General features: G+C 54.0%; 90 protein-coding genes and 1 tRNA gene. 56 read left to right on the top strand and 35 right to left on the bottom strand.

Features of this window, described 5'->3' with window-relative positions; translation table 11 throughout:
• On the bottom strand, positions 1 to 980 hold a 980-nt coding region (locus tag M0P74_10375), incomplete at its 3' end, for a TAXI family TRAP transporter solute-binding subunit (GenBank protein MCK9363985.1).
• A gap of 121 nt (positions 981 to 1,101) precedes the next feature.
• Entirely contained in the window at positions 1,102 to 2,310 is a 1,209-nt protein-coding gene (locus M0P74_10370; GenBank protein ID MCK9363984.1) for a CoA transferase, read from the bottom strand.
• Positions 2,311 to 2,865: 555 nt separating this feature from the next.
• On the opposite strand from M0P74_10370, the gene M0P74_10365 reads away from it, so the two are divergent.
• On the top strand, positions 2,866 to 4,260 hold the full coding sequence (locus M0P74_10365) for a sigma 54-interacting transcriptional regulator (GenBank protein ID MCK9363983.1): 1,395 nt from the start codon (positions 2,866 to 2,868) through the stop codon (positions 4,258 to 4,260).
• A 107-nt stretch (positions 4,261 to 4,367) separates the two neighbouring features.
• On the opposite strand, the gene M0P74_10360 is transcribed toward M0P74_10365, so the two are convergent.
• Positions 4,368 to 5,483, bottom strand: a complete 1,116-nt coding sequence (locus M0P74_10360) for a M20/M25/M40 family metallo-hydrolase (protein ID MCK9363982.1) — start codon at positions 5,481 to 5,483, stop codon at positions 4,368 to 4,370.
• A 370-nt stretch (positions 5,484 to 5,853) separates the two neighbouring features.
• On the opposite strand from M0P74_10360, the gene M0P74_10355 reads away from it, so the two are divergent.
• Both M0P74_10355 and M0P74_10350 read left to right on the top strand, forming a co-directional pair.
• Complete coding sequence (locus M0P74_10355; GenBank protein ID MCK9363981.1) at positions 5,854 to 6,054, top strand: hypothetical protein; 201 nt, start codon at positions 5,854 to 5,856, stop codon at positions 6,052 to 6,054.
• Between the two features lie 161 nt (positions 6,055 to 6,215).
• Positions 6,216 to 7,157 (top strand): tetratricopeptide repeat protein, encoded by a 942-nt coding sequence (locus tag M0P74_10350; protein ID MCK9363980.1) that lies wholly within the window; start codon positions 6,216 to 6,218, stop codon positions 7,155 to 7,157.
• Positions 7,158 to 7,166: 9 nt separating this feature from the next.
• Here M0P74_10350 and M0P74_10345 read toward each other — a convergent pair whose 3' ends face one another.
• Genes M0P74_10345 through M0P74_10335 form a run of 3 tightly spaced genes read right to left on the bottom strand, consistent with a single transcriptional unit; the run spans position 7,167 to position 9,942 of the window.
• Positions 7,167 to 7,628 (bottom strand): hypothetical protein, encoded by a 462-nt coding sequence (locus tag M0P74_10345; protein MCK9363979.1) that lies wholly within the window; start codon positions 7,626 to 7,628, stop codon positions 7,167 to 7,169.
• 19 nt (positions 7,629 to 7,647) lie between these two features.
• Complete coding sequence (locus M0P74_10340) at positions 7,648 to 8,823, bottom strand: PilT/PilU family type 4a pilus ATPase (protein ID MCK9363978.1); 1,176 nt, start codon at positions 8,821 to 8,823, stop codon at positions 7,648 to 7,650.
• A 36-nt stretch (positions 8,824 to 8,859) separates the two neighbouring features.
• Positions 8,860 to 9,942 carry a type IV pilus twitching motility protein PilT gene (locus M0P74_10335; protein MCK9363977.1) on the bottom strand — a complete coding sequence of 361 codons (1,083 nt, stop codon included), beginning with the start codon at positions 9,940 to 9,942 and terminating at the stop codon, positions 8,860 to 8,862.
• 268 nt (positions 9,943 to 10,210) lie between these two features.
• On the opposite strand from M0P74_10335, the gene M0P74_10330 reads away from it, so the two are divergent.
• The 3 genes from M0P74_10330 (at position 10,211) to M0P74_10320 (ending at position 11,039) form a co-directional block, all read left to right on the top strand.
• Positions 10,211 to 10,286: transfer RNA gene (locus M0P74_10330), tRNA-Ala, on the top strand.
• 154 nt (positions 10,287 to 10,440) lie between these two features.
• Positions 10,441 to 10,695, top strand: coding sequence for a type II toxin-antitoxin system HicA family toxin (locus tag M0P74_10325; GenBank protein ID MCK9363976.1), 255 nt, complete (start codon positions 10,441 to 10,443; stop codon positions 10,693 to 10,695).
• Positions 10,692 to 11,039 (top strand): type II toxin-antitoxin system HicB family antitoxin, encoded by a 348-nt coding sequence (locus M0P74_10320; GenBank protein ID MCK9363975.1) that lies wholly within the window; start codon positions 10,692 to 10,694, stop codon positions 11,037 to 11,039. Before M0P74_10325 ends, M0P74_10320 begins: the two co-directional genes overlap by 4 nt.
• Before the next feature lie 18 nt (positions 11,040 to 11,057).
• On the opposite strand, the gene M0P74_10315 is transcribed toward M0P74_10320, so the two are convergent.
• From M0P74_10315 to M0P74_10300, 4 genes are all read right to left on the bottom strand, one after another.
• Positions 11,058 to 12,116 (bottom strand): deoxyhypusine synthase, encoded by a 1,059-nt coding sequence (locus M0P74_10315; GenBank protein ID MCK9363974.1) that lies wholly within the window; start codon positions 12,114 to 12,116, stop codon positions 11,058 to 11,060.
• A gap of 293 nt (positions 12,117 to 12,409) precedes the next feature.
• Positions 12,410 to 12,895, bottom strand: coding sequence for a 3-isopropylmalate dehydratase small subunit (locus tag M0P74_10310; protein MCK9363973.1), 486 nt, complete (start codon positions 12,893 to 12,895; stop codon positions 12,410 to 12,412).
• Between the two features lie 49 nt (positions 12,896 to 12,944).
• Positions 12,945 to 14,225, bottom strand: a complete 1,281-nt coding sequence (gene leuC / locus M0P74_10305) for a 3-isopropylmalate dehydratase large subunit (GenBank protein ID MCK9363972.1) — start codon at positions 14,223 to 14,225, stop codon at positions 12,945 to 12,947.
• Between the two features lie 43 nt (positions 14,226 to 14,268).
• Positions 14,269 to 15,801, bottom strand: coding sequence for a 2-isopropylmalate synthase (locus M0P74_10300; protein MCK9363971.1), 1,533 nt, complete (start codon positions 15,799 to 15,801; stop codon positions 14,269 to 14,271).
• A 425-nt stretch (positions 15,802 to 16,226) separates the two neighbouring features.
• On the opposite strand from M0P74_10300, the gene xseA reads away from it, so the two are divergent.
• From xseA to metG, 13 genes are all read left to right on the top strand, one after another.
• Positions 16,227 to 17,576 (top strand): exodeoxyribonuclease VII large subunit, encoded by a 1,350-nt coding sequence (gene xseA / locus M0P74_10295; GenBank protein ID MCK9363970.1) that lies wholly within the window; start codon positions 16,227 to 16,229, stop codon positions 17,574 to 17,576.
• A 224-nt stretch (positions 17,577 to 17,800) separates the two neighbouring features.
• Positions 17,801 to 18,034, top strand: coding sequence for an exodeoxyribonuclease VII small subunit (locus M0P74_10290; GenBank protein ID MCK9363969.1), 234 nt, complete (start codon positions 17,801 to 17,803; stop codon positions 18,032 to 18,034).
• Positions 18,024 to 18,926 (top strand): polyprenyl synthetase family protein, encoded by a 903-nt coding sequence (locus tag M0P74_10285; protein MCK9363968.1) that lies wholly within the window; start codon positions 18,024 to 18,026, stop codon positions 18,924 to 18,926. Before M0P74_10290 ends, M0P74_10285 begins: the two co-directional genes overlap by 11 nt.
• A 3-nt stretch (positions 18,927 to 18,929) precedes the next feature.
• Positions 18,930 to 20,831 (top strand): 1-deoxy-D-xylulose-5-phosphate synthase, encoded by a 1,902-nt coding sequence (gene dxs, locus M0P74_10280; GenBank protein ID MCK9363967.1) that lies wholly within the window; start codon positions 18,930 to 18,932, stop codon positions 20,829 to 20,831.
• Between the two features lie 321 nt (positions 20,832 to 21,152).
• Entirely contained in the window at positions 21,153 to 21,935 is a 783-nt protein-coding gene (locus M0P74_10275) for a TlyA family RNA methyltransferase (GenBank protein MCK9363966.1), read from the top strand.
• A 76-nt stretch (positions 21,936 to 22,011) separates the two neighbouring features.
• Positions 22,012 to 23,757: a 4-hydroxy-3-methylbut-2-enyl diphosphate reductase gene (ispH, locus tag M0P74_10270; protein MCK9363965.1), complete on the top strand. Its 1,746-nt coding sequence runs from the start codon at positions 22,012 to 22,014 to the stop codon at positions 23,755 to 23,757.
• A 13-nt stretch (positions 23,758 to 23,770) separates the two neighbouring features.
• On the top strand, positions 23,771 to 24,355 hold the full coding sequence (locus M0P74_10265) for a hypothetical protein (protein ID MCK9363964.1): 585 nt from the start codon (positions 23,771 to 23,773) through the stop codon (positions 24,353 to 24,355).
• Between the two features lie 39 nt (positions 24,356 to 24,394).
• Positions 24,395 to 24,616, top strand: coding sequence for a NifU family protein (locus M0P74_10260; GenBank protein ID MCK9363963.1), 222 nt, complete (start codon positions 24,395 to 24,397; stop codon positions 24,614 to 24,616).
• Between the two features lie 70 nt (positions 24,617 to 24,686).
• Positions 24,687 to 24,860, top strand: a complete 174-nt coding sequence (locus tag M0P74_10255) for a 4Fe-4S binding protein (GenBank protein ID MCK9363962.1) — start codon at positions 24,687 to 24,689, stop codon at positions 24,858 to 24,860.
• 130 nt (positions 24,861 to 24,990) lie between these two features.
• On the top strand, positions 24,991 to 25,638 hold the full coding sequence (gene tmk / locus M0P74_10250) for a dTMP kinase (GenBank protein MCK9363961.1): 648 nt from the start codon (positions 24,991 to 24,993) through the stop codon (positions 25,636 to 25,638).
• 46 nt (positions 25,639 to 25,684) lie between these two features.
• A complete protein-coding gene (holB, locus tag M0P74_10245; GenBank protein ID MCK9363960.1) occupies positions 25,685 to 26,650 on the top strand; it encodes a DNA polymerase III subunit delta' in 966 nt (321 codons plus the stop codon).
• A gap of 71 nt (positions 26,651 to 26,721) precedes the next feature.
• A complete protein-coding gene (locus M0P74_10240) occupies positions 26,722 to 27,522 on the top strand; it encodes a stage 0 sporulation protein (GenBank protein ID MCK9363959.1) in 801 nt (266 codons plus the stop codon).
• A 23-nt stretch (positions 27,523 to 27,545) separates the two neighbouring features.
• Positions 27,546 to 29,465 (top strand): methionine--tRNA ligase, encoded by a 1,920-nt coding sequence (gene metG / locus M0P74_10235; protein MCK9363958.1) that lies wholly within the window; start codon positions 27,546 to 27,548, stop codon positions 29,463 to 29,465.
• 16 nt (positions 29,466 to 29,481) lie between these two features.
• On the opposite strand, the gene M0P74_10230 is transcribed toward metG, so the two are convergent.
• From M0P74_10230 to clpS, 4 genes are all read right to left on the bottom strand, one after another.
• Positions 29,482 to 30,423 (bottom strand): fructose-1,6-bisphosphatase, encoded by a 942-nt coding sequence (locus M0P74_10230; protein ID MCK9363957.1) that lies wholly within the window; start codon positions 30,421 to 30,423, stop codon positions 29,482 to 29,484.
• A gap of 183 nt (positions 30,424 to 30,606) precedes the next feature.
• Positions 30,607 to 31,296 carry a leucyl/phenylalanyl-tRNA--protein transferase gene (gene aat, locus M0P74_10225; GenBank protein MCK9363956.1) on the bottom strand — a complete coding sequence of 230 codons (690 nt, stop codon included), beginning with the start codon at positions 31,294 to 31,296 and terminating at the stop codon, positions 30,607 to 30,609.
• Entirely contained in the window at positions 31,271 to 33,559 is a 2,289-nt protein-coding gene (gene clpA, locus M0P74_10220; GenBank protein ID MCK9363955.1) for an ATP-dependent Clp protease ATP-binding subunit ClpA, read from the bottom strand. Before clpA ends, aat begins: the two co-directional genes overlap by 26 nt.
• Before the next feature lie 119 nt (positions 33,560 to 33,678).
• Complete coding sequence (gene clpS / locus M0P74_10215; GenBank protein MCK9363954.1) at positions 33,679 to 33,990, bottom strand: ATP-dependent Clp protease adapter ClpS; 312 nt, start codon at positions 33,988 to 33,990, stop codon at positions 33,679 to 33,681.
• Positions 33,991 to 34,120: 130 nt separating this feature from the next.
• Here clpS and M0P74_10210 point away from each other — a divergent pair, with 130 nt between their 5' ends.
• From M0P74_10210 to M0P74_10160, 11 genes are all read left to right on the top strand, one after another.
• Positions 34,121 to 34,396, top strand: a complete 276-nt coding sequence (locus M0P74_10210) for a type II toxin-antitoxin system RelB/DinJ family antitoxin (protein MCK9363953.1) — start codon at positions 34,121 to 34,123, stop codon at positions 34,394 to 34,396.
• 71 nt (positions 34,397 to 34,467) lie between these two features.
• Entirely contained in the window at positions 34,468 to 34,668 is a 201-nt protein-coding gene (locus M0P74_10205; GenBank protein MCK9363952.1) for a type II toxin-antitoxin system YafQ family toxin, read from the top strand.
• A 144-nt stretch (positions 34,669 to 34,812) separates the two neighbouring features.
• Positions 34,813 to 36,051: an ATP-binding protein gene (locus tag M0P74_10200; GenBank protein MCK9363951.1), complete on the top strand. Its 1,239-nt coding sequence runs from the start codon at positions 34,813 to 34,815 to the stop codon at positions 36,049 to 36,051.
• Positions 36,052 to 36,053: 2 nt separating this feature from the next.
• A complete protein-coding gene (locus tag M0P74_10195; GenBank protein MCK9363950.1) occupies positions 36,054 to 36,350 on the top strand; it encodes a BrnA antitoxin family protein in 297 nt (98 codons plus the stop codon).
• An 88-nt stretch (positions 36,351 to 36,438) separates the two neighbouring features.
• The gene (locus tag M0P74_10190) at positions 36,439 to 37,134 is read left to right on the top strand and encodes a SurA N-terminal domain-containing protein (GenBank protein MCK9363949.1); all 696 of its coding nucleotides are present in this window, start codon (positions 36,439 to 36,441) and stop codon (positions 37,132 to 37,134) included.
• 145 nt (positions 37,135 to 37,279) lie between these two features.
• The gene (locus M0P74_10185) at positions 37,280 to 37,819 is read left to right on the top strand and encodes a hypothetical protein (protein ID MCK9363948.1); all 540 of its coding nucleotides are present in this window, start codon (positions 37,280 to 37,282) and stop codon (positions 37,817 to 37,819) included.
• A gap of 412 nt (positions 37,820 to 38,231) precedes the next feature.
• Positions 38,232 to 40,775 (top strand): hypothetical protein, encoded by a 2,544-nt coding sequence (locus M0P74_10180; protein ID MCK9363947.1) that lies wholly within the window; start codon positions 38,232 to 38,234, stop codon positions 40,773 to 40,775.
• 369 nt (positions 40,776 to 41,144) lie between these two features.
• On the top strand, positions 41,145 to 42,446 hold the full coding sequence (locus tag M0P74_10175) for a hypothetical protein (protein MCK9363946.1): 1,302 nt from the start codon (positions 41,145 to 41,147) through the stop codon (positions 42,444 to 42,446).
• Positions 42,443 to 42,880, top strand: a complete 438-nt coding sequence (locus M0P74_10170; protein MCK9363945.1) for a hypothetical protein — start codon at positions 42,443 to 42,445, stop codon at positions 42,878 to 42,880. The genes M0P74_10175 and M0P74_10170 overlap by 4 nt, the downstream gene beginning before the upstream one ends.
• Positions 42,868 to 43,605, top strand: coding sequence for a hypothetical protein (locus tag M0P74_10165; protein ID MCK9363944.1), 738 nt, complete (start codon positions 42,868 to 42,870; stop codon positions 43,603 to 43,605). Before M0P74_10170 ends, M0P74_10165 begins: the two co-directional genes overlap by 13 nt.
• A 72-nt stretch (positions 43,606 to 43,677) precedes the next feature.
• Positions 43,678 to 44,079 (top strand): hypothetical protein, encoded by a 402-nt coding sequence (locus M0P74_10160; protein ID MCK9363943.1) that lies wholly within the window; start codon positions 43,678 to 43,680, stop codon positions 44,077 to 44,079.
• A gap of 97 nt (positions 44,080 to 44,176) precedes the next feature.
• On the opposite strand, the gene M0P74_10155 is transcribed toward M0P74_10160, so the two are convergent.
• Entirely contained in the window at positions 44,177 to 44,578 is a 402-nt protein-coding gene (locus M0P74_10155) for an Hsp20/alpha crystallin family protein (protein MCK9363942.1), read from the bottom strand.
• Between the two features lie 11 nt (positions 44,579 to 44,589).
• On the bottom strand, positions 44,590 to 45,033 hold the full coding sequence (locus tag M0P74_10150) for an Hsp20/alpha crystallin family protein (GenBank protein MCK9363941.1): 444 nt from the start codon (positions 45,031 to 45,033) through the stop codon (positions 44,590 to 44,592).
• A 462-nt stretch (positions 45,034 to 45,495) separates the two neighbouring features.
• On the opposite strand from M0P74_10150, the gene mce reads away from it, so the two are divergent.
• From mce to M0P74_10110, 8 genes are all read left to right on the top strand, one after another.
• A complete protein-coding gene (gene mce, locus M0P74_10145; GenBank protein ID MCK9363940.1) occupies positions 45,496 to 45,900 on the top strand; it encodes a methylmalonyl-CoA epimerase in 405 nt (134 codons plus the stop codon).
• A gap of 25 nt (positions 45,901 to 45,925) precedes the next feature.
• On the top strand, positions 45,926 to 47,479 hold the full coding sequence (locus M0P74_10140) for a methylmalonyl-CoA carboxyltransferase (GenBank protein MCK9363939.1): 1,554 nt from the start codon (positions 45,926 to 45,928) through the stop codon (positions 47,477 to 47,479).
• 187 nt (positions 47,480 to 47,666) lie between these two features.
• On the top strand, positions 47,667 to 49,871 hold the full coding sequence (locus tag M0P74_10135) for a PAS domain S-box protein (GenBank protein ID MCK9363938.1): 2,205 nt from the start codon (positions 47,667 to 47,669) through the stop codon (positions 49,869 to 49,871).
• Positions 49,868 to 50,518 (top strand): response regulator transcription factor, encoded by a 651-nt coding sequence (locus M0P74_10130; protein MCK9363937.1) that lies wholly within the window; start codon positions 49,868 to 49,870, stop codon positions 50,516 to 50,518. Before M0P74_10135 ends, M0P74_10130 begins: the two co-directional genes overlap by 4 nt.
• Positions 50,519 to 50,859: 341 nt before the next feature.
• Entirely contained in the window at positions 50,860 to 51,864 is a 1,005-nt protein-coding gene (gene dctP, locus M0P74_10125) for a TRAP transporter substrate-binding protein DctP (protein MCK9363936.1), read from the top strand.
• Positions 51,865 to 52,189: 325 nt separating this feature from the next.
• The gene (locus tag M0P74_10120) at positions 52,190 to 52,690 is read left to right on the top strand and encodes a TRAP transporter small permease (GenBank protein ID MCK9363935.1); all 501 of its coding nucleotides are present in this window, start codon (positions 52,190 to 52,192) and stop codon (positions 52,688 to 52,690) included.
• A gap of 76 nt (positions 52,691 to 52,766) precedes the next feature.
• Positions 52,767 to 54,089 carry a TRAP transporter large permease gene (locus tag M0P74_10115; protein MCK9363934.1) on the top strand — a complete coding sequence of 441 codons (1,323 nt, stop codon included), beginning with the start codon at positions 52,767 to 52,769 and terminating at the stop codon, positions 54,087 to 54,089.
• 292 nt (positions 54,090 to 54,381) lie between these two features.
• Positions 54,382 to 55,893 (top strand): malonyl-CoA synthase, encoded by a 1,512-nt coding sequence (locus M0P74_10110; protein ID MCK9363933.1) that lies wholly within the window; start codon positions 54,382 to 54,384, stop codon positions 55,891 to 55,893.
• A gap of 59 nt (positions 55,894 to 55,952) precedes the next feature.
• On the opposite strand, the gene M0P74_10105 is transcribed toward M0P74_10110, so the two are convergent.
• Together M0P74_10105 and aroQ are read right to left on the bottom strand one after the other, a co-directional pair.
• Positions 55,953 to 56,954: an alcohol dehydrogenase catalytic domain-containing protein gene (locus M0P74_10105; protein MCK9363932.1), complete on the bottom strand. Its 1,002-nt coding sequence runs from the start codon at positions 56,952 to 56,954 to the stop codon at positions 55,953 to 55,955.
• Positions 56,951 to 57,424 carry a type II 3-dehydroquinate dehydratase gene (aroQ, locus tag M0P74_10100; GenBank protein ID MCK9363931.1) on the bottom strand — a complete coding sequence of 158 codons (474 nt, stop codon included), beginning with the start codon at positions 57,422 to 57,424 and terminating at the stop codon, positions 56,951 to 56,953. The genes M0P74_10105 and aroQ overlap by 4 nt, the downstream gene beginning before the upstream one ends.
• Before the next feature lie 441 nt (positions 57,425 to 57,865).
• Here aroQ and murI point away from each other — a divergent pair, with 441 nt between their 5' ends.
• From murI to M0P74_10085, 3 genes are all read left to right on the top strand, one after another.
• Positions 57,866 to 58,687, top strand: a complete 822-nt coding sequence (murI, locus tag M0P74_10095) for a glutamate racemase (GenBank protein MCK9363930.1) — start codon at positions 57,866 to 57,868, stop codon at positions 58,685 to 58,687.
• A gap of 38 nt (positions 58,688 to 58,725) precedes the next feature.
• The gene (locus tag M0P74_10090) at positions 58,726 to 59,553 is read left to right on the top strand and encodes an MBL fold metallo-hydrolase (GenBank protein MCK9363929.1); all 828 of its coding nucleotides are present in this window, start codon (positions 58,726 to 58,728) and stop codon (positions 59,551 to 59,553) included.
• A 61-nt stretch (positions 59,554 to 59,614) separates the two neighbouring features.
• On the top strand, positions 59,615 to 60,589 hold the full coding sequence (locus tag M0P74_10085) for an alpha/beta hydrolase family protein (protein ID MCK9363928.1): 975 nt from the start codon (positions 59,615 to 59,617) through the stop codon (positions 60,587 to 60,589).
• Positions 60,590 to 60,742: 153 nt separating this feature from the next.
• Here M0P74_10085 and M0P74_10080 read toward each other — a convergent pair whose 3' ends face one another.
• The 3 genes from M0P74_10080 to rfbC form a co-directional block, all read right to left on the bottom strand.
• Positions 60,743 to 61,540 (bottom strand): arsenite methyltransferase, encoded by a 798-nt coding sequence (locus tag M0P74_10080; GenBank protein MCK9363927.1) that lies wholly within the window; start codon positions 61,538 to 61,540, stop codon positions 60,743 to 60,745.
• 89 nt (positions 61,541 to 61,629) lie between these two features.
• Entirely contained in the window at positions 61,630 to 62,175 is a 546-nt protein-coding gene (gene sigZ, locus M0P74_10075) for an RNA polymerase sigma factor SigZ (GenBank protein ID MCK9363926.1), read from the bottom strand.
• Positions 62,176 to 62,185: 10 nt separating this feature from the next.
• Positions 62,186 to 62,740, bottom strand: coding sequence for a dTDP-4-dehydrorhamnose 3,5-epimerase (gene rfbC / locus M0P74_10070; GenBank protein ID MCK9363925.1), 555 nt, complete (start codon positions 62,738 to 62,740; stop codon positions 62,186 to 62,188).
• A gap of 144 nt (positions 62,741 to 62,884) precedes the next feature.
• Between rfbC and M0P74_10065 the strand changes: the two genes are divergently transcribed.
• Positions 62,885 to 63,340, top strand: a complete 456-nt coding sequence (locus M0P74_10065; protein MCK9363924.1) for a PaaI family thioesterase — start codon at positions 62,885 to 62,887, stop codon at positions 63,338 to 63,340.
• Positions 63,341 to 63,614: 274 nt separating this feature from the next.
• Here M0P74_10065 and M0P74_10060 read toward each other — a convergent pair whose 3' ends face one another.
• Positions 63,615 to 63,965 carry a hypothetical protein gene (locus tag M0P74_10060; protein ID MCK9363923.1) on the bottom strand — a complete coding sequence of 117 codons (351 nt, stop codon included), beginning with the start codon at positions 63,963 to 63,965 and terminating at the stop codon, positions 63,615 to 63,617.
• 345 nt (positions 63,966 to 64,310) lie between these two features.
• Between M0P74_10060 and M0P74_10055 the strand changes: the two genes are divergently transcribed.
• Positions 64,311 to 64,691, top strand: coding sequence for a response regulator (locus M0P74_10055; protein ID MCK9363922.1), 381 nt, complete (start codon positions 64,311 to 64,313; stop codon positions 64,689 to 64,691).
• A 35-nt stretch (positions 64,692 to 64,726) separates the two neighbouring features.
• Entirely contained in the window at positions 64,727 to 65,167 is a 441-nt protein-coding gene (locus M0P74_10050; protein ID MCK9363921.1) for an MOSC domain-containing protein, read from the top strand.
• Between the two features lie 311 nt (positions 65,168 to 65,478).
• Here M0P74_10050 and M0P74_10045 read toward each other — a convergent pair whose 3' ends face one another.
• From M0P74_10045 to M0P74_10015, 7 genes are all read right to left on the bottom strand, one after another.
• Positions 65,479 to 66,918: a sigma-54 dependent transcriptional regulator gene (locus tag M0P74_10045; GenBank protein ID MCK9363920.1), complete on the bottom strand. Its 1,440-nt coding sequence runs from the start codon at positions 66,916 to 66,918 to the stop codon at positions 65,479 to 65,481.
• Positions 66,915 to 68,369: an ATP-binding protein gene (locus M0P74_10040; protein MCK9363919.1), complete on the bottom strand. Its 1,455-nt coding sequence runs from the start codon at positions 68,367 to 68,369 to the stop codon at positions 66,915 to 66,917. Before M0P74_10040 ends, M0P74_10045 begins: the two co-directional genes overlap by 4 nt.
• Positions 68,370 to 68,485: 116 nt before the next feature.
• Positions 68,486 to 69,364: a glucose-1-phosphate thymidylyltransferase RfbA gene (gene rfbA, locus M0P74_10035; protein MCK9363918.1), complete on the bottom strand. Its 879-nt coding sequence runs from the start codon at positions 69,362 to 69,364 to the stop codon at positions 68,486 to 68,488.
• Positions 69,365 to 69,434: 70 nt separating this feature from the next.
• Positions 69,435 to 70,169 (bottom strand): orotidine-5'-phosphate decarboxylase, encoded by a 735-nt coding sequence (pyrF, locus tag M0P74_10030; protein MCK9363917.1) that lies wholly within the window; start codon positions 70,167 to 70,169, stop codon positions 69,435 to 69,437.
• Between the two features lie 137 nt (positions 70,170 to 70,306).
• Positions 70,307 to 71,263 carry a hypothetical protein gene (locus tag M0P74_10025; protein ID MCK9363916.1) on the bottom strand — a complete coding sequence of 319 codons (957 nt, stop codon included), beginning with the start codon at positions 71,261 to 71,263 and terminating at the stop codon, positions 70,307 to 70,309.
• A gap of 40 nt (positions 71,264 to 71,303) precedes the next feature.
• The gene (locus tag M0P74_10020; GenBank protein ID MCK9363915.1) at positions 71,304 to 71,645 is read right to left on the bottom strand and encodes a cupin domain-containing protein; all 342 of its coding nucleotides are present in this window, start codon (positions 71,643 to 71,645) and stop codon (positions 71,304 to 71,306) included.
• A 118-nt stretch (positions 71,646 to 71,763) separates the two neighbouring features.
• Positions 71,764 to 71,952, bottom strand: a complete 189-nt coding sequence (locus M0P74_10015; protein ID MCK9363914.1) for a hypothetical protein — start codon at positions 71,950 to 71,952, stop codon at positions 71,764 to 71,766.
• A gap of 301 nt (positions 71,953 to 72,253) precedes the next feature.
• Between M0P74_10015 and M0P74_10010 the strand changes: the two genes are divergently transcribed.
• The gene (locus tag M0P74_10010; protein MCK9363913.1) at positions 72,254 to 73,885 is read left to right on the top strand and encodes a peptide chain release factor 3; all 1,632 of its coding nucleotides are present in this window, start codon (positions 72,254 to 72,256) and stop codon (positions 73,883 to 73,885) included.
• Between the two features lie 136 nt (positions 73,886 to 74,021).
• Here the strand turns inward: M0P74_10010 and M0P74_10005 are convergent, their stop codons facing one another.
• Positions 74,022 to 75,980, bottom strand: a complete 1,959-nt coding sequence (locus tag M0P74_10005) for a diguanylate cyclase (protein MCK9363912.1) — start codon at positions 75,978 to 75,980, stop codon at positions 74,022 to 74,024.
• A 280-nt stretch (positions 75,981 to 76,260) separates the two neighbouring features.
• Positions 76,261 to 76,479 (bottom strand): hypothetical protein, encoded by a 219-nt coding sequence (locus M0P74_10000; protein ID MCK9363911.1) that lies wholly within the window; start codon positions 76,477 to 76,479, stop codon positions 76,261 to 76,263.
• A 222-nt stretch (positions 76,480 to 76,701) separates the two neighbouring features.
• Between M0P74_10000 and M0P74_09995 the strand changes: the two genes are divergently transcribed.
• From M0P74_09995 to M0P74_09965, 7 genes are all read left to right on the top strand, one after another.
• Positions 76,702 to 77,040: a hypothetical protein gene (locus tag M0P74_09995; protein MCK9363910.1), complete on the top strand. Its 339-nt coding sequence runs from the start codon at positions 76,702 to 76,704 to the stop codon at positions 77,038 to 77,040.
• Positions 77,041 to 77,186: 146 nt separating this feature from the next.
• On the top strand, positions 77,187 to 77,921 hold the full coding sequence (locus tag M0P74_09990; protein MCK9363909.1) for a J domain-containing protein: 735 nt from the start codon (positions 77,187 to 77,189) through the stop codon (positions 77,919 to 77,921).
• A 46-nt stretch (positions 77,922 to 77,967) separates the two neighbouring features.
• Entirely contained in the window at positions 77,968 to 78,726 is a 759-nt protein-coding gene (locus tag M0P74_09985) for an acyl-CoA dehydratase activase (GenBank protein MCK9363908.1), read from the top strand.
• 32 nt (positions 78,727 to 78,758) lie between these two features.
• The gene (locus M0P74_09980; protein MCK9363907.1) at positions 78,759 to 79,745 is read left to right on the top strand and encodes an MBL fold metallo-hydrolase; all 987 of its coding nucleotides are present in this window, start codon (positions 78,759 to 78,761) and stop codon (positions 79,743 to 79,745) included.
• Positions 79,746 to 79,876: 131 nt separating this feature from the next.
• Positions 79,877 to 80,440 carry a GAF domain-containing protein gene (locus M0P74_09975; protein MCK9363906.1) on the top strand — a complete coding sequence of 188 codons (564 nt, stop codon included), beginning with the start codon at positions 79,877 to 79,879 and terminating at the stop codon, positions 80,438 to 80,440.
• 19 nt (positions 80,441 to 80,459) lie between these two features.
• Positions 80,460 to 81,473 carry a type I glyceraldehyde-3-phosphate dehydrogenase gene (gene gap / locus M0P74_09970; protein ID MCK9363905.1) on the top strand — a complete coding sequence of 338 codons (1,014 nt, stop codon included), beginning with the start codon at positions 80,460 to 80,462 and terminating at the stop codon, positions 81,471 to 81,473.
• Positions 81,466 to 82,797: a sigma-54 dependent transcriptional regulator gene (locus M0P74_09965; protein MCK9363904.1), complete on the top strand. Its 1,332-nt coding sequence runs from the start codon at positions 81,466 to 81,468 to the stop codon at positions 82,795 to 82,797. The genes gap and M0P74_09965 overlap by 8 nt, the downstream gene beginning before the upstream one ends.
• On the opposite strand, the gene M0P74_09960 is transcribed toward M0P74_09965, so the two are convergent.
• The 4 genes from M0P74_09960 to M0P74_09945 all read right to left on the bottom strand — a co-directional run bounded on the left by M0P74_09960 (position 82,776) and on the right by M0P74_09945 (position 86,454).
• A complete protein-coding gene (locus tag M0P74_09960) occupies positions 82,776 to 84,275 on the bottom strand; it encodes an ATP-binding protein (protein ID MCK9363903.1) in 1,500 nt (499 codons plus the stop codon). The two genes, M0P74_09965 and M0P74_09960, sit on opposite strands and share 22 nt — an antisense overlap.
• A gap of 283 nt (positions 84,276 to 84,558) precedes the next feature.
• Positions 84,559 to 84,822: a hypothetical protein gene (locus tag M0P74_09955; protein ID MCK9363902.1), complete on the bottom strand. Its 264-nt coding sequence runs from the start codon at positions 84,820 to 84,822 to the stop codon at positions 84,559 to 84,561.
• A gap of 97 nt (positions 84,823 to 84,919) precedes the next feature.
• Positions 84,920 to 85,312, bottom strand: coding sequence for a hypothetical protein (locus tag M0P74_09950; GenBank protein MCK9363901.1), 393 nt, complete (start codon positions 85,310 to 85,312; stop codon positions 84,920 to 84,922).
• 209 nt (positions 85,313 to 85,521) lie between these two features.
• The gene (locus M0P74_09945) at positions 85,522 to 86,454 is read right to left on the bottom strand and encodes a diacylglycerol kinase family lipid kinase (protein MCK9363900.1); all 933 of its coding nucleotides are present in this window, start codon (positions 86,452 to 86,454) and stop codon (positions 85,522 to 85,524) included.
• Between the two features lie 231 nt (positions 86,455 to 86,685).
• Between M0P74_09945 and M0P74_09940 the strand changes: the two genes are divergently transcribed.
• The 4 genes from M0P74_09940 to M0P74_09925 all read left to right on the top strand — a co-directional run.
• Positions 86,686 to 87,237, top strand: coding sequence for a DUF116 domain-containing protein (locus M0P74_09940; GenBank protein MCK9363899.1), 552 nt, complete (start codon positions 86,686 to 86,688; stop codon positions 87,235 to 87,237).
• Positions 87,234 to 88,658 (top strand): NAD(P)/FAD-dependent oxidoreductase, encoded by a 1,425-nt coding sequence (locus M0P74_09935; protein ID MCK9363898.1) that lies wholly within the window; start codon positions 87,234 to 87,236, stop codon positions 88,656 to 88,658. The genes M0P74_09940 and M0P74_09935 overlap by 4 nt, the downstream gene beginning before the upstream one ends.
• A 203-nt stretch (positions 88,659 to 88,861) precedes the next feature.
• The gene (locus M0P74_09930; protein MCK9363897.1) at positions 88,862 to 89,251 is read left to right on the top strand and encodes a cupin domain-containing protein; all 390 of its coding nucleotides are present in this window, start codon (positions 88,862 to 88,864) and stop codon (positions 89,249 to 89,251) included.
• Between the two features lie 297 nt (positions 89,252 to 89,548).
• The coding region (locus M0P74_09925) for a CoA-binding protein (protein ID MCK9363896.1) at positions 89,549 to 90,891 on the top strand (1,343 nt) is incomplete at its 3' end.

The raw sequence follows: 90,891 nt of genomic DNA, 5'->3' as shown, positions 1-90,891 counted from the left end.
TTCGGCATTAATCTTCCAGGAATGGCCACGCCTTTTTCCTTATAGTACTTGACTGCTCCCGGATGCAGGGGAGCCACCGCATATTTCATGGTATTTTCCGGGGTGGCCCAATCGGCCTTTTTATAAACTTTCTGCAATACGGGAATATTTTCATAGACCGCTTTGGTGATTTGATAAGCCAGTTCATCAGACAACTCGGCAGTGGCCAGCATGGAATTCCAGATGCCGGGGGTTTTCACATCAACCTTGATCGCCGGATATGTTCCTGCCTTGATGGTTAAGGGGGCATAATACTCATATTTTGCCTGTATCTTCGCCAATTCCTCATCGCTGAAATTTACCAGGGCAACCTTATGCGTTGCCGACAAATCCATAATGAAGGGAGCAGGGGCGGCAATTGCCCCAAACTGCACATCAAGCGAGTCATTTCTTATCGCCTGCGCGCCCTCGTTCCAGTTCAGATTCTGCAGCTTAAAGTCCTTCAAGCTGATCCCCAGGGCTTCAAAAACAGCAGCCGTCATTACACTTGTACCGGTCCCCGGATTTCCGATGGAGACCCTTTTGCCGATCAGCGATTTCGGAGTTGTCAGGTTATCCTTTTCCAGGGCAACGCCTTGGAGCTCTGCAGGATACATTGTAAAAAGCGTCCTGATTTTGTCCTGCGGCTTTTTAAAACGGTTGATTCCTTTCACGGATTGAAAGACCACGTCGTTCATTGCCGGGCCAACCTGAATGTCGTTTATCTGCATCCTTGTTATATGTTCTACCGACGAGCCCGGACATACTTCAACTGTCGGCTGGACATCGGGAACTTTCGTGCTGATAATTGTGGCCAGCGCACCGGAATAAAGATAGTAAACGCCTCCTACGCCGTTTCCTCCGATGGATATCCTGTTTTTTGCCGCTTGCCCGACCGCCGGAACGCTGATCAGGGTAAGCGCCAAGATGGCAATCACTGCAAAACTACGATTCACTTTCATTGAACAAATCCTCCTCTCACATTTTTTAATTAAATGCAGGGCAGGATGCCCTGCAATGGTTTTAACAATGCCGGTCAGAAACAAAAATAAGGATAGATTCCGGCTCATCACTGCCCTCATATTAAAAAACATTTTTCTGCCGCAGACGCTGAATGGTTTCTTCCGGGTACGACAATACCTCTCGCAAGATTTCATCGGTATGCTGACCCAGCAGAGGAGCAGGCGTATGGACAGCGGCAGGCGTAACGGAAAGCTTGATCGGTGAGCCAACCATTTTCATCGGTCCGGCCTTCGGATGGTCAACATTGATGATCATCTCCCTGGCCTTTGCAATATGTTCGTCTTCCACGATATCCTTCACCCCGTAAATGGGGGCGCAGGGAATCTTGCGTTTCAGCAGAAAATCTACAATATCCTTTACGTTTTGCTGAAGTGTCCACTCTTCGACAATCTGTTTTACGCGCGCGTCATTCTTGACACGATCGACATTCGCCTGATAGTCCCCTACTTCAAGCAAGTCTTCCCTACCAATGGCCCGGCAAAATTCTCTCCAAAGCTTGTCGTTGCCTATGCCGATGACGACCCAGCCATTTTTAGCGGAAAATGAACCATAGGGAGATATGAACTCGTAGCGGTTGCCAACCCTCTGCGGCTCTCGCTGTTCAACAAGATATATCTGGATGACTGCCGCCATGGACGCTACCACTGAATCCACAAGCGAGACGTCAACGTGCTGTCCGCGGTTGATATTGTTGCGGGCCAGAAGGGCGCTCAGTATGCCGATGCCGGAACAGAGCCCGGCAAGAACGTCGGCAATGGCCACCCCTGTCCTTGTCGGCGGACCGTCGGGCCATCCGGTGACGCTCATAATCCCTCCCATGGCCTGACCGATAATGTCGTATCCGGGCAGATCCCGATACGGCCCGTATTGACCAAATCCGGAGATGGAGGAATAGACGATTGAGGGGTTTTCTTTGGATAATTCCTCATAACTCAAGCCCATTTTTTCCATTGTTCCCGGCCGGAAATTTTCTATGACGACATCGGAGCATTTTACAAGGTCCAGAAACACGCCTTTTCCTTCGGGTGTCTTGAGATCAATCGTCATGCTGCGTTTGTTTCTGTTGAGATTCATGAAATAGGCGCTTTCCGTGCCGATAAAGGGAGGATAGGAGCGGCTGTCATCGCCCAAACCGGGGACTTCGATTTTTATGATCTCGGCGCCGAGGTCTCCCAGCATCATTGTGCAGAATGGACCTGCGAGAACGCGGGTAAGGTCAAGCACACGGAGGTTCATTAAGGCGCCATTTTTGCTATCACTGCTTTTCATCAGCACAGACCCCTACTTTCTTGAAAGGCCTCAAAAGTTCATGTTTTATAAAATGTCCGGCAAACTGAGAATCGCTGTTTGAAAAGCAGCAGAATATTGAAGACCTTAAGCAGTATGCGTGCCAGGAGAACAACTATTATGCAAAAAGATTTCTATTTCTGCGTGAGCAAGACGGGTAGCGCAACAGCGCTTTTTGTGCCGGATAAAAAATCCATAACGATTTTTCGGAAAACAAAGGGATTGACAAGAAAGCAAAGAGATTCTATAAATTTTCTAAAATTTTGGAAATAAAATCAACCCGGAGGCAATTGCAAAACCATTTGTCATTCCCGAAAGCGAAGCTTAATGTTCATAATATCTCTATCGGGAAAGCGAAGCTTAATGTTCATAATATGGTTTTTCAAGCAGTTATAACCAGATTATGAACATTAAACTTCGTTTTATGAACATTAAGCTCCGCTTTCCCGCTCAGAATCGTTGCGGGAATGACAAGAATGGGGAGTTTTGCAATTACCTCCCCGGATAAGTAGAAACCGCTTCCCGGAGATTCGCAGCATGGACGAAAGCGTTGTCACCATGACACCCGATAAGTTAATGGAATCCAACCTCTTCGAAATCAGCAAGGATCCCCTGTTCAATCTTATCTTCAATTCCGTTAAGGATGCAATCCTGATCAGCGACCGGAATGGCATCGTGCTTTTTATTAACAATGAATATACTCGCCTTACCGGGGTAGAACAAAAGGATATCTTAGGCAAATATGTCGGCGATGTTCGAAAAGGAGCAAGGCTGCCCGATGCCCTGAGAACAGGCCGGCCATTGCGGGGAATCAGGCGAACGGTGGACAATCTGGAATATATCGCGGATGTTCATCCCATCATTATCAATTCCGTGATCATAGGCGGGATATCAGTGATGCACGACATAACGGAAATTGTCAGCCTGAGTAACAAGATCAAGAGCTACTCCTCAAAAATTAAAGAATTTCACAAGGCATCTTACTCTCTTGAAGACATCATCGGTGTAAGCATCCCGATTAACAAAATTAAAAAACAGATACAGCATATCAGTTTCAGCGACGCCTCCGTCATAATTACCGGTGAAAGTGGCACGGGAAAAGAATTATTCGCCCACGCCATACACAATGCCAGCACACGAAAGGAAGAGGCCTTCGTTGCCGTCAATTGCGCCGCTTTTTCGGCCCAGTTGCTTTTAAGCGAACTGTTCGGATATGAACAGGGCGCCTTCACGGGAGCCCAGAAAGGCGGCAAGCTCGGGCTTTTCGAGATCGCCAATAACGGCACGCTCTTCCTCGACGAAATAGGCGATATGGAACTGGACATGCAGTCAAAAATCCTGCGTGTGCTGGAAAACCATGAGTTTATAAAAGTGGGGGGAACAAAACCGATAAAGGTCGATGTGAGAATCATCTCGGCAACCAACAAGGATATAAATCAGCTTATTGCCGACATGAAGTTCCGCAGCGACCTCTTTTACCGGCTTAACGTGGCGCATTTTGACATACCGCCGCTGCGCAGTCGCCCCGGGGATATCCCCCTCCTCATCTTTCACTGCCTGAAAAAGCTAAGCCGGATTTCTCATCGGACACTAACCATTGCGCCCACGGCAATAGAGATTTTGACAAAATACAATTTCCCTGGCAATGTACGGGAATTGTTCAACATTTTAGAATTTGCCGCCAGCAGTAGCGATGATGGTCAGATAGAGGCAAACCACCTTCCTATAGTCAATGATCAACCCGGGAAATCATCGGATTTATCCGACCTCGTGAGAATCTCTGAACGAGAACTCATCGGCAAGGCTCTGAGCCGTCACGAAAATTCGGTCAAGGGGAAACGTCTGGTTGCACTGGAACTTGGCGTCTCACTGGCAACGTTGTACAATAAAATCAGGCAATACGGCATTGCTCTCCCGCATAAAAACCAGTGACGGCAATGACGATCCGCGGACAACACTACCGCCTTGATCGTAACGGCAATCCGACAGGTCCTCGCTGTTAGCGTTTAAATAGGGTTTAAATAGGGACAGAGCCCCTATTAATTTCCAGCAAAAAATAGGGGCTCTGTCCCTATTTTTTTGATAAAGCGGACACCGGCGCGGAGCTGGGAGATGGCAATGGATTCCTCCGGCGAGTGCATTTTCTGGGCGCCGAAGCCGAGGCCTATGCAGGGCAGGCCCCGACCGTTGAAGACATTGGCGTCCATCCCGCCGCCCGATTTTTTGAATGTGGGCTCGATACCCGCGGCCTTCGCCGCGCGCAGGGCGTTTATAACTACCGGGTGCGTCTCCGGGATGCTGAAGGTCTCAAAATTCAACTCGCGCCTTATTTTCACCCCTGCGTCGGCCGCGGCAGCTTCCTCGGTGAAGGCGGCGATCGTCTTTTGCACCTCCTCCTCAAGTTTATCGGCGTTGAAGCTCCGAATTTCGATGGCAACTTCGGCGTTTTCCGGGACGATGTTCCTTGCCTTCCCGCCGCTGATGAGACCGACGTTAATGGTGGTGTCATCGTCGATGCGACCGCTCTTCAGGCGGGCAATCGCCGCCGCGGCAACGGCAATCGCGTTGATCCCCTGCTCGGGACGCGCCGCGTGGGCGGCCTTCCCCGCAAGCGTGAAATCGAGATCGACCTTGGAAGGAGACCGGGTAACGATGTTACCTACCGGGCCGTCGCCATCGATGATGTAGCCGAAATCAGACTTCAATTCCGTCTGGAAAAATTTGGCGCCGAAGAGCCCGATCTCCTCCTGAACGGTAAAGAGCAGCTCGAGCGGCCCATGCGCCTCGCCCTCTTCCAGAATATCCGAAACGGCCGCCAGAATCATCGCGATTCCCGCCTTGTCGTCCGCACCGAGCACCGTCTCGCCGTTCGAGTAGATCACCCCGTCGCGAATAACGGGGATCATCCCTTCCGTTGGCCCTACCGTGTCCATGTGCGCGCACAGCAGAATCGCCGGCCCGGCGGCATTGCCCGGGATGCGGACAAGGATATTTCCCGTGTCGCTTCCCGAAAGGCGGGCCGAGTCGTCCAGCACCGGGGAAAGCCCCATCTCCCAGAGCCGTCCTGTCAGATAGGCGGCAACCTTTCCTTCCCGGCGCGACGGGCTGTTAAGGGAGGCAAGCCTGATAAATTCCTCAACAACATCAATTTTCATAACCCTGTCCTCTTGTTTTTCGTATAGCATGTCGGCCGCCTTAATCAACAATTGAATGGTTCTTGATATACTTCCAAACAGCGCGGCTGTCAACGACGATACCGGAGACAAAGCGCTGTTCGCTTAACTTTGCTGCCGCAAGCCTCAAAAATAATAGGGGCTCTGTCCCTAATTAATTAATTTGACAAAATGAAAATAGTTGTTAGAATACAGCAAAATTTAACGGACCGGCAAAATGTCGGGAAAAGGAGACGAAATGTTTTCAGTAACGGAAAAAGCAAGCGAGATGATTGCTGAGTTCTTCAAGGGAAGGCAGGAACCTCCTTCCATTAGAGTTCTCATGCAGGGGGGTGGGTGATCGGGGCCCTCTTTGGGCCTGGCTCTGGATGAGTCAACACCGAACGACGATGTATTCGAAAATAATGGGGTAAGCTACGTTGTCGAAAAGAAACTGCTGCAAGAAGTGCAGCCGATTGTGGTCGAATTCATCGAATCCGCTAACGGCGGCGGTTTTCAGGTAAAATCAAGCATGAGCGTAGGGGGCAGTTGCGGCTCCTGTTCAAGCTGCTAAATTAGTGCAGTCACGATGTTAGCAAGAAAAGGCTCCGGGGGTAAAATACCGGGGCCTTTTCTTAAATAGGGGCGAACCCATCCCCACCCTTTCCCTCCCCTTGAAGGTGAGGGAAGTTGGATGCAATATTTTCAGTAAGTTGAGTTATATTTTCAGATGAAATGAGCGATAACTACATTTCTCCCCTGCGCCTCCGGGCTGACGAATTGAACGCGGCCGGTCTTCCGGACGAAGCGGCGGTTCTGTACAAAAAATTGGCGGAAGAAAATCCGGATGAAGACTCCCATCTCCTTTGCCTGGCCTGGGCTCTTAATGACAGCGGGCAGCGGGCAGCGGCGGTTGAGTGCTTCGAAGAGCTCTTCCGCCGGGAGCTGGCGCGCGGGCTCGTCGCCGATTTTGCCTTCGATGAGCTGGTGCGCATTCACCGGGAGGAAGAAAACTGGGAGGCGCTGCTTGCGGTCTGCCGGCGCGCCGCCGCAGTAAAACCGGATGACGCTGGTTTTCTCCAGACAATGGCGGAGGCCAGTCTGCGGGCCGGGCTTACTACCGAAGCAGTTGATATTTATAGAAAACTGGTGAAACTCGACCCGGACGCTCCGGAAGCATGGGGGGCGCTTGGAGGCGCGTTAATCGCTACGGGAAATATAGAAGATGGAGAATCCGCCTACCAGCGGGCAGCCCAAAGCGACCCCGAGGCGGCTGTCGTCTATCTTGATCGTCTTGCCGGCGCGCTGCTGCAGGCGGAAGCCCTGGAAAAAGCAATCGCTGTCTGGAATGACTGCGCTGTGCAGCAGCCGGACAATCCTGTTTACTCCATGGCTATCGGCGAGTGCTTCGTTTGCCTGGGACAACTGGACGCGGCTTTCGCGGCGTTTGGCCGCGCCGCCTCCGTGAAGCCGGCCGCCGCCGGGGAATGCTGGCGGCGTTTGGGGGATTTGCTGCAAAAAAGCGGAAATCTTATCGGGGCGGCTGAGTCATACGCCCGGGCGACTGCCGCGGAACCGCAAAACGCCTTCTACCTGCTGCGCCTGGCCTCCTGCTACGCCGCCCAGGACAAAAATGATCTCGCCGCCGCAATCCTCAATAGGGTAAAGACGCTTTAAAAGGTGTTTTCAGCCCTTGCCGACCTTCTTCAGCGTCTCATTGAAAATCTGATAAAACTCGGCGTTATCCGCTGCGCCATGCTTGACGATATCGCCTATCTCATCGATATTCCCGGCATTTACGACAATATTTACGCTGTGGCTGAAGGCGGCCATGTTGTCGTTTGTCCGTAAATCCCGGCCTACCAAAGCCACAAAGAAGCGCCTTCTCGTCGTCATGTTCTGGTTTCCCAGATATTTAAGAACCTCGTTGGCCTCCGGGCCTGCCGCATCGAAAAGTTCATCCACGACCACGACGTTGAAGAGCTGCAGCCGCATTTTTCCGATTGCGTCCGCAGCCGTTTCCGCAAAGGTTGGATTATAGCCCCTCAGTTTCAAGCTGTTGCCGATCCGGCCGCGCAAATCCTGATCCGCTTCGCAAACCAGAGCGGATATTTCTCCCGCGGTTCCACTGCCCTTCTGTTCTTCCATAATCAGCTCCTCGTCTGCCTCAGAATTTTCTCTCCGGTCTCCCGTACCCCTTGTCAACCTGGAGCTTGCCGATATCCGTCGTTTCCTGTCCCCGCGCACTTTTCACCGAATCGATGCCGCGGCCGACGATCCCTTTGTTGGAGGCGTACGCCTTCGCCGTTTCTTCGGTGATTTCTCCCTTGCTGAACAGCTCGACGATGTAGTCATCAAAGGTAATCATCCCAAAGGCCTTCCCCGCCTGGATGATCTCATAAAAGGTCTTCCCGTCCGACTCGCCGTTCAGGATCGTATCCCTGACCCGCATATTGGCGCCCATGATTTCAAAGGCGGCAACGCGCCCTCCCCCCACTTTGGGGAGCAGCCGCTGGCAGGCGATCCAGCGGACCGTGTCGGAAAGCCGTATCCGCATCTGGATTTCCTCCTCGGCGGGGAACATCCCGAGAATGCGGTTGATGGTCTGGCCGGCGTCCACCGTATGGAGGGTGCTGACGACCAGATGCCCCGTCTCCGCCGCGGACAGGGCGATCTCGACCGTCTCCCGGTCCCGCATCTCGCCGACCAGAATCACCTTCGGGGCCTGGCGCAGGGCGGCGCGCAGGCCGCTGGCAAACGTGTCGAAATCGCTTCCCATCTCCCGCTGGTTGAAGGTGGCCTTCTTGTGGGGATGGGAAAATTCCACCGGATCTTCGAGGGTGATGATGTGCACCGCTTTTCGTTCGTTGATGTCGTTGAGAACCGCCGCCAGCGAGGTTGATTTTCCACTCCCCGTGGCGCCGGTGACGAGGATGATCCCGTTTTTCTCCTCGGCCATCTTGTGGAACGCCTCCGGCAGGTTCATATCCCCAAAGGAGGGAATCTTGGTTTCCAGTTTCCTCAGCACGATCGAGTAGTTCCCCCGCTGGGAGAAAATATTGACGCGGAAGCGCGCCTTGCCGGGGAGCTCATACGAGGAATCGCACGAGCCCTGCGCAAGGAGAATCTCCGTCAGCCGCCGATCACGGTTGATCAGGTTGAGCGCAAATATCTCCGCCTGAAAGGGTGTCAATTCGGGAAACGACGGCAACATCTCAACCCCGGTGAGCTGCCCGGAAGCTTCCACCTGAAAGGGTTTGCCGACTGTGATGTTCAAATCGGATACATTATCATGCGAGTCGAGCATCTTTCCCAGAATAAAATCGATCTCCTGCTTTCTCATCTCCTGCCTCCTTCCAACGTGTCTTTCCGTATCCGCTCAGGCCTCGGTAAAATCGGTCGGCGGGGTCTTCAAAAACTGCCGGAACCGCGTCTTGTCGTTTGCCTTCAGGTAAGCCTCGTCGCCGCTGATCCAGCCCTTCGTCAAAAGCTCCATGATCGCGTCGTCGAGGAGCTGCATCCCGTATTTCTTACCGGTCTGCATCATCGAGGGAATCTGGAAGGTCTTGGATTCGCGGATCAGGTTCCGCACCGCGGAATTGGCGATCAGAATTTCCAGCGCCGCGCAGCGCCCCTTCTTGTCTATCCTTTTGAAGAGAACCTGGGCGACAATCGCCCGGAGCCCGTCGGAGAGCGTCGAGCGGATCTGCATCTGTTCACTCGCCGGGAACACCTCGATGACCCGGTCAACCGTTTTGGCGGCGCTTGTCGTGTGCAGCGTTCCGAAAACGAGATGGCCGGTGGAGGCCGCCTCGACGGCCAGCGAGATCGTCTCCAGATCGCGGAGCTCGCCGACAAGAATGATGTCCGGATCTTCGCGGAGCGCGCCCCGGAGCGCCGCCGTGAAGGACTTCGTATGCCGCCCCACTTCCCGGTGGTTCACGATGCAGGACTGGCTCTGGTGGACAAATTCCACCGGGTCCTCAATCGTGATGATGTGATCCTTCCGGGTGATATTGGCCTCATTGATGATTGCCGCAAGCGTTGTTGACTTGCCGCTGCCGGTCGGCCCCGTAACCAGCACCAGCCCCCGCGGAAGCGACGCCAGTTTGGAGATAACCGGGGGCAGACCTAATTGCTGGGCGGAAACAATTGTACTGGGAATCTCCCGGAAAACGGCCGCGCAGCCGAACTGCTGCTGAAAAAAATTGGCGCGGTAACGGGCAAGACCCGGAATCTCGTAGGCAAAGTCAACATCGCCGGTCTCCTCGAACTGCTTGACCTTATGTTCGGGGGCAATCTCGTAGAGCATCGCCTTGAGGCCGTCGTTGGTCAGGACATCGTATTTTACCCGTTCAATATCCCCGCGAATCCGGATGGCCGGCTGCTGCCCGGTCACCAAGTGCAGGTCGGATGCCCCCTCGTCGTGCATCAACTGGAAAAACGCATCGATTTTTGCCATGGATAATCTCCTTAAGGTTATAAGTAAAGGATCGAATGTTTACGGATAATTGGCGCCACTTTCTGCAATGGCGCCCTGCCTGAAAACAGCGCCGCCCAATATTACATTCTCGAAGTTTGGAAAGCAATGTGCGGCGACTATAAAAAAAGACGACGCTCGTGTCAAGAAAAAGGAAACGGCAACTATTTCTTGACAGCCCGGACGTGAATCGTATATGTAACGCGCCAGTTTTCCGGAAGGGTTTTTCGTCCGGTTTTGTCAATCTCTCGGGGATGTAGCTCAGCTGGGAGAGCGCGGCGTTCGCAACGCCGAGGCCAGGGGTTCGAGCCCCCTCATCTCCACCAATCCATAGTTTTACAACGTTTTTCACAGTCCAAAGAAGAAGAGAAACCAGTTAGAAATAGCTGGTTTTTTCTTGCCAGAAAACTGCAACCAAATTTAGTTTTTTCGATTGCCTTTCTTGTGGGCCTTTGGTATCCTGCAAGACGAGGCATATTGATGAGCAAACATGACAAGCTGGTAAAGCGATTTCTCACCCATCCGCTTGACTTCTCGTGGGATGAACTGACGGCTCTGCTGACAGGCTTTGGATACAGGTCGGCAAAAGCAGGGAAAACCGGAGGATCGCGCGTACGTTTCGACCATCAGACAGCCGATCCGATCATTTTGCACCGGTCCCACCCCACCCCGATATTGAAGCGATACCAGATTGAGCAGGTTGAAGAAATTTTAAAGAGGGGAAATATCAAATGAAAGACACGATGGAATACAAGGGCTATTTCGGTTCTGTCCATTACAACGATGACGATAAGGCTTTCTACGGGAAACTGGAGTTCATCCGCGCCTTGATCAGCTATGAGGGAACCGACGTTGTTTCGCTGCGGACAGCCTTCGAGGAAGCCGTCGAAGATTATCTCGAATTTTGCAGGGAAACCGACAAGCAGCCAGAAAAACCCTTCAAAGGTTCCTTCAATATCCGCCTCGATCCTTTCCTGCACCAGCAGCTTGTCTCTCATGCCATGGACGAAGGAAAAACATTGAACGCCTTTATTAAAGATGCCCTGGAGAAGGCCGTTTCAGATACGCACGCTCTTTAGCCTTCCCCGGGCAAAATCTCAATCGAACAGCTTGGCGAAACGCCACGGCTGGCGCTTCTTCCAATTTCCCTTGTGATATGCATAGCTTGCCAGAAGGGGCAGCACCGAGGTTGCCTCCGCATAGACCATCTGTTCGTTTGTGATGTCCACCTTTCCCCAGGAATTCGCCTCTTTGAGCGTGGAACTGGAGCAGGCCCCGTCCCGGACGTCGGCAACGGTGATCTGAATCGCATACTTGTGCATCGGCGCGTCCTTCCCCAGTATCTCGGCGCAGACCACCGTGTCCTGGGCGAAGTTCTTCGGGGAGCCGCCGCCGATCATCAAAAGCCCCGTCGTTTTCGCCTTGATCTTGATCTGGGTAAGCTCCAGAAAATCCCTTACCGAATCAATCGAAAGATGCTTTTTCGGGTGTTTCACCTGATGCATAACCAGGCCAAAACCGGCGCTGCTGTCCGAAAAGGCGGGGCAGAAGATCGGCACATCATGCTCGAAGGCCGTCTGCACGAGCGAATCCTTTTTGACGGAGTTTTCCACGAGGTAGCGCCCCATCTCCCGGATGAATTCCCGCGACGAGTAGGGCCGCGGTTCAAGGCCGTCGGCGATTTTCTGAATCGTCTGGTCGCAGACCTGAAGCTCCTCTTCGTCGATATAGGTGTCGTAAATCCGGTCAATGTAGAGGCTGCGCAAAACGCGGTCGTCCACAAACGGGGTGCCCTGGTAATGGCGGAAGCCCAGCGCCTCGAAAAAATCCATGTCGACGACGGTCGCCCCGGTCGCGACGATCGCATCCACCATGTTGTTTCTTACCAGATCGACGTAAATCTGCATGCAGCCGGCAGCGCTGGTGCTGCCGGCAATCGTCAGGAATATCCCGCACTTTTTCTCGGCGAGCATGCGGTCGTAGGTGTCAGCCGCCACCGCCAGGTCCCGGGCCGTAAAGGACATCCCCTTCATCGCCTCCACGATCGGGGTCGCGTCGAAGGAGGAAATGTCGATATGCTGCACCGGATTCTTCAGCAGCTCTTTCTTGGCATGAACATTAAACTTCGGGTTTTTAACATTATCCTTCTTCTTCATAACAAGCGTCTCCTGTCTTATTTTGATAAACATCGTCTATTTTTTCGCCTGAAAATACATGCATAAATTGTTGATTTGTGATGGGTTACCTTTCAAACAACCGCCTCGGACGCGACTTAAGCGAGAGCTTTGAAAATCTATACCCTTTTGTCATTCCCGCGCAGGCGGGAAAGCGAAGCTTAATGTTCATAATCTATAAGTTCCCGAAAAGACCAGATTCCCGTTTTCACGGGAATGACAATTAACAACATTTCGGGAGAAATTCAAAGCTCTCTAAGCGCGTCCCTCCATTTTTATAACCCTTTGCGGGCGATGTGATTCATCAGGCCGCCGTCGGCAATGAGTTCCTGCATGAAGGGCGGCACCTGCTGGATCGGCAGGAGCGCCGCGCCTGTCCGGATAAACCCGGCGTCGGCGTCAACCTCGATTTCCTCCCCTTCCTGCACCTTTTCCCAAAGTTCCCGGGACTCGAAGATCGGCAGCCCCATGTTGAAGGAGTTGCGGTAGAAGATGCGGGCGAAACTCCTGGCCACCACGCAGGCGACCCCGGCGGCCTTGATGGCAATGGGGGCATGCTCCCGTGAGGAGCCGCAGCCGAAATTCTCGCCGCCGACAATGATGTCGCCGGGCTTTACCAGCTTTGCGAACTCGGGCGATGCGTCTTCCATGCAGTGGGCGGCCAGCCCCTGGGGATCCCAGATGTTCAGATAGCGCGCCGGGATGATCGCGTCGGTGTCGATGTTATCGCCGAATTTCCATATTTTTCCCTTGAATTTCATATAGTCACGTCCTTTCGGATGGGGATTTTCTCCCCGGTGTAGTTGACTGCTATTTCAACTGGTCGGGTCCGGCGAGCTTGCCCAGTACCGCCGTCGCCGCGGCCACAGCCGGCCCGGCAAGGTAAACCTCGCTGCCCTTGTGCCCCATCCGCCCCACAAAGTTGCGGTTCGTCGTCGAGACGCACCGCTCCCCCTTGGCCAGGATCCCCATGTAGCCGCCCAGGCAGGGGCCGCAGGTGGGCGGGCTGATCACGCCGCCGGCGTCGAGAAAGATGTCGAAGAGCCCCTCCTGCAGCGCCTGGCGGTAAACGGCGGGCGTGGCGGGGATGACGATCAGCCGGTAGCCGGGGGCAATGCGCCGCCCCTTGAGAACCCCGGCCGCAATGCGCAGGTCCTCGATCCGGCCGTTGGTGCAGGAGCCGATGACCGACTGGTCAATCTTCACGTCGCCCACAGCGCTGATCCCCCGGGCGTTGGAGGGCAGGTGGGGAAAGGAGACCTGGGGCTCGATCTTCGCGACGTCGATGTCGATGACCGAGTGGTAAACCGCGTCGGGATCGGAGGTGTAGAAGGTGTAGGGACGGAGCGCCCGCCCCTCCACATAGGCCTCGGTTACCGCATCGGGGATAAAGATCCCGGCCTTGCCCCCCGCCTCGATGGCCATGTTCGACATGGTGAACCGGTCGGCCATCGTCAGTTGTGCGATCGTTTCTCCGGTAAACTCCATGGCCCGGTAGATGGCCCCATCCACGCCGATCAGGCCGATGGTGTAGAGGATCAGGTCCTTGCCGCCCACCCAGGGGTTAAGCCTGCCGTGGTAAACGAACTTCATCGTCTCGGGAACCTTGAACCAGAGCTCGCCGGTCATCATCGCGGCGGCGAGGTCCGTGCTGCCCACGCCGGTGGAAAAGGCCCCCAGCGCCCCATAAGTGCAGGTGTGGCTGTCGGCGCCGACGGTCAGGTCGCCGGGAACGACGATCCCCTTCTCGGGCAGCAGGGCGTGCTCGACGCCCGCCTCGCCCACCTCGTAGTAATGGACCAGCTCCTGCTCATGGGCAAAGTCGCGCATCATCTTGCACTGCTCCGCCGAGTCAATATCCTTGTTAGGACTGAAGTGGTCGGGGATCAGAACGACCCGCGTGCGGTCAAAGACCTTTTTCCCCCCTGCCTTGCGGAAGGCGTCGATGGCGATCGGGGCCGTAATGTCGTTGCCGTGGGCGATATCCACCTTCGCGTTGATCAGCATCCCGGGGCTAACAGCGTCAAGCCCCGCATGCCGGCTGAGTATCTTTTCCGAAATCGTCATTCCCATAGCGTTTCTCTCCTTCAATTATTTGGTCCTTCTGGGTGTTTTAATACTAAATATTTCCCTTTTATACAACCGGAACCTTGCGGAGATCCTTGCTCAACCAGACAAGACGGTTCAGCGCGTTGATATAGGCCTTGGCCGAGGCAACCAGCACGTCGGGATGAGCCCCCCGGCCCACGGCGGAACGGCCGTCGAATTTGAGCTGAACCGTGGCCTCGCCCTGGGCGTCCGCCCCCCCGGTTATGGCGTTCACCGCGTATTTCAAAAGCGGGTAGTCGGTTTGCGTGATCTTGCGGATCGCCGTAAAAATCGCATCCACCGGCCCGACGCCAAATCCGGCGTCCTGAACCATCTTCCCGTCCACTTCCATCTGCATCGTCGCCGTGGCCACCGTCTGGGAGCCGCTGACCACGTTCAGGTAAACAAAGCGGTATTTTTCCTCCTGCCGGGAGGTCTCTTCGTAAACGATCGCCTCGAGGTCCTCGTCAAAGATCGCCTTTTTCACGTCGGCCAGCTCCTTGAAGCGGACAAAGACCCGGTTGAGCTCCGCCCCGGCCAGATCGTAACCAATCTCCTTGAGGCGCTTGGCGATGGCGTGGCGGCCCGAGTGCTTCCCCAGCACCATGCTGCTTTCCGAAATGCCAACAGACTGGGGGGTCATGATCTCGTAGGTGATTTTCTCCTTGATCATCCCATCCTGGTGGATTCCCGATTCATGGGCAAAGGCGTTGGCCCCGACGATTGCCTTGTTCGGCTGGACGGGAACGCCGGTGATCTGCGTCAACAGCAGCGAGGCCTGGTGGATGTATTCGCTTTTGATCCCCGTGTAAAGGCCGAAGAGATCCTTGCGGGTTTTGAGCGCCATGACAACCTCCTCCAGGGCGCAGTTGCCCGCCCGCTCGCCGATCCCGTTGATCGTGCACTCCACCTGGCGCGCGCCGTTTTGCACGGCGGCCAGCGTGTTGGCCGCAGCCAGCCCCAGATCGTTATGGCAGTGAACGGAGATTACCGCCTGACCGATGTTCGGCACCCGCTTAAAGAGCAGGGCGATGAGCGCCCCGAACTCATCGGGGATGGCGTAACCGACCGTGTCGGGGATGTTCACCGTTGTCGCCCCCGCGGCGATGACTGCCTCGACCATCTGACAGAGATAGTCCCGGTCGCTGCGGGTGGCGTCCATCGGCGAGAATTCCACGTTGGCCGTCAGGGTGTGGGCATGGGCGACGGCGGCGATCGCCTCCTCGAGCACCTGGCTGCGGGACTTCTTGAGCTGGTACTGAAGATGGATGTCGGAGGAGGAAATAAATGTATGGATGCGGGGGTTGGCCGCCTCGGCAACGGATTGCCAGGCGCGGTCGATGTCGTCCTTGTTGGCCCGGGCCAAGGCCGCGATCTGACAGCCCCTGATCTCCCGGGCAATCTGCTGCACCGAGGCAAAGTCGCCCTCCGAGGCAACGGGGAAGCCGGCCTCGATGATATCCGTCCCCATCCGCTCCAACTGACGGGCGATCCGGAGCTTCTCCTCCGGATTCATGCTGGCCCCCGGCGACTGCTCGCCGTCCCTCAGGGTTGTATCGAAAATTAATACCTTCTCCATTTTTTCCTCCATGACTGTCTCCTTTCAGACAAAATAAAAAAGGCCATGGGCTTTGCCGCCCATGGCCTTCAGGTTTCTCGCTTACTAATTGTTTTACGGATTACCTAAAAACGACGGACGGCTGGCCCTGTATGAAAGGCAAAGGAGAGCGAGGCCCAAAATGCCGGGCAGAATGTTCGTCTCGATAATGTTTGCTCTTTGCGCTGTCGTTTTCATCTTGCTGATATCCTGATCGCCTCTTATTATCCGCCTGTACCGCTTTCCAGAAAACGTCTCCGGCGGGAAGCGGTCTATTAGAGGATTCCGTTCGGCCTGTCAACACTTTTTTTCGCTGGGCACGAATTTCTTGACTTAATCATTGTTAATCTTTAACCCTGCTGAAATTCGGCCTTGTCACGGACGGCATTATCTGATAGCTTCAGCCCGTGAATACGGGATATTTATCAGAAATTATTAGCGTTTCGGCGTTAAACGACCGGATCAAGAGCCTCCTGGAAGAGGAGCTGTCCTTTGTGCGGGTCGAAGGCGAGGTGTCCAATCTGCGGCGGCCACCCTCCGGACACGTCTATTTCACGCTCAAGGACGCGAAAAGCCAGATCCGGGCGGTGATCTTCAAAAATCCCTACGGCGCCCGAAAAAGCGGCTTGTCGGAATTTGCCGTCGAAGAGGGGATGAGCATTGTCTGTCTGGCGCGGGTTACGGTCTATCCGCCTCGGGGTGAGTACCAGCTCATCGTCGAAACCGTGGAACCGCGCGGACTGGGTGCGCTCCAGAAGGCCTTTGAACAGCTTAAGGCCCGCCTTGCCGTCGAGGGGCTTTTCGAGGCCGGACGGAAAAAACCGCTGCCGTTTCTGCCGGGAAAGATCGGGGTAATCACCTCCCCTTCCGGCGCCGTTATCCGGGATATCCTGACGGTCACCCGCCGGCGCTTTTCCTCTATCGATATTTTGATCGCCCCGGTGCGCGTTCAGGGAAGCGAGGCGCCGGCGGAAATAATAAAGGCTTTTGGCTATTTGCATACATTCGGGGATGTTGACGTGATCATTCTCGCCCGGGGCGGCGGGTCGCTGGAGGATCTTGCCCCGTTCAACGACGAAAGGGTGGCCCGGACGATTGCCGCCTCCCGGATCCCGGTTATCTCGGCGATAGGACATGAAACGGATTTCACGATTGCCGACTTCGCGGCCGACCTGCGCGCGGCGACTCCTTCAGCGGCGGCGGAACTGGCCGTCCCCCGGCGCGACGAGCTGCTCGACAGCGTCGAGAGGCTCCGCGGCAGTCTGGCGCAGCGCTTCCGCCAGCAGATGGCCAAGCGCCAGGCGTCCGCAGCCTCCCTTCAGCAAAGGCTCCGGGATCCGCGAAGACGGCTTGCCGATGCGCTGTTGGCCCTCGATGATTACAGCGAACGGATCAAACTTGCCGCCCTTCGCCAGCGGGAAATGCAGCGCAAGGAGCTGGCCGGATTGGCCCTCCGCCTGAATTTTCAGAATCCATGCTCAATTATCGAAGGAAATCGAGCTGTTTTGAACGACAGGGGCCGCGCCCTGCAGGCAGCCTGGGAAAAGTTGTTTTCCTTGCGAAAAAATCACGCGGCAGGGACCTCCGCCGTACTTGCGTCGCTGAACCCGCTGGCCGTGCTGAAGCGGGGGTACAGCATCGCCCGCCGCCTGCCGGACGGCCGCATCATCCGTCGGACAGCAGACGCCGCAATCGGGCAGGAAATTGAAATCCTCATTGCGGAGGGTAAACTGAGCGCGAAAATTACCAGCCTGTAAAAAAACTGGAAAGACCATGAATATTAAGGATTTGAGGTAACTATTCATCACTTAAAAAAGATTGTCATCCCCGAGTGTCTCTATCCGTCCCCGAAGGTTCTTATCGGGGATAACGGCATTCGGGGACGGATACGGTTTTAAAACCGACACCATATTCCCGATTACAACCTCGGGAATGACAGATTTTATTATCATGCTGAATATTAAGGATTTGAGGAGATTTTATGTCCAAAGAAAAATTTGAGGTAATGCTGGCGAAACTCGAAGAGATTGTCCGCCGGATGGAAACGGGGGAGATGACGCTGGAGGAATCCCTCGCCGCCTTTGAAGAGGGGATCAAGCTTTCCCGCAACTGCGCAAAAACACTGGATGAAGCGCAGCGGAAGGTGGAAATTCTGCTGCAGGAGGGGGAAAAACTCACAACCGCGCCCTTTGTCGGAGCTGAAAGTGAACCCTGAATTTTACCTGCCCGATTACCTCGAAAGGCAAAGAAAACTTATAGATAATGCCCTCTGCGTTTATTTTTCCGAGGAAGCGGCGGAGTACAAAACGATCTGCGCCGCCGCCCGCTACAGCCTGCTTGCCGGCGGCAAGAGAATCCGACCTGTGCTCTGCTTAGCCGCCGCGGAGGCCAGCGGCGCAAGGGGAGAAGAGGTTCTGCCGGCTGCCTGCGCGCTGGAGATGATCCACACCTATTCGCTAATCCACGATGATCTGCCGGAAATGGACAACGACGACTACCGCCGGGGGAAATTAACCTCGCACAAGGTCTTCGGCGAGGATATGGCGGTGCTCGCCGGCGACGCCCTTCTGACGGAGGCGTTTCATCTCTTGACAGATCGGGAGAAAATGCCGAAAACACCCCCGGAGCGGCTTTTGACTGTTGCCTGCGAGATCGCCGAGGCGGCCGGCTATCGGGGAATGGTGGGGGGGCAGGCGCTCGATGTCCGCGCGGAAGGGAAAAAGGGCGATCTGGAGAGCCTCTGCACAATCCACCGGCACAAAACCGGCGCGATGCTGCGCGTCTCACTGAGGGCAGGGGCCATTCTTGCCGGAGCCGACAAAAGCGCCCTCGCTGCCCTTTCCGCCTACGGGGAGAGGATCGGGCTCGCCTTTCAAATCGCCGACGATATCCTGAATGTTGAGGGAGATTCGCAGCTTATGGGTAAAAAAACGGGGAGCGACGCGGAGCTCGGGAAGGTCACCTTTCCGCAGCTTCTGGGAATAGACGTCTCGCGCACCCGGGCTGCCGAACTTGTGAGGGAAGCGATTTCACTAATTGATGACTTTGGCGACAGGGCGACGCCGCTGCGGGCCATAGCCAAGTACATACTGGACAGGAAATCATAAAAAATGACGGAAAAAGAACGATACGCCATTCTCTCAGAGATAAACAGTCCCGCGGATATCAGAAAACTCTCTCTTCCCGAACTTATCATTTTGGCGCAGGAGATCCGGGAAAAGATGCTGGACACCGTCTCCCGGCGAGGCGGGCACCTCGCCCCCTCCCTCGGAGTGGTTGAGCTGACGCTCGCCCTTCACTACGTTTTCAACACCCCCCGCGATCTGCTCGTCTGGGACGTCGGTCATCAAACCTACGCCCACAAGATCATCACCGGGCGCAGAGAGCGTTTCGAGACGCTCCGGCAGTTAAATGGGCTGAGCGGCTTCCCGAAGCGGGCGGAGAGCCCCTACGACACCTTCGATGTCGGGCACAGCGGTACATCCATCTCGGCAGCGGCGGGCATGGCGGAGGCGCGCTGCCTGAAGAAAGAGGATTTCCTGGTCATCGCCGTCATCGGCGACGGGGCAATGTCCACCGGGATGTCCTTTGAAGGGCTGAACTGGGCGGGCGACCGGCACAAGAATTTGATCATCATCCTCAACGACAACGAGATGTCCATCTCGCCCAATGTCGGCGCCCTGTCTTCGTATCTCAACCGGGTCATGACCGGACAGACGGTTAACAAACTCCGCACGGAGATGAAAACCTTTTTAAAATCGATCCCCGGAATCGGCGAACAGATGCTGAAGTTCTCCCGCCAGGTTGAGGAATCGCTGAAAACCTTTTTCGTTCCCGGGGCAATTTTCGAGGAGCTGGGGTTCACCTACATCGGCCCCCTGGAGGGAAACCGCCTCGATCATCTGATCCGGAACCTGCAAAACGTGAAGGAGCTGGAAGGTCCTGTGCTGGTTCACGTCGTAACGAAGAAGGGAAAGGGTTACAAGTTCGCAGAAGATAATCCCTCCCGGTTTCACGGTATTGCGCCTTTCGACCTCCAGACCGGCAAGAACCTCGCGGAAAGCGGCCCCCCGACCCCTGCCTCCTATACCAAGGTGTTCGGCAAAACCCTGGTGAAACTCGCGCAGGACAACCCGCGTCTCGTGGCAATTACGGCGGCGATGCCTGAAGGAACAGGCCTCGACGCCTTTGGCAAGCAGTTTCCGGAACGTTTTTACGATGTGGGCATAGCCGAACAGCATGGCGCGACCTTTGCCGCCGGCCTCGCCACGCAGGGACTCGTTCCGGTAGTGGCGATCTACTCCACCTTTATGCAGCGGGCTTATGATCAGGTAATCCACGATATCTGCCTGCAAAAACTGCATGTAGTAATCGCGATGGACCGCGGCGGCTTTGTCGGCGAGGACGGGCCGACGCATCACGGAATGTTCGATTTTTCCTTTCTCCGGGCCGTTCCCAACCTGATCGTGATGGCGCCCAAGGATGAAAATGAGCTGCAGCACATGCTGAAAACGGCAGTGGAGTGCGACCTGCCCGTCTCGCTCCGCTACCCCCGGGGCGCAGGGGTGGGAGCAATACTCGACGAGGCGCCGCAAACCCTGCCGATCGGCAAAGGCGAGATCGTCTTTGACCAAAAGGGGGCAGAACTGGCCATAATCGCAATCGGCGCCTGCGTTCATCCGGCCGTGACGGCCGCCCGCATTCTTCAGGCGGAGGGAATCCCGACTCTGGTGATAAACGCCCGGTTCGTTAAGCCGCTCGATGAGGAACTGCTGATAGAAACGGCTAAAAAGATTAAAAAATTCATAACAGTAGAGGAAAACGCCCTGATGGGCGGCTTCGGAAGCGCCGTTTTGGAACTGCTGGCGGATAACGGCGCAAGCGGGGTAACGGTCACCCGCCTCGGCGTACCGGATGAATTTGCGCCGCATGGCCCCGTGCGGGAGCTGCGACGCATGTTCGGGCTCGATGCGGAAGGCATTGCCGCCGCAGCGCGCAAGATGATGGCATAAGCGCCATGCCCGAGCGTCTGAAGCTAAAAATGAAACTCTCCTGACGGCCTGCCATCGCAAAGGGGAATGAAAATTGAGGGGCGAACCCATCCCCACCCTTTCCCTCCCCTTGAAGGGGAGGGAAGTTGAATGCAATATTTTCAACAAGTAGAGGTAATTGCAAAACCATTTGTCATTCCCGAATGCCTCTATCGGGAAGGCGAAGCTTAATGTTCATAATATGGTTTTTCAAGCCGTTAGAACCAGATTCCCGCTCAGAATCGTTGCGGGAATGACAGAATGGGGAGTTTTGCAATTACCTCAGTAGAGTTATATTTTCAGATGAAAAAAAGTCCTAAAATTCGCCTCGACAGCCTGCTTCTCCAAAGGGAACTTGCCTGCGACCTCAAGCATGCCCAGGCGCTGATCCTCTCCGGAGCAGTCCTGGCCAATGACCAGGTAGCCGATAAGGCAGGCGGCCTGTTTCCGGCTGACGTAAATATCCGCCTCCGGGGCGACGCCAACCTTTATGTGAGCCGGGGCGGGATAAAACTGAACGGCGCCCTCCAGGCTTTCGGATTTTCCGTCCAGGGTCTCGTCGCCCTTGACGTCGGCGCCTCCACCGGCGGCTTTACCGACTGCCTGCTCCAGGCGGGGGCAAAAAAGGTTTATGCGGTGGATGTCGGCTACGGGCAGCTCGCCTGGAAGCTTAGGAGCGACCCCCGCGTCGTCAATATCGAACGGACAAACATCCGCAATTATGATAGTTCGGCAATTGGGGACGACATAAGTCTGGCCGTGATCGATGCCTCCTTCATCTCGCTGCGGACTGTCATCCCGTCGGTACTCGGGATGATAAAAAACGGGGCGTTCTTGATCTGTCTCGTCAAGCCGCAGTTCGAGGTCGCCCGGGGAGAGGTCGGGGAAAAGGGCGTCGTTCGGGACCCGCTCCTTCACGAACGCACCCTGGCGGAGCTGGAAGCCTTTTGCCGCGGAATCGGGCTCGAAGTTTTGGGACGTTGCGACTCCCCGATAACAGGCCCGGCGGGAAACAGGGAATTTTTTCTCTATTTAAAAAAGGGTTTCCAGTTGACGGTTGACGGTTTCCGGTTGAAAAAACCGTGAAACGTCAACCGGAAACCGGTAACCGTGAACTGTTAACCGTGAACTGTTAACCGCTTTTCACAAAGGACATTAAACAATGGGCATCAAACTGGCAAAAACTGCCGGGTTCTGCATGGGGGTCAAGCGGGCGGTCGAGATGGTCCTCGAGATGGCAAGCCAGCAGGGACACGCAACCATCTACACGTATGGCCCGCTGATTCACAACCCCCAGACCATTGAGCTGCTGCGGGAAAGGGGGATTATCCCGCTCAGGCGACCCGAAGAGCTGGAAACTGTTCCGGAGGGGGCGTCAGTCGTTATCCGCGCCCACGGCATCCCGCCCCGGGAGAGGGAAAAACTGGAAGATAAAGGGTTCAAGATCATTGACGCCACCTGTCCGAAGGTAACCCGGGTGCAGATGATCATCCGCAAACACGCTTCCAAGGGCTTTACGGTTCTGATCGCCGGCGACCGGGAACATCCGGAGGTAAACGGCCTGCTTGGTTTTGCCGGCGATGCAGGGGTGATAATCGGGTCTCCCGATGACGTTGATGCGCTGCCGGCCTTTGACAAGGTATGCGTGGTAGCCCAGACAACGCAGAGTCTCAATGTCTATAATGAGATGGTGGAAAAAGTGACGGCGCGTTTTCCCGATGCGGTCATTTTCAACACGATCTGCGACTCAACCGAAAAACGTCAGACCGAGATCGAATCGCTCGCCGCGGAGTCCGACGCCGTTTTCGTCGTCGGAGGAAAAAACAGCGCCAATACAAGACGTCTGGCGGAGCTCGCAATCCTCAAGAACAAGCCTGCTTTCCATATAGAAACCGCCGATGAATTGCATGGCATCGATCTGGAGCCGTACCGGCAGATCGGCGTATCAGCCGGCGCCTCAACCCCCAACTGGATAATCGACCGCGTCGTTGACCATCTGAACAGCCGGATGGGAAAGCGGGAGGAAATGCTCCATCGTCTCTTCAAGATTTGGGTCTTTGCGGTGCGTGCGGATATCTACTCGGCGATTGGCGCGGGGTTCCTGTCGCTTACCGCAATGCTCCTCCAGGGGCTGCCGATTGCCCCCCTCCCCATTTTTACCGCCTCTTTTTACGTTTACTCCATGCACGTGCTGAACCGCTTCATCAATAGAAAGACGAGCAGCATCAGCTCCTTCCGCGAGGAGTCATACCTTATTCATGAACAACGCTATCTGACGCTCGCGGCCTGTGCAATCATCGTCGCGCTTTTTCTCGCCTTCACCGCCGGAAAAAAGTCTTTCCTTGTCCTTTTTACAATCTCCCTGCTCGGCATCCTTTACAATATGAGATTCCTGCCGTTTGGCTTCCGCTTTAAAAGCCTCCGGGACATTCCTGGCTCGAAGAACATCTCCACCGCCTTCGCCTGGGCGATAGCCGCCGCCCTGCTCCCCCGGCTTGAGGATGGCTCCCTGCTGCACGCCGGCCTCTGGGTCTCGTTTATCTTCACGGCAGGCATCGTTTTTATCCGCTCGGCGATGTCGGACATCCTCGACATCCAGCGTGACCGTCTGATCGGCCAGGAGACGCTGCCCGTTTTGCTCGGCGAGAAGAAAACGCTCGTCATTCTCAAGACAATCTGCCTTTTTCTCTTTGTTCTGCTGCCCCTTTCCGCCGTTGCCGGCTGGTCGGCAACGCTCGGTTTTTTCCAGTTGATCGCCATTTTTTATATGTGGATTTGTTTCAAACTATATGATAGAAGGTCGGCGTTTTCCGGGGTCGTGTTGGAGGGATTTCTGGAAAGCGGTTATGTTGTCGCCGGGATAAGCTCTTTGCTCTGGCTTCTGGCAACAGGCGCTCTGACCCGGTGAACTGGAGAATAATGTGAGAAGGATTAAAATCTTTACAATCATTTTTTTATTCCTCGGCTTGTCGGGCTGCGGGGGGCTCCGTTATTCCGAAATTTCTCCGGATGCCAAGGATTTCCATCCCCGGAAAATCGTCGTTCTGCCCGCTGATGTAGCCGCCTTTCCCGAGGCAGCGGGAAGCGTTGATCGTCTTTTTACCGAGGCATTGACCGAACGGCACTGGTTCGAAGGGGTCCTTGGGGGAGAGGGCTTCGCGGAGCGGCTTCGAAAAGATGAGGAACTCCGGGGGGCAGTGTCGGGATACCTGGAAAAACTGACAAAGGTAAAATTCTCCGACCCTGAACTCAGCAGCAGGATTGGGAATTTGACCGGAACCGAGGCTTTTTTGGTTAACCGCGTTGACTCCTGGAATTATACCATCGTGGACGACAAAAAAGCGGCAAAAGTGGGGCTCAGCATAACGATGGTCGAGGCAAAAACCGGTAAAATTCTATGGAGTGCGGCGCATAGCCGGGTAAGCGAGTATCTGATCGTCAAGCCCGAGCTGGAGAATATGGCCAGAGGGCTCATCCGGGAAATGACGGACCGGATGCCTCATTAAGCTGGGGCAAATTAAAAGATTTCAATTAGGAGAAAGACCATGCAGGACAAAGTTAAAAAGGCCATTGACAAGATACGGCCGTCTCTTCAGGCTGACGGCGGAGATATTGAGTTCGTGGATGTGGACGAAAAGGGGGTTGTCAAGGTGCGTCTGACCGGCGCCTGCCATGGCTGCCCAATGGCACAGATGACGTTGAAAAACGGCGTGGAGCAGTTCCTTAAGAAGGAGATCCCCGAAGTCACAGCCGTGGTTTCAGCTTAGGAAAGCGAAACGGGTTTCCCGGTTCGTCTGATTGCAGTCAAATTAAAACTATTGAAGGAGGATTAGAAAAATGGCGCATTTTATTACCGATGAGTGCATTTCCTGTGGATCATGTCAGAGTGTATGTCCGGTAGAGGCAATCAGCGAGGGCGACGATAGGTATGTAATCGACGCCAAGCTCTGCACGGACTGTGGAACATGCGCAGAACAGTGCCCTGTGGAAGCGATCAAACCGGCAGAGTAGTTCCGGCAAGTCAGTTTTTACAGGTTTGAACAAAAAATAGGGGAAAGCGCCGCTGCCAATGCCTGTCGCGGCCTTTCCCCGCCTCTTTTTTTAACATAGATAAATATCATCGTGATTTCAGGCGGCTGGAGTGAATAGATTTATCACATTCGACGGCATAGAGGGATGCGGCAAGACCACGCAGTTACGACTCGCCGAGGCGTGGCTGCGCAGTCGGGGCCTGCCTGTCCTCGCCACTGCCGAACCGGGCGGTACGCCCCTTGGTGTGAAGATCCGCGAGCTGTTGCTGAACCGCCGCTCCTGGAATATCGGCGCCGAGGCGGAACTGCTGCTGTTTGCGGCAGCCCGCGCCCAGCATGTGGCAGAAACGATTATTCCGGCGTTGAACGACGGAAAATGGGTTCTGTGCGATCGCTATACGGATGCGACCGTGGCCTATCAGGGATTCGGACGGGGGATAAATACCGAATTAATCCGATGGTTAAACGAGTTTTCGTCGCGCAGTCTGGAACCGGAGCTTACCCTGCTGTTCGATTTGCCGGTCGAAGCCGGCCTGCGGCGGGCCCGGACGCGGGCGGCGGGGAGCGCCCCCGACAGCGCGGAGGATCGTTTCGAACAGGAAGAGACGAACTTCCACCAACGGGTAAGGGATGGTTATCTGCAGCTTGCCGAAGCGGCGCCTGAGCGCTTCCGGCTTGTCAATGCGTCCGGAACTCCGGAGGAAATCCAGCGGGAGGTTCGCCGTCTGCTGACGGCATTGCTCGGCACAAATCAGTAGGGGCAAGGCATGCCGCGCCCCTCCATATGTCAACAGGGTAAGATATTTGAGATTCCAGCAGATATACGGACATAAAAAACCACTCGCGATCCTGAAGAGCGCCATGGCGGCAAACAGGGTCGCCCACGCCTATCTTTTTTACGGGAAAGAAGGGGTCGGAAAGAAAACGGTTGCCTCGGTGTTCGCGCGGGCCCTCAACTGCCCCGCCGCGGATCCCCCCTGCGACGTCTGTCCCTCCTGCCTGAAGGCCGAGCATAAAAATCATCCCAATATTATTGAGATTGTCGCTGAAGGCCAGTTCATAAAAATTGCTGCGGTAAGAGAAATAATGGCCACGATGGCCTTTCGTCCGGAAGATGGCAAACGGGTTTTTATCCTGCAGGACGCCGATAAAATGAACGCCCCGGCGGCAAACGCCCTGCTCAAGACATTGGAAGAGCCTTCGGCGGATAACGTCCTGATCCTGACTTCCGCCCGACCGCACGCCCTGCCGGTTACGATCCTCTCCCGCTGTCAAGCCTTGCGCTTTGCCCCGCTGCAGAAGACAGAGGTGGCCAGCTTCCTTCGTGAACAACAGGGATTCGGCGAGGCCGAGGCGGATGCAATTGCCGCGGCCTCGCTCGGGAGCATCGGCGACGCCATCGAGATGAAGAAGGAAGATTACATGACCGTCCGCAACGGAATATTGAAGCGACTGGCCGAGGATGACCCGGCAGACCTGATAAAAAGGCTCGCCTTCGCCCGACGTTTGGGAACAGAGCGGGAAGAGATAACCCAACGGCTCCAGATAATGCAAAACGCCTATCGGGACTCGCTGATCCTGAAAGAAACAGGCGAAAGCGAAATGCTCCTGTTCAAGGACTGGGAGGCGGCTATTTCAGCCCTGGCCGCTCGCCTGTCGGGACGGGAGATTCTCAAAAATATGGCGGTTGTGGGACGCGCCATGGACGCCATCTCCAGAAATTCCAACAAAACCTTGACTTTGGAGGCCATGCTGGTTAGGCTCGCATAGCAGATAAGCACTCATGGCGGCTTGCCGTCACAAAGAAGGATGAAAATGATTAAGAGTTCAGGTGAATCTCATTGAAAACCATCATCGGCGTTAAGTTCAAAAAAGAGGGAAAGATATACAGCTTCGATTCGGGAGAGCTGCAGTTGCAGCGGGACGACCTCGTTCTGGTTGACACGGACAACGGCCCGGCGATTGGCATGGTGGCTGACGCCGTAAAGACCCTTTCCGCTTCCCGGTGCTTGAATAATCTGAAAAAGGTGCTGCGTTCGGCAACCGATGAAGATTTGCAAATAAGAGCGGAAAACAGCAAGTTGGAAAAAGAGGCCATGAGGTACTGCGCCGGCAGAATCTCCGAGAAGAGGCTCCCCATGAAGCTCGTGGAGGTGGAATGCCTCTTCGACAAAAGCAAAATGGTCTTCTCGTTCGCCTCGGAAAGCCGGGTCGATTTTCGGGATCTGGTCAAGGATCTGCTGCAGAAATTCCGGACCCGCATTGAGCTGAAACAGATCGGCGCCCGGCAGGAGACAAAGATCGTAAAAGGTCTGGGGATCTGCGGCCGGGAGGTGTGTTGCGGGAGCTTCCTGCACAACATGGACCGTGTTTCGGTCAAGATGGCAAAAGAGCAGAACATGTCCCTCAACCCCGAAAAAATCTCCGGCCTCTGCGGACGGCTGATGTGCTGCCTGGCATTCGAATACGACGCTTACGTCGGTCTGAAAAAAGAGATGCCGAAACCCGGAAAGATGGTCCAGACGGCCGATGGCCAGGGCAAGGTAATCCGCCAGAATATCCTGCGGTCAGAGGTCGTCGTTATGCTGGAAGACCGAAAAGAAATGACTTACAAGGCCCATGATGTCAAGATTATTGTATGAAAGATGAATTCAGGAAGGAATTTATGAAAAGCGCCTTTTACATCACCACGCCGATCTACTATGTAAACGCCTCGCCCCACATCGGGCACGCCTACACCACCGTTGTCGCCGATGTCATGGCCCGCTACCACCGCCTCCGGGGCGTCCGCACCTTCTTTACAACCGGCACCGACGAACATGGCGACAAGATTGCGGAGGCGGCAAAAGAGGCGGGGATTACCCCCAAGGAATACGCCGACCGGATCAGCGCCCAGTTCAGCTCCCTCTGGCCGCTTATGGATATAACAAACGACTATTTCATAAGAACGACCGACCCAAACCACATCCGGACAGTCCAGGCGATTCTGCAGAAGGTGCATGCGGCGGGCGACATCTATTTCGGCGAGTACGAGGGGCTGTATTGCGTCGGCTGCGAGCGCTTCTACCGGGAAACGGAACTGGTGAACGGAAAATGCCCGGACCACCAGACAGCCCCCGAAGTGCGCAAGGAAAGCAACTATTTCTTCCGGATGGGCAATTATCAGGAATGGCTGATCCGCCACATTGAGACGCACCCCGACTTTATCCGCCCGGAGCGCTACAAGAACGAAGTGCTTGCCTTTCTGCGCGACCCGTTGGAGGACCTTTGCATCTCCCGGCCGAAAAGCCGCCTCACCTGGGGGATCACGCTCCCCTTTGATGAAAACTACGTAACCTACGTCTGGTACGACGCGCTGATCAACTACGTAACGTCGCTGGGCTACCCGGCCGGCGAAAAGTTTCGCGAATTCTGGCCGGTGGCGGAGCATCTGATCGCGAAAGACATTCTCAAACCCCACGGAATTTACTGGCCGACCATGCTGAAGGCCGCCGGGATCGAGCCTTACAGTCATCTGAACGTGCACGGCTACTGGAACGTGGACAGCGGCAAGATGTCCAAAAGCGTGGGGAACGTCGTCAAGCCCCTAGATTTGAAGGACAAGTACGGTCTCGATCAATTCCGCTATTTTCTGCTTCGCGACATGGTCTTCGGGCTGGACTCAAGCTTCAGCGAGGAGGCCTTAGTCGGGCGGATCAACTCCGATCTGGCCAACGACCTGGGAAACCTCGTCAGCCGGACTCTGACGATGGCGGTAAAATACACGAATGGAGAAGTCCCGCCTGCCACGGAAGAAGCGGCCCAGGACGTTCTTTTGCGGGAAACGGCCCTGCACACAATCGAAAATATGGATATCTGCTTCTCCGAACTTAGCTTCCATAAGGCGCTGATCGCCATCTGGGAATTCATCGGCGTCGCCAACAAATACATCGTCGAGCAGGAGCCCTGGGTGATGGCCAAGGAGCCGGCGCTGCAAAAACGGCTGGAGACCATCATCTACAACCTGCTGGAATCGCTGAGAATAGTCGCTGTCCTTGTTTCCCCGTTCATGCCCGGTTCGGCAACCCGGATCATGGAACAGCTTGGCATTGCCGAGCCTGCCACCGAAAATTTTGCAACAATCCGGAGCTGGGGCGGCCTTAAAGCCGGTAACCTGCTTAAACCGGGAGGCGCCCTCTTTCCCCGGGTGGAAATCAAGACCGCAGCGGCAAAACAGGAAGTCGCCCCTGTCAAAACCAAAGCCGCGCCGCCGGCCATCAAACCGGAAATCACCTATGAGGAGTTCGAAAAAATTGATCTGCGGACGGCCAAGGTGCTCAAGGCGGAGGCCGTCCCGAAATCCAACAAGCTCATCCGGCTGATTGTGGAAATCGACGGCGAGAGGCAGATCGTCGCGGGCATGGGCAAGGATTACCAGCCGGAAGAACTCGTCGGCAAAACCATCATCGTCGTCGCCAATCTGAAACCGGCGAAACTGATGGGGGTGGAATCGCACGGGATGCTTCTGGCAACGGACGCGGCGGAAGGCGGACTCACCCTGGTGGGCTTCGACAAAAATCCGGCAGTCGGTGCAAAAATCCGTTAGTTTTTTTGCCCTGAAATTATGCGGTCAGGAATTCCTTCGCCTTGGCAACCTCGAAGCGGCTGCCGATGTAAACAGGACAGCGCTGATCGAGATCATCAATCCTCAGCGAGAGGATATCCTCATGGCCATTGGTGGCGCTCCCTCCGGCCTGTTCAACAATGAAGGCCAGCGGCTGAAGTTCAAAGAGCATCCGCAGTTTGCCACGGGGGTTTTTTTTCAGGGCCGGGTAGGTGAACACCCCTCCCTTTTTTATCAGTATCTGATTGATGTCGGGGACAAATCCACCACTGTAGCGCAGTTTGTACCCTTCGGCCTCCAGATATTCCAGATATTTGACATGACCCTCTTCACAATCCCGCCTGATCCCGCCGGGGCTGTAGATGGAACCCTTTTCCTTCATCCTGATATTTGCCTGGGAAAGTACGTATTCGCCTTCCCGGTTGAGGACAAACTCATGGGTTCCGTTGCCGGCTGAATATACCATCGTAATCAGCGGACCGTAGGTTATGTACAGCGCCGCCACCATCGTATCCTTGCCGCAGGCAAACATCGATTCCTTGTGGATGCCGATGATGGTGCCAATTGCGAGGTTGGTATCGACCAAGGAAGAGCCGTCCAGCGGATCGGCCGTGACGAAATACTGCTCCGTTCCCTTGCCGCCTATCGGAATGACGCTGTTCTGCTCCTCGGAGGCGTACTCCCTGACAAAGCCTGAGTACTGAAGCTGAATCTTGAGAATTTCATCCGCGCTCCTGTCGAGAGAAAGCTGCTCCTCCCCGTAGAGGTTCTGGAACCCGGCCAGTTTTCTGTTGGACTCATGGATTTTGGCTGAGATGTACTTTCCGGTAACGGCAATCTGCCAGATAAGCCGGCGCAACTCTGTTTCCACGCCTTCCAACCACATGTGACGCCGTAAATCAACCATAAACCTGGTGTAATCGCATATTCCCTCGCCCATTTAGTCCCTCCCCGCCTAAGAAGTGCAACAGCCCCGGACATCGCTCCCGCGTCAGGTCCGCTGACGCGTCTCTTTGTTGTTCCGTGGCTCATATAAAACCATCTGAATTAATAAGTCAAGTTCCGGGGAAAAAACGCCCGCGACGTTGCCCTCTTCTGCGGAGGATGCCGTGCTTTATGAACATCAAGCTTCGCTTTCTCCCCAGTTTTTTTGCAAAGTCTCATGCCGCAGAGAAGCTTGCAGCATACGGCAGAATTCTGCCCGGGAAACAAGGCGGCCCCCCAGACTTCCCAGGTGTCTGGTTTCCATCTGACAATCGATGAGGTCAAACCCCCGCTCGCGCAGAAAAGAAACAAGCGCGATCAAGGCAGCCTTTGAGGCGTTCGGGATTGCCGAAAACATCGATTCGCCGAAAAACACGCGGCCCAGCGATACGCCGTAGAGGCCTCCGACCAGTTTTTCGCTGTCCCAGGCCTCGACGGAGTGGGCAAAACCGAGTTTGTGGAGATTGTTATAGGAATCAATGATTTCCGTGGTGATCCAGGTTCCGTCCTGCCCGGGACGCGGCAGGCTGCCACAGGCGAAGATCACCTCCTTGAACGCCTGGTCAAAGGTTATCGTAACGACGCCCTTTTTCAGAAACTGCCTCATGCTCCGGGAAACGTGCAGTTCTTCCGGGAAAAGGACAAAACGGGGATCCGGCGACCACCAGAGGAGCGGCTCGCCTTCGCTGTACCAGGGGAAAATGCCCGCATGATAAGCGGCAAGAAGCCGCTGGGGCGACAAATCGCCGCCTACGGCCAGTAGCCCCTCCGGGTCAGCGAGTTCCACCGGAGGGAAGAGAGGCTCATCGGTCAGGAGATATACCGGCATGGGTTACCCTGATTACGACATCATCTTTTTCAATCGTCGCAACGGCTTCGCCGCCCTCGCGCAGGCTGCCGAAAAGCACCTCTTCTACAAAGAACCCCTTGATCTTCTCCTGGACCAGCCGCGCTATCTCCCTCGCCCCGAACTCCGCGGAATAACCCCGACGGGCAAGCCAGGCATAGCATTCGTCGCTAACCGTGAACAGCACCTTTTTGGCGACAAGCTGCCCGGAGAATTCGGCGATGGCCTTTTTGACAATTCGCAGGACAATCTCATCATTCAGGGCGTTGAAGTTGACGACGGCATCCAGGCGGTTGCGGAATTCCGGCGAAAAGGTGCGCTCGAGGGCCTTATAAACGGCATTGCGCTGGATCGGCTGCCCCTCGAAGCCGATCGTCTGCCGGCCGATCTCCCGCGCGCCGGCGTTCGAGGTCATCAAGAGAACGACATTCCTGAAATCGGCCTTTTTCCCGTTGTTGTCGGTCAGGGTTGCGTAGTCCATGATCGAAAGCAGCGAGTTGAAGACGTCCTCATGCGCCTTCTCGATCTCGTCGAGAAGCAGAACGGCGTGCGGGTTCTTGCGAATGGATTCGGTAAGGAGCCCGCCCTCTTCATAGCCGACATATCCGGGAGGGGCCCCGACGAATTTCGCGACGGCGTGCTTTTCCTGATACTCGCCCATGTCGAAACGCAAGAGCGGCAAACCGAGGATTGAGGCAAGCTGGCGGGCCAGTTCGGTCTTCCCGACCCCGGTCGGTCCCACAAAGAGCAGCGAAGCAACCGGCTTATCAGGCTCGCGGAAACCCGCCCGCGCCCGCTTGATTGACTCCACAACCCGGGTCACCGCCTCATCCTGCCCAAAAACCCGGGCCTTCAACTCACCTTCGAGATCGCGAAGTTTTTCCACCTCCGTGGAGGAAACCGTCCGCTCGGGTATTCGGGCGATGCGGGCGACAACCTTTTCAATCTCCTCGACGCCGATTGCCGCGGCTTCAGCCGCCTTTTCGGCCTCCTGAAAGTTCATCGAGATCAGGGCGCCCGCCTCGTCGATCACATCGATCGCCTTGTCCGGCAGACGGCGATCGCTGATATACCGGCCGGAAAGCTCGGCGGCCATCCGGAGGGCATCCTCCGTGTAAGAGACCTGGTGGTATGTCTCATACCGCTGCCGGATTCCCTCCAGTATCCGCACCGTCTCCTCGACCGAGGGTTCCGGGACCTCAACCTTCTGGAAGCGCCGCGACAGGGCGCCGTCTTTTTCGAAATATTTCCGGTATTCGTCGTAGGTGGTCGAACCGATGCAGCGCAGTTTTCCCGAAACGAGGGCCGGCTTCAGGATGTTGGAGGCGTCGAGCGAACCGCTGGAAACCGCCCCGGCGCCGATAATATTATGGATTTCATCGATAAAGAGGACAGCGTTTTCCTTTTTCTGCAGCTCGGCGAGGATGCGTTTCAGGCGCTCTTCGAAATCACCGCGAAAACGGGTGCCCGCCAGAACCGATCCCATATCAAGCGAATATATTTCCACATTTTTAAGTTTCTGGGGAACCATCCCGCTTGCGACAAGCTGGGCCAGCCCCTCGGTGATCGCCGTTTTTCCGACTCCCGGTTCGCCGACGTGCACCGGATTGTTCTTGAAGCGCCGGCAGAGAACCTGGATTGTCCGCTGCAGGACCTCTTCCCTGCCGACCAGCGGATCCATCTCGCCGGCCCGGGCCTTTGCCACCAGTTCCGTCGTGAAAGAGCGAAGGAACTTGTTCTGCTTTTCCCTGTCCTCCTGGGCATTTTCCCCTGGCTGAGATCCAGCGCCCCCTCGTCGCGTTTCCTCCGCCCCCGCAGGCGAGGCAATGCCGTGGGAGATATATTCAAGGATGGATAGACGGCTTATCCCCTCCCGCTGCAGAAAGTAGGAGGCGTGGGATTCCCTTTCCTCAAGGATGGAAACCAGCACGTCGCCCAGATCCAGCATCTCTTTCTGCGCGGATGTGGTATGCCAGGCGGCCCGCTCCAGGACGTTCTGAAACCCGACGGACTGGGCCGCCCGGTTCATCGCCCCTGTCACGGAACCGGTCTCTTCGAGGTGCTTTTCGATCAGCTTGCGCAGGCGGGATGGATCCCCGCCGCAGCCGGCGATGATCTCTTTGCCCTCGTCAAAAAAAAGAGAGGCGTAAAGAAGGTGCTCCGGCGTTATGAAATCATGCCTTCGGACATTCGCCTCGGCGTAGGCGGCCATGATTATCCGGTTGAGGCTTTCACTTATTTTCATCTAAGAATACTCCTTGCACCAAAAAATGCATGCATAATTTGTTGATTTATGATGGTTTCCCCTTCAGACAACCGCCCCGGACGCGGCAAAGCGCGTCCCGCCAATTTCTATAAAAACGCTCAGACCTCATCAAGGGAACACTTCAGCGGAAACTCCCGCTTTCTGGCCAACTTATGAACCATTGCCACCCGCGTTCTGGATATATCGTAGGTATAAACACCGCAGACGCCCGTCCCTTTCTTATGCACGTCGAGCATGATCCGGGTCGCCTCGGCCGCCGGCTTGTGGAAAACGGCAATGAGAATCTCCACCACAAAATCCATCGTCGTATAATCGTCGTTGTGGAGGAGCACCCGGTACATTTTGGGTTCCTGCACCTCCTGCCCGGTTTCCACATCTTCCTCGGGCCGACCAAAAGTCTCTTCCGGCATCCTCTTCCCCTCAGCGTTTAAATCGTTGGTAGTATATTCAGTGTCGGCGGTTGTGTCAATTGAAGTTGAAGAAATATTTGACGGTGTACCCCGTATGTGCTACATTTCTGCCACAGGGGGAAATAAAATCATGAATAAAACAGCGGCTAAAATAAAAAGCGCTATGGTTCGCGCCCGTATTGAACCGGAATTAAAGACAAGCGCGGAGAAATATTTTGATCTTTTAGGCCTGTCAACTACGCAAGCAATCACGCTGTTCTTCAAGCAAGTAGAACTTCATCACGGTTTGCCTTTTGAAATAAATATTCCCAATGCCGAAACCATGTCAGCCATGAAAGAAATTGAAGCTGGCGGCGGAAAACAATTCGAAAATACAGAAGAACTATTCACGCATCTCGGTATTTGATGATGAAGCTAATCCATGCCAGTACCGCTTTTGAGAAAGACATTGAAAGACAACTTAGAAGAGGCAAGGACATGGAAAAGCTTAAATCCGTAATACGTTCTCTTGGGCACGGAGAAAAATTGGATTCAATATATCAGGACCATAAATTGGCAGGAAATTATTATGGTTGTAGAGATTGCCATATTGAATCAGATTGGCTGCTAATTTACAAATATGATGAAAACACTTTATTCCTGATACGAACCGGGACACATTCAGACTTATTTAAGTGACGTGTTGCGAGGATATATGCCAGGATTTCTCATACGAACGCCGCAGCAATCTGAACGGCATCCACGGTTTTAAGATCGGGATATTTTTCCGCAACCATGAAAATATATCTTGATTTTATTTCGCATGTATGAAATTTTATCACCATGGAACGTTTGGTGGCGAGATACCTGTTCGATCCCGAAATGACGGCGGACAAGATGATCTTCCTGACCGGCCCCCGGCAGGTAGGCAAGACGACCTTTGCCCGAAACTGGCTCAGCTCCGCCGGATGCAGTGATATGTATTTCAACTGGGATGATCCTGCCATCATTGCGGAATACCGCAGAAATCCGCTCTTTTTCAAAAACATCGTCGAGGAACGATACAAAAGCGAACCCGTTCCGATTGTGTTCGACGAAATCCACAAGCAGAAAAACTGGCGGGATATTCTCAAAGGATTTTACGATTCCAACAGGGAGAAGATCCAGCTTCTGGTCACCGGAAGTTCGCGTCTGGGAATGTATCGAAAGTCGGGAGATTCGCTGGTGGGCCGATACTTTTCGTACCGGATGTTCCCTTTGGGGCTGGCCGAGGCGACGGTAGATTTTTCCTTCGTTCTGGCCGACGATCTGCTCCTTGAAAATGGCGACGGTCTGCTGCGGGAGGTCAGAAAGGTCGATACAGACAAACCCCGGGAGGCCTTGGATGAATTGATCCGTTTGGGCGGTTTTCCGGAACCTTTCCTGAAGGCGTCGCCGAAGTTTCACCGCCGCTGGCAGACCGATTACAAGACTCTTCTGACCAAGGAGGATGTCCGCGACCTGACTCGCATCGCCGATATCCGGGGACTCGAACATCTGGTCGAGCTCCTCCCCTCAAAGATCGGGGCGCCCCTGAGTGTCAATTCCCTGCGGGAGGATTTGAATTGCCACCACAGCACGGTTCTCAATTGGCTCGAGATTCTAAAGGAGGTGTATCTGGTATTCACGATCAGGCCCTGGCACAGGCAGATCCAGCGCTCGCTGAAGAAGGAACCCAAACTATACTTCTACGACTGGTCAATGCTGCAGGAGGCGGGACCCCGTTTTGAGAACTTCATAGCGGTCAGTCTCATGAGAATGGCTGCACGCTTCACGGAAACGGGCCTCGGAATTTTCGAGGTCATGTACATCCGCGACACGGCGAAACGGGAAGTCGATTTCGTGCTGGTTAAGGACAACAAGCCACTGGCCCTTTTCGAGGCAAAAGAAGGCGGGCGGGAGATCACCCCGGCTATCCGGCATTTTGGTCGGCTGCTGAACCTCCCCTGCTATCAGATCGTCCGCGATCTGGACAGAGCAGAAGCATTCCCTGACAACTGTTTTCTGATTCCCGCCGCAGAGTTTTTGATGCTGACTGGATAATTATGAAGATGAAACCGCTGACCGATAAATCTGGGGAAGTTCGGGAATTGACCAAGGAAGATATGAAGCTTTTTCGACCTGCTGCTGAGGTGTTGCCGCAGGATCTTTTGGCGGTATTTCCGAAACGAAAGCCGGGGCAGCGGGGGGCTCAAAAGAGACCGACGAAAGAACCCGTCACCGTTCGTTACAGCCGTGATGTCTTGGAGTATTTTCGCACTACCGGCCCCGGCTGGCAAGCGCGCATTGATGCCGCGCTGAAAGAGTGGGTTGCCCAGCGCCGCCAAAGCAGCGAAAGGTAGCTTTGGTTTTTCTTTCCTTTACTTTGTCGGTCGCTTATGGCATAGGCCGCCCGAGGTTTTGATCAAAATGCCGGGAGGTTAAAAAGAAATGGCAAATTGGGAATGTCCCCACTGCGGGAATGCCTTGGCAAACGGGGTGGCGGTCTGCGGAGCATGCGGTAAGGAAGTGAAAGGCGGAGGAGTGAAAAAAGTGGAAATGGCACTCCCTCCTCAGGATCAGAAAGGGCCGGGCAGGAAAAAGCTCTATGCGATTCTGGCCGTTTTGCTGGTGGTTTTGGGGAGTGTGGCGCTCTTGCTCTTTGCCGGCGTCCTGCAAAACCCGCTCAACTCAACAGCCGCCATCGTCAACGGGGAAAAGATCACCGTCGCGGAGGTGGATAAGAAATTAGACCTCTATAAAAAGGCGACCGGGAAAAGCGGTCAGGCTGATTCCGACCCAGCGGGCAAAGTGGCCGCGGGGGATTTGAGAAAACAGATACTGAACAAAATAATCCGGGATAAAATACTGGTGACCGAGGCAGCCAAGGAAAAGATTACCGTGTCCCCGCAGGAAATCGCGGCCAAAATCAGCGCGGTCAAGAAAAGCCTCAAACTCTCTGATAAGGATTTTGATGCATTTCTTAAAAGTCGCGACGTGACGCCGGCCGCGTTCGAAAATCGGATTGAAAAGGACATTCTGTTTGCCAAACTCGTTGCCAAGGGTACGCAGGAAAAGGGAATGACCCGGGCAGCCTGGGTCGACGAGCTCAACAAAAGGGCAAAGGTCGAGATCGTTGCGAAATAATAACGTTTAAGGCAATTGCAAAACCATTTGTCATTCCCGAAAGCGAAGCTTAATGTTCATAATGTCTCTATCGGGAATGACAAGAATGGGGAGTTTTGCAATTTCCTCGTTTGTTCTGGTTTAATATCCGCAGAAAAGTAAACTTATGTTTAACCAGTTAATCGCAATAATGAAAAAATATTTTACTCTGGTTTGTTTTGGATTGCTGGCGGCCATTTTTGCAATAGCCCCCTGCTGGGGAGCGGAGAAAGCCGCGGTTCCGGGCACGACTACCATGGACTTCAGTAATGAACCGCTACGCAGCGTACTGGGGAAAATCGCCAAAAAAACCAGATGGAAGATCAATGCCCCCGACAAATGGCTGGACAAACCGGTCACGCAAGCCCTGCACAAGGCTACGATGGACGAGGGGTTAAGGTCCATCTTAAATAGCATCGGCATTGAAAATAAGTTGCTGATGTATGATGAAAAAATGAAGGTGGTTATCATTTTTGACACAGCCCCCCCCTCCCAGAAATCAGCCGCCCGCCTTCCGGCTCAAGCATCATCCGCGGGGCAACCACCCACTGTTCCCATAACCGGGGCATCAACTCCCAAACTGCAAAGCTCGAAAAATGAATCATTGCCCATACCTTTGCGAGGGTTAAGGAGATTTGGGAACCAGCGCCGTCCCGATGATGAATAATATAGCAATTGCTTGCTTCCGGCGTTAATTAGCCGTTTATTCTATCTTTTCACCCTGAGTTTTGTACTTTTTAGAACACCTTGACGGATTTACAGCGCCTAATATACCATTTTACCAGTCAGAACTTGATTTCCAGGCTTTAATGGCGTTGGGAAGGAAGAATGCCGTCCTGACCGCCAGCAGAAGAATAAACAGTGGTGATATCACCGAGTGTATCTGGTGATTTTACCACCTGTCGCGCAGCGGGAATTGCAATAAATCAGCAAATATATAATTTTACGAATTAATTTGTTATTGCAGAGGTGGCATGTTCATTGCTTCACAGGATACAGCTCTAATTGGCGAAGAGCAAAGATGAAGAGCAATAAATCAGCTTCTTCTTAAACAATTTAAATCGAAAAGGAGGATTTTTATGAAAAAGAGCGTTCCGTTGTTTGTTTTATTTATCGTTTTAAGCATCTTTGCCCTGTCAGGCTGCAGCGGCAGCGATGGCAGTGCGGGCCCCGCTGGTCCTACTGGTCCTGCTGGTCCGGCTGGTCCTGCGGCTCCAGTTGACGCCGCGTCGTTAACCGCATCCGCCAGCCAATATGCAACCGCGCAAGCTGCCGGCTTCACCGGAACTCAAGCGCAGTTACTGTCGTTATCTTACGCAAGTGCAGCGGCCCTGAGCTATAGCGGGACTGAGGCCGAATGGTCGGCACTGCAGACTTCCGCCAATGCCGCAGTGTCTCTTGCAGCGTCGGTCAGCCCTGAATCATGCGCTGTTTGCCATAAAACCGCCGGCTCTGACCATCAGGCGTACTATGATCAACTAAACAAGATTGATGCGGCAGGCATCCAGGTGTCAAACATAACCTACGCCTACGCCGCGGGGACAACCACGGTAAGCTTCAAGATGACCAAAGTTGGCGCCGACTTTAATTGCAAGGATGCCGATAACTTAAATATTTACTGGTCAGGGTATGACGGTGCGACTTTCCCCAAAGATACAACTGCAGGATTATCTGAGGGACGAACAAGCATGAAAGGTACGCTGGCCTATGATGGCGCCGGCACGTGCACGAGCACCTACAGCACCATCGACCTTGGTAATTTAGCCGCGGGTAACGGCACGATCGCCGTGTACGGCTACGATGAGAAAGTTGCAAGTGTCCCCGGCGGACGCGTCACCCAAGCCAAATACCCATTCGCATCGGTAAAGAAATTTGGCACTGTTAATTACACATCTGCCGCAAATGTCGCCGGATGTGAAAAGTGCCATACCATACCCTACGGCAAGCACGGTACCATCCTGGGCGCTACGAAAGTGGCAGGTGGTGCAGCCACGGAGTTCTATACCTGTAAGCCCTGCCACAAGGACGATGGCGAGGGCGGGCATTTTGAATGGCCCCTGGCTGTGAACGATCCTACCTTGGCTGCGTCATACGACGCAGGCGACGGAACAGCCCTGACCGCAGCACAGGAGACGGAGTACGGCTATAAAACGACGCTGATGAATGACGTGCACATGTCTCATGCCATGGAATTCCTCTATCCCCAGTCCATGTCAAACTGCGTCGTTTGCCACGAAGGCAAAATCGCCACCATTACGGCGGATGCCCAGTTTAAAATTGAAACATGCAAGAGCTGCCACCCGTTCAGCGGCACAAGCAGTCTTTCCTTGCCGACCCTGGCAGGTCACGCGATGCCCGCAAACGGAGTATGCAATAACTGCCATAACAGCGTCGGCGGCATTGCGCCGGCATTCAGCGCCATTCACTCCGGCTATGACAAGGTTCTCTATGCCGCGGCCGACAAGAAGTATAAAGATATCTTCGCTATATCAATCGACAGCGCAACCCTCAGCGGCACCGATCTTACCGTCAAATTCAAAGCGACCAAGACGGATCCGACGAGCGCCACGACGCTGGCAGTCACAGACATTAAGCCGACTCTGTCCATCGGCCTTTATGGTTACAACACCAAGGATTTCATTGTTGATGCGCACGGCTCAGCCACGATAAATGGCGTCAGCGTCAGGAATCTTGAATACGCAGTCGGCGCAACGCATCCGCGCTTCACGACTGTCTCCGCAGCCGGCGGCGCCTGGGAAGTCAAGGCAAGTCTGGCTGACTGGGCCGCGAAGATAACCGACGGCACGATAAAACGGGTAGAAATTGTGGTCTTGCCAAAACTGACAAAGGTTTTGGGACAGGTAGACAGCACTACAAACCTGGAAGCAAATTCTTTGGCTACAAAAGATTATGTCGTCCCGGTAGCTGCCCCATCCAAGACCTTTGACCTTACTACCAAGGCTTTTGTCAATTACTTCAGCCCCATCACCAAGGTTTCGGGCGCGACAACAGCGGCAGCAGGTTGTGACAACTGCCATGGCGCCCTGGGAAGAACCTTCCATTCACCCTCCTATGGCGGCGGCGGCACAACTGTTTGCCGGGTATGCCATACCACGCGCCCTGGCGGTTCGCATTTGGAAATGCAGTCGAGATCCATCGATTCCTATGTACACGCGATCCATTCCAACCAGCCCTTCGATATTCAGAATATCGACTTTGCGGATCCGTTCACACTGATGGAATATAAACTCGAAACCGGGGACTTGGGAGCCGGCTCGTTTTTCTCTTATCCCACGTTCACTACGAGAAACTGTAAATCCTGCCACGTTGCCGGTACGTTTGAAGTGCCGGATCAATCCAAATCATTGGGCGGCACGCTTTCGGCCTCAAGAGACACACTTAAAAGCCGAACCAGAAGCATCACCGGCGTACCGAGCTATGTAACCGGTCCTGCGGCCCGGGCCTGCGGTTCATGCCACAGAACCAATATGATCAACAGAGATGACCTCGGCGGTCTGGTATCTTTAAGCCAGCACACCAAGGACAATGGTTATCGTGCGGTCGCAACCGACAGCACGGTATTTGACACGGTAATTACCAAAATCATGGAAGCCTTCAAATAGCAGGGTCAGGGAGGTGGGCTTCGGCCCACCTCTATTCCCAATGAAGGCGATAAACAAATGCAATACAATAAAAAAGGTGGGCTGCGACCCGCCTTTTTTATGTTTTGGCGATGAAAAAACTTGCTTTATTTATTTTCATTATCTATAGTTCGCTACCGCGACGCAAAGAACTGCGGAGGGGCATAGTCAAAAGCTGGCAACAACGGAATATCGCTTGATGATTAAGGCATTTAGCAAACTCGCGATCGTTGTCTGCGTTTTTACGGCAGAAGATAAGTGCGCAAGCGCATTTAGACCGTATAGCGGGATTGAGAAATAAACAGACTGCCGGCATCCCGGTCGGCTAATTCTAATCAAGGAGGCTATGTCTTGATGATCCCTGATGAAAAGAAAAGATGTGCAATTATTTTTGCTTTGTGCATCAGCGTTTCATTATTGCTCCCCCTCTTTCTGCCGAATGTCGGGCAAGCCGTTTCTGTAAACGGGGAATCCCAGACAATTTTGCGCATGGAACGGGCCGCGGACGACCGCAAGCTCTTGCCTATCTACGAGTATTTGCGCCTCGGGATTGAAAACGAATTGAAAGAAGGTGCCCTGTCCGGCGATTTCGGAGGCTGGGGACGTCTTGACACACGTGATAGAAGACCCGGAGGCCGCTCAGAGGGAGCGTTTCAGTATGGTAATGTAAGTTACCAGGGCAACAATAATAACCTGCAGTTTACCGCCGGCCGGCAGTTTGTCGTGGAAGGCGTGGCTGCCGAAAGGCTCGACGGCCTTTATCTGCACAGTGATTTTACCGGCGGATTCGGCGCCGCCGCCTATGTGGGGGCGCCTGTTGTCACCGAACCTAATTTCAAGGGCGGCGATGTGACTTACGGCGGTCGTTTTTCCCACAGCGTTCCCAAGTACTATTCGCTCGGATTAAGCATCCTGCAAACGAATTACGACGGCAACCGGATCAGGGAGGAAGCCGGCCTTGACCTTTGGCTTCATCCGCTTCCGAAACTTGACTTGGCCGGCCGCTCTTCCTACAATTCTGTTACCTCCGGCTGGATGGAGCATGCCTATGCCCTTACCTTCAATCCCTTGGGGAATCTGAGAATTAGCGCCGACCTGGCAAGTACAAATTACCGGGACTATTTCCAGCAGATGACCACAAGCGTCTTCAGCCTGACAACAGGCATCATTGACCCCAATGAGAAAATGTTTTCCCTGGGAGGCGGCATTGAGGTGAGCCCCATAGAGGGTTTGGCGCTGGTTGTGGACTACAGAAACTACGATTATAAAATTGCCGGGGAGGCAAAATACTTCGGCGGCAAAGCAACCTTTACAGCTTCCGAGTCATTTATGGTCGGCTTTTCCCTCCATCGTATGGACGGGGAAACGGCCAAGCTGACCTATGATGAGTATCGCCTGTTTGCCTCAAAAAAATTGGGGAAAGTGTCTCTAATGGCCGACTTTTTCGATGTGCAGTACGACAGCGCTGTCAGCGGCATTAAAAACACCTATTCCGCCTCGGTTGGGGTGGGGTATGAAATTTCCGAGCAATTGCAATTGGCCGTCGATGTCGACTATTCAAAAAGTATTGATTTCGATCATAATTTAATGGGGCTGATAAAGCTCACCTATTCTTTCGACAAGACGTTCGGTGCAGAAGGGGGGGCCAAGTGAAGAAAAAACTGTTTGCCTTTATAGGAATAATTATAATGGGATTGGTTGTTTATGCCTGTGCCAACGGCGCCAGTCTCGCCAGGAAGCACCCGCAGGAAGTCAAGGGGCTTGTCAACTGCGGCGAGTGCCACGAGAATCAGTTCGTCGCCTTGAACCACAAGGCTGATGATTTCTACCGCAAGCATAAGTACTACGCCGTGGGACAGAGAGCTGTCTGTGCCTCGTGCCATCGCGAATCCTTCTGCACGGATTGCCATGCCTACAAAGAGGAGCTCAAGCCCAGCGATAAATACAAGGCTTCCCCGGAACGTAACCTGCCTCATCGCGGCGATTACCTGAGCCGCCACCGCATTGAAGGAAGGATCAACCCGGCTTCCTGCGCAAAATGCCACGGAAGACAAAACAATGAGAGGTGCAAGACATGTCACAGATAACAAAAACCTCTTTGACCTTTGCCTTGCTGCTGTTTATTTCCGTCTTCGCGCTGGCCGGATGCGGCAGCTCCAGTTCCCAGTCCAATTTTGATTCTGCTACGGGGCATCCGACCGGCTGGCTGCCCACCGGCCATACGACGGCGGCCAAGGCGAACATGGAAACATGCGCCGAGTGCCATGGCGCGGATTACCAGGGCGGGATTGCCCAGGCATCCTGCACCACCTGCCACATCGGCAACCGGGCTTCTTACCATCCCACCCTATGGGGAACCTATGCCTATGCCCTCCACGGCAGCTATGTCAAGGCAAACGGCACGGCCGGCTGCGCAACCGCCAGTTGCCATGGAGCAAATCTGGACGGGGTTTTCCAAAGCGGCCCCTCCTGCACGTCCTGCCATATCGGCGGCCAGAATGCCTACCATCCCCCAGAGTGGATGACCTTGCCCGGCGCCTCGCACGGGAACTATGTCAAGGCAAACGGCACGGCCGGCTGCGCAACCGCCAGTTGCCACGGCGCAAATCTGGACGGGGTTTTTCAAAGCGGACCTTCCTGCACCGCCTGTCATATCGGCGGGCCGACATCCAAACATCCGATCGAATGGTCTGACAATCTCAGACTGCATGAAGGATATGTTGAAGCCAACGGGATTTCATCATGCAGTACCTCTGCGTGTCATGGCTCACAGATTATAGCCGGCAGTTCCGGTTGCAGTGCCTGCCACTGATTGATTTTATGAGGTTTTAATCGCCAGTTCCCATAATAGACTGTTTATAAATTACATCATATCCCAGGAGAAATGATGAAAAAACAATTACTGATAGCAGTGGCACTGTTGGGGCTTGCCGCTGCGGGATGCAAGGACAAACCTAAAGAAACGCCGCCCCCGGCTGCTGTTCCGCAGGCGACAACCCCGGCGCCGACGCAAAATAGCGCTACCGCTACGCCTCCGTCCCAACCGGCGGCTGCCGGCCATAAAGGCAAGGTTGTAGCCACCCTGGACGGGGGCACTTACACCTTTATGCAGGTGGAGGAAAATGGCAGAAAAATCTGGGTGGGCGCCAAGCAGGCAAGGATCAATGTCGGCGACGAGATAGAGTATCCCGAGTCGCCGTTCGTGGATAAATTCAAGAGCAAGGCCCTGAAGCGTACCTTTGACAAGGTCTATTTTGTCGAAAAATTCAAGGTGAATGGCAAGTGATATCCCCTCAGTTGGCTGAACTGGCTGTGAATGTCAGCATCTGAGACATCCGCAATAAAGCCGGAGGGCTGCCCCTCCGGCTTTATCAAACGCCCGGCTATTCGGCCCGGACGGTTATCTTCTTTACCGCCGCTTCCGGCGCCTTGTGCAGAACGAGCCTGAGAACCCCGTTTTTCACCAGCGCCTCCACCTTTTCCCGGTCAATATCGTCGGAGATCGTAAAGGAACGATCGTAATCGCCGGTATCGTACTCGGCGTAGGCGATGCTCCTGCCCTCGAATTCAGGCGGTTTGACAACCCCTGAGATATTCAGGACATTCTTGTCGATCGTCACATCCACCGAACCTTCATCCACCCCGGGCATATCCGCATACAGGATAACGGACTCTTTCGTATCGATGATATCAACCTTCGGGACATAAACCCGCCGGTTCTGGGTGCGCTCCACCCCGGCCGCCTCCCGAACCGGTTTCTTCTCATATTCAACAATATTCTTCATAATTTCACCCCCTATTGGTTCTTGACCGAAATTTTTCTCGGCTTTTCCGCCTCGGAACGGGGCAGGGTTATCCCAATTATTCCCTTTTCATACTTCGCCTCAACCTTGTCCGCATCGACATGAAACGGGAGCTGCAAACTGCGGCTGAAGCTGCCGACTCCTCGTTCCTGACGGTGGTAGCTCTCCCCCTCCTTAAGCGGCGTCGCCTCGCGCGAGCCGCTGATGGTCAGCGTATCTCCTACCACCGAGACCTCAACAGCGCTCGGATCGATGCCGGGCAACTCCGCCGTCACAACCGCATCCGCCTCACCAATCCAGGCGTTTACCGCCGGGAATTCCCGGGAAACCGGCTGCGCAAAGTCAGAAAAAATCCGATCCATCTCCTGCCGCAGACGCCGCACGTCCCGGGAGGGATCCGCAAAACCGCCAAATCTCCATAAGCCTGTTTCAAACATATCGTCACCTCCATAAGAGTTTATTAAGCGCTTCCCCGCCCGGCAATGAACCCCGGACAGGCAACCATAACCAGGAGCTAACATCATGTTATTATTTGTGTTAGCTCTTTCGGGCGTAATATAAGCATCACTAAAAACTTGTCAAGGGGTCCGGGTTTCAGAAAAACAAACCAAAAATCTGCCTTTTGAGCCAATTGCAAAACCATTTGTCATTCCCGAATGTCTCTATCGGGAATATGGTTTTTCAAGCAGTTAGAACCAGATTCCCGCTCAGAATCGTTGCGGGAATGACAAGAATGGGGAGTTTTGCAATTACCTCTTTTGTTATAAAATAATATTCGTGTTTTCATCATCTTAAACAAAGATAAGGCCGACTATCCCCACTTGACATAAAATTCGCCTTCTGGTATCCCTCGCCGACCATCAAAAAATTGCATTTCCGGACAAAAACAGGGGGGAATTATGAAAGCCGTCAAGATAGACCACATTGGCATTGCGGTAAAAAGCATCGATGCGTCCTTGAAATTCTATTCAGAGCTGTTAGGGCTCCAACTGGAAGGCGAAGAAACGGTTGCCGAACAAAAGGTGAAGACCGCGTTTCTCCCCCTTGGCGATGTAGAGATCGAACTTCTGGAGTCCACCGCCCCGGACGGACCCATTGCCAAATTCATTGAAGCCAAGGGAGAGGGGATCCAGCATATCGCCTTCGCGGTGGACAATCTTGAAGAAGCGCTGCGAGAGCTGGAGGCGAAAAATTTCCGGCTGATCGACCATAAACCGAGGATGGGGGCCGGAGGAAAAAAGATCGCGTTTCTTCACCCCAAAGACAGCGGGGGCGTTCTGGTGGAACTCTGCGAGAAGGTTTAAGCATAATAACGTGAGGAGAATAATAATGAGCGAAAAGCCGTTGAAACTTCAAGAGTTGGAGGCAAGAAAGGCCAAGGCCGAGGCCATGGGCGGAGAAAATGGTATCCAAAAACAGCACGAGGCGGGGAAGCTGACCGCCCGCGAACGACTCGACCTGCTTTTTGATCCCGGAACATTCCAGGAGCTGGATCTGTTTGTCCGCCATCGCGGCGGCAGTTTCGGCATGGCCAATGTTGAAATACCAGCCGAAGGGGTGATCACCGGCTTCGGCAAGGTCGAAGGCCGCACGGTCTTTGCCTATTCGCAGGATTTCACCTCCCGGGCCGGCAGCTTGGGCGAGATGCATGCAAAAAAGATCTGCAAGGTCATGGACGCCGCGCTGAAGACCGGGGCGCCCTTGGTCGGCATCAACGACTCGGGCGGGGCGCGCATTCAGGAGGGGGTGGATGCCCTTTCCGGATACGGAAACATCTTTTTTCGGAATTCCAGCGCCTCCGGGGTAATTCCGCAGATCTCGGCGATCATGGGGCCGACCGCCGGCGGCGCGGTCTATTCGCCGGCAATGACCGACTGGATATTCATGACCAAAAAGACATCCTATATGTTTATCACCGGCCCCGAGGTGATAAAAGAGGTAACCGGAGAGAAGATCGACTTTGAGAGCCTAGGCGGCGCGATGACCCACAACGCGAAAAGCGGGGTCGCCCACTTTGCCTGTGAAAGTGACGCGGAGGCGCTCCGGGAAATCCGGAAATTGCTGGGGTACCTGCCCTCCAACAATACGCAAACCCCGCCCTTTATCGCCACCGAAGACCCGGCGGACCGGATGGAAGAAATTCTTGATACCATCGTCCCGGAAAATCCCCGCCGGATGTACGACATGAAACAGGTAATCCGCGCGATCGTCGATAACGGCGAAATTATTGAGCCGCACCAGTACTACGCCCGCAATATCATCATCGCCTTCGCCCGGATGGGCGGCCGGGCAATCGGCATCATCGCCAATCAGCCGAAATACCTTGCCGGCTGCCTCGACGTGGACGCCTCCGACAAGGCGACCCGGTTCATCCGGTTTTGCGACGCCTTCAATATCCCGCTTTTGACGATCGCCGACGTCCCCGGCTACCTGCCGGGCAGCGACCAGGAATGGAAAGGGATCATCCGTCACGGTGCGAAACTTTTGTGGTGCTACTCCGAGGCCACCGTGCCGAAGATCACCCTGATCACCCGGAAGGATTACGGCGGCTCGTATCTGGCGATGTGCAGCAAGGACCTCGGGGCCGATTTCGTCGTTGCTTGGCCTACGGCGGAGATCGCCGTGATGGGCGCGGAAGGGGCGGCGAACATCATTTTCCGCAAGGAGATCAATTCCGCCGAAGATCCAGTGGCGAAGAAGGCGGAAAAGATACAGGAGTACCGTGATCTTTTTTCCAACCCCTATATCGCCGCCGAACGTGGCTATGTCGATGCGATCATCGCCCCCTGCGAAACCCGGCCGACGCTGATCCGGGCGTTTGACATGCTGAGTTCCAAAAAGGAATTGCGACCATACAAAAAGCACGGGAACATTCCTGTTTAACAAAGAATAATCGTGACTATTCAGCGCTTTAAAAAGACTGTCATTCCCGAAATTAGTAATCGGGAATCCAGCTTTCATATCTTGAAAAACCATGGTTCCCCGACAGAAGCATTCGGGGATGACATCACTTGATGGGTACTCTGAATAGTTACAAATATCCTTCTTCGCAATTTCCACGGAGGCAGGGATGATCTCAGGCTTACGGCGTAAAGCATTCGGCAAAATTTCTCGTCAGGCGGGGCTCAAAACCCGCCTGATCATCATGGTGCTGGCAATCGCCGTCCTGATCCTCGTCACCTCGGCCATTTTTATCAGCACCCGCGCCCTGTCCATCATGGAGCAAAACGCCCAGACGCAATTGCTCAATGCCAATCGCCAGTTGGGCCTCTCGGTATCTTTATGGCTGGATACCCAGATAAAAACCTTCCAATACTTCATCTCCCAGAATGAGATGAGCGGAATGAACCCGGCCCGGCAAAAGCTGCTGCTGAAAAAAATGGCCGCCGCCTACCCTTATATGTATCTTTTGAGCACAACCGACCTGCGCGGCATGAATGTCGCCCGCAGCGATGATAAGAGGCCGATCGATTATCGCGACCGCTCCTGGTTTCAGCAGGCCAGAAAAGGGGGGCCGGTGACCTTTGAAAGCGTAATCAGCCGAACCATCAACCGGCCCGGTCTGGTAGTGTCGATGCCAATCAAAAACGGTGCGGGAAGCATAGTCGGGGTCGGCATGTTTGCAATGGATCTGGACAATCTCAGCCGGCAGGTGCAGGTCCCCCGCCTCGGAAAAACGGGCTCGGCCTATCTGGTCGATAACCGGAATCGGGTGATCGCCCATCCCGATCCGGCCTTCTTCGACAGTTTCCGGGACCTGAGTTCGTCCCCGCCGATCACGGCGCTCAGACGCGGGGAAAAAGGGTTGATCACCTTCCGAGCAGAGGATGACAAAGAATGGTTCGCCCAGATCGATCTGCTTAACAATGGCTGGGGAGTAGTTGTGCAGCAGCAGAAAGCGGAAGTGCTCTCCAACATAATTTTCTTCCGGAACATGACGTTGACAATCATCTGCGGGGCGCTTCTCATCCTCGTCATCGCCTCCTGGTGGGCAATACGGCGGGCGCTTCTCCCTATTGACGTCCTCACCGAGGCCGTTACGGATCTGACGTTCGGCAATTTCAGCGACAACGATCTTGAGTCAGTCCGCTCGAGGCTTGCGGCGATCAGGAACCGGGGCGACGAAATCGGCACGCTGGCAGACAGTTTTTCCCGCATGGCCAAACAGTTGCGCGAAACATTGTCCAGCCTTCAGCACGAATTACTGGAGCATAAGCGAGCGGACAGGGAGCTGGAAAAGGAACGCAACATCCTCTCCACGATCCTGGAAAACGACCCCAGCGGCATCGTTCTGATCGACCGGCAGGGCGCCTTCCAGTATTTGAATCCGGCGGTCACCAGCATCATCGGTTATACCGCCGAGGATTTCGCCGTCGTCCGGGAGTGGCAGAAACAGGCATTTCCGGACAATGATTACCTGAAAAAAGTAAGGGCTTTCTGGAGAGAAAAAAAGAACTCCCCGGGACGAAGAGGCGATGCGGAATTCACCGTCGCCTGCAAGGACGGACAAGAGAGGGAAATCGAATTTCGAACGATCTTCATCAAGGAAGGCGAGATAACGGTTCTCAATGACGTCACGGAACGAAAGCGGGCGGTAGAGAAGATACGGCAAAAAAATGCACAGCTCCGCGAGCTAACTTGGGAGATGGCAGAACTTGAGGAAAATAACCGGAAAATCATCTCCCGCGAGCTGCATGACCGGATAGGGCAGAACCTGGCGATTCTGGGGCTGAACATCAATATGCTCAAAACCCTGCTTCCGGAAAAATATTCGGAACAGCTTCATTCGCGAATAACCGACTCGCTGGCAATCGTCAAACAGACCACGGACAGCATCCGCAATTTGATGGAGGAGCTGCGCTCGCCCGTCCTCGACGATTATGGACTGGAGGCCGCGATCCGCTTGTACGGCGAGCAGTGCGCCTCCCGGGCCGGCATCCGCGTCGCAGTCCAGATCAATGATGCGGTCCCCCGTCTTTCCCAGCATATTGAAAATGCGATGTTCCGCATTGTTCAGGAGGCATTGACCAACGTAATCAAACATGCGCAGGCAACGGAAGCGGTCATAACCATCACCGTCGGGGAAAATCATTTGCACATTACCGTAGCCGATAACGGCGTCGGGTACAAACAGCGGGATCGCGAAAAACGCAGCGAACACTGGGGATGGGGGCTCAGCACGATGGTTGAGCGGGCAATCGCGGTGGGCGGAGCGGGAGACATAACTTCGGTTCAGGGCAAAGGGACCCGTGTATCGGTAGAGGTGCCGTTATGATCATCACGGTTTTTTTGGCGGACGATCACGCCATGTTCCGGGAAGGACTTCGCTTATTGCTGGATACCAACCCGGAAATCAGCGTCGTTGGCGAAGCGGGCGACGGACGGGAAACGGTTCGTCAAGTCTCATCCCTGTGTCCGAACATAGTGCTTATGGACATCGCCATGCCGATTCTCAACGGCATCGAGGCGACGGCCCAGATCAAAGAGGCGTGTCCCGCAACCAACATTATCATGTTGTCGATGTATTCCACCGCGGAACATATTTTCCGAGCCTTCAAGGCCGGGGCGAAGGGTTATCTCCTGAAAGAATCGGCAGGCGCCGATGTGATCCAGGCGATTATCTCCGTTAATTCGGGAAAATACTACCTTTGCCCGTCTCTGTCCGACACGATCATTACCGATTACCTCCGGTCGCGGGAAATTGCCGAAGCGAAGAGCCCCTTAGACAGATTGAGCCCCCGCGAACGGGCGATTCTCCAACTGCTGGTGGAAGGAAGCCCGAACAACAAGATTGCGGAAATTCTTTTTTTGTCCCCGAAAACCGTCGAAACATACCGCAGCCATCTGATGAAGAAACTCGGGATAAAAGACCTGCCAGGACTCGTCAAATTCGCCATCCAGCATGGGCTGACCTCCATCTAAGGGGTGCGGCATGCCGTGCCCCTTACAAAATCGGTCTGCCCATCGCCATTTTTCAAGGATATAGCACAAAAATATCAAGCTTTCCTGATAGACGGATGGCCGTTGAAGTTTTATAAAGGAACTGAAGACCGTCACACTTTCATATAAAAGCATATTAATATCAGTGATTCTAAGCGATAACAGCTTGGCATTTTATGGGCGTTGAAGTTCGTTTTATTAATTTATTGCGCGCCCGCCATGGATAATAATGTTGCCGAATTTTCAACTCCGGGAAGGAACACCGGAAAAAGCGGAAAATGTTTCCATACTTTCAAGATTTCTAACAATAAAGGAGGAGCGATATGAACCATTTCGGAAAACGTGTTTTCAGCGCCTTGTTGGTTGGGTTGTTCTGGTGCGCAATCTTTACTGTAAGTGCAGTTGAGGCCCGAGAACTGAAAATTTCCCATCAATTCACCGAAGCAGACGCCCGCAACGCCCTGGCCATCGAGTTTGCCAAGGGGGTGGAAAAAGCGACCAACGGAGAGCTTACCTTCAAGATTTTCCCCTCCTCCGCGCTTTTCAAGGCGACGGCCCAGTACGATGCCATGGCCAAAGGCGCACTTGATTTTTCGATTTATCCCTTGGCCTACGCCTCGGGAAAAATTCCCGAGCTGGAAATCACCCTCATGCCGTGCATCATTAAGGATGTGGATGAAGGCATGTCCTGGAAAGACAGGGAGATCGGGAAAAGGGTCGCCAAAATATCCGAAGACAAGGGTATGAAGATTATTACCTGGCTGTGGTATGGCGGGGGAATCGGTAGCCGCGGCAAGGAGGTGATCCTGCCCCAGGATGCCAAGGGATTGAAATTCCGGGCCGCCGGCAAGTTTTTTGAGCATCTGTTGAATACGCAAAAAGCCTCCATAACCAGTATGGCTTCTTCCGAGATTTACACGGCCCTGCAGACAAGGGTATTGGACGCTTGCCTTACCTCGGCGGAATCGTTTATCTCTTACCGGCTTTATGAACAGTTGGATTATTTCAACACCCCGGAAAACTACGCTATCTGGTACATGGCAGAACCTCTGGTAATAAGCACCAAAACCTGGGCATCCCTGACCCCATCTCAACAGAAGGCCGTCCTTAAAGTAGGCGTGGAAATGGAAAAGAAGGCCCGGGATGACGCTGTAGCCGCCAATAAAGAGGTCGGCAAGGTGTTCACTGCCAATAAAGTCAAGGTCCATGCGATGACCAAGGATGAATGGCAGGCCTGGAAAAAAGTTGCCGAGGATACGGCTTGGAAGCAGTTTGCCGAAAAGGTTCCGCGGGGGAAAGAGCTCCTGGATTTGGCAACCAAACCATAGGGGCCTGCCGCAGACAGTTTATTATCAGTTTTTGTATTGAGTTGATTAATCATTTTCATCTGAAAATGCCAACTCAACTTATTGGATTCATTGTGTCCAACTTCCCTCCCCTTCAAGGGGAGGGTAAGGGTGGGGATGGGGGTCGCCCAGCTATTTTCATCCCCCTTTGTGACGGCAGGCCGTCATGAGAGTTTCATAAAATGCTTGTTTGAGCAACCTTTCCGGACGCGACGGAGCGCGTCCCTCCATTTCCATCCCTTAAGGGAGGGGAATGGGGCTGCCCGGGAAGGGCCGCAATTTTCAGGAACAAGGAAAGAGGTGCAATATGTCCCCAGTCAAAAATAAGGCTCTCAGGATAATTGACGGCCTCGCGGAGATATCAGGATATCTGAGCGGCTTTGCCATCCTGGCCGCGACCCTCATTATTGTCGAGCAGGTAGTAGTTCGCTATGTCTGGAATGCGGCAACCATCTGGCAGGTGGAGATTGCCGTTTACCTGCTGATCGCCGCCACCTTTCTGGGTGCGCCATATGGGCTCAAGCACCATGCCCACATAAATATAGACATGGTCGTATATAAGCTCCCTTTCCAACTTCGCCGCAGACTGGACATAGCGACCTCGTTTATTGCGATGCTGTTTTGCATTGTACTGTCATGGCGAGGCTGCGTCATGTGGTGGGAAGCTTGGGAAGGAAATTGGCTTTCCTCTTCCCTTCTATCGACCCCTCTCATTTATCCCTACGCGATTATTCCTGTGGGAATGATTCTGACCTCTCTTCAGTATGTGATAAAAATCATGGAACTTGTAAAAAAGCGGCACACGTAAGAGCGGCGCAGGAGCAAAATTATAATTTTGTTTACATAAAAGAACGGCAGCGGCCGTTATACCGGGAGAGTTAATCATGAATCCACTCTGGACAGGGGGCATCGTTACGCTGATTGCCCTGGTATTTCTTTTCAGTGGAATGCCTATTGCTTTTGCGCTGGGAGTCACATCACTGATCGCCATTTTCCTTTTCATGGATGTCTATCAAATATCGATGATGGCCGAAACCATCTATGAGGGGGTAAACGACTTCAGTCTTCTTTCCATCCCGCTCTTTCTTTTCATGGGGATGATTGTCGCCATCTCCCGCGCCGGCGGAGATCTTTACGAGTGCTTTCATCGCTGGCTGTACAAAATTCCCGGAGGTTTGGGAATCGGCAACATCGCCGGATGCGCCGTTTTTGCGGCGCTTACCGGATCGAGCCCGGCGACAGCGGCAGCGATCGGCACTATGGGAATTCCCGAGATGCGCAAACGCGGCTACCCGGACGGGCTTGCCACGGGAATCATTACCGCCGGAGGGACACTGGGAATACTTATTCCGCCAAGCGTCACCATGATCATCTATGGAATAGTAACGGAAACATCCATCGGAAAACTGTTCATGGCGGGAATTATTCCCGGCCTCCTGGTTGCTTTATTGTTTGCAGCCTGGGTGCCTATTGGATACACGCTGAGCAGAAGAAATAACCCGGATGCCTTTCCCTCGCAAAAAAAGGAATTTTTCACCTTGGCGCAGAAATTTTCCTCTACGTTAAAAGTGCTGCCCTTTATCGTAGTGGTTTTACTGGTGCTGGGCTCCCTTTACACCGGCTGGGCCACTCCCAGCGAGGCGGCCGCCGTGGGAGCTTTTTTGATACTGATCATCGCCATTATCTTCTACAAAATGTACCGTCCGAAGGAAATCCTGGAAATACTGCTGAAAACGACCAACGAAAGTACAATGATCATGATGATCATCGCCACCTCTTTTCTGTTCGGCGCCGTCCTCACAAACCTTTTCATCGCCCAGACATTGACCCACATGATTATGGACATGCAGGTCAGCCGATGGGTTACCATGTTCATGATCAATATCCTGCTGCTTGTGATGGGATGTTTTCTTCCGCCGGTTGCCATTATCCTCATCGTTTCCCCGATCATTCACCCCATTGTGAAGGTTCTGGGCTTCGATCCCGTCTGGTTTGGAGTGCTGATGACATTAAACCTCGAGGCGGGCCTGATTACGCCGCCGGTAGGCCTGAATCTCTATGTTGTCAAAGGGATTGTGCCGGACATCCCGCTCAGCACCATTTTATGGGGGTCAGTGCCCTTTATTCTGCTGCTTTTTCTGGGAATGCTGCTTCTTTGCTTTTTCCCGCAGCTCGCCACCTGGCTTCCCGGCATGATGATCAATTAGCATCATGTAGGCGAGCCCCCATGATTTATTTCTGCGGGCAAAAGTGACATTTCCTGATTGACGAGACCCTGGTTTTTTGTCATACGAAAGAAACATTAGAGGCAATTGCAAAACCATTTGTCATTCCCGAAAGCGAAGCTTGATGTTCATAATGTCTCTATCGGGAATATGGTTTTTCAAGCAGTTAGAACCAGATTCCCGCTCAGAATCGTTGCGGGAATGACAAGAATGGGGAGTTTTGCAATTACCTCATTAGTCTGATGATTATTTTTCAACCGGGAGAATATGATTTATGAATGAAAATATGTACGAAATTCTGCAGGCCCACTTTCCCGAGAACCCCGCCGCCCCGTGTCTGATTCTGCCTGACGGCTCGGAAATCAGCTACGGAAGGCTCCGCGAGGAATCGGCCCGCTGCGCCAATCTGCTTCTTTCACTGGGGGTAAAACCGGGCGACCGCGTGGCCGTGCAGGTCCGAAAATCGCCCCAGGCACTGTTCCTATATCTGGGCTGTCTGCGGGCAGGCGCCGTTTACCTGCCGATGAACGATGCCTATCAGCGGCATGAAGTCGAGTACTTTCTGACGGATGCGACCCCGCGCGTCTTCGTCTGCCGGCCGCAGGTCCGGACCTTGGCAAATGAACTTGCCGAAAAGACCGGGGTAAGCCATGTCGTTGAACTCGACGACGACGGCAAGGGAGATTTGGCACAGCGGGCAGCGGCACAGCCGGATCAGTTTTCCACGATTCCCCGCGACGGCGACGACCTTGCCGCCATCCTCTACACCTCCGGGACAACCGGACGCTCGAAAGGGGCGATGCTCTCCCATCGCAATCTCGCCATCAACGCCCAGGTGCTGCACAAATACTGGGGTTTTAAGCCAGGCGACGCGCTCTTGCACATGCTCCCCATCTTCCACGTCCACGGGCTCTTCGTTGCGATCCACTCCTCGCTTTTGAACGGCAGCCCCATTTTTTTCGAACCAAAATTTGACGTCAAGCGCGCCCTGACGCTGCTGCCGAAGGCCACGGTATTCATGGGAGTGCCGACCTATTACACGCGCCTGCTGGCCGATCCCGGCTTTACCAAAAAGCTATGTTCCGGGATGCGTCTTTTCATCTCCGGCTCGGCGCCGCTTTTGCTGGAAACATTCCAGGAATTTCAGAAAAGAATCGGCCATACGATTCTCGAGCGCTACGGCATGACCGAGGGCAACATGTTTACCTCCAATCCCTACAACGGAGAGCGACGGGGCGGTACGGTCGGCTTTCCCTTGCCGGAGGTGTCAATCAGGATCGTTGATGAAGAAAATCGGCCTGTGGCAACGGACGAGGTCGGCAGCATCCAGGTGAAGGGTAAAAGCATCTTTCTCGGCTACTGGAAGATGCCGGAAAAGACCAAAGAGGAATTCACCGTGGACGGCTTCTTCAAAACCGGCGATATGGGAAAAATTGACAAAGACGGCTACATCTCCATCAGCGGTCGCGCCAAGGACCTCGTCATCAGCGGCGGTCTCAACATTTATCCGAAAGAGATCGAGGAGATGATCGATATGCTCCCCGGGGTGACGGAATCGGCGGTAATCGGCGTGCCCCATGCCGATTTCGGGGAGGCCGTAGTCGCCGTAGTCATCCGCCAGAACAACGAAACGGGACTCGCGCTTACCGAAGCGGGAATTATTGCGTCACTCAAGGGCGAGCTGGCCGGGTTCAAGGTTCCCAAGCGCGTCTATTTCCTCGACGCCCTGCCGCGCAACGCCATGGGCAAGATCCAGAAAAAAGCCCTCCGGGAAATGTATAGTTAGGGGGTCAGGTTAGGGGGTCAGGCCTTTAAATTAAGCGTTTTCGCTGAAATGTCCGAATTTCATTTCTGACTGCCGGCATCAATCAGCACCAGGTCCTTGATGCGCGCCGGGGAGCGGAAATCGGCAAGCGCCTTGGGAAGTTTTTCCAGTGGATATATGTTGGTGATAATTGCCTCCGAGAGGATTGACCCGTCTTGCAGCATCTCGATTGCGGCGGCGAATTCGTCTATATAGGTCATCGCCCCCGCTATCAGCAGCTCTTTTCGGGCAATGAGCGCCGTTGAGACCGGCGAATCTTTTTCCGGCAGGCCCGTCAGCAGAATCCGGGCGCCGGGGGCGGCAAGCCCGATTACATTGTTGAGGGCGTCGGGGGAGCCGCTCGTTTCATAAATAACGGTGAATTTTTCCCCCTCCTCCTCCAAAAGCGGCAGCGAACTGATCGTCTTTTCGGCGCCCAGCCTCCGGGCCGCGGCGAGACGTCCCTCGGAATGATTGAACGCCGTTACTTTAGCCCCTTTCAGAACAGCCAACTGAACGTACAGAAGACCGATCGCGCCTGTCCCGTAAACGAGCACCCGCTCTGCGGCAGAGGGCGTTATTTTTGCGATTCCATGCAGTACCACTGATAGCGGTTCGGTCAAGGCCGCCATTTTCCAGGAGAGACCTTCCGGCAGTTTCCAGACGTATTTGCTCGGGGCGGTTGCGTATTGGGCAAAAACGCCGTCCACATCCAGACCCAGCCTTATCCGGTTCGGGCAGATGTTTCCCCGCCCCTGCCGGCATGTCTCGCATTTTCCGCAGGCAAAATTGGGCTGAATCGCCACCATGTCGCCTACGCTGATTCCCTCTGCGCCCGGGCCGAGGGCGACAATCCGGCCTACCCCTTCATGCCCCGCCACGACGGGGAAATTCCCCTTTAAGTCCCCCTTGTATTTCGCATAGTCTGTCCCGCAGATCCCCGCCCCGACAATGCGCACCAGAACTTCGCCCACGCGGGGGATGGGAATGGGGACGTCAAGGATTTCAATTCTGCCTGGTTCAAGGAGGACGGCGGCTTTCATGGTTGTTTTATCCTGCCTGTTTCGGGAGGGGTTTCCTCAACCAGCGCGAATGCCGCTCGGAGGCCGAGCAGATAGCTCTGAACGCCGAAGCCGGCAATCTGCCCTTTTGCCAGCGGCGCTATCACGGAAAAATGGCGGAACTCTTCCCGCGCGTGGATATTGGACATATGCACCTCCACAATCGGGATTTGCAGGATGGCCAGCGCATCCCTCAGCGCATAGCTGTAATGGGTCCAGGCGCCGGCGTTGATCAGAACCGCGTCAAACTTTTCCTGATGGATATGATGGATTTTTTCGCAGAACTCCGCCTCCGAATTTGTCTGGAATGTCTCAACGCGACACCCCAGCTCCGCGCCGAGTTTCTCCAGCCGCCGGTTGATGTCGGCAAGGGTGGAATCCCCATAGTGGGTTTGTTCCCTCATCCCGTACATATTGAGGTTAACCCCGTGCAAGACAATAATTTTCTTCATGTTTCACCTCTATTTTGCATGAAAATCCCCCCATCCCCCCTTTGCCAAAGGGGGGCAAGGAGGGATTTTCATGCTTCGTTGTGCCCCACGGGCATGGGGGTTTATATTTAAAATACACTTCGTTTTGTGAACATTAAGCTTCGTTTTCCTTCTCCGTTGTGCCTGCGCCGGGCCTGATGGTTTATATCGTATATTGATGAGGAAATCCATACCCTTTTGGATTATGCAGGCTGATGAAAATTATTCATTGCTGGTGTAACCTTTGAATCGGCAGACATGGTCCAGGCAGGTACTTTTTTTAAAGGTCTCGTTGTGCCTCCGTTCCGATTGTGATAAAGCCGCTCCGTAAAGTACAGAACGTATTGGAGAAACGAAGGTGCGAAGAGAGGGTGAAGACACTTTGGCGGGGGAATACTTTAATGATTTGCGGGGAATTGTTTTATGAAATCTGCTGCGGCCCTTAACAATGCCGGCAATCCGCTCGGGGTGTTCGACTCCGGCGTCGGGGGACTGACGGTTGTCCGCGCCTTGCTGGAGCGCCTCCCCTTTGAGAAAATCATCTATTTCGGGGACACCGCCCGTGTCCCCTACGGCGTCAAATCGGCGGAGACCATTATCGGTTACGCCCGGCAGATTACCGGATTTCTGCTTGCCAGGAACGTAAAACTGCTGATCGTCGCCTGCAACACCATGTCCGCGGTCGCTTATGAGGCAATCAGCGAACTCTCTGCCGTTCCCGTCCTCGACGTCATCCAGGCCGGCGCGGGGATGGCCTGTGCGACCACGAAAACAAAACGGGTTGGGGTAATCGGCACCCCGGCAACGATCGGCAGCGATGCCTACACCCGGGCAATGCACAGACGCGATTCTGAAATTAGCGTATTTTCAAAGGCATGTCCGCTCTTTGTGCCCCTCGTCGAAGAGGGTTGGCTCGACCATCCGGCAACCAAGCTCATCGCCCGGGAATACCTCGCCCCGGTTCTCGCCCAGCAGATAGACACCCTTGTCCTCGGCTGCACCCATTATCCATTACTGAAGCCGCTGCTCCAGGAAACGGCGGGGCCCGAAATCATGCTTGTTGATTCGGCGATCGCGGTCGCGGAAATGGCCGCCCGTCTTCTCCAGGAAAAGGGGCTTGAAACACTTAATCGGGAAAATCCTGAACATCGTTTTTTCGTAACCGACGCCCCGTACCGTTTTCAGCAGACGGGCGAAAGCTTCCTGAAACGGCCGCTCACGCCGCTGGAAATAGTCAGATGGTAGTTCCAAAATTGGGAAGAAAAAATTAGCAGAAAGGCGCTATGAAGTTTGTAAAGAAGCATGAATTCGGCAAGGTGCGGGGCTGGGAGTTCGGATGGTCGCCCATGGGCCATCCCCTGATGACGGTAATCAGCTACCGGATCGGACCGGTCCTGATAGACACCGCCTTGTCCCACATGCGGCCCGCGGTGCTGGAGATGGTTAAGCGGGAAGGAATCAAAACCGTTCTTCTGACCCACTGTCACGAGGATCACAGCGGCAACGCCCGGCCCATCAAAGACACCTTCGGCATCCCCATTTACGGGACGCAACTTACGGCAGAGAAACTCTCCCGGCCCTCCCGGATTTTGCCTTACCAGCACTTGGTGTGGGGCGCCGCCCCTCCCGTCGAGCTCAAAATATTGCCGGATGTCTGGGAGGACTTTGGTCTGCGTTTGTTACCCATCCCCACGCCCGGTCATTCCCGGGACCATATCGCCTATCTGGCGCCCGATGAGGGCTGGCTTTTCTCCGGCGATCTTTACCTCTCCAGTCATATAAAATATTTTCGCGCCGACGAACGCATCAAGGAGCAGATTACGTCCCTGAAGAAGGCGCTTACCCTGGATTTCGACGCGCTGTTCTGCGCGCATCACCCCAAACCGACCAATGGCAAGGACTTCCTTGGCAAAAAATTGCAGTACCTTGAGGATTTATATGGGAGAATAGCCGGACTGGCGTTGCAGGGGATGGACTCCTCCCTGATCATGAAAACCCTGCATCTTAAAGAGGCATGGAAAATCAAGCTGCTGTGCCTGGGCAATGTGAGCATGGAAAACCTGGTGCACTCCGTGATCAGCTCCCTGAAGCAAGCAGAGGCAGCGATATAAACAACGTAACTGTTTAGACAGACAGGCTGCAGGCTGAAGACTTCCCGGGGAAATTAAAAAGATGACAAGCATTCTTGACCGCGTCTATGCGAAACATTCCAATCGGCTCCTTTTTTTCAAGGATGGCTGGGGCGACTTGCCGCGCCTTCGGGAACTGATGCAAAAAGGCGATGACCATGGCGCGCCCCGGCCCATAGATGTTGTCTGGGAAAAGACGCTGGAGACGAAGGAGGCTGTCCTGCGGCAGGGTGAATTTCTCTCCCCATACAACGCGCTGCCGCTTCCCGGGGAAAGCAAAAAGGCCTTTTTTGAACTGGCGCTTCCCCCGGATGCGTCCCCGGAAACACCAATCTGCCTTCATTTGGCCGCTACCGGCGACGAGGGTTTTTCCCGACGCCGCGCGCTTTTTGCCTTGCCGCTCTTGAAATCCGGGATCGGTTCGCTGATCCTGGAAAATCCCTATTACGGAAAACGCCGGCCGGCCGGACAGCAGAAAAAGATGCTTAATCATTTCAGCGACCTGGTGACAATGGGCGGGGCCGCCGCCGAGGAGGGGCGTTCCCTGCTCCGTTGGCTGCGGGAAGAGGGATACAAAAAACTGGGCGTTTGCGGTATCAGCATGGGGGGCAGCATCGCCGCAAGGGTAGCTGTGCTGGAGGAATCACCGGTCGCCGTAATCGGCTGCCTTACCGCCCATTCGGCCAGCGTTGTTTTCACGGAAGGGGTGTTGAGCCGTTATCTTGCCTGGGACGTCCTGAACAGGGAACTGGGCAAAGGTGAAAAGGCCCGCGAATTTATGAGGGAAATGCTTGATCTTACAAATCTTACAAGGTTTCCCGCTCCCCGAAAACCGGAAGCGGCGTTTCTTGTTGCAGCCAAAATTGATGCCTACGTGCCGCGATCGTCGGCCGCCCTGCTTCACTCTCACTGGCCGGGAGCAACAATGCAATGGATTCGCACCGGCCATGTCGGGGCGTTTCTCTTTCATCGTCGTCATTTTCTGGCGGCGATCAGCAATGCCTTGGCCCATCTGTAGATCAATGACATTATTTTCTCCCGTCGAATAACGGCCATGCTCCCGGAGAGGCGGCAGAATAGATGCAGTCTGCGCCGGTTTTTTCTCCGCTGCACCGGAAAGCATGACCGTCATGGGCTTGAACTTACAGGCTAAACGCCCCACCCTGCCCGATCAGGTGGCGGGTTTAACGGCTTCGATATTTGCAGAAACCACATAATCGGCAACTGCCGCTCCGGGCGCCCAATCGCGAATAAAGGTTTTACTTTCGTCTTTGGGCGCAATGCGAATCTGTCGGAACCCAGCCTTTCTCAACATTTCCTCAACATCGGCAACCACGGACGCGCCCGCCACGCAGCCGGAGAAGAGGGCCATATCCTGTTTGACATCCTCGGGCAATTCGGCACGAGCGACTACATCCGAGATAGCCAGCCTGCCGCCGGCTTTCAAAACTCGGAAGGCTTCGGCGAATACGCGCTGTTTGTCCGGCGACAAGTTGATCACGCAGTTGGAAATAATTACATCCGCCGCCTCATCGGCTGCGGGCAGGTTTTCAATTTCGCCGAGCCGGAATTCGACGTTCTGATAGCCGCCCGCCTCCGCGTTCGCGCGCGCCTTGGAAATCATTGCCGGCGTCATGTCAATGCCGATTACGCGACCAGCATCGCCGACCTGGCGCGCCGCGAGAAAACAGTCGAACCCGCCGCCGCTGCCAAGGTCTATCACGGTTTCACCAACCTTTATATTGGCAATGGCCTGGGGATTACCGCATCCCAAACCCATATTGGAGCCTTCGGGAACAGCGGCAGTCTCGTCTGCAGAGTACCCCAGCGCCTGTGACAGCGTGGTGGGCGCATCTATCGTTGACCCGCAACATGAGGACGGGCCACAGCCGCATCCCCCGCTTTCCGCGATCCGGCCATAATTTTTGCGCACAGCCTGGCGGATTTCATCGTGTTTTATATTGTTCATTCATTTTCTCCTTTCTTTAAAGGTTGCGACGCTCGCTGCGTCTTACCCTTATAGACGGAGCAGGGGCAAAAAGGACGCAAAAAAACACCTTAACCGCAATCACAGCCGCGCTGTTTGTTGCGGACTTCATAACCGATGATACCGTTCCGTCCGACTTCGATTGCGCAGCACTCGAGCAGCCGCTGGCGCAGTTTTTCGCGGCCCCGCTGCACCCGCGATTTTGCGCCTGAAAGGGAAAGTCCCAATTGAACCGCCACTTCCTTTTGCGTCAGCCCATCAATCTCCGACAGCACAAGGGGGAGCCGATAGGTCTCTGGCAAATCAGCGATCAGCGGTTCGAGGCAGGCGGCCAGTTCGGAGATATAGTCCGGTTCCGGTTCAAGGGCGGCCAATGAAGCCGGCAATTCCTCTGCGGGGTTTTGCCCACGGTAGTAGTCGGCAACGGCATTAGCCGCAATGCGGTACAGCCAGGCAGTCAGGCTGCCCGGCGCCTTAACTTTATGAATCTTTAAATGAACCTTAAGAAATACATCCTGCAGGATGTCCTCAGCGACCTCGCGGTTGCGCACCCGTTTGGCTATATAGCCGTGCAGACGAATTTTGTGTTCATTCCAAAAATCAGGCATCGTTGCCATCTTATCAACCTTACAGGTTATCCTGAAGTTTCCATATATCGTCCCACTTTCTGCCCGCCTCGTCTTTTAAGGACAAATTCGGTTCCCCCTGAAGGGGCCAGGCGATAGCAAGGGTGGGGTCGTTCCAGATGATGGTGCGCTCGTACTGGGGCGCCCAGTAATCAGTTGTTTTATAAAGAAATTCGGCAACATCGGATAAAACTAAAAATCCGTGGGCAAAGCCCTCCGGAATCCAGAGCAGCCGTTTGTTTTCAGCGGAGAGAATAACCGCCTCCCACTTCCCGAAGGCCGGCGAATTTTTCCGGATGTCAACAGCGACGTCATAAACCTCGCCGGCAATAACCCGGATCAGTTTGCCCTGGGGTTGTTTTTCCTGATAGTGCAGCCCCCGCAGGACGTTATGCTTCGAGCGGGAATGGTTGTCCTGGACAAAAGTCGTCTTGAGCCCCGTCTTTTCCTCCCAGACGCGCTGGTTGAAGCTCTCGTAGAAAAATCCCCGTTCATCTCCGAAAACGTGCGGTTCGATAATTAACAGCTCCGGAATGCCGGTCTGAACAACGTTCATTTCCTTCCTCCGATGAAGTATTGCTTTCGCCGGAGGTATAGGGGCGCTTTTTTTGCTTGTCAAGGGATATTTCCCATAGTAGAGAGCTCCCCCTGTTTCATCTTACGGGAAATTTAAAAAAAGCTGATCGAGGAGCGATAAATAATGAATGAATTACCTGAAAATATCCTGGCGATGATCAACGAAATTGCCGGCGGCTTTGACAAGTTAATGGGCCTTCGTTTCGTCAAGGCCACCCCGGAAGAGTACGTTGCCGAATTAGATGTTGATGAGAGGCACCTTCAGCCTTACGGGATAGTCCATGGCGGCGTGTACTCCGCCACAATCGAGACCTTATGCAGCCTGGGAGCGGCGCTGAGTGTTTATTCCGAGGGGAAAAGCGCTGTCGGACTGGAGAATTCCACCTCTTTCCTGCGAGCGGTGCGCTCGGGAACCATCCGCTGCACTGCCAGGCCCGTCTTTGCGGGAAAACGCTCACAAGTTTGGGAGGGGCAGGTAACAGATGACCGCGAACGGCTGATCGCGACAGGCCGCGTGCGTTTGATAATCCTCGAACAGGGCTCCGAGGCGGACGGCATTGCCGTCGGACTGAACCGATAAGTTATTCCTTCCAAGGGGGACGGCCCTCCTCGAAGGACAAAGCGTAACAAACCCTTGCCCTCTCGAAACAGCTAATCAGCCGATTGAGAAGTTTGCAGAGTTTGCCGCCGCGTTTCCATGGAAAATAAAAATACAAAAGCAGTCCGGTGAAAAAGTTACCCCGGACTGCTTTCCTCATATCTTGATGAAACCGGCGGATGATTTTATTGGTCGCCGGGCTTGTAAGCGGCTTATGTTCCTGATTAACCGAACATCGCCTTTGTTTTCTTTGGTTTTATGGATGCTTCACTTTCCCGGTAAAATGGCAGCCGCCGCATTCCATCGTCGTGCGCGTGTTTTCAAGAACACCGCCTTTGTCATGGCAGCTTCGGCATGCCTTCACCTGTGCCGGAACGGGATGCGCGGCTTTAAATGCTCCAGCATCGACTTTCTGGTTCAGCAATTCAACAGCATATTTGGCGGCAGAGGCCGTAACCCATCCGCATCGCTCCGCCCGCTGAGGTGAAAATGATTTGAATTTTGAGACCTTGCACCATTTGGAGACAGAAACATGGCAAAGCGGCGAATTGGAAACGGATGACACGATCTCGTACTTGGGATTTTTCGGTTTGTAATTGGGGAGCACCTCCTGCTATTAAAAACCCGTTCTCCCTGTTGCAAAGAAGCGGGGGCAACGCCTAAAACCAAGCAATCAATGTGCCACATTCGAATATAGAGAATTTTACCAATATTCGGATAATTACCGTTGTTCATAGAACAGTGGCCTTCAAAAAAATGGCTAAATAACCAGATGGCCTTGGCGAAATAACCATTATCTCTTCCCCTTGCCAAGCCATATTTTTGTTCTGCGCCCCCAGGGCTTCAGTATGACTGGAATTTACGTTTTCTTCAACGATGGTATGTTAATTGCATTTTATGGTTGACGGCTCGTGTAAAAATGTTATTTTTAAACGGTGAATCAGGAATAGCTATGAGTAGGAAACGGATTCTTATCGTCGATGACGATGCATTGATCCTCCAGGGATTGGCAAAGGTCATCAAGAAAGATGCGATGGAGGCGGGCGCCGAGGTAGCCACGGCGGAAACGGGTGAGGCCGCCCTTGCGGAAATTAACTCTTCGCCCTGCCATCTCTGTTTCCTCGACATTTTCCTGCCGGACACTGATGGCACGGAAGTGTTGAAAAAAATCAGGGCTGTCTCCCCAGCGACGAAGGTGGTCATGATGAGCGCGGGGATCATCAGCGCCGACATGAGGGAAAACATTGAGAAGAATGCCTACATGTTCGTTCCCAAACCCTTCGACCTCATGCAGATAAGAATGCTTGTAAAAATAATCATCGAAGAACAGTAGTTCTTAATAATTTTATATACTTAAGAGAAAAGATTATGGCAAAGGTCTTGGCGGTAAATATCAGTTCGGAAAAAGGCGTCCGAAAACATCCCGTCCCCTCCTGTGAACTGCTTATCGATCACGGTATCATAGGGGACGCGCATGCCGGCAAATGGCATCGGCAGGTAAGCCTGCTTGCCCAGGAAAGCATCGATAAGCTCCAGGCAAAGCTGACGGAGATGCAGCTCCAACCCGGCGATTTCGCCGAAAATATCACAACCGTGGGTATTGCGGTCATGAATCTCCCCATCGGGACGAGACTCCGGGTGGGAAACGAAGCGGAGCTTGAGGTGACGCAAATCGGCAAGGAATGCCACATGGCGTGCGAGATCCGGAGGCTTGTCGGGGACTGCGTGATGCCGCGCGAGGGCATCTTCGCCATAGTTATCCGGGAAGGGGCGATAAAGCCCGAAGATGAGATAGAAGTCATCGGATAAAACCCAGGGGCAAATAGTTGAACCGTGGCTGAAAGTGGGGCACTCCCCCCGCCGGCCCCGGCAGGGGAGTCTCCTCCTCCCTTCCCTCCGGGGCCTTTTCAAAGCTTATGAGGCAATTGCAAAACCATTTGTCATTCCCGAAAGCGAAGCTTAATGTTCATAATGTCTCTATCGGGAAAGCGAAGCTTAATGTTCATAATATGGTTTTTAAAGCAGTTAGAACCAGATTCCCGCTCAGAATCGTTGCGGGAATGACAAGAATGGGGAGTTTTGCAATTACCTCTTATGATTAACGGAGATTATGGAACTTCTTATGACTCGCGGGGGATATCCCGGGAGTGTGCTTCTCTTTCACTTCCCCAGTCCAATCCGAATTTCTTGAGTTGATATCTAAACGAATCGTAACTGATATTCAAAAGCCTGGCGGCCTTTGCCTTGTTGTGCGCTGTCATTTCGAGCGCTTGCACAATCAGGTCTTTTTCCACATCATCAAGGGATATCCCCGCCGCCGGCAAAAGGAATTTCTCTTCCCGTACGCTTGCCACGGGGATTGCCCAACCCCTGATTTCCATGGGCAGATGCTCCGGCATGATGAGCCTCGTGTTATTGAACACCACCATTCCCCTGACTACGTTTTTAAGTTCCCGCACATTTCCCGGCCACCTGTAGGCCAGCATCAATTTCTCGGCTTCAGCAGAGAACCCCTCAACGCCCTTTTTGTACTCCTTCGCGAAGGAGGCAAGAAAATTGTTAGCTAAAACAAGGATATCCTCCCGTCTGTCCAGATCCCGCAAGGGAGGCACGTTCAAGGCAAAGGCGTTGAGACGGTAGAAGAGGTCCATCCGGAACTCGCCCTTTTCCACCGCTCCGGACAAATCCCTGTTGGTCGTGGCGATGACGGTCACGTCGAAGGGTCTCTCTTCCCGCCCGCCGATCCTTCTTACCACTCTCTCCTCCAGGGCGCGCAGGAGCTTGCTCTGAAGGCTCAACTTCATCTCGCCCAGTTCATCCAGCAGCAGCGTGCCCCCGTCGGCCTCTTCGAAAAGCCCCTTCTTGCTTTTTTTTGCGTCGGTAAAGGCGCCCTTCTCGTAGCCGAAAAGCTCACTCTCCAGAAGGGTATCCGGCAGGGCGCTGCAGTTGACGGGAATAAAGGGGCTGGCGGAACTGATGGCCTGCCCGTGCATCATCCCGTGGATATTGCGCGCAATGACCTCCTTGCCGACGCCGCTTTCCCCGGTTATCAGGATGCTGGATACATGCGCCTCGGCTATCCTTTCCACCTTCGCCTTCAACTCTTTTTTTGCCTTGGAGAAACCCCAAAAATCGTTCTCGAACAATGATGAACTGATTTTCCTGAGATATTCGACCTCTTTTTTGAGCTTTATGTTTTCCATTGCATTCCGGATGACGATCTTGACCTCATCGACGTTGAACGGTTTGGTAAGATAATCCCAGGCGCCGATCTTCATGGCCTTCACCGCGGTCTCCGCCGAATCGTCAGCAGTAAGCATAATGACTTCAATCGCAACAGCTTCACTCTTCAGAACCTGAAGCGTCTCCATGCCGTTTTGCCCCGGCAGGTTGACATCAAGCAGAACAACATCCGGTGACCACTCGACAATGCTTTCGACGAGTTTTGCATCACCGGCATTGGTGCGCACCTCGTAGCCTTCACGTTTCAGGGTTCGGGCAAGCATTGCCAGAATCAGTTCGTCATCATCGATGAGATAAATACGTCCGGGGTTCTTCATACTGATTTCTCTACTTGCTTTCCGGCGGGCAATGCAACTGTGAACGTAACCCCATCAGGAACATTATTATGAACCTCAATTACGCCGCCATGTTCTTCGACAATCCGTTTGGAAACGGCCAATCCCAGACCAGTCCCGGAGCCCTTCCCCTTGGTTGTGAAGAAGGGCAGGAAGATCCTCGCCATCAATTCGGCAGGAATGCCTTTTCCCGTATTGCTGATCTCGATGGAAACGGTCTTTTTCTGCGTGTCTTGCCCTGTTGTTATCCTTATGGTCCCTCCCTCCGGGACGGCGTCGGCAGCGTTCAGTAAAAGATTGAGAAAAACCTGCTGCAGTTGCTGAGGATCGCCCATGATTTCCGGCAGGCGCTCATCAAATTCCCTGATTATCTGCTTGCGCGGATTGCCGGAGACGAACGACGGGTGCTTCATAATGAAATACACCTGCTGTTCCAGGAGTTTATTCACATCGACGTTGGTCGGCTGGGCTACCACCGGCCGGGCATAATTGAGAAGATTCTTCATAAGCAGCTCGATATGTCGTATCTGCTCGACCACCTTTTCGAGCGCCTCGCGGTCCTGCGGCTCCATCGTCAGTTCCGACAACAACACCTCGATCGTCACCTTCATTCCGGCAAGAGGGTTCCGGATTTCATGGGCAAGCCCCGCCGACATCTCCCCGCAGACCCGCAATTGCTCCGTCCGCTGCATGACAAGCATCTGCTTTTTCAGGGATGACGCCATTTCGTTAAACGATTCGGCCACTTCCCCAAATTCGTCCTTCAGTCCTTCAATTCTGTAATCCAAATCTCCGCCCTTGAGCCTGCGAGTGGCGTCAAGCAGGCTGTTGACAGGTCTGGTCAGTCCGCGGATCAGGAAAAAGGCCAACCCCACGGCAAAAAATGGGCCTATAGTGAGCAGCACGAACAGGGTGATCTTTCGCTGGTTTATCTTCCGAAGAACCTCCTGTTCCTGTTTGCCCAGCTTGATGCTGGTGACCTTGATGATGTTCTCAGTTGTCCTGATCAGGTTATCCCCCAGACTCAGCGCCGCATCCGCCCGCTGTCCCGCGAGCGGCGAGAGGGGATCGGCGGCAAAAACATTAAGCGTCGCGGCATCGTAGGCTATAATTTCCTTTTTCAAAGCAATCATCTTCCCGAGAGTGGAGGTGTGAGTAGAGGCATGACAGAGGACGCACCTCTCGACAATTTCCACCATGCCGGCAGCACCCGGCAAATTCTCCGGCACTAAGCATTTGCCCCGGAGAATGATCTTTTCCTGGTTTTTCTTGATGCTCAAAAGGAAGTTATTTCTAAGAACCATCGTTTGGTACATCCGGGTAATGCGATGCAGATCGTAGATGATCGCTTCCGTGGTCTTGAAGATGTAGAACCCACCGAATAAAAACATCAGGGCAAAGATGGAAAGACCCAAAATAATCTTTTTTTTCATCGCAGTGTTCTACCGCCGTTCGCTTAGGATGCCGCAATCGGACTTGGCCATTTGCCGCTTTGCCGGGGATATCATGAGGCCAAAAGCTCCGGGATGCTGGTCTGAATAACGTTCCTTTACTCTTTCTCCCCAAATATCCTTTCCAGATAGTCTCGATAACTTGAACGCGGGGTATCGTCAATAACTTTACGCATCTCTGCCCTGTCAACAAACCCCTTGCGAAAGGCGATCTCTTCGAGGCAGGCGATCTTCAGCCCCTGCCTGGCCTCCAGCGTACCGATGAAATGGCTCGCCTCCAGCAGGCTGGCATGCGTGCCCGTATCGAGCCAGGCGATACCCCTTCCGAGGGGAACAACTTGCAGCTTTCCGCGTCTCAGGTACTCCATGTTGACGTCAGTTATCTCCAGCTCCCCGCGCGCCGAAGGCTTTAGCGCTTTGGCGATTCCGGTTATCTGTTCGTCGTAAAGGTAAAGCCCTGGCACCGCGTAGGAGGACTTGGGAGCAACCGGCTTTTCTTCGATGCTCACGGCCTTTCCCGTTCCGTCGAACTCGACAACCCCGTAGCGCTCCGGATCGTTGACATAATATCCAAAGACAGTGGCGCCCGCAGTAAATCCCCCGATGATCGCATCGAGCCCCATCTTCCCGTAGAAGATGTTGTCGCCCAGAATCAGACAAACGGGCCCGCCCGCGATGAACTCCTCGCCGACGATAAAGGCCTGGGCAATCCCCTGCGGTTTGGGCTGCACCTTGTAGGCAATCCTGAGTCCCCAGCGCGAGCCATCGCCGAACAGGGCCTCGAAGCGTGGGGTGTCCTGCGGCGTCGAAACAATCAGGATATCCCTGATGCCGGCGATCATCAGCGTCGCCAGTGGATAGTAGATCATCGGCTTGTCGTACACCGGCTGCAATTGTTTGCTCGCCACCATGGTCAGCGGGTAGAGCCTGCTCCCCGAACCCCCCGCAAGGATGATGCCCTTTTGAATACCCGACATAGTTTATTCTCCATAAACTTTCGTAAAAACCAGCAAAACTCACATAACGGCAAGACGTCGCGAAAAAGATTTATTTAAAAATATCTGCAATCATCTGCTGGATATTTTCGGCGGCGGCGCGGCGCTCCGGCGCCTCCCGGATCGGCCGACCGACCACAATGTAATCGGCGCCATTGAGAAATGCCTCTTTTACCCCAACCGTCCTTTTCTGGTCATCAACATTCGCGACCGGTCTGATTCCCGGCGCTACTACCAGCAGTTTTTCGCCGAGTTCCCGTCGGAGTCGCGCCGCTTCCAGACCGGAGGAGATCACGCCGTCGCAGCCGACAGCCAGGGCGCGTCTGGCCCGGGAAAGCACCAGTTCCTCCACATTGCACGCAAACCCCAGGTCCTTCAGATCGCCTGCATCGAGACTGGTCAGCGCTGTCACCGCCAGAATCTTCAGGTTTTTTTTAGCGGCGGCCGCCGCTTCCATAATTTTGTCGTTGCCGTGGACCGTTACAAATTGCACGTCGCGCTCCGTAAGCTGGCTCACCGCGGATTTGACCGTCTGCGGGACGTCAAAAAACTTCAAATCCACGAAGACCTTTTTCCCCCGCTCCCGGAGCCAGTCGGATAGTTCAAAATAGCCGCCCGCCATGAACATCTGGAGCCCCAACTTATAAAACATGACGGAATCGCCCAGTTCGGCGACCAGCGCCTTGGCCTCCTCGACCGAGGAGACATCCATCGCAAAAATCAGCCGCTCCCGCGGCAAGATGTCTTTCTTAGACAAAAATGAATCTTTTTCTTCCGTTTTATCCATAGTTCACCCTTTTACAAAACATCGCCTGTTATTCAGCTATTGCCTATCCGGAGCATCTGCGAAATCGCTTATCATTTTAGTATCATGTCTCAATTACTGCGATGGCTTCTAACATATACTGCAAGCATCTGCAACGGTTATGAAGGCAGCACCGCCGCCTTAATTCGCCTTATGGTTGCCCGAATCTTCCTGGTCCGGTCATCTTTGCGGTTCCCTTCGTCATTTTTCAGGAAGAACGAGATGGTTGATGCGCTGGTCTGAAAAACATCCCGCAGCACGGCCTTTGTCTTCAGCCGGCGGTCTCGGACCAGTGCCAGCTTTCCGTAGCCGTTGGCATCGGCCTCGTTAAAACCGAAGTCGTCAACAATAAGAACCGACCGGAACCAACCCGACAACTGCGCCTCCAGCAGCTCCCAAAAACGGCGCTCCGCCTTCCAGAAGCCCAGATCTGCGGAATTGGCAACGATAACGGAACTGAACCGCGCCTGCTTTTCAGATTTACCCGGGGACGAAGAAAAAACTGAATCTTCCGGCAACGCCTCCCGCCCCCTTGCGGCGGCTGTAACCACCTGTTTTGATGCTGGTTGTGATGCGGCATTGTTTTCGGCCTTTGTTGACGCGATCCCCCAGTCATTCAAATAGCGGATAATTGCGCCGGTCGCCTCGGCGTAATGGTCGGTTGCAATCACGACGACAGTATTTCGATCGGCGTGCAGTTTTTCGAGCAGCGGCCGCCAGAGAAGATCCATCCGGGAATGGTCGAGATACATGGTTACGAAACGCTGCGCCGCCTCGTCAACTGACGAACATGAAACTTCGTTTTTGGTGCTGGGCGCCCGGGAGGAAAGATGGAGCGACGCGATCCTGTCTGCTATAACCCGCGCATAGCCTATTGTTGTTCGGCTCCCCTCCGCCCAGGTCGGAAAAATGATTTTCTCCCAGAAAATGTTTGCATCCGTAACGCCGACAGCAGCAAGACCGCTTGCTTCGAGAGCGCTGGCAAGATTTTCCGGACGTCCGAAATCGGGCGCTTCGATGCTCAGAGTGCCTGAGTAGTCAAAGATAACAAGTATTTGGGATTGAAGTTGTGCCATTTATCACTTTCCAGTCTTAAATTGTACACCCTCAAGTAAACTAAGTCCCCGCCTGTTCCCCGCCAAAATGGATAGCCAGCCAGATCGTATCCTGCCCCGGGTCGGTCCTTTCCACGCGGTGGCGCACATGCCTGGGGATGAGGAGGCAATCACCCGGAGCGAGCGCGATCTTCCGGCCATCTGCAAAAGAAAGTTCCGCCGTTCCCGCAAGCAGCAGAACCCATTCATTTTCCTGCTGATTGTACCAGAAACCCTCCGGCGATGCTTCGCCATGGGAGACAATCCGCTCGATCCGCAAGTTTTCAGCCCGCAGAATGTCCTGAAATGCCTCTTTTGTTCGCTCCGAGGGAATTTCGTCAAAAAGATTAAGAACTTTAATCATGCCTTCATCCTCAATAAATGTTTACAAGCCATGCTTTTGACATAGCAAACACCATTGAGCTAATTGCAAAACTCGCAATTCTGTCATTCCCGCGACGCTTCTGGGCGGGAATCTGGTTCTAACTGCTTGAAAAACCATATTCCCGATAGAGACATTCGGGAATGACAAATGGTTTTGCAATTGCCTCCATTGTAAAAACAATTATCTCTCCTGTAAACAGCGCCTCTTGCTCAAGGAAATCAGCGGTAAAATGCAGCATGGATAGGGCGAAAATCGTCTTTACGTTGGTGTGGTTTTGCTCTGTCATGCGGATGCTTTCAGCCTGAAACAATTTATATTTATATCATCAATAGTTACAACATCGTTGCCATCGATAAATGCGCCACAGGTCATCTCACTGCCCTATTTTTGGTTAAATAAACCATTGCCGTCTTTTGTGCAACCGTGAAGAATCATGATCAGGGAAGGCAGCGCCGCAGCAAGCGAAAAGACTTGACAATATTCCCCTCATCATATAGAAGAACCGCGGATTTACGATGTTTTAGTCCCCTGTGCCGGGAGGCGATTGGGGATTTTTTATTCATGCAACTTGGGGACAGGTACACCATATGGGAATTGAAGACACAGCCGCGGAGACGCCTGCGACATTCAATGACGAGCGCCGGCGAAGGCAGGAGATCGAGCAGCGCCGCACCTTCGGGATCATCAGCCATCCCGACGCCGGGAAAACAACGCTGACCGAAAAACTGCTCCTCTTCGGCGGGGCGATTCAGTTGGCCGGGGCGGTGAAGGCCAGAAAGGCCGGACGCCACGCGACGAGCGACTGGATGACGATCGAAAAGGAGCGGGGAATCTCAGTTACAACCTCCGTGATGAAGTTTCACTACCGGAATTTTGAGATCAACCTCCTCGACACCCCTGGCCATCAGGATTTCTCCGAGGACACCTACCGCGTGCTTACCGCCGTGGATAGCGCGCTGATGGTAATCGACAGCGGCAAGGGGGTTGAGCCGCAGACGGAAAAGCTGATGGAGGTTTGCCGGATGCGCAACACGCCGATCATGACATTCATAAACAAGCTTGATCGCGACGGCCTGGCGCCGATGGATATCCTCTCCGACATTGAGGACAAGCTCCAGATCGAGTGCGTCCCGCTTTCCTGGCCGATCGGGATGGGCAAGGACTTCAAGGGGGTTTACAACATCTACCGCCGCTCCCTCCACCTGTTCACCCCGGGGAAGGACAGCCGCAAGGAAGCGGGAATCACGATTACCGATCTGGACGATCCCCGGCTGGACGATCTGCTGGGCAGCAGCGCCGGGCGGCTCCGGGAGGATATCGAGCTGATCGCCGGGGCTTCCAGCCCGTTTTCGATGGAGGAATACCTCAAGGGGGGCCAGACCCCGGTATTTTTCGGCAGCGCGATCAACAACTTCGGCGTGCGGGAGCTGCTTGACGCCTTTGTCGAAATGGCGCCCGCACCCGGCCCCCGGATGACGACCACCAGAGCGGTCTCACCCTTTGAGGAGACATTTTCCGGATTTGTCTTCAAGATTCAGGCGAACATGGATCTTGCCCACCGCGACCGGATCGCCTTTTTCCGGATCTGTTCGGGGAAATTCACCCGCGGGATGAAGGTGATGCACCACCGGATCGGCCGCGAAATCGTCCTTGCCAACGCGACGATCTTCATGGCGCAGGATCGCACCAACGTCGAAGAGGCCTGGCCGGGGGACATCATCGGCATCCATAACCACGGCACGATTCAGACCGGCGATACCTTTACCGAAGGCGAGGTTATGCAGTTTACCGGCATCCCCAACTTTGCCCCGGAACATTTTCGGCGGGTGCTCGTCAAAAACTCGTTGAAGATCAAGCAGCTCCAGAAGGGGCTGACCCAACTTTCCGAGGAGGGGGCCGTGCAGGTGTTCAAGCCGCTCGCGGGCAATGACTATATCCTCGGGGCGGTCGGCGTCCTCCAGTTCGACGTGACGATGGCCCGCCTCAAGACGGAATACGGGGTTGACGCCTCCTACGAAACGATCGACTACACAACGGCCCGCTGGGTGACCTGCGACGACAAAAAAATGCTGGCGGATTTTGAAAAGAAGAACCAGAACAACCTCACCCTCGACGCCGACGGCCACCTCACCTATCTGACTACGAGCGAATGGCGCCTCGGTTTTGTCAAAGAGGACTGGCCCGGAATAACATTCAATAAAACCCGCGAGCACAACTGAGCCATGAGGCTGCCGCCAATTTTTCCGGACCGCCTTACCCCAGCTTCCCTCTTTTACAACGGCGGTCTTATGTGGTGAGACGAGACAGTAGAACACGCGTGCCATGCTGTATAAACGCGAATGCGATCATCGCTTCTCACTGGCCCCGCTGGCCGGCTGGCGGACCCTTCCAAGGCCCATCCTGTGGGAGCCGGTCTTCAGGAGATCGGCTCCCATCGCCGTTGACCTGGGATTCGGTCTGGGGGATTATCTGGTCCGTACTGCCGCGGCTCACCCGGACAGGCCCTTTGTCGGTGTGGGAATCGACGCTCTTCTTATTTTGCTTCCGCTCATACATCAATTTGTCCGCGGAGGCCATGAGTTCTTCAAGAATACAGGGACTTTCGGGATTATAGAAAGAGTAACCCAAACTGATTGAAAGTCGGTATCTCCTGTTTTCGAGATTGTTTCGTGCATCAATCAGAGACTGCAACCGGGCGGTAAATATCTGTGAATTTTCCTCGGTTAAATCAACGGCAAGGACGGCATACTCATCTCCTCCCAGACGAGCAAGAATGTCGGAGGTTCTGAATGTCTCTTTAAATACGGTTGCCGCTTCAATGAGGGCGTTATCCCCTTGCTCGTGGCCCAGCTTATCATTGATCAATTTCAATCCGTCCAGATCGGCAAAAAAGAGCAGCAGGCCACACTTATTCCTTTCCGCCAATTTTAACTGTTGCCCCGCAAGGGATAAAAATCCCCTTCTGTTATGCAGGCCTGTGAGCTGATCGGTGACTGCGGAGGCAAGGATTTCCGCCTCCATGCGCTTGCGCTCGGTTATATCGCGGCTGATAGTCCTGAAACCAATAACCTCGCCCCGACCATTCCTGCGCAAATCGATGGAAACCTCAGCAAATATTATGCTGCCATCCTTCTTCAGGATCCGGTGGGAATAACCTTTATTGGGTTCTCCGCTTTGGAACACGGTGTTATAGGCAGTGAACATGGCCTTTTGCTCATCCGCGGGCACGATAAGGCTAAAACTCTTCCCGATCAGTTCTTCCCGCGCATATCCGAGGTTGCGACACATGGATTCATTGACGAAGATAAAATTTCCTGACAGGTCCACCTCTGTATAGGGGTCAAACATCAAATCCATGACACTGCGGTATTTTTCTTCCTTTGCTTGAAGTTCAAGGATTTTAGCGTTAAGTTCTTCTTCCGCCAGCTTGCCGACTTCCCGGGCCATAATCCCGATTTCGTTGTTCGGATAGACATATTCGTCAACAGACAAAGCTTTTCCGGCAATAACATCCTTGATTTTGCTGGCCAGTTCAACCAGCGGGCGGGACAAACGTCTGCTCAGCGCAATACTCTGCAGAAATCCCAAAAACAGGGCGATAAAACCGGTAAGGCCGATAATAAACAACACTTTCGAAATTACCGGGTGGAGCACGTCCCTCTTTTCGACCATTGTCACGACCGTCCAGCCGGTGGAAACGATGCGGCTGAAATGGGCGATGCATTCCACATCATTGTCGTTGCGGTATGTAAAATTTCCGTTGCTGTAATGTTGTAATGATTCCGTCAGTTCCCGGGGCGATTTGTTAAGTAAGGATTGATCGGGATGCATGATAATTTTCCCGGACCTGTCCATCACAAAACTTAATTCCGTTTTGTATTCGCCGTGCTGAGCAATAAGGTCGGCAATCTGATCAATTGAACAATCAACAGCCACCACACCGCCATACCCGCCTGCGGACTGTTTCAGGGCTCTGCTGGTCGAAATCAGCCACTCTTTTGTTTTAATTTCCTGATAGGGAAGACCGATTGACGTCTCAGGTCTGGTTGCCATCGCCGCCCGATACCAAGGGCGGGTGGCCGGATCATATCCTGGGGGCGGGGTATAATCGTTTATCAGCATCAGACCGTTCTCGTAACCTGAATATATATATGTAATATTCTTGTTGACCTTGGCAATAGACCGGTACCCATCCAATATGCGCTGCTGAGCCTCTTTAGTTAGTGTCATTGCCTCCCGAATTTCCTTATTCTCTTCCAGTACCTCAATGGTGTTGATTATTTCTGTAAATTGCCCTTCAACAAAAAGGTTCAAGGCGCGATTCGTTCGCTCAATGACGGCACGCGCCTTGGATATTTCAGAATAATAAAGAACTGTTGAGAGTAAAAAACCAAAAAAGACCACAACAATCAAAGCTATAAGAGCGCTGGTTTGAAATATCTCCCCCCTGATGCTGGATTTAGCGGATGAATGGATTTTCTTGATAATAATTTCATTTTTCATGATCGGAATAGATTATTGCAATCCTCAGTATCAAAGGGTTCGATTATGACCTGTTCAGAGAGGTGGGCTCACTAAATAAAGGGATGAAAACCTACTGCAGACCGGAGAAGTCGCCGAACACGAAATAGGTTTGGGCAAAGTTCGATTTCAGCGACCCGGCTGCATTGGCGAGGGCCTCGCTATTACCTGAACCTATGAGGCCCTCCAGTCCGTTCAGGATATCCCGCTCCTTTTTAACCAAACCAGAGCATCTATTTGCCTGATCAGGGGATAATTTGAACAAATCGACTTTTATCCCGGCTTTTTTCACGTCGCTCCAGAGTCTGTTTGATTTGATTTTGATAAGACTTCCTTTTTTGTTTCGGCAGTATAGGGATGCTGTTTTTGCTTGTCAAGAGATATCTTGACACATGACAATGATTGACTGGTAAAAAATCGCGCGTTGCGTTAACATCCTAAATCAGGATCATTATCAGTTCCGGAAGATGAGAATGAAAGAAGATGAATCATAGCATTGACAAAGGCGAATGGTATGATTGACTCCATGAAGCGTCATGAGCTCTTTGTGCAAGACGCACTGGCAAAGAATCTCCCCCCGGAAGCGTTACGGGAACTGCTTGCCCGTCACGACAAACGGATCGAGTGGATGCAGCACGAAAGACTGGTTCATCTGCTGGTGACACTGTTCGTTTGCCTGTTTGCCTTGCTTTCTCTCGGGTATGCCATGCTATACCCTTCCGTTTTGTGTTTCGTTCTTTCCGGGCTGCTGATTGTCCTGGCGGTTGCGTATCTGCTGCATTACTACCGGCTCGAAAATGGAGTCCAGAAATGGTACAGACTATCCGATGACATCCGGAGACAATCTCGGTAGGGATGATCCGTCTCGGATGCTTAGGGGTTCTCAAAGACCCTCTCGGTGCAAATTACTTATTTCCCCCGACAGCAGCGCTGCGTCGCAGCTATCGGGATTTATAAAAAGCAGTTTGATATTTATGGTTGGAGGAAAAGCTACTGAACATGAAGGCGCTGGCTGTTTTGGCAAACAAGGGCAAAGAACCGAGGAGATGCCTGTCCTGCGGGACAACCGAGAACATGGGGCGAAAAAGATACTGCTCCGTTGAGTGCAGACAGAAGCTTCACCAACGACTCGATATGCGCTGCGGCCTCCTGCAGGCGTTAAACACCCGCTACGCAACCTTTTACTTTTCCGAACATCTGATAATCATGGATATATTGCCCTGGGGACAGAGAGATATATACAGTTTTTTATACCCCCGTTCGGCAGGGAAAAGCCCCGGTGAGGATTTCGGCGTGATGGCCAATATTCTGGGAGAAACATGGTGGAAAGAACAACAACGAACAAAAAAACGGCACTTCGCAACGCTCCACGTTCTCGATAACGCCGTCCGAAATCGTGTAACAATGCTGGATGTAAAACCGCATATTAGGCAAATGCCGGATATCAATCCCACTGCGCTGGTATATCTGGATATTGATAAATCCAGCCTTAGTTCCGAAGAGCTGAACAAGATAGTAAGAAACGCCTACCGGCGGCAGGTGAAGATCCATCACCCGGATCTCGGCGGGGATGCGGAGATGTTTCGCAAAATCTACAAAGCCTACGAGGAACTGCTCAATTGGGCCGACAACCCCAGTTTCATCAGCCGACGCGGATTTCCGGACAAGTGGTTCTACGAAGGCGGCAAGGACCGCTGGTTTCAGCCGTCGCCCTTGACTAAAAGCGGACAATGACAATAGGATTTGTGATGGGGAATAGTTTGAAGGGGCGCAAGGCTTTATGGGTTTGAAGGCAGGGATCGATATCGGTTCCAATACGGCCAAGGCCGCAGTGATGGAAGACGGACGTCTTTTGGGAACCAACGTGATTGCGGCAGGCTATAACGCCGAGGCGGCGGGACGCAGGGTGCTTGATGAACTGCTTTCTTCTCTTTCCCTGGCGCAGACGGATGTGGAGCGGATCATTGCGACCGGCTACGGCCGCAAGAGCGTGGCAATCGCGGACAAGATGGTAACGGAACTGATGTGCCATGCAACCGGGGCGCATTTTCTCGATCCTTCGGTGCGCTCGCTGATCGATATCGGCGGCCAGGACAGCAAGGCCATCGTCATAGACGAAGAAGGCCGGATGACGAATTTCACGATGAACGACAAGTGCGCGGCAGGCACGGGCCGTTTTCTTGAGGTAATGGCGCGCGCCCTGGAGGCCGATCTGAATGAATTCGGCGCGCTCTCCCTGAGCGCCGAAAAACCGGCGAAGATCAGCAGCACCTGCACCGTCTTTGCCGAATCGGAGGTGATCTCGCTGATCGCTAAAGGGGAAACTCGGGAAAACATTATTGCCGGCATCCATGAGGCCATCGCCTCCCGGGTGGCGGCAATGGCAACCCGGATCGGCATCAGGGCGCCGGTGATGATGACCGGCGGAGTTTCTCAAAATGCGGGGGTTGTCCAGGCGCTGGAAAAAGCGCTTGGCTATCCGCTGATAGTTTCTTCTTACGCTCAGTTGGCGGGGGCAATCGGCGCCGCCCTTTTGTAGAAAAATCAGGAGCAATCCTTAAGGAGGTTAATTTGAATAAAGCGGTGCGGGAAGTGGCGAAGGAAATTTTTCTGATCAGGTTGCCCATGCCTTTTCGGCTGACCCATGTCAACGTTTTTTTGTTCCTGGAAAAAAAGGGCTTCACGCTGATTGATACCGGTCCCAACCTGCCCGGGGTCCTGCCGGCGCTTGAGGAAGCGCTGTCCCAGGCGGGGCTGACGCTGGAGGAATGTCGCAGGATTTTTATCACCCATTTTCATATGGATCACTGCGGTCTGGCGGGCCTCATCAAAGAACGTTCCGGGGCAGCGATCAGCCTCTCGGAAATTGACGCGCAGACGATTCGCACGTTTGCTCTGGATGACGGTCGCGTTTGGCGGATGGAGGCCTTCTGCATAGAGCACGGCCTTGATAAAGCCACGATTGGGGAAATTGCCAGCACCTTCACCTCCTTTGAGCAGGCGACCCTGCCTTTTACCGCCGACAGCCATCTGTCCGACGGCGAACAGCTTGTTGCCGGCGACCGGGAACTGAGAGTGGTCGCAACCCCGGGCCACAGCCGCGGTCATCTCTCGTTTTACCTGCCCGCGGAACGCGCCTTGATCTCCGGGGACCACATCCTCCCGCATATCACGCCGAATCTGAGCCCTGATCTGATCGACCCCAAATTTCATCCGCTGGAGAGCTTTCTTGACTCCATGACCAAGGTAGAGGAACTGGAGATTGAGACCATCTGGCCCTCGCACGGGCGTCCCTTTACCAATCTCCGGGGAAGGATTGCCGATGTCCGCAAACATCACGCCGAAAGATCGCTGCTTGCCTTTCAGGCCCTCGATGAGGGGGCGAAAACAGCAAGGCAGGTTTCCCAGTTTATCTTTGGAAACAGCCTGCCTGTTTTTGACCGTCTGCTCGCCCTGAACGAAAGCTACGTTCATCTTGTTACGCTGGAGAAAAGGGGCTTGATCGGCAGAAGGAGAACCGGCGGCGGGCTCTGTTTTTTTGAACATTTGCCAAGATGAGACACTCATTAAGGCACGCCGTCACAAAGAAGGATCATTGTATATCAAAAATTTACGCATGCATTTTATGAACATTAAACCGCGTTTTCAAGCAAAGGTTTACAAGCAGAAAAACTTAGGGAGGTGAAGCCATGAAGGAGAGGAATACCGATTATTTTGCTGCCCTGTACGAGGTTGCCAAGGCGATCAATGGCTCTCTGGATACGAAGAAGGTTCTGGAGAAGATCGTGCAGAGCGTAGTTGCAGCAGTCGGGGTCAAGGCGGGCAGCATCCGCCTTTTAGATGCGCGCAAAAAACAGCTTGTCCTGGGGGCGGCAAGCGGCCTCTCACAAGGGTACATCCACAAGGGGCCGATCCTCCTCGATGAAAGCGGCCTTGACCGCAAGGCGATAAAAGGAAAGATCATCTGGATAGAGGATGTCCAGGCGGACAAGGATTTCCAGTACGGGGAAAAGGCCAAGGCGGAGGGGATAAAGTCCGTGCTCGTCGTGCCGCTGCTGCTGGAGAAAAAGGCGATCGGCGTTTTGCGCGTCTATTCCGACCGGGTGAGGCAGTTCAATGAAGATGAACTCAAGTTTCTGAAGGCGGCGGCCAATCTCAGCGCGATTGCCCTTGACAACGCCCGGATGCACGAGGTGCTCCAGACACGCTGCGATCTGCTGGTGGAAAACAAATACCGGATTGACGACAACTAAACTAAAGAGGGAGGTTTTTATGATTCGCCTTGGCATAAACGGTTTTGGCCGGATTGGGCGCCAGGTTTTAAAGGCTGTTCTGGAGCGTTATCCCGACACCCTGCAGGTCGTTGCCGTAAACGATCTCTTCGATGTCGAAACGAACGCCCATCTGTTCAAATACGACACCAACTACGGCATTTACGCGGGCGAGGTGGCCATCGGCAAAGAGGCCCTGCTGATCAACGGCAAAAAAATCCAGAGCTTTGCCTTTCGCGATCCCGCCGCCATCCCGTGGGACGATGCGGGGGTGGATATCGTCATCGAGAGCACCGGGCTTTTCCTGACCGGGCCGAAGGCCTCGGCGCACCTTGAGGCCGGAGCCAGGAAGGTGATCATCAGCGCCCCTGCCAAGGAGGAAGACATCACGATTGTCATGGGGGTAAACCACAAGGATTACAACCCGCAGACGCACCATATCGTCTCGAACGCCTCCTGCACAACGAACTGCCTGGCGCCCCCGGTGCTGGTTGTGCATAAGGCCTTCGGCATCGAAAAGGGGATGATGACGACGATTCACTCCTACACGAACGACCAGCGCATCCTGGATGCCCCGCACAAGGATCTGCGGCGGGCCCGCGCGGCGGCGGTGAACATCATCCCGACCACCACCGGCGCGGCCAGAGCACTGTCCCTCGTCATTCCGGAGCTGGCCGGCCGCTTTGACGGCTATTCGCTCCGGGTGCCGACGCCGACGGTATCGATCGTCGATTTCACCGCCGAGCTGAAGAAGAAGACCACAACGGAGGAACTCCGCGACACGCTCCGCGCAGCAGCAAAAAAACAGCTCAAGGGAATCATGGACTGCGAAGAGAAGGGGCTTGTTTCGATGGACTTCAAGGGGAATTTCCACTCCTCGATCGTCGATGTCGAATTCACCCAGGTACTCAGGGGCAATATGGCCAAAGTCGTCGCCTGGTACGACAACGAATGGGGCTACTCCTGCCGCGTTGCCGATCTGGCAAGCTATATGGGAGAAAAAGGGCTTGGATAAGAAAAAGCAGGCAATCCGCATCCTTGTTGTCGATGACGACGCCGTGGCCTGTGAGTTTTTGCAAGAGGCTCTGCTCAGATCCGGTTATGAGGTTAATTATTTTACCTCCGCCCGGGATGTCCTTGAGGGGGAAATTTCCGAGTATGACCTCATTTTATCCGACATTCGCATGCCGGATATGGATGGGTTGGAGTTCCTGCGCCAGGTGCATGCAAAAAGACCAGAGCTGCCGGTGATCTTGATGACGGCATTCGGCTCCCTGGAGACAACGATGGAGGCGCTCCGGGAAGGGGCGTGGGATTACATCAGCAAGCCGTTTTCGCCGGACGCGATCAGGGAGATGGTGCGCAAGGTGCTCGACGTCCGGAAGCTGCGGCAGCTTTCCCTGCAGAGACAGGGTGAGATGCGGCAGGAACCTCAGTTTATCGGTTCATCCGCGGTGATGGTTGATTTTTACAAACAGATCGCCCGGGTGGCCGATGCTTCGGCAAGCGTGCTGATCAGCGGCGAAAGCGGCACCGGCAAGGAGCTTACGGCAAATTCCCTGCACAGGCTCAGCGCCCGCCGGGATAAGCCGTTTCTGACAGTCAACTGCGGGGCGATCCCGGAGACGCTGCTGGAATCGGAACTTTTTGGATTCGAGCGGGGGGCCTTTACCGGGGCGGATCATTCACACCAGGGACTGCTGGAGGCGGCGCAGACGGGCACTATTTTCCTGGACGAGATCACCGAAATGTCCTCCGCCCTTCAGGGCAAACTGCTGCGTTTCATGCAAAGTGGTGAAATCAGAAGACTTGGCGGCAACAGTACAATGCATGTTTCCGTTCGGGTGGTGGCGGCGGCAAACCGGAACATCGAAAAGGATGTTGCCGACGGGCGGTTCCGCTCCGATTTGCTGTTTCGCTTTGTTGTACGCCTTCATGCCCCGCCGCTACGCGATCATAAGGAGGACATCCCGCAATTGCTTGACTCCTTTTTGCAGAAATGGGGTTATTCCTCGGTTCGCATTTCCGACGAGGCGATGGAATGTTTTATTGGTTACGACTGGCCAGGCAACGTCCGCGAGCTGGAAAATGTCCTCCGTCAGACCCTGCTGCTGTCGCCTTTTGCCTTGATTTTACCGGAGAATCTTCCCGAAAAGCTCCGGATAGCTCAGCAAGATGAGCAACCCGGGCTGTCTCCCCTGGAAAAAGCCGAACGGCAGCAGATACTTGAGATCATGGAGGGAGCCTCCTGGAACCAGAGCCGGGCCGCCCTGTTATTGGGAATTGACCGAAAAACGCTGCATGCAAAGATAATCCGCTATAATCTGACGGGAAAATAGAGGCGGACTTCCGTTCCTGCTGCGGCAGACGAGTCAATCGTCATCCTTCCCCCATGTATCTTTACGATATCACGGACAATTGCCAGTCCGAGCCCCCTCATGCTCTCATCTGCATGCGTGGAGAAAAAAGGTTCGCATACCTTCTCCATAATCTCCGGGCGAATGCCGGCGCCCTGGTCGGAGATGGAAATAAACAGTTCTTTGCCGTCAGCGTTGCCGCCGGCGGCAACGGTTATACGTCCGCCCGAGGGCATCGCGTCCAGCGAGTTTTGCAAGATATTGAAGATGGCGGTTTGTACCCGGTGGCGGTCGGCATGGATGGGCGGCAGATGTTTTTCGCAATTAACTGTTATCTCCGTTCGCGCATTAATGACGAGCGGTTCGGCAAGAGACACTGTTTCGTTAATAATATCAGTTATGTCAACTGTGTCAAAATGGACCTCCGGAGGACGGGTGGCCTGTTTCACCTTTTTGATGATCGCCTGCAGACGGCCGGTTTGCTGGGCAATGAGCTCCAGTTTTCTGACCGCATCCGGCGGCCATTCTCCTTTCTCACGCAGCAGCGAGGTTAATCCCGCAATGGAATGGAGCGGCGTGCCAAGATCATGGGCCAGGGTGGCGGTCAGATAGCCCATCGCGGCGAGCTGCTGAAGCTGATTCACCTCTTTCTGCAGTTCGACGGCCTTTTGCGTTTCCTCCCGTACCAGAATCTCGAGATTCCCCGTTAACTGCACGTTTCTGGCAATAACCTGCTCTATCTCCTCGGCCATCGCATTGAAATGTTCGCCGAGTCGCCCCAGCTCGTCTTTCCGGCTGATCGGAATGCGCTCCCGGTATTTCCCTGCTTGGAACCCATCAATCGTGCCGATAATCACTCCCAGCGGCCGATCGATAATCCAGCGGTAGCTTGCCGCAAGCACTAGCAGAATGACAAGCAGCAAACCGGCAGCGCTGATATAAAGGAGGCGCTGAGCCTTCGCCAGAATTTCTGCATTGCCTTTGCTGAAGGCTATTACCCCGACAACGAACCTTGTTTTCCCTGATTTACGGGATATTCCCGGATAAAGTAAGCCGGCTGCCGGCCCCTCCTCTGTTTTGAGCCTGATGTACATCGGCTTGCGCGCTGCGGCAACGGAACTTGCCAGTTCATCCGGCCATTCATACCGGACACGCCCGGCGCCTGCCACATACTCTATGTAGTCGATATCGTAATTGACAACGGTAAAAATGTCGATGCGCGCCAGGCGAAAATCGGTTTGAATTTGCTCTTTGAGAGTGGCGTCCAGGGTGGAGAGGCCCTGTCCGGTCGGGAAATGGCTGTAATAGGAACTTACCGTTTCGGCGACGCTCAGGAGCCTTTTTCCCTGCTGTTCCACAAGAATAAGATCCAGCGCCCGAATCTGCACCCAGCCCCACAGCGCCATCGTGACTATCAGACCCAGTACGGTCACGATTATCAAACGCAGGCGGATAGTCATCGTTCAATTCTCCGGTTGATTACTTCTTTTGCAAGCATGGATGACTCCATGGCCGGCATATAGGATAATAATCTAACAAAATCAATGCAATTTACCGGAATTATTTAAAGATGAGGAATTGTATTCCCGATAGAGACATTATGAACATTAAGCTTCGCTTTCGGGAATGACAAATGGTTTTGCAATTGCCTCATAATGTTTACAAAAAGGCAGAGCCGATAAAAAACGAAAGGGGAGCGGGGAAACCCCCGCGCCCCTTGACGTCTGAAAAAGAAAACAGGAATTACTTCGTGGCCGGAGCCGCTGCGTCATCCTTCTTCTCTACCTTCTTTGCCGCCGCCTTCTTGGCGGCGGTCTTCTTGGTGGCGGTCTTCTTGGTGGCGGTCTTCTTGACCTTCTTCACTTCCTTTTTCTCGACCGCCGCATCCTTAGCCGGTTCGGACACCGCTGCTGCCGCGGGAGCCGCTGCTGCCGGTTTCTCAGCGGCAATCGCGAAGGTGGAGAACATGAAAACTAACCCAACAACCAATACCATTAAACGCTTCATCTTACTTTCCTCCTCTTTGTTTTTAATTTTCCTTCCGCGCCGCAACTGAAGAGCGAAAGGATATGCCCGCCTTCACCAATAATCTGAAGGCAAAAAACTATTTAACTGTGGAAGCTGCAACCGGCGCCGCCGCCCCGGGGACCCCTTTGCTTGTTTTCTGGGGGGACTTGCGGACGGCTGTTTTATTCGCTTTTACTGCCCGCAACGCAACATTTCGCAGCTCTTCCTGCCGGTAGCTGACCTTGACCTGGTCCCCCACTACGATCGTGCGCAGCGGCTTTTCCAGCTTAAATTCCATCATTTCCGTTTCTTCCTTCACCTTCCTCTCTATGACCAGGAAAGAGTCGGAAATCTTTATAACCTGTCCGGCGGCAACCATAACGGTCTTTCGGGAAAGGGTGGGGGTTGTCCTGGAAAAATCTTCTGCGGCAAACAACACAGAGCCGCAAAAAAACATCAAAACAGCCATGGGAAAAAATAAATGCCTCATCTCATCATCCCTGCGCCCAGATCCTTTTAACCTTTCCGGCTCAATACGTACGGCGCAGCTAAAGCAATATGCTTGCCAAAAAAAGCATCTGCCTTTCATTGTTGAAACCATTGATAAATTGTCTTGGTATTTTGGAAAACGGAAACAGCCGGTAGCGATTCTTCCGGGGGAAAGTGCGGAAGAATTCCCCAGCACAAGGGAGTTATTGGTCAGTTTTTCACGATCATCTCGATGGCCGCCGGGACAATTTCCAATACCGCCGGCAAAATTCCGGGCTGTTCTCCGTCAATATCGAACAGAACCTGTCCGTCGGAGGACAGGCTTACCTGCTTGCCGGTTGTAACGAAGACCTGGGAGATGCTTTTTATCTTTCCGTTGTAGAGTTTCGGCAAGCGCAGGAGAACAAGAGGCAGGCTCATGGCGCCTATTACCGTTATATGAAAAAGGCCGTCGTCCATCATCGCATCGGGCGCAACCAGCATCCCGCCGCCCTGGTAACGGCCGTTGGCGACGGCGATATGAAAGATGTCTTTTGTAAACTTTTTGCCGTCATCCACGCCGATCGTGACCCCCTTTTTTTTGTAAGAAAACAGCGTCAGCAGTGTCCCCCAGATAAAGGTGACAAAAGGACCAAAGGCCTTGCTCGTGCGGTTTACCCTCTCGACGACCTCTCCTCCCATGCCGAAACTCGCGATGTTGTGAAAATATCTGCTGGTTGTGCCGCCCTGATGACTTCGAAAACGGATGCGTCCGAGATCTATCGTTCGCGTGGAGGCGGTTTTTATCGCTTGCAGTGCGGGCCTTATTCCGGACACAGCGGGAAAGGTGCGGGCAAAATCGCAGCCGGTGCCGTTGGGAATGAAGCCGAGGAGAGCCCCCTTGCGGATTGGCGCGTCATCATCAAAAAAACCGTTGATGACCTCGTTGAGCGTGCCGTCCCCGCCGACGCAGACGATAATGTCCGCTCCCTCAAGAAGAAGACCCCTTGTCAAGTCAGTGGCATCGCCCGGTCCTCTGGTAAGGCAGGTTTGAAACGGACCCAGAATCTCCTCGGCCAGCCGGCTGATCCGCGGCCACTCCCGGCCCGTTTTTCCGTTTCCCGAATGGGGATTCACCACAAAGACGATTTTTCTGGAATTCAAGTCCAAATTCAGCGCTCCGAGGCCTTTTAAAGGGGATAGCGAACTTAATGTCCACAAAATAAACGTAAACGAGTGCGCCTATAACATAGATATTGCCCCGATGGTAGTCATAAAGAGCTAAAAAAATTGCTTTCCCCATTTATTTTATGCTATCCCCGTGAAACTTTCAGGTCCAGGATTCAGCGGGTTCTCCAAGTTTAAAAATTTTTTCATGAGGACGGGTAATATCCGATGACAAGTATTTCAAGAAAGTTGAGGCTGCTCTTTACGCTGCTGTTCTATCCTTTTCGGGCTTTTCTGAACCGGCTGGGGATCGGCCTGGACATCGCCGGGAACGTCAATTCCTGCTATCGTGAAGAGTTCGACCGGCTTCCCCCCTCCGAAAAAGCGGTCATTTTACCCCATTGCCTGATAGGGGATAAATGCCGCGCCCATTTCTCCAAAAATGAAGGTGTTCTCTGCATGAAGTGCGGAGATTGCCGCTGCGGCGAGATTCTCGCTTTGTGCAAGGAGAAAGGCTGGCAGTTCTACATCTCCCCCAGCACCAATTTTACGAAACGGCTTACCGAAAGAAAGGATATCCGGGCGGCGATCGGCGCGGCCTGCGCCTACGAGATCGAACGGGGCATCAAATCAACAAGGATAACCGGCAGAGGCGTACATCTGAAAGGGCGGCGGCTTATCCCCCAGGTCATTGTGGCGGAACGTTATGACTGTCTTCACAACGATATCGATTGGGAAGAGCTGCGCAATATGATCATCTCCGGGAGGGACAGGGTTTGAAGGCAGAAAGGCAAGGCAACATCCAACCAGTATCCGGGCGGGCAATTATTAAACATGATCAGAAAAACTTCTTGCCGGGCATGGCTGAGCCGGAGGGCAATCGGGTTATCGTGATCGGCGGGGGTGCGGGGGGGATGATGGCCGCCGGCAGGGCCGCGGAGCTGGGGGCAAAGGTCATCCTGCTCGAAAAAATGGAGGGACTGGGCAAGAAAATCCTGATCAGTGGAAAGTCCCGCTGCAACCTGTCCAACGCCCGCAACCTCGATGAATTTCTGCCCATGTACGGCCCCAATGGCCGATTTTTACACGGCGCTTTTCACCGCTTTTTCCGGGATGACCTGCTTTCCTTCCTGGCTCGTTTCGGGGTCGAAACAAAGACCGAGCGGGGCGGACGGATTTTCCCCGTTTCCGACGAGGCGGCGGATGTCGTAAGGGCCTTCCGGAGCTATCTGAAAGAGGGCACGGTGGAATTGTTCTTAAATTCCCCGGCAAGCAGGATCGTTGTCGGAAACGGCAAGCTTTTGGGGGTGCAAACGCGGAAGGGTTTTTTGCCGGCCCGGGCGGCAATCCTCGCCGCGGGCGGCGCCAGTTGGCAGGAAACAGGCTCCAACGGCGACGGCTTCCTGCTTGCGGCTGCGGTTGGACACAAGATCGTAAAGCCCAGGCCGGCCCTCGTTCCGCTGATTGTCGCTGAAATTCAGACGGCCAAGTCGATGCAGGGAGTAAGCCTGAAGAATGTCCGGCTTACCGCCTTTCGAGGAAAGATTGACAGTTTTTCCCCAGCCTTTGTCCCGCAAGAAGATGTGGGGCGCGGCCTGGAGCGAATACGGAAAAAAGGGGTGGTGATCGAAAGCCGGATGGGAGAGATGCTCTTTACCCATTTCGGGATAGGCGGACCAATCACGCTGCTGATGAGCCTTGCCGTGGTGGACGCCCTCGCGGAGGGCCCGGTCAGCGTCGCCATTGATCTCAAGCCCGCCCTTTCCTTCGAGGAACTGCGCGCCCGCCTGCAGCGCGATTTCGACGCGGGCGGCAAGCGAAATTTTCGCAACCTGCTGGCGGGGCTGCTCCCTCATAAGATGATCGAGCCGTTTATCCAAATGTGCGGCATCCCGGCGGAACGGACGGGAAGTCAGATCACGGCGCCGGAACGTGAACGGCTCCTCGCTTTGCTGAAGGGGCTCTGCTTTACCATCAAGGGGCCGCTGCCGCTGAACTCGGCGATTGTTACCGCAGGCGGCGTATCGCTTGCCGAGATCGATCCGCGGACGATGGCCTCCCGGCTGGTTGACGGCCTTTTCTTCTGTGGGGAGGTGATGGACATAGACGCCGATACCGGCGGCTACAACCTCCAGGCCGCCTTCTCCACCGGCCACCTCGCCGGAGAGTCGGCCGCAGCTTTCGAACTTAAAATGGATTAAGACTTTAATACATGCGGCGATTACACAGACGGCGGTCAGGTTATCAGCGTCTGTTTTATCTTGACAAAGAACAACGCAATCCTTTATAGCCCCCCATGCTGTGGATTCAGCTCGAGAAGTCGAAGTTCCTTTCCGGAACTTCCCCAAGGAACGGTAATTTCCTCTTCAAATAACAATTTTTATGCAGAATAAGGAGGTTTCCCATGATTGCAATGAATGCCAAGGATGTCTTCAAAACCAAGGTCGAGACCATCTCCTACAAGGGCGCGCCCCAGCAGGTGAAGGAAGTTTGGATACAGTGGCTCTCCAAGGCCGGGCCCGAAGAGGCCCCGGACTACGGGTTGCGTTTTTTCACGGTCGGCCCGGGCGGCGAGGTGCCGACTCATAGCCACTCATATTACCAGACCACCTATGTCCTGTCGGGACGTCTCTCTGTTGTGTCCTACGACGAAAACGATAAGGCGACAGGGGAAAAGGTTTTGGGGCCCCACGACTTCGTCTATCTCCCGACGATGGAGCCGCACAGCATGAAAAACGCGAGCGACACGGAGGAATGCACCTTTTTGTGCAGCATCGCCAATATAAGGGAGTAGCGTTCTTTACATAGCGACAAACCGGAGTCCGCAGCAAATTCTTGCAATTCGGGCTTGCAGGGAGACGGCAACGTAAAATTCACTGAGGTAATTGCAAAACGTTTCGTCATGCCCGAATGCTCTTGTCGGGCATCCATGATTTTAGGGAGTTAAAAACTGGATTATGAACATTAAGCTTCGCTTTCCCGCCCAGAAGCGTCGCGGGAATGACAGAAATGGAGTTTTGCAATTACCTACACTGTTTACTGCCAATTTTCAGGGAAGATTCTCGCCCAAAAATTGCAGGAGGATCAGCCAATGGCCGATTCAGTGATGCTGAAAAATCTGGAGTGCCTTTTCAATCCTCGTGCGGTTGCCGTGGTCGGGGCTTCGGCAAACCCTGACAAGCTTGGGTTCCATGTGATGAAAAGCCTGACTTCCGGCGGGTTTAAAGGAACGATTGTTCCTGTAAACCCAGGAACCGATTCAATCATGGGCATCCCCGCGTTTTCATCTCTCGGGGATTTCCCCGGCGCAATCGATCTGGCCGTGATCGTCCTGCCCGCAAAAATGGTCCCGGGCATCTTCCAGGAATGCAGTCAAAAAGGTGTTAAAGGGGTTGTCTTGATCACCGCCGGTTTCAAGGAAATCGACGATCCCGAAGGCGCCGCTCTCCAGAGCTCCCTGGCCGAGTTCGCCCGAACGGCCGACCTCCCGGTTATCGGCCCGAACACATTCGGCATGCTCAACCTCCAATTGGATCTGAATGCCTCCTTTACCCCCGAGTTTTCCTTGCTTCCCAAAGGGAGTATCGCCTTCGTCAGCCAGAGCGGCGGCGTCTCCCATCTGGTCGGGTTCCTGGCTATGCGACAGAATGTGGGCTTCAGCAAGATAGTCGGCCTCGGGAACCGTCTTAATGTCGACTTCCCCGAAATGATCGCCTATCTGATGGACGATCCGGAAACCAGGGTCATTGCCCTGTATATTGAAGGCATGGATGAGCCGCGAAGGTTCCTGGCGGCGATGAAAAATGCCCGTTTTGCCAAACCGGTTGTTGCCTACAAGACCGGAAACTCCCGCACCGGCAATCAGGCATCTGCTTCCCATACCGGGTCTCTGGCCGGGAAGCAGGAAATCTACGAAGGGGCGCTCAAACAGGCGGGCGTTCTACAGGTTGACAGCGCGGAGCGGCTTCTCGATACAGCGCACGCCCTGGCCCTTTGCCCGCTTCCCGGCGGAGGAAAAGTCGCGATCCTTACCGGTCAGGCAGGCCCCGGGATAGCGGCCGCGGATGTCTGCGAGTCCAAAGGTCTGGAGATAGCCGCTTTTTGCTTGGAGACTCAGATGTTGATCAACGACCTGCTTCCCCCCCTTGCCCTGCGCACGAACCCCGTGGATATGGGACCCGCCTGGTACAACACTCAAGCGATTGAGGGCATCATCGGGGCGGCCATGGAAGATGACAATGTGAACGGCGTTCTGCTGCTAATGGTATTCGCGTCAGCCAACAGGGATGCCATAGCGGGCTTTTCCAGACTCCTCCTGCAATGGAAACAGAAAAAACCGGTTATCTCCTGCCTACTCTCCCCACCGGGAATCTGGGACGAGGAAATCCGGCAACTCGAGGCAGGAGGCGCACTCGTCAATTTTCCCACCCCGGA

The organism is Syntrophales bacterium, assembly GCA_023229765.1.
In the GTDB taxonomy this organism is placed as follows: Bacteria; Desulfobacterota; Syntrophia; order Syntrophales; family UBA5619; genus DYTH01.
Note: the sequence above shows the minus strand (reverse complement) of the source record. Positions and strands in the feature narration are given on the sequence as shown.

Bases quoted from the DNA above. Each gene is read 5' to 3' on its own strand.
- M0P74_10260 (MCK9363963.1), top strand. From the start codon at position 24,395: ATGCAGGACAAAGTTAAAAAGGCCATTGACAAGATACGGCCGTCTCTT.
- M0P74_09975 (MCK9363906.1), top strand. From the start codon at position 79,877: ATGAAGGAGAGGAATACCGATTATTTTGCTGCCCTGTACGAGGTTGCC.
- M0P74_10335 (MCK9363977.1), bottom strand. From the start codon at position 9,942: ATGGCAAAAATCGATGCGTTTTTCCAGTTGATGCACGACGAGGGGGCA.
- clpS (MCK9363954.1), bottom strand. From the start codon at position 33,990: ATGCCGGAAGAGACTTTTGGTCGGCCCGAGGAAGATGTGGAAACCGGG.
- M0P74_10025 (MCK9363916.1), bottom strand. From the start codon at position 71,263: ATGGCACAACTTCAATCCCAAATACTTGTTATCTTTGACTACTCAGGC.
- sigZ (MCK9363926.1), bottom strand. From the start codon at position 62,175: ATGGCAACGATGCCTGATTTTTGGAATGAACACAAAATTCGTCTGCAC.
- M0P74_10345 (MCK9363979.1), bottom strand. From the start codon at position 7,628: ATGGAAGAACAGAAGGGCAGTGGAACCGCGGGAGAAATATCCGCTCTG.
- M0P74_10360 (MCK9363982.1), bottom strand. From the start codon at position 5,483: ATGAAAATTGATGTTGTTGAGGAATTTATCAGGCTTGCCTCCCTTAAC.
- M0P74_09960 (MCK9363903.1), bottom strand. From the start codon at position 84,275: ATGACTATCCGCCTGCGTTTGATAATCGTGACCGTACTGGGTCTGATA.
- M0P74_10050 (MCK9363921.1), top strand. From the start codon at position 64,727: ATGGCAAAGGTCTTGGCGGTAAATATCAGTTCGGAAAAAGGCGTCCGA.
- M0P74_10135 (MCK9363938.1), top strand. From the start codon at position 47,667: ATGATCTCAGGCTTACGGCGTAAAGCATTCGGCAAAATTTCTCGTCAG.
- M0P74_10080 (MCK9363927.1), bottom strand. From the start codon at position 61,540: ATGAACAATATAAAACACGATGAAATCCGCCAGGCTGTGCGCAAAAAT.
- mce (MCK9363940.1), top strand. From the start codon at position 45,496: ATGAAAGCCGTCAAGATAGACCACATTGGCATTGCGGTAAAAAGCATC.
- pyrF (MCK9363917.1), bottom strand. From the start codon at position 70,169: ATGGATAAAACGGAAGAAAAAGATTCATTTTTGTCTAAGAAAGACATC.
- M0P74_10200 (MCK9363951.1), top strand. From the start codon at position 34,813: ATGGAACGTTTGGTGGCGAGATACCTGTTCGATCCCGAAATGACGGCG.
- M0P74_10365 (MCK9363983.1), top strand. From the start codon at position 2,866: ATGGACGAAAGCGTTGTCACCATGACACCCGATAAGTTAATGGAATCC.
- M0P74_10105 (MCK9363932.1), bottom strand. From the start codon at position 56,954: ATGAAAGCCGCCGTCCTCCTTGAACCAGGCAGAATTGAAATCCTTGAC.
- aat (MCK9363956.1), bottom strand. From the start codon at position 31,296: ATGCCGGTATATCTCCTGACCGATGAGCCTCTCTTCCCTCCGGTGGAA.
- M0P74_10325 (MCK9363976.1), top strand. From the start codon at position 10,441: ATGAGCAAACATGACAAGCTGGTAAAGCGATTTCTCACCCATCCGCTT.
- murI (MCK9363930.1), top strand. From the start codon at position 57,866: ATGAAATCTGCTGCGGCCCTTAACAATGCCGGCAATCCGCTCGGGGTG.
- clpA (MCK9363955.1), bottom strand. From the start codon at position 33,559: ATGAAAATAAGTGAAAGCCTCAACCGGATAATCATGGCCGCCTACGCC.
- M0P74_10185 (MCK9363948.1), top strand. From the start codon at position 37,280: ATGTTTAACCAGTTAATCGCAATAATGAAAAAATATTTTACTCTGGTT.
- M0P74_10120 (MCK9363935.1), top strand. From the start codon at position 52,190: ATGTCCCCAGTCAAAAATAAGGCTCTCAGGATAATTGACGGCCTCGCG.
- M0P74_10350 (MCK9363980.1), top strand. From the start codon at position 6,216: ATGAGCGATAACTACATTTCTCCCCTGCGCCTCCGGGCTGACGAATTG.
- M0P74_10300 (MCK9363971.1), bottom strand. From the start codon at position 15,801: ATGGAGAAGGTATTAATTTTCGATACAACCCTGAGGGACGGCGAGCAG.
- dxs (MCK9363967.1), top strand. From the start codon at position 18,930: ATGACGGAAAAAGAACGATACGCCATTCTCTCAGAGATAAACAGTCCC.
- M0P74_10210 (MCK9363953.1), top strand. From the start codon at position 34,121: ATGAATAAAACAGCGGCTAAAATAAAAAGCGCTATGGTTCGCGCCCGT.
- M0P74_10190 (MCK9363949.1), top strand. From the start codon at position 36,439: ATGGCAAATTGGGAATGTCCCCACTGCGGGAATGCCTTGGCAAACGGG.
- M0P74_10020 (MCK9363915.1), bottom strand. From the start codon at position 71,645: ATGATTAAAGTTCTTAATCTTTTTGACGAAATTCCCTCGGAGCGAACA.
- metG (MCK9363958.1), top strand. From the start codon at position 27,546: ATGAAAAGCGCCTTTTACATCACCACGCCGATCTACTATGTAAACGCC.
- M0P74_10180 (MCK9363947.1), top strand. From the start codon at position 38,232: ATGAAAAAGAGCGTTCCGTTGTTTGTTTTATTTATCGTTTTAAGCATC.
- M0P74_10130 (MCK9363937.1), top strand. From the start codon at position 49,868: ATGATCATCACGGTTTTTTTGGCGGACGATCACGCCATGTTCCGGGAA.
- M0P74_09940 (MCK9363899.1), top strand. From the start codon at position 86,686: ATGACAAGTATTTCAAGAAAGTTGAGGCTGCTCTTTACGCTGCTGTTC.
- M0P74_10040 (MCK9363919.1), bottom strand. From the start codon at position 68,369: ATGAAAAAAAAGATTATTTTGGGTCTTTCCATCTTTGCCCTGATGTTT.
- aroQ (MCK9363931.1), bottom strand. From the start codon at position 57,424: ATGAAGAAAATTATTGTCTTGCACGGGGTTAACCTCAATATGTACGGG.
- rfbC (MCK9363925.1), bottom strand. From the start codon at position 62,740: ATGAACGTTGTTCAGACCGGCATTCCGGAGCTGTTAATTATCGAACCG.
- M0P74_09930 (MCK9363897.1), top strand. From the start codon at position 88,862: ATGATTGCAATGAATGCCAAGGATGTCTTCAAAACCAAGGTCGAGACC.
- gap (MCK9363905.1), top strand. From the start codon at position 80,460: ATGATTCGCCTTGGCATAAACGGTTTTGGCCGGATTGGGCGCCAGGTT.
- M0P74_10140 (MCK9363939.1), top strand. From the start codon at position 45,926: ATGAGCGAAAAGCCGTTGAAACTTCAAGAGTTGGAGGCAAGAAAGGCC.
- M0P74_10015 (MCK9363914.1), bottom strand. From the start codon at position 71,952: ATGACAGAGCAAAACCACACCAACGTAAAGACGATTTTCGCCCTATCC.
- M0P74_10045 (MCK9363920.1), bottom strand. From the start codon at position 66,918: ATGAAGAACCCCGGACGTATTTATCTCATCGATGATGACGAACTGATT.
- M0P74_10160 (MCK9363943.1), top strand. From the start codon at position 43,678: ATGATGAAAAAACAATTACTGATAGCAGTGGCACTGTTGGGGCTTGCC.
- M0P74_09985 (MCK9363908.1), top strand. From the start codon at position 77,968: ATGGGTTTGAAGGCAGGGATCGATATCGGTTCCAATACGGCCAAGGCC.
- M0P74_10065 (MCK9363924.1), top strand. From the start codon at position 62,885: ATGAATGAATTACCTGAAAATATCCTGGCGATGATCAACGAAATTGCC.
- M0P74_09995 (MCK9363910.1), top strand. From the start codon at position 76,702: ATGATTGACTCCATGAAGCGTCATGAGCTCTTTGTGCAAGACGCACTG.
- M0P74_09990 (MCK9363909.1), top strand. From the start codon at position 77,187: ATGAAGGCGCTGGCTGTTTTGGCAAACAAGGGCAAAGAACCGAGGAGA.
- M0P74_10155 (MCK9363942.1), bottom strand. From the start codon at position 44,578: ATGAAGAATATTGTTGAATATGAGAAGAAACCGGTTCGGGAGGCGGCC.
- M0P74_09955 (MCK9363902.1), bottom strand. From the start codon at position 84,822: ATGAAGCGTTTAATGGTATTGGTTGTTGGGTTAGTTTTCATGTTCTCC.
- M0P74_10115 (MCK9363934.1), top strand. From the start codon at position 52,767: ATGAATCCACTCTGGACAGGGGGCATCGTTACGCTGATTGCCCTGGTA.
- M0P74_10055 (MCK9363922.1), top strand. From the start codon at position 64,311: ATGAGTAGGAAACGGATTCTTATCGTCGATGACGATGCATTGATCCTC.
- M0P74_10275 (MCK9363966.1), top strand. From the start codon at position 21,153: ATGAAAAAAAGTCCTAAAATTCGCCTCGACAGCCTGCTTCTCCAAAGG.
- M0P74_10290 (MCK9363969.1), top strand. From the start codon at position 17,801: ATGTCCAAAGAAAAATTTGAGGTAATGCTGGCGAAACTCGAAGAGATT.
- M0P74_10310 (MCK9363973.1), bottom strand. From the start codon at position 12,895: ATGAAATTCAAGGGAAAAATATGGAAATTCGGCGATAACATCGACACC.
- M0P74_10090 (MCK9363929.1), top strand. From the start codon at position 58,726: ATGAAGTTTGTAAAGAAGCATGAATTCGGCAAGGTGCGGGGCTGGGAG.
- dctP (MCK9363936.1), top strand. From the start codon at position 50,860: ATGAACCATTTCGGAAAACGTGTTTTCAGCGCCTTGTTGGTTGGGTTG.
- M0P74_10010 (MCK9363913.1), top strand. From the start codon at position 72,254: ATGGGAATTGAAGACACAGCCGCGGAGACGCCTGCGACATTCAATGAC.
- M0P74_09950 (MCK9363901.1), bottom strand. From the start codon at position 85,312: ATGAGGCATTTATTTTTTCCCATGGCTGTTTTGATGTTTTTTTGCGGC.
- M0P74_10255 (MCK9363962.1), top strand. From the start codon at position 24,687: ATGGCGCATTTTATTACCGATGAGTGCATTTCCTGTGGATCATGTCAG.
- M0P74_10315 (MCK9363974.1), bottom strand. From the start codon at position 12,116: ATGAAGAAGAAGGATAATGTTAAAAACCCGAAGTTTAATGTTCATGCC.
- M0P74_10370 (MCK9363984.1), bottom strand. From the start codon at position 2,310: ATGAAAAGCAGTGATAGCAAAAATGGCGCCTTAATGAACCTCCGTGTG.
- M0P74_10230 (MCK9363957.1), bottom strand. From the start codon at position 30,423: ATGGGCGAGGGAATATGCGATTACACCAGGTTTATGGTTGATTTACGG.
- M0P74_10150 (MCK9363941.1), bottom strand. From the start codon at position 45,033: ATGTTTGAAACAGGCTTATGGAGATTTGGCGGTTTTGCGGATCCCTCC.
- M0P74_10085 (MCK9363928.1), top strand. From the start codon at position 59,615: ATGACAAGCATTCTTGACCGCGTCTATGCGAAACATTCCAATCGGCTC.
- rfbA (MCK9363918.1), bottom strand. From the start codon at position 69,364: ATGTCGGGTATTCAAAAGGGCATCATCCTTGCGGGGGGTTCGGGGAGC.
- M0P74_10195 (MCK9363950.1), top strand. From the start codon at position 36,054: ATGAAGATGAAACCGCTGACCGATAAATCTGGGGAAGTTCGGGAATTG.
- M0P74_10165 (MCK9363944.1), top strand. From the start codon at position 42,868: ATGTCACAGATAACAAAAACCTCTTTGACCTTTGCCTTGCTGCTGTTT.
- M0P74_10340 (MCK9363978.1), bottom strand. From the start codon at position 8,823: ATGAGAAAGCAGGAGATCGATTTTATTCTGGGAAAGATGCTCGACTCG.
- ispH (MCK9363965.1), top strand. From the start codon at position 22,012: ATGGGCATCAAACTGGCAAAAACTGCCGGGTTCTGCATGGGGGTCAAG.
- M0P74_10320 (MCK9363975.1), top strand. From the start codon at position 10,692: ATGAAAGACACGATGGAATACAAGGGCTATTTCGGTTCTGTCCATTAC.
- M0P74_10110 (MCK9363933.1), top strand. From the start codon at position 54,382: ATGAATGAAAATATGTACGAAATTCTGCAGGCCCACTTTCCCGAGAAC.
- M0P74_10205 (MCK9363952.1), top strand. From the start codon at position 34,468: ATGGAAAAGCTTAAATCCGTAATACGTTCTCTTGGGCACGGAGAAAAA.